Below are 113,887 nucleotides of genomic sequence, written 5' to 3' on the forward strand. Positions count from 1 at the left end.
CGCGGGCGGCACCGCGCAGGATGCCCGGCAGCTGGCGGCGCGGGCGGTGCGCGCCTCGGAGGCCGACGGCGACCGGCTGTTCCTGCTGCGCGCGCTGGCGGTCCTCGGCCAGGCCGAACTGCTCGGCGGTGACTCGCGGGGGGCCGCGGCCGCGGTCGAGGCGCTCCAGCGGGTCAGACGGCTGGGCACGGCGATGTCGGCCGCCGACCCGCCCCTGCTGCACTGGTACGCCGACCTGGCCGAGGCGCTGGTCGTGCTGGGCGAGACCGAGGAGGCCGGGGTGGTGGTCCGCGAGGCCCATGCCCGGGTGTCCGGCGCCACGCCCGGCAGCGTGCTGGCCGCCCTGGAGCGCGCGGAGGGTCTACGGGAGGCGGGGCTCGGCCGCGCGAAGGAAGGCGCGGCGCGGCTGCGGACCGCCGTGGACCGGCTGCGCCGACTCCCGCTCCCCGTCGAGCTGGTGCGCACCCTCATCGCGCTCGGCGCGGTCGAACGCCGCTCGCGCCGCAGGAGTACCGCCCGCACCGTCCTCGGCGAGGCCCTGGAGACCGCCACCCGGATCGGTGCCGCGCCGCTCGCCGCCCGGGCCCGGGAGGAGCTGGCGCGCGTGGACGCGGTGGACCGCGGCGGCGAGGCCGGCGGGGCCGAACTCACGCCCACGGAGGCCCGGATCGCCGCGCTGGTCGGCGGCGGGGCCACCAACAGGGAGGTCGCCGCCGAGCTGTTCATCAGCGTCAAGACGGTCGAGGGCGCGCTGTCCCGGGTCTACCGCAAGTTCGGCGTCCGCTCCCGCACCGCGCTCGCCCACGCGATGGCGGTGGCCGTCCTGGCGACCGGCGCGGCCGTCGACCTCGGCGACGACGACCAAGTCCCGCCGCGCGTCCAGGCGGTGACGGTCACTCAGCCGGTCCGGGTCCGGGTCCCCCGCCCCTCCGACACCCGCCGTTAACACGTGACGCAAGGGTTCCCCCGCTTATGGGGAGGGGTCCGCTGTTCCTACGGTGAAGCCGTTCCGCTTCCGGGAACGCATCCCCCACTCTCCGGAGGACCACAGTGAAGTCTCGTCTGAAACTGCTCGGTCTGGTCGCCGTACCGGCCCTGCTCTCCGCGGCCGTCCCCGCCGCCTACGCCGCGAGCACCACACAGCCGCACACGACCCGCGCGGCCGTCACCGGAGACGTCGTCAAGGGCCTCAACACGCAGGCCAAGCGCACCGGTTCGGTCGCCGCCGACAAGCGGATACCCGTGGCGATCAGCCTGGCCCCCAGAGGCGGCTCGGCCCTGGACACCTTCATAGCCAAGGTCAGCGACCCGCACTCGGCCTCCTACGGCCACTACCTCACCAAGGCCCAGTTCGCGGCCCGCTTCGGCCGCACCGACGCCGAGGTCAAGCAGCTCAAGGAGTACCTGCACGCGCAGGGCCTGACCGTCGGCAAGGTCCACTCGGGCAACCTGCTGGTCGACGCCACCGGCACCGCGGCCCAGCTGGAGAAGGCGTTCGGCACCAAGCTGTCGACGTGGAAGGACAGCAAGTCGGGCCGCTCCTTCTACGCCAACGACAGCGCGCCGACGCTGCCTTCGGCCATCGCCTCACTGGTGAGCGACGTGGCCGGCCTCAACAACCACGCCCAGCTGCACCACCAGGCCACGCCCCGCACCGTCTCCCCGCACAACGGTCCGGGCGGCGGCTACACCCCGGCCCAGCTCAAGGGCGGCTACAGCGTCTCCGGGACGTACACGGGCAGCGGCCAGAAGATCGCGCTCCTTGAGTTCGACGGCTTCCAGCAGTCCAACATCACCAAGTACGACACCAACTACAGCCTGGGCTCGCCCACTCCGACCGTGTCCAAGGTGGACGGCGGCTCGGGCGCGCTCGGTGACGGCCAGGTCGAGGTCGAGCTGGACATCGAGGTGCTGCACGCGATCGCCCCGAAGGCGAACGTGACGGTCTTCGAGGGCCCGAACTCCGACGCCGGCGAGGTCGACACCTACCAGGCGATCGTGGACAGCGGCATCCCGACCACGTCCATCAGCTGGGGCGCGGCCGAGTCCGCCCGCACCACCTCCAACATCAACGCGGTCGACGCGGTCTTCAAGGCGGGCGCGGCAGAGGGCCTCGGCTTCTACGCGGCCTCCGGTGACGACGGCTCCGACGACGCGGGCGACGGCGGCACCTCCGTCGACTACCCGGCGAGCGACCCGTACGTCACGGGCGTCGGCGGCACCAAGCTGACGGTCACCTCGTCCAACGCCTTCAGCAAGGAGGTGGCCTGGTCCGGCGGCGGTGGCGGCAAGTCCACCGTCTTCAAGATCCCGAGCTGGCAGACCGCCGTGCAGAAGAGCGCGGGCGGCGGCTTCCGCCAGGTCCCGGACGTCTCGGCACACGCCAACCCGAGCCCCGGCGTCTCGATCTACTCGCAGGGCTCCTGGTCCTCGGTCGGCGGCACCAGCGCGGCGGCCCCCGAGTGGGCGGCCTTCGCGGCCCTCTACAACCAGCAGGCGGCGGCCGCGGGCAAGTCGAACCTCGGCTTCGCCAACCCGGCCCTCTACTCCGCCTCCGGCACCGGCTTCCACGACATCACCAGCGGCAGCAACGGCGCCTACTCCGCGGCCTCCGGCTGGGACTTCACCACCGGCTGGGGCTCGTACAACGCGACGACCCTGGCGAAGAAGCTCCTGGGCTGACCCGCCACCGACCCCACCGAGTCACGCCGTGCGCCCGCCGCACGGCGTGACCTCGTTCGGCTCTGGCGCGGGCGGGGAGGCCAGCCGACAGGCCTGGGCGAGCCTGTGCTCCCTGGTGCGACGCGTGTTCAGGCTCGCACGTCTCGCTGCTGAACTTCCTTGAGCACTTCGGCCACCGTCACGAAGTCGTTGTCGACATGCAGGACGGTATGCCCATGGTGGACCGCTGTCGCACACACCAGCAGGTCGATCGGGCCCGCCGCACGATGTTGGCCCCTCTGGGTGAGCTTGTACTGCGCGGTGTCGACCCAACGCCAGGCGTTCTTCGGAACCGGCGAGAGCAGGCAGAGAGCGTCCAGTTCCTCGGTGAGTTCGTCCCGATGTGCCGGACCGGTCGCAGAGTAGAGGAATTCACTGCGCGTCGGCTCACAGATGTGAAACACCCCAGCAGCGACGTGCCCCTCCCATGACCGCAGCGCTCCGGGAACGCGAAACAGATGCCACAGAGCTGAGGCGTCCAGCAGGTACGTGATCACTCGAAGGCCGCGCGTCGGGCACGCTTCTGGGCCTCGTGCGCTGCCGCTGCCTGTTCGAACTCGCCGCGCGCACCTCGCGCAGCGAGCTTCTCGGCCGCGTCGAGTCGCCTGATCCGTGCGACGTAGTCCCGGAGAGCCGCGTTGACGGTCTCCTTCTTCGTCGTGGCGCCCATGAGTCGCATGGCCTCGGCCAGCGCCTCGTCATCCAGGTCGATCTGCGTGACCGACATCGAGCCCACCTCCCGACATACGGAATGTACATATCCATGATACATCACCAACATTCACGGCGAGCCGTCACGGACGGACCGGCAGCCGCAGCCTGAACACCGTCCCCGTCCCCGGGGTGCTGGTCACCGACACCGTGCCGCCGTGTGCCTCGGTGAGCTGGCGGACGATGGCCAGGCCCAGTCCGCAGCCGCCGGTCCGGCGGCTGCGGGACCTGTCGGCGCGCCAGAAGCGGTCGAAGACACGGGGCAGGTCGGCGGGGGCGATCCCGGTGCCGGTGTCGGCGACCTCGATCAGGATCTCGTCGGCGGCGCGGCGGCAGCGCAGGGTGACGGTGCCGCCGGGCGGGGTGTGCCGTACCGCGTTGGACAGCAGGTTGCCGACGGTCTGGCGCAGGCGTGCCGGGTCGGCGTGCAGGACAGGGGTGTCCTCGATACAGGTGGTGAGGGTGACCCCGGCGGTCTCGGCGCCGCCGCGGTGGGCCGCGGCCACGTGGTCGAGGAGTTCGCGCAGCCGAAGCGGTTCCGGGTGCAGCCGGAGCCGGCCCGCGTCGGCCTGGGCCAGGTGCTGGAGGTCGTCGACGATGTGCTGGAGCAGCAGGGCCTCCTCTAGCAGGGAGGCGACGAACGCCTCGTCGGAGACGGCCAGTCCGTCCTGGGCCGCCTCCAGCCAGCCGCGCATGGTGCTGAGCGGGGTGCGCAGTTCATGGGCGACATCGCTGACCATCGCCTTGCGCTGCCCCTCCACCCGCTCGCGGCGCTCCGCCAGGTCGTTGAAGGCGGCGGCCAGCCGGCCGATCTCGTCGTCGCTGGTCACCGGGACCCGCAGATGCTGCTGGGCCGGGCGGCGGGCCGCGTCCGTCAGCGCCCGCAGCGGTCGGACCAGCCGGGTGCCGACCGTGACGGTGACGGCCACGGTCAGGACGAGGACGAGCGCGGCGACCCCGGCGACCCGGCCCGTGTTGGCCGAGGAGAGGTCGAAGCCCGGCGGGGCGGCCGATCCGGCCGGGGTGGCGACGAACAGCAGCGCGGCCGGGGCGACGTACGGGGCGAGCTGCTCGCGGCGGGCGGTGTCGACGCACCGCTGGACGGCCTCACCGTCCTTCCCGACCGGGGCGAAGCTGAGATCGACGGACACGGGGCCCAGGTCCTGGCGCCTCAGACAGCCGGCGACCAGGGTGTTGAGCCGGTCCAGCGCCCGCTTCTCGGTGGTGGTGGGATCGTCCAGCACGTACAGGCCGCACACCTCGCTCGCCTTGCGCTGCGTGCTGTTGTCGCCGCCGACCACGAGGGCGGACCTGCCGCTCGGCTCCTCGGTGACGCCGACGGGGTAACCGGCGCCGCGCATACAGGCCCGCACCTTGTCCACCCGGCCCACCAGCTCCGCGCGCTCCGCCTTCGGCAGCCGGTACGGCCCGACCGCGCGCGGGTCGATCCCGTCCGCCTTGACGCCGGGCAGCAGGGCCGGGTCGGCCCGCAGCGGGTCGAGCAGCGCCGAGGCCCTGGTGGGGAGGGGGGCCGCGGGGCCGGACGTGGCGATGGGCAGACGGTCCTGGGTGGTCAGGGTGATGTGGCGCCCGGTCCGCCCGGTCAGCCGCTTCAGGGTGGGCGTCACCGCGGACCAGTCCCGGTGGGCGGCGGCGTACCCGATGAGGGTGTCGTAGATCTGGGCGTCGTCGGCGAGGACCTGTCCCTGCTCCTGCTGGATGGCGCTGGTGGTGGTGCGCGCGGCGAGCCAGGCGGTGGCCGCGACCGAGCACACGGCGATGGTGATCGACGCGGCCAGCAGCCGGACCAACAGGCTCTTGCGCAGGGGCAGTCCGCCGCCGGCCCTGCTCCGCTCAGCGCCCACGGCTGCCGTCGCCGAGGCGGTAGCCGACCCCGAACACCGTCTGGAGATAGACCGGCCTGCGGGGCACGGGCTCGATCTTCTTGCGGAGGTTCAACACGTGGACGTCGATGGTGCGTTCGGTGATGTAGCGGTCGTCCCCGCGGGTGCCGGCCAGCAACTGGCGCCGGGTGAAGACCCGTTCGGGTTCGGCGGCCATGGTCGCGAGGACGTCGAACTCGCCCGGGGTGCAGGCCACTTGGCGGCCCTCGATCTCGACGACCCGGCGGACGGGGTCGACGGCGAGGGCGCCGACCCGCAGCACCGGGTCGTGCGCCACGGCGGCCGTGCGGGTCCGCCGTAGCAGAGTGCGTATACGGGCCATCAGTTCACGCGGGCTGTACGGCTTGGTCAGGTAGTCGTCGGCGCCGAGGTCCAGGCCGAGCAGCAGGTCCTCCTCGGTGCTGCGGGCGGTCAGCATCAGCACCGGCAGATCGCTGTCGCGCCGCAGGATCCGGCACACGTCCAGGCCGTCGACGACCGGCATCATCACATCGAGGACCAGCAGGTCGGGCCGGTGGCGGCGCACCTCGTCGAGGGCGGCGCGCCCGTCGTGGACGACCAGGGCGGTGTGCCCCTCGCGCTCCAGGTAGCGGCGGATCACCTCGGCCTGTTTGGTGTCGTCCTCGGCCACGAGCACACGGGCGTTCATGGGGCCAGGGTAGGCACGGCGGGATCAGGTCAGACGGCTTTCTGACGGCGTCCTGACAGGATCGTCATAACTCCGGGCGATGGTCTGCGCCATGCTGAGACTCTTCGATCGAGCCGTGGTGTCCGCCTCCGTCGGCGCGGCCTGTCTGCTCTTCCTCACCGCCTGCGGGGGCGTCGGCGGGAACGACGACGCGGACAAGAGCGGCGACGGAGGCGAGGTCGCCTCGCTCAACTCACCTTCGGCGGGCGGCGGTTCTGCCGACGCGAGCGCGAGCGCCGATCCCGACGCGGGCCGCCCGCAGATCCGTCTGGACAGCACCCAGGACGACGTCAACCGCATGTGGGACGGCTGGACGGCCTGCCTGAAGGATCATGGGGTGGACAAGACCTACAAGCAGAACCCGAACGCCCCCGGCGTGAAGGCCTGCGACGGGAAACTGCCGCTCGATCCGCCCGAGCTGGACCCGGCCAAGAACCCTGACTTCAACGACGACACCCGGGCCATGGTGCGGTGCATGAACGAGCACGGCATCAAGAGCGTGGTCACCGATCGGGGCTGGGGCCTGGAGGACGGGGCGAGCCTGAACGCCCCCGACTACGACCGGATCATGGTCGGTTGCCAGGTGAAGGCGTTCGGTGAAGACGACTGACGACACCGGGGCCGCCCGTCCGCCGCACCGCCGGCGGGTGGTGATCGGGGCGGTGGCCGCGGCGGTCGTCGTGGCGAGCGCCCTGACCGTGACCGCGTGGCAGGACGACGACGGGAGACCGGACACCGCGGGCGGCGCCGCGGTACGGACCGCGACCGCCGTCGTGACCAGGGGCGACCTCTCCAACGCCCAGACCCTGGAGGGAACCCTCGGCTACGGCCGGGCGACCACGGTCAAGGGCGGCGGGGCGGGCCTGATCACCTGGCTGCCGGCGACGGGCGCCACGATCCGGCGCGGCGAGCCCCTGTACCGGGTGGACGACGTGCCGGTACCCCTCTTCTACGGCGGCACCCCGCTGTTCCGGCCCCTGGAGACCAGGGGCACCACCGGCCCGGACGTCCGGACGGTCGCCGACAACCTCAGAAAGCTGGGCTACGACATCGGTGCCCAGCCCGCGGTGGGCACCTGGGTCACTCCGCGACCGTCCACAGCGGCAGGCTCCTCTACGGTCTCCACGGCCACGACAGCCCCGCCGGGCCCGGACACCGCGAACCCCTCGCCGGACGCCACCCGCACTCCCCCTCCCGCCCCCACTCCAACTCCCGTCCAGGTCAAGCGCGGTGACGCCGTCCTGACCGCCGACCTCATCGCCGCGGTCAGGCGCTGGCAGACCGCGACCGGCATCCCGTCCACCGGTGTCCTGGGCGTCGGCGACATCGCGGTGCTGTCCGGTGCCGTACGGGTCGAGGGCGTGGCGGCACAGCTCGCCGACCCGGCCGACGGGCCCCTGATGACGGTCACCTCCACCACCAAGTCGGTGACCGTCCCGGTCGATCCGTCCGGGGCGGGCTCGATGAGACGCGGCGACACGGTGACGGTGAGCCTGCCCGACGACTCCACGGCCCCGGGCACCATCGCCTCCATCGGCGCCACCGTCCGCAGCACCGACGCGTCGAGCGGCGACGACTCCTCCGGGCAGCCCCGGCTGACCGTCGGCATCGCGCTGCGCGACACCGCGGCGGTACGCGGCCTCAACTCCGCGCCGGTGCAGGTGCAGTTCACCTCGGAGACCCGCGAGAACGTGCTCACCGTGCCCATCGGCGCCCTGACGGCGCTGCGCGAGGGCGGCTACGCGGTCCAGTTGCCGGACGGCCGTCTGGTCGCGGTGCGGACCGGGATGTTCTCCAAGGGCGTGGTGGAGGTCAGCGGCGCCGGCATCAGCGCCGGGACCAGGGTGGTGACGACCTCATGAGCGCCCCGGTCACGGCCGGGAGCGCGCCCCCGGTCCTCGCGGTGCGCGGCGCGAGCATGGTGTACCCCGGCGGGGTCACCGCGCTCGACGACGTCTCACTCACCGTCGAGCGGGGCGAACTGCTGGGCATCGTGGGCCCGTCGGGCTCCGGCAAGTCGACCCTGCTGAACATCATGGGCACGCTGGACCGGCCGACCGGCGGCACCGTGGAGATCGGCGGCCAGGACGTCGCGCGCCTCTCCGACCGGGAGCTGTCGGCGCTGCGCGGCCGTCAACTGGGTTTCGTGTTCCAGCAGTTCCACCTCACCGACGGACTGACCGCCGCCGAGAACGTGGCCACCGGACTGCTGTACGCCGGTGTCCCGCGCGGCAGGCGCCGCGCGCTGGCCCTGGAGGCGCTGGACCGGGTGGGGCTCGCCCGCCGCGCCCGGCATCGGCCGCAGCAGCTCTCCGGCGGTGAGCGCCAGCGGGTGGCCATCGCCCGCGCGCTCGTGAACCGGCCCGTGCTGGTGCTGGCGGACGAGCCGACGGGCGCGCTGGACTCCGTGAACGGCGTGGCCGTACTGGATCTGCTGACCGCGCTGAACCACGAAGGGACCACCATCGCGGTCATCACCCACGACCGGGACATCGCGGCCCAGCTGCCGCGCCGGGTGGAGATCCGCGACGGCCGCCTCCGCTCCGACACCCGCGTCGACGCCGACGCCCGTACGGAAAGCAGGACATGACCATCACATCGACGCGACGGCACGCCGCCGGCGGGGTCGCCGACAGCAGACCGGTGCGGCTGGCACCGCTGGACATCCTGGGCCTCGGGCTGCTGGGCATCCGTACCCGCAAGGTGCGGGCGGCCCTGTCCGCCCTCGGCATCTCGATCGGTATCGCCACACTGATCGTCGTCACCGGCATCCCGGCGTCCAGCCAGCAGGCGCTGATGCGGGAGCTGTCCGCGCTGGGCACCAACATGCTCCAGGCCGTGCCCGCCAACCAGGACCCGCCGGTGCTGCTGCCGCCGGAGTCGGTGGACATGGTCCGCCGGATCAGGCCGGTCACGGCGGCCAGCGCGGTCGCCAACACCCATGCCGAGGTGCTCCGCAACGACCGTCTCGGCAAGGCCGACTACACGGGCCTGACGGTCCTGGCCACCAAGCTCGACCTGCTGCGGACGATCAACGCCGAGGTGGGCTCGGGCCGGTTCCTCGGCGCGGGGACGGAGCGGTTCCCCACCGCCGTCCTCGGCTCGGTCGCCGCCTCCCGCCTGGGCATCCCGAGCATCGGCGGCGGCCGGGACGCCCCGCAGATCTGGGTCGGCAGCCACTGGTTCACGGTCATCGGCGTCCTCGACAAGACCCCGCTCTCGCCGGACATCGACCGCTCAGTGCTGGTCGGCTGGGACGCGGCACGCACCGTGCTGAAGTTCGACGGCCACCCGACCGTGATCTACCTCAAGGCGAAGGAGTCCCGGATCGAGGCGGTCCGCGATGTGCTCCCCGCGACCATCAACCCCGAACTGCCGGGCGTGGTCCAGGTCAGCCGCCCGTCCGACGCGCTGGCCGCCAAGCGGGCCACCGAGTCCACGTTCTCCGCGCTCTTCCTCGGCCTCGCCGGGGTCGCCCTCCTGGTCGGCGGCATCGGAGTGGCCAACACCATGGTCATCTCCGTCCTCGAACGCCGCCGCGAGATCGGCCTGCGCCGCGCCCTGGGCGCCAACCGGGGCCAGATCCGCGCCCAGTTCCTCACCGAGTCGGTGGCCCTGTCCGCCCTGGGCGGCCTCGCCGGCACCCTCCTGGGCACCCTGGCCACGATCGCCTACGCCACCCACCAGCACTGGCCCCCGGTCGTCCCCCTCACCTCGGTGACCGCGGGCTTCCTCGGCGCCGTCCTGATCGGCATGCTCGCCGGCGCCTATCCGTCCCTGCGGGCGGCCCGGCTGACTCCCACGGAGGCCCTGGCGACGACCTAGGCGACCCAAAGACCCAAAAGACCTGAACGACCTGAACTGCACGACGGCGGGCCGGGATGCCCCGGCCCGCCGCGCGATGGAGAAACCTTCCTGCTGCGGACCCGTGCGGGTCAGGGCAGCTTGATCAGGCTGTAGTCGTCGCAGTATCCGGCGGCGGAGCCGGAGTTCTTGTAGCAGTACACGCCGGCCGAGGTGATGCCGGCGCCCGTGGTGAAGAAGATCGGCTGCTGGGCGTAGGACGTGGTCGAGGCCCGCAGATACGTCTCCGTACCGCCGAAGCCCTTCACGCCGACCGCCACCTCCTCACCGGCGGTGGCCACCTTGGCCCACCCGGCGAGCAGATAGGTGCCGCCGGCCGTGAGACCGCCGGCCGTCTGGATCGCCCCGCTGGCGCTCGCCGCGGTCTGGAGGGCGTACGTGCCGGTGCGGGCGTTGGACGCGACCACGCTCGACGCCGTACCGGTGGACTGCGCCCAGGGGGTCAACGCCCCGGTCTCGAAGCCCGGGTTGGTGACCCCGTTGGTCCCGGACGACAGCGCCTCCACCGCGAGGTCGTCGCAGGCTCCGGTGCCCGAACCGCCCGCGTTCTTCCAGCAGTACACGGTGGCCGTGGTGCTGGAGGAGCCGGTGGTGAACAGGACCGCCGCCTGGCTGTACGAGGTCGTGGCGATGTTGGTGTAGGTCTCCGTGCCGCCGAAGTTCTTCACGCCTATGGCGAGGGTCTCTCCCGCGTTGGCGACCTTGGCCCAACCGGTCAGCAGATACGTGGTGTTGGGGCTCAGACCGGTCAGCGCCTGGTTGGCGCCGCTGCCGCTCGCGGCGGTCGTCAGACCGTAGCCGCCGGTGCGGGCACCCGTGCCCGTCACCGACGAGGCGCTGCCGCTGGCCTGGGTCCAGGGGCTCAACGCACCTGTCTCGAAGCCCGCGTTGGACAGGAGGTTGCCGCCGGTGCCGTTGTAGGCGCCGATGTTGGGGGCGGCCGTGGCGGAGACGGTGTTGCCGTAGGCGTCCTTGCCGCCGTTGTCGGAGATGACCGCACCGGCCCGGATCACCGGGGAGGACGGGTGGACCTGGTAGGCGTTCTTACCGGTGTACGAGGACGCGGAGTTGGCGTTTCCGGGGTTGCGGAACTGCGGGTCGGCGGTGACCTTCGCGGAGTCCGCCGGCTCGGAGGACGGGTGGTTGCCGTAGAAGAGGTTGTTGGAGTAGACGGACGCGCCGGTGGTGGAGAAGTAGCCGCCGGTGCCGTAGTTGAAGACCGCGTTGTTCTTGAAGGACAGCGCGCCGGAGATGCTGGAGCCCGAACGCGAGTACAGGATCGGGGTGTTCAGGCCGCTCTTGTTGACGTAGATGCTGTTGTTGTAGATCAGCGGGACGGCCGTCGAGCTGCCGCTCTGGTTGGGGACGCCGCCGACGAAGTGGAAGACGCCCTTGCCGTGGGTGGGGGTGCCGGAGGCGGGGCAGCCGTCGTTGGTGCCGTCGTTCTCGCTGACGTTGTAGCGGATCACCGTGCCGTCGCTGGGGACGGTCGAGGTGGGCTCGTTCTTGATGGTGAAGGGCGGCATGACCAGCATGAAGCCGCCGAGGTTCTGGTGGCTGTAGTTGTACTGGAACGTGGTGTTGTGGTTGCCCCAGTCCACGTCGTAGCCGGTGCCGTCGGCGCCGTTGACGTGGCAGTAGACCTCGTTGTTCTGGACGACGGTGTTGGAGCTGCCGGACATCCAGATGCCGGCGGAGGCGCCGTTGCAGTACTGGCCGGAGGGCGGGCAGGTGTTCTTGGCGCCGCCGTAGCCCGCCTTGTTGCCGTCGATGAGGGCGCCGTCGTTCTTGACGACGAGGATGTCGTCGGCGCCGTCGTAGGTCATGGTGTTGTCGCGGATGACCGTGCCGGTGGTCAGGCCGGTGCCCTGGCCGTCGCCGTCCGGGGTGACCGCCACGGCGATGCGGTCGACATGGTCGAAGGTGTTGTTCTCGACCACGATGTCGTCCCAGGTGGAGACGGGCGTGGTGTGGTCGGTCTGGACGCCGACACCCGCGTTGGTGGCGTACCAGCCGCCGCCGTAACCGGTGATGTCGTGGATGTACATGTCGTGCACGCGGATGTGGTGCAGGACGCCGCCCGAACTGTTCTCGGCCAGGACGCCCGAGCGGTAGTCCGGAGCGGTGGCCGCGTTGGTCAGCTCCAGGCCGCCGATCTCCCAGTACTGCTGGTTGAGGAGGTGGATGACCGGTCCGGTCGCGCCCTGTGCGTCGATGGCGGGCTTGGCGCCGGTGCCGTAGGAGCCCATCGTGATCGGGCTGCCGGAGCTGCCCGAGCCGCCGGGGGTGAGCTGGCCGTCGCAGGTGGTGCCGGCGGCGAACAGGATGCTGTCCCCGGCCGCGAAGGTGGTGGCGTTGACGCTGCCGACGCTGTTCCAGGGGCTGGCCTGGGTGCCGTTGCCGCTCGACGAGGCCGAGCAGTTCACGTAGTAGGTGGTGCCCGCCGCGAGCGCGGTGTGGGCCGGGACCAGGAGTGCTCCCGCCGTCGTGGCGAGCAGGGTCAGAACGCGTGCTGCCCGGCCGACCGGGCCTGACGGTCTACGACGCCTCATTGCGACGCTCCTTGCTGGGTGATCGGGTCCTCCGCGCCACGGACACGTGACACGGGTCTTCCTGCACCGGACGGCTCGGCCCGGGAGCGGGCGCCGCCGGATTCCGTGGGCGCTCTACCGCGGCGCGGGCGCCGAGAGCGCGGCCGGGACGGGGGTCTCCAGGACGGACGCGTGCCGCATGCCGGGCGGCAGGGACAGCTCGACGGGCTCGAAGTGCGCGCCGTCCTCGCTGCGGGCCGCCCCGTAGCGGCCTTCGAGGAAATGGTCGTAGATCATGATCCATTCGTCGCCCCGGCGGAACAGCGACGGTCCCTCGACCAGGGACGGCGTCACCGGTCCCTTGGGCGCGGTGTACGGGCCGCCGGGGGTCTCGAACGTGGTCATGTGGATGTCCTTGTGCGCCGTGGCACCGTCGTTGACGCCGCGCTCGTCCTTGAAGGCCATCAGGAAGCCGCCGTCGGCGCGTTCGCGCACGGTGGCGTCGATGACGGTGTGGCCGGGGTCGAAGAAGACGGCCGGGCCCGAGAAGGTGACGAAGTCGGCGGTGGTGCAGTGCCAGATGCGGTGGTCCTGGCTGATGTGCTCGAAGTCCCGGCCCTCGGCGCTGCCGCCCGGCTCGACGACGGAGGACCAGATGAGGTGGTACAGCCCGGTCCGGCGGTCGAGGAAGAACTCCGGGGCCCAGGCGTTGAGGGCGCCCGCCACCCCGGCCATCACCGGTATCACCCGCTGCTCGGACCAGTTGAGCAGGTCGGCCGAGGTGGCGTGGACGATGGCCGGGCTCGTCCAGCCGTCGGTGGCCAGCAGGTGGAACAGACCGTCGGGGCCGGTCCCGATGAACGGGTCGCGCAGCCTGCCGGTGGACACCGTGCCCCGCAGCACGGGCCGGCCGCCGTTGACCGGCGCGAACTCCCGGCCGTCGTGGCTGTAGGCCAGATGCAGTGCCTCGTCGGCGTCGGTGAAGTATGAGACCACGTACATCGGTGGGGGGTCCTTCCGGACGTCGGAACGGGTGGCGCCAGGGCAGGGCGGGACGGCCGTACGGCGATGCGCGGTACGGCGGGTTTGCGATACGGCGGGTTTGCGATACGGCGATGCGGTGCGCGGTACGGCGTCGGCGGTGAACCGGGGCCCTGGGGTCAGGACTTGACGGCGCCGGCGGACATGCCGGCCACCACGTGGCGCTGGAGGAAGACGAAGATCAGGAACAGCGGCGCCACACCGAGCAGGGCGGCCGGGAACAGGGTCGTCGGCTGCACGGTGTGCGGGTCGATGAACGAGTAGGCGTTCACCATGACCGTCCGCTTGTCCGGGTCCTGGAGGAAGACCAGCGGGACGACCAGGTCGTTCCAGACCTGGAGGGAGATGAAGGTCAGCAGGGTGCTGGTGATCGGGCGCAGCAGCGGCAGGATGATGACGAAGAAGGTCCGGAAGGCCCCGCAGCCGTCCAGCGCGGCGGCCTCCTCGATGTCCATCGGGATCGAGCGGATGAAGCTGGTGTAGAAGAACACGGCGACCGGCAGGAACATCGCGGTGTAGATGAAGACCACGCCCGCGTAGTTGTCCAGCAGGTTCAGGTCCCGCATCAGCAGGTACAACGGCGCCACGACGACGAAGACCGGGACCGAGGTGCCGAGGATGAACAGCCGGTACACCCAGGTCGACCAGCCCTGCGTGATCCGCGCGAGCGGATAGGCGGCCAGGGAGCCCAGCACGGTGATGCTCAGGCAGGAGAGCCCGGTGATGAGCAGGGTGTTGAGGGCGCTGCGGCCGTAGTGGATCTGCGAGAAGGCATGGGAGAAGTTGTCGAGGGTGAAGGTGTGCGGGATGCCGAGCGGGGAGCCTGCCACGTCCGCCGCGGTACGCAGCGAGGTGACGACGGTGAAGAGGAACGGCAGGACGAACAGGAGCACGCCGAGGCAGAGCAGCGCGGTGCCGAGGAGGCCGGTCGCCCGTCGCCGACGGGTGCCGGGAGCCGGGGAGTCGGCGGACGCCGGCGGCTGCGGGGAAGCGGAGCGCGGAGCGGTCGGCGGGGTGAGGGTCTTGGAAGTCATGGTTGCCGCCTGTCAGATACGTCGCTCGCGGAGCCGGAGCAGGGAGGAGGTGGCGCTGGACAGGACGACCACGGTCACCAGGAGGAGCACCGAGACGGCGATACCGAAGGCGAACTTGCCGCCGCCGAAGACGTTCCGGTAGACGAGCGTCGTCAGCGTCTCGGTCGCGCCGGCCGGGCCGCCGTTGGTGAGGACCAGGGGGAACTCGAAGACCTTGAGCGAGCCGATGAGGCTGAGGGTGACGTTCACGGTGAGCGCGGGGGCCAGCATCGGCCACTCCACGGACCTGAAGCGCCGCCAGCCGCCGGCGCCGTCGACCGCGGCGGCGTCGAGGAGTTCGGTGGGCACGCTCATGTACCCGGCCAGGAAGATCGCGCACGAATACCCCGCGAACATCCAGATGTTGACGGCGGCCACCGCGTACAGGGCGGTGGAGGTGTCACCGAGCCAGACGTGCTCCAGGGAGCCGAGGCCGAGCAGTCCCAGCAGGGCGTTGATGCCGCCGTCCGGGGCGAAGAGGTACGACCAGATGAACGCCGCCATGACCGGGGAGACCAGGCTCGGCGTCAGCAGGGTGACGCTGAGTGCCTTGCGGACCTTCGGGCGGCGGAAGAGCAGGCTCGCGAAGAGCAGGCCGAGGCCGTTCTGGACGACCACCACGACGGCCGCGTACAGGACGGTGTGCCAGAGGGCGGCGGTGACATCGGGGTCGTCGGCCATGGCCTGGTACTGGTCGGTGCCGACGAAGTGGGCGATCGGGCCGCCGAGGCTGTCGGTCATGCTCAGGTACACGCCGCGGGCCAGCGGGTACAGCATGAACGTGCCGTAGACGGCGATCGCCGGCAGCAGGAAGGCGGCCATGGTGGCGCGCCGTCGGTGGAACACGGGGTCCTCCTCTTGACCGTGTCTCTTGACCATGGGCCTGGCTTCTTGACCGTGGGCCCTGGCCTCTCGACCGTGGCTATCGGCCTCGCGGTGGTGGTGGCCGTGGCGGGAGCGGTCGGGAGCCGTTCCTCGCGCTCCCGCCACGGCCGGCCGGCGGGGCCGGACTCTCGGGAGTCCGGGGCTACTTGGCCTTCGCCGCGGTCTGGATGTCCTTGAGGGTCTGCGCGGCGGACGCCTTGCCCAGCAGGAACGCCTGGATCTTCGAGCCGATCGCGGTCTCGGCGGTCGCGCCGTACCAGGAGTCGGACGGCAGGATCCGGTAGCGGCCGTCCTTGAAGGCCGTGGTGAACGCCGTCGTCTCGGTGCTCTCCGGAGTGGTGCCGCCGGTGAACGGCGACGCCGCGTTCTCGGCCTCCAGGTACTTGGCGAGGTTCGCGTTCTGCGACCAGAAGTCGACGTACTGACGCGCCGCATCACCTTGCTGGGACTGGGAGTTGACGGCCCACATGGTGCCGGAGAAGAGCATGCCGTTGGGCTTGGTGCCCGCGGCGCCGCCCGGCCAGGGGGCGAACCGGACAGGGAAACCGGCCTTCTTGACGTTGGAGACCTGCCAGGCCCCCTGGTAGTAGAAGGCGCTCTTGCCCGCGCTGAAGTTCTGCGGGCCCTGCGACCACTCGTCGACGCCGAGTTCGTTCTTCCAGTCGACGTACCCCTTGTCCTCCAGGGTCTTCAACTGGTCCAGCGGGCCCTGCCAGTCGGGGTCGAAGGACGCCTTGCCGTTCAGGAAGTCGGCGTCCCACTGCTTGTTCTTCTGGTAGACGAGGGTCGAGCCGCTCGCCTGGAACACCGAACTGCCGGTCCAGCCGGACTTGTCGGGCAGCGCGATGGGGTTGATCCCGGCCTTCTTGAGCTTGCCGAGGACGTCGAGGAACGTCGGCCAGTCGGCCGGGACCTCGGTGACGCCCACCTTCTTCAGCAGGTCCATGTCGGCGTACAGGCCGATGCCGATCAGCTCCATCGGCATGGCCAGCGTCTTGCCGTCGGACTGGGCGAACGGCTTGGCGTCGGGAGCGATCCGGCCCGCCCAGGACTCCTTGGACAGGTCGGCGAGGTAGCCGGAGGCGCCCCACTTCTTCATCTTGTCCGTGTCGACCATGATCACGTCACCGGCCTTGCCGCCGAGCAGCTCGGGCTGGAGCTTCTGGACGTAGGTGTCGTTCGCGGTGATGTACTCGAAGTCGATCTTTATCTTGGGGTGCGCCTTCTCGAACGCCTTGTTGATCTCGGCGACGTTCGCCGGCTCCGCGCCGCCGCCCTTCCACGCCTCCACATGCAGGGTCACCGTGCCGTCGCTGGAGGCACCGCTCGACCCGCCGCCGCACGCGGCGAGCGACATCGCCATGGCGGTGACCGTGGCGGCGACCGCGATTCGTCTCCCAGAGCGCTTCATTGCACACCTCACCCATCGTCGGTACGGACCGACTCGTCATGTCTGAAGGGGGTTGATCCGGTCGGCCCGCATCCGTGTGGGTGCGGCGCCGATACGGCGGAAAGGGGTCGGTGGACCCGAGTTGCGGCAAACGTTTCGTGCCGATGGCCGGGAACTGTAACGCAAAACTTAGGCGACATCTATACGTAACTTTCCGTGGCCGTCCAAGCCCTCAAGAGGCGCGCCACAGCCCCCGCTCAGCAAGGGTTCCCCTTAGGGAGACACTGCCTTATCGTTACAGTTTCCTGGAAGTTTCCCCAGGGGCATGCAAGAGTGAGCGCCAGATGGCCGGAGCTCCGGTTCGACCCAAGTACTCGGCAGGCAGAAGGAGTTGGCGTGGCAGCGCGGGTGACCATCGCACAGGTGGCCGAGGAGGCCGGCGTCTCCGCGATGACCGTGTCCAACGTGATGAACGGCAAGCCCGGCGCCTCGGAGGACACCCGTCGCCGGGTGCTGGAGGTCGCGGGCCGGCTCGGTTACCGGCCGAACATCTCCGCCCGCAACCTCAAGGCCGGCCGCACCGGGCTCATCGGCCTCATCGCCCTGGACCTCACCAGCCAGTACGGCCTGGAGATCCTGCGCGGAGTCGCCGACGAACTGGCCAGCGCCGAGCAGGAACTGCTGGTCAACGCCTCGTACCACGACGCGGTGCGGGAGAAGGACCGGATCGAGTTCCTCGGCCGCGGACTGGTCGACGGAGTCCTCATGATCGCCCCCGTCCTGGAGGACGAGACGGTGAGACTGCTCCGCCGCCAGAAACTCCCCTGCGTGATCATCGACCCCCGGCGCCTGGACGTACCCCTCCCCCGCCTGACCGTCGACAACTACCACGGCATGCGCCAGGGCACCCAGCACCTGATCGACCTGGGCCACACCCGGATCGCCTACCTCCGCGGCGAGGAGGACCTGGAGAGCACCTCGGTCCGCTTCCAGGGCTTCGAGGACGCGATGCGGCTCGCCGGCCTCAAGGTCGACGAGCACATGGTCGCGTCCTGCGACTTCTCCTACGCCTGCGGATTCCGTACGGCCACCCGGCTCATCACCGAGCACGCCCCCACGGCGATCGTCGCGGGCGCCGACCTGATGGCACTCGGCGCGATCGACGCGGCCCGCGCACTGGGCCTGACCGTCCCCACCGACTTCTCGGTCGTCGGCTTCGACGACCTCCCCCAGGCCGCACAGAGCTTCCCGGGCCTGACGACGGTACGGCAGCCCCTGCACGACATGGGCCAGAAAGCGGCCCGCGCCCTGCTCTCCCTCATCGAGGGCCAGAAGCTGCTCATGGACCACATGGAGGTGAGCACGGAACTGGTCCTGCGCAACTCCACGGCCCCCGCGTCCGCGTCACCGAGCAGGGACGGCTCGATGTCCCACGGCCACCGCTGAGCCGACCCGACCGCCATGCCCCGGAGGCCCGCCGGACGGCCGGGGGGGGGCGAGCGTGACACCTCCCCCGAAGACACCGAGAGCCGTGCCCGCCCGAGACGCGTGTCCTGGTCCATCGGGGTCCTGTCCAGGACGCTCTGATCCGACGCCTGCCGCAGGGTGACGCAGTCACCCCTGTCGTCGCCGGCAGCGCCGGGCCCCTCGGACGTGTCGCCGCCCTCTTCGACCGGGGCGGTGAGGGGCCGGCCGGGGCACCAGCCGGTCTTCGACTGGAGTCGACGCGCCGGCTCGCGTACGGGATTCGGCCCGGCTCAGGCCAGGGCGGCGACCAGCAGGACGAAGGCGCCGCCGATGACGGCGAGCCGGACGTGGTGGAGGCGCCCCCAGCGGTCCAGTTGCCGCTTCCAGTCGGCGGGCCGGTTCTCGGGGGTCCACGTCTTGTTCCGGTCGTTGATCGGGACGAGCAGCAGGACCGACATGAGGACGCTGACGATCAGCAGCGCGCCGGAGGTGACCACGAGACCGGTGCCGTCGTCGCCGGACCACCCGGCGGCGGCCCATACGCCGACGAGGACGAGCGAGCCGATGTACCAGACCGGCATCACGGCACCGAGCATCCGGCCCCCGTGGGCGTGACCGAGCTGTCCGCTGTCCTCGGGCAGCGCGTCGAGGATCCGGTTCATGACGAAGGCGACGGAGAACTCCACCCCCACCATCAACCCGACGACCACGGTGGTGACGACCTCAAGCACGTCGAGCATGACGACCCCTCCGGTATCTAGCATTGCTAGCTTTAGAGTCAACGCTAGCAATGCCATCGCTCGATTGTCTAGCACTGCTAGCATCAAGGCATGTCGGTACAGGAACGCAAGGAACGCGAGCGGGCGAGCCGCGAGCGCCTCATCGTGGCGACGGCCCGCGAACTCGCCGAGCAGCAGGGCTGGGACGCGGTCACCACCCGCCGGCTCGCCGAGCGCATCGAGTACAGCCAGCCCGTGCTCTACAGCCACTTCCGCGGCAAACGCGAGATCATCGGCGCCGTGGCCCTCCAGGGCGCGACCGAGATGGCCGCGGCGGTACGTGCCGCGACGGCGACCGCGGACAGCCCGCACGCCCGGGTCACCGCGCTCGCCCACGCCTACCTCGACTTCGCCGCACACAACCCGGCGGTCTACGACGCCCTCTTCCAGCTCGACGGCGGCCTGCCCTACGCGCGGGAGGACACCCCGGAACCCCTGAAGGACGCCTTCGCCGCCCTGCTGGAAACCCTGACCGAGGCCGCCGGGCCCAGCGTCCACCCGGGCCTCTTCACCGAGACGTTCTGGGCCGCCCTGCACGGCCTGGCAACCCTGACCCGAGCGGGACGACTCCCTCCGGAGGACGCCGAGCAGCGGGTGGAGCTACTGGTGAACCGACTCGCCGCGCCCTGACACGCCACCCCGGCAACCCCCGGACACCGAACGGCACCTGACACCCCGTCCGCCCGGATGGGGACGCCGAACGACATCGCGGTCAATGACGTGTACGCAGGTGAGGGTCGGTTGGGCCCGGACTGAGGGCCTTGTCCCACCGAGAGCCGGCCGGGATCATGCCCGTGTGCGCCGCCAAGAGAAACTCCACGAACTACTCGCACTCGCCGGACTCACGGTCGTCGAGGATGTGCACCCGGGCAGCCCGGTCCCGCCGGAGGTCGGCTGGCGGGATCGCACGGGGGATCGCGGCGCCGGACGGCGTGGCCCTCAAGGCGCTCGACGCCGCGTGGTGGCGCCGCCTTTGCGATGTCGACGGCGAGTTCCTGGCGGCCGTCCTCCGGCACCGGATCGGCGGCAACGACTCCTGGTGGACCCGCTGCCGGCAGTCAGTCCAGCCGTAGCAGAGCGGGCGTCGAGCACAGAGAAGTGCCCCGGCTCGTGGTACGACACGGCTCGGGATCCCACACGCGCGACACATCCACGCCGTCCCGGCCCCTGCGTGGCCCCTGGATCCCGGTTTCGATCCCGAGCGCAGCCGGCCCTCCGGCCGACAGCAATCTCGACCACCTGCTCCGGCAGCAGATTCAGTCCGTTGAAGCAGAGTTGACGATCCAGCACCCAAAAAAAGAACGTTTCCGCAGGTCACAGCCCTGCACAGGTGGGGCGGGTGGGACTCGAACCCACGGCCGACGGATTATGAGTCCGCTGCTCTAACCGGCTGAGCTACCGCCCCATAGCGGCGTGTCGCGTACATGTGTGCGCGCCGTCTGCCGCAGCATAGCCGCTCATACGATCTCCTGCTTCGCAGGGGCGACTTCGCATGCCCTTGAGGACTCCGCCGTGACCTGCACGGTTCCTCCGCACATGAAAAAGGACCCCTACGGGGTCCTCTTCCTTCTGCTCTCCCGACTGGACTCGAACCAGTAACCTGCCGGTTAACAGCCGGCTGCTCTGCCAATTGAGCTACGGAAGATCGAAGCTCCCCCGACTGGACTCGAACCAGTAACCTGCCGGTTAACAGCCGGCTGCTCTGCCAATTGAGCTACGGAGGATCGCCTCGTTGCATCGAACGTACCTCCCTGGGTATTCGCCAGGGGGCGGGCGCTCGCTGCGACACATACATTAGCGCAAGCAGGGGGGTGCTCCGCCAATCGGTTCCCCCGGCACCGACGTCGCACCGGAGACCTACGCAAGGGAGAAGGGTGGCCACCATGCGCTACAAGCTCACGTTCGTGGTCGGACTGACTCTGGGTTACGTGCTGGGCACCCGTGCCGGGCGCGAGCGCTACGAGCAGTTGAAGAAGTCCGCCCGCCAGGTGGCCCAGAACCCCGCCGTCCGCAACACCGCCGAGTCCGCCGCCCAGCAGGGCCGCCAGTTCGCCGGCAAGGCGTACCACGCGGTCAGCGACAAGGTCGGGGACCGGGTCCCGGAGTCGGTCACCCAGCGGGTCCGCCACCTGCGCGAGCGCAACACCAACGGCGCCGCCGAGGACGACTGGGGCACCAGCAACACCTGAAATCGGCGGGGTCCCGCCCGTCTGAGGTGCGCGCCCGGCCCCGGACGGCCCGCACCCGCCCACCGCCGCGCGCCCCCCGCGACGCTACGCCCATAGAATTTCCGCCATGGGGATAGTCGCCGGGTTGGACAGCTCACCCGATTTCACTCGCATCGTCGTCTGCGACGCGGACACCGGTGCCGTGCTCAAACAGGGGTACGCCCCGCACCCGGTCGAGGTCGCCGAAGGCAGCGGCCGTCCTTCCGACGTCGACCCCCAGGCCTGGCTCCTCTCCCTCGGTGAAGCCGCCGGCGGCGGTCTCCTCGAAGGGGTGCAGGCCATCGGCGTGTCGTCCCAGCAGAACGCCGTCGTGCCGCTGGACGCCCAGGGCAACACCGTCCGCCCCGCCATGGTCGGCGGCGACAAGCGCGCCCAGGTCGCCGCGGCCGACCTCGTCGACGCGCTCGGCGGGCGCGAGGCGTGGGCCCAGGCGGTGGGGTGTGTGCCGCAGGCCGCGCAGCCCGTCACCAAGCTGCGCTGGCTGAACAAGACCGAGCCCGACGCCGCCCTGCGCACCGCCGTGCTGATGCAGGCCCACGACTGGCTGGTGTGGCAGCTGCTCGGCCGGCCGGTCCGCCGGACCACCGACCGCGGCGGCGCCTCCGGCACCGGCTACTGGTCGGCCGCCACCGGCGCCTACCGCTCCGACCTCGTCGAGCTGGCCCTCGGCCACCAGGCGATGCTCCCCGAGGTGATCGGCCCCGCGGACGCGGCCGGTACGACCCCGGAGGGGCTGCTGATCTCCGCCGGGACCGGCGAGACCATGGCCGCCGCCTTCGGGCTCGGCATCGGCCTCGGGGACGCCGTGGTGTCGCTGGGCGCGTCCGGGTCCGTGATGGCCGTCCACCCCGAGGCGCTCGTCGACAGCACGGGGATGATCACCTCCCTGGCCGACGCGACCGGCATGCACCTGCCCGTCGTCACCACCCTGAACGCCGTACGCACCCTGCGCGGCGCCTCCGAGATGCTCGGCCTGAGTGATCTGGAGAGCCTGTCCGAACTCGCGATGAAGTCGACGCCGGGCTCCCACGGCCTCGTACTGCTCCCCTATCTGGAAGGTGAGCGGACGCCGAACCTGCCGCACACGGCCGGGACGCTGAGCGGGCTGCGGCGGGAGTCGATGCGGCCCGAGCATCTGGCGCGGGCGGCGTTCGAGGGCATGCTGTGCGGGCTCGCGGACGCGCTCGACGTGCTGCGCGGCCGGGGGGTCGAGGTGCGGCGGGTCTTCCTGCTGGGGGCCGCCGCCGAGCTGTCCGCCGTACAGGCCGCCGCGCCCGCGCTGTTCGGCGCGCAGGTCGTGGTGCCGCAGCCGGCCGACTACGCGGCGATCGGCGCCGCCCGGCAGGCGGCCTGGGCGCTCGGGGTGTCGCAGGGCACCCTGGACCCGCGGACCCCGCCGATGTGGCAGGGCCCTGCCGCGCAGGTGCTGGAACCGGGCGACGAGCTGGCGGTCGGGCAGGCGGTGCGGCAGCAGTACGTGTCGGTGCGCGAGCAGATGTACCCGGGGGCGTTCCGGTAAACCCCGGAAGGTAAGACTCCGGTAGGAGTCGGCCTCCGAGAGAACCCGTAAGGCCGTACGAAGCACTGCTGTCGGCTTAATCGGTTGAGGTAACACGGGTGGAGTGTTCGACGATAGGGGCCAGGGGCAACCAACCGCCCCGTCGCCGACTCCGAGAGACGTAGCGTGCTCATACGACTTCTGCGGACCTATCTCAGGCCCTGCAAGAAACCCATCGCCCTTCTGGTGCTGCTCCAGTTCCTCCAGACCTGCGCCACCCTCTACCTGCCCACGCTCAACGCCGACATCATCGACAACGGCGTCGTCAACGGGGACACCGGCTACATCCTCGGCTACGGCGCCGTGATGATCGGTATCTCGCTGGCGCAGGTGGTGTGCAACATCGGGGCGGTGTTCTACGGCGCCCGGACCGCGTCGGCGCTCGGCCGGGACCTGCGGGCGGCGGTCTTCGACCGGGTGCAGTCGTTCTCGGCGCGCGAGATCGGCCAGTTCGGCGCGCCCACGCTGATCACCCGGACGACCAATGACGTCCAGCAGGTCCAGATGCTGGCCCTGATGACGTTCACCCTGCTGGTGTCGGCGCCCATCATGTGCGTGGGCGGCATCGTGCTGGCGCTCGGCCTGGACGTGCCGCTGTCCGGGGTGCTGGTGGCCGTGGTGCCGACGCTGGGCATCTGCGTGACGCTGATCGTGCGGCGGCTACGGCCGCTGTTCCGGTCCATGCAGGTGCGCCTGGACACCGTGAACCGGGTGCTGCGCGAGCAGATCTCCGGCAACCGGGTCATCCGGGCGTTCGTGCGGGACGAGTACGAGGAGGGCCGGTTCCGGAAGGCGAACGGCGACCTCACGGAGATCTCCCTCAAGACCGGCAACCTGCTCGCGCTGATGTTCCCCGTGGTCATGACGACGGTGAACCTGTCGTCGATCGCGGTGGTGTGGTTCGGCGCCCACCGGATCGACAGCGGCGGGATGCAGATCGGCGATCTGACCGCGTTCCTCGCCTATCTGATGCAGATCGTGATGTCCGTGATGATGGCCACCTTCATGTTCATGATGGTGCCGCGCGCGGAGGTGTGCGCCGAGCGCATCCAGGAGGTGCTGGAGACCTCCTCGTCCGTGGTGCCGCCGGTGGCGCCGGTGCTGGAGCTGCGCCGGCACGGGCATCTGGAGATCCGGGGCGCGGGCTTCCGCTATCCCGGGGCCGAGGAGCCGGTGCTCAGGTCGATCGACCTGGTGGCCAGGCCCGGCGAGGTGACCGCCGTGATCGGCTCGACCGGCAGCGGCAAGTCCACGCTGCTCGGGCTCGTCCCCCGGCTGTTCGACGCGACCGACGGCGAGGTGCTGGTCGACGGCACCGACGTGTCGACCATCGAGCCGAGGCTGCTGGCCAGGACCGTCGGGCTGGTGCCGCAGAAGCCGTACCTCTTCGCGGGGACCGTGGCGACCAATCTTCGGTACGGCAATCCCGACGCGACGGACGAGGAGCTGTGGCACGCGCTGGAGGTGGCGCAGGCCAAGGGGTTCGTCGAGGGTCTTGAGAACGGCCTCGACTCCCCCATCGCGCAGGGCGGCACCAATGTCTCCGGCGGTCAGCGCCAGCGGCTCGCCATCGCGCGCACGCTGGTGCAGCGGCCGGAGATCTACCTGTTCGACGACTCCTTCTCGGCCCTCGACTACGCGACCGACGCGGCCCTGCGCGCGGCGCTCGGCGAGGAGACCGCGGAGGCGACCGTCGTGATCGTCGCCCAGCGGGTGGCCACCATCCGGGACGCCGACCGGATCGTCGTCCTCGACGAGGGCCGGGTCGTCGGCACCGGTACCCACCGCGAGCTGATGGCGGACAACGAGACCTACCGGGAGATCGTGCTCTCCCAGCTCACGGAAGCGGAGGCTGCCTGATGGCCGGGCCCATGGGGCGCATGATGGCGGGCTCCGGTCCCGAGAACCGCTCGCTGGACTTCAAGGTGTCCGGCCGGCGGCTGCTCGCCCGGTTCGGGCCGGAGCGGTTCACCCTCTACGCGATGCTGGTCTGCGTCGTGCTGAGCGTGGGCCTGAACGTGGTCGGGCCGAAGATCCTCGGCAAGGCCACCGACCTGGTCTTCGCGGGCATCATCGGACGGCAGATGCCCTCCGGCGCCAGCAAGGAGGAAGTCCTCGCGGGGATGCGGGAACGCGGCGAGGGTCAGGTCGCCGACATGCTCCGCAGCACCGACTTCACGCCCGGCAAGGGCATCGACTTCACCGCCGTGGGACATGTGCTGCTGTTCGCCGTCGGGGTGTTCCTCGTCGCCGGGCTGCTGATGGCGGTGGCGACGCGGCTGGTCAACCGGGCCGTCAACCGCACGATGTTCCGGATGCGCGAGGACGTCCAGACGAAGCTGTCGCGGCTGCCGCTGTCGTACTTCGACAAGCGCCAGCGCGGCGAGGTCCTGTCGCGCGCGACGAACGACATCGACAACATCGGCCAGACCCTCCAGCAGTCGATGGGCCAGCTCATCAACTCGCTGCTGACGATCATCGGTGTGCTGGCGATGATGTTCTGGGTGTCCTGGCTGCTGGCCCTGGTCGCGCTGGTGACCGTGCCGTTGTCGTTCGTCGTCGCCACGCGCGTGGGCAAGCGCTCGCAGCCGCACTTCGTGCAGCAGTGGCGCTCCACCGGCAAGCTCAACGCCCACATCGAGGAGATGTACACCGGGCACACCCTGGTGAAGGTGTTCGGCCGCCAGGACGAGTCGGCCGCGCAGTTCGCGGAGCAGAACGACGCGCTGTACGAGGCCGGGTTCAAGGCGCAGTTCAACAGCGGGGTCATGCAGCCGCTGATGATGTTCGTCTCGAACATCAACTACGTGCTGGTGGCGGTCGTCGGCGGGCTGCGGGTCGCGTCCGGCTCCCTGTCCATCGGTGACGTGCAGGCCTTCATCCAGTACTCCCGCCAGTTCTCGATGCCGCTCACCCAGGTCGCGTCGATGGCGAACCTCGTGCAGTCGGGTGTCGCCTCGGCCGAGCGGATCTTCGAACTCCTGGACGCGGAGGAGCAGGAGGCGGACCCGGAGGTCTCGGAGAAGCCCGGGGAACTGCGCGGGCGGGTGGCGCTGGAGCACGTCTCCTTCCGCTACGACCCCGAGAAGCCGCTCATCGACGACCTCTCCCTGAAGGTCGAACCCGGGCACACGGTCGCGATCGTCGGCCCGACCGGCGCCGGCAAGACCACCCTGGTCAACCTCCTCATGCGGTTCTACGACGTCTCGGGCGGCCGGATCACCCTGGACGGCGTGGACATCGCGAGGATGTCCCGGGACGAGCTGCGCGCCGGGATCGGCATGGTCCTCCAGGACACCTGGCTGTTCGGCGGCACCATCGCGGAGAACATCGCGTACGGCGCCTCGCGCGAGGTCACGCGCGGGGAGATCGAGGAGGCGGCCAGGGCGGCCCACGCGGACCGTTTCGTCCGCACCCTCCCCGACGGCTACGACACGGTGATCGACGACGAGGGCAGCGGGGTGAGCGCGGGCGAGAAGCAGCTCATCACCATCGCCCGGGCCTTCCTGTCGGACCCGGTGATCCTGGTCCTCGACGAGGCGACCTCGTCGGTCGACACCCGTACCGAGGTCCTCATCCAGAAGGCCATGGCCAAACTGGCCCACGGCCGCACGTCGTTCGTCATCGCCCACCGGCTCTCCACGATCCGGGACGCGGACACGATCCTCGTGATGGAGAACGGCTCGATCGTCGAACAGGGCACCCACACCGACCTGTTGGAGGCGGACGGGGCGTACGCCCGCCTGTACAAGGCGCAGTTCGCGCAGGCGGTGGCGGAAGTGGACTAGCCGGGCGGGGGCCGTTCGCCGACGGCCCCCACCTCAGTCCAGGTAGCCCCGCAGCTGATCCGCGAAAGCGTGATCCCGCAGCTTGTTCAGCGTCTTCGACTCGATCTGCCGTATCCGCTCCCGGGTCACCCCGAAGATCCGCCCGATCTCCTCCAGCGTGCGCGGACGCCCGTCGGCCAGCCCGTACCGCAGCTGAACGACCTTCCGCTCCCGCTCGCCCAGCGTCGACAGCACGGCCTCCAGATGCTCCCGCAGGAGCAGGAAGGCCGCCGACTCGACGGGTGAGGCCGCGTCGCCGTCCTCTATCAGGTCCCCGAGGGCGACGTCGTCCTCCTCCCCCACCGGGGCGTGCAGCGACACCGGTTCCTGGGCGAGCCGCAGCACCTCGCTGACCCGCTCCGGGGCCAGATCCAGATGCGCGGCCACCTCTTCGGGCGTCGGCTCGTACCCCCGCTCCTGGAGCATGCGGCGCTGCACCCGGACGACCCGGTTGATCAACTCCACGACGTGGACCGGGACTCGGATGGTGCGGGCCTGGTCGGCGAGGGCCCGGGACATGGCCTGGCGGATCCACCAGGTGGCGTAGGTGGAGAACTTGTAGCCGCGGGCGTAGTCGAACTTCTCGACCGCCCTGATCAGGCCGAGGTTTCCCTCCTGCACCAGGTCGAGCATGGTCAGCCCGCGGCCGACGTACCGCTTGGCGACGGACACCACGAGCCGCAGGTTCGCCTCGATGAGACGGCGCTTGGCCATCCGGCCGAGGACGACGAGTCGGTCCAGGTCCAGCGCCAACTGGCTGTCCAGATCAGGGGTGTTGCTCAGTTTCTCCTCGGCGAACAGGCCGGCCTCGACCCGGCGGGCGAGTTCGACCTCCTCGGCCGCGGTGAGCAGCGGGATGCGGCCGATCTCCCGCAGGTACTGGCGGAACAGGTCCGAGGAGGGGCCGCTGGTGTCGGCGCGGCTGCGGGGCGGCACGGGAGGCTCGACCGGCTCGGGGGTCTCCGCGCGCTCGAGCGCCTCGGCGGGCGGGCCCTCGGGCTCCGCCTCCGGGTGGTGCGCGACACGGCTCTGTGGGGGCACCGCGACGAGAACGTCGGTCTCGGCGTCCTGCTCTGCTGTGTCGTCCGTACTGTTCTCGGTCTGTGCGAGGGTCTGGGTCTGCACGGGGGCGACCTCCAGGATGATCGCTGCCAAGGAGTACGGCAGCGGTACTTCGGGGGCGGAGTCGGCGGCCTCGCCGCTGTCCGTCCCGTACGCGATGAGCGGAACCGCGGGGGTCTGGGACCCGCTGGGGACGGATCGGCCGCGCTCCGAGGACTCAGGCACCGGAACCCAGTGTGGAGTACGACACATCGCCGCCACGAGGGGCGTGCGGTGACTTTTTGAGTCCGGTCCGTGACCGCGTGGTTACCCTCGCGAAGATCCCGGAGGCCGGCGACCGCCCTGATCTGCCACGATCCGCGCGTGTCCGCTTCCTTGTGCGAAACCCACGTGGCGGGTACACGGTGCCGGCGCCCGTGAGTCTCGGTGGCCGTGCCGACGTGCGGGCGCGGCCGGGGCTCACTTTCGCGGGTTCCCGCCCGTGGGCCGATCAGGCGGTCCTGGCGGGGAATCGGCCGGATCCGGTCCCCGGGCCGGGCCGGGAACGGCCTCCGGGCGGCACCGGAGGGGTCGGTGTCGCCCGGAGGGGGAAGGGAGGCGGGTCAGGCGGTGAAGACGGCCTCGGCCCGGTCACGCTTCTCGTGCAACTCCCAGTACAGGGGCGCGATCTGCTCAGGAGTGGCGGAGGGATAGCCCTCGGGGGCGCCCGCGCCGATCCAGGTGGCGATCGCCACGTGCGCGGCGAGGACCCCGCTGCCGGCCAGTTCGTTGTGCAGGTTGATCACCCAGTTGCGCAGCGCCGCGCCCGCCGCGTTGACGTTGCCGAACATCGGGACCGGGTCGATCGAGCCGCCACCGGAGGTGAACAGCAGGGTCCCGGCGCCGCTTTCGCGCATGGCGGGCAGCACCGCGCGGGCGTCGGCGACGGCGCCGTAGAAGGTGTACTCGATCTGCGGCTGGAGGTTGTCGACGGTGACCTCGCTGGGCGTGGCCGTGGTGAAGCCGGGCACCGGGGAGTGCGGTGCCGGGGAGTACTCCAGTACGTCGACGGAGCCGAAGCGGGCGCGGACGGCGTCCAGCGCGGTGGTCAGGGACTCGCGGTCCAGTACGTCGGCGGGGAACGCGGCGGCCGTGATGCCCTCCTTGCCGAGCAGGGCGACGAGGTCGTCCAGCTTCTCGGGGGTGCGGGCGAGCAGAGCGACGTCGAAGCCGCGGGAGCCGAAGGTGCGGGCGATGGCCAGGCCCATACCGGGACCGGCGCCGACGATGGCGAGCGTGGGCATGATGCGGGTCTCTTTCGTGAGGGGTGGCGGGTCGGTCAGGCGCAGGTGACGGCGAGCTTGCCGAGTGCGCCGGCGCCGAACGCGGCGAAGGCGTCCGGGGCCCGGTCCAGGGGGTAGGTGGCGGTCACCGGGACGCTGAGGGTGCCGGAGACCACGGCGTCGGCCAGGGCGGCGAGGGTGGCGGAGTTGGCGTCGGCCATCACCGAGTGCGCGGTGACGTCCTGCCCTTCGACGGCGTCGGGGCCGAAGCCGAGGGTCGAGGCGATACGGCCGCCCGGGCGCAGCAGCTGCACCAGCTGGGCGCCGTCGCCCGCGAGGTGCAGCACGGCGTCCACCCCGGCCGGGGCGAGGGCGCGGACCTGCGCGGCGAGGTCGGCGGTGAAGTCGACCGGGTGGACCTCGGCGTCCGTCAGTCCGGTGACGAAGTCGGTCTCCTTGCCGGGGCGGGCGGTGGCGATCACCCTGGCGCCCCGCGCGGCGGCGATCTGGACGGCCAGCGCGCCCACGCCTCCGGTGGCGCCGGACACCAGCCGGTTCTCGCCGGGCTCGACGGCCACGGCGTCGACGCTGTCCCGCGCGGCCGTCCCGGCGAGGCCGAGCGCGCCCGCGGCCAGGATGTCCAGGCCCTCGGGGATCGCCGCGACGCCGTGGCCGGCGGGCACGGTGACGTACTCGGCGAGCGAGCCGGTGCCCAGGAACGGCTTCATCACGACGCCGAAGACCGCGTCACCCACGGCGAAGCCGGTCACGCCCTCGCCGAGGGCCTCGACGGTGCCCGCGAAGTCCTTGCCCACCACCAGGGGGAAGCGGTGCTCCATCATTCCCTGGAGATAGCCGGCCGCGGTCGCGGCGTCGAAGCCGTTCACGGAGGAGCCGGCGACCCGCACCAGCAGTTCGCCCGCCTCCGGGCGCGGCGGTTCCACCTCCCCCACGGCCGGGGCTGCGGGTACGGAATCCAAGGTCAGGGCACGCATGTGATCAACACCTTCAGATAAGTGGAACGGGCTTCCCGTTTCCCTCCCTCAAGGTAACACCAGAAGTGGGCCGCCTGTTCCACTTAGTTAGGATGGGGGCATGACCGTCTCCGCAGCCCCTGACGAAACCCCAGGCAGGCAGCCCGAACCGGGGCTGCGCGCCGACGCCGAGCGCAACCGCGACCGCATCCTCGCCGCCGCCCGCCGCCTCTACGCCACCGAGGGACTCGGTGTCTCCATGGCCTCCGTCGCCCGCGAGGCCGGGGTCGGCAAGGCCACCCTGTCCCGCCGTTTCGCGAGCCGCGAGGACCTCATCACCGCGGTCTTCGCCGACCGCATGGACGCCTACGCCGTCGCCGTCGCCGAGGCCCTCGCCGACCCCGACTCCTGGCACGGCTTCACCGGCTACCTCCACGCCGTGTGCGCCATGCAGGCCGCCGACCGCGGCTTCGCCGACGTCCTGACCATGACCTTCCCCGCCGCCAAGGCCCTGGAGTCCCGCCGCGCCGAGGCGTACCACGGCTTCGTCGAACTCATCGGCCACGCCCAGGACAGCGGCCGGCTGCGCCCCGACTTCACCCCGGAGGACCTGGTCGTCCTCCTCATGGCCAACGCCGGAGTCGTCGCCGCCACGGCCGACGCCGCCCCCGACACCTGGCGCCGACTCGTCGGCCACATGATCCGCGCCTACGCCACCCCCGGCACCGAGGTTCCCCCGCTGCCCGACGGCCCGACGCCCACGGCGCTGTACCGCGCGATGATCAGGCTCGGCCGGCCGGGGAACGGCTGACGCGGAGGGGAGGCCGCGGCGGACGGGGGCCGGGCCGCCGTGCAGGTGGACCTGGGAGAAGAACAGTTCCTCGCGTGCTCATCGCCTCTTCTCCACAGGGGTCGGTCTCGTACCGTGCACCCCACGAAACCGGCTGCGCGCCGGACGGAGAAGGTCGGGTCCATCAGGGGTACAAGCGGCTACCCCTCAGGCGTCACAGGGCCGCGGCCCCGCGCTCCCGCAGTGCCTGGCCGTACTGCTGGAGCACCCACACCTCGTTCTGCACGGCGGCCAGATGGGCCGGGTCGCCGCCGGTGCCGAGACGGATCAGGGTGCCCTGGATCTCCTGGATACGGCGGTCGACGGCGCGGCGGCGGACCTGGACCAGCTGCTCGCCCGCGTAGTTCTCGTCGACCGTGCGGCGCATGATCGCCTCGACGGCCAGCTCGGTGACCATCGCGCGGACCGTGTCGTCGGGGGCGGCCTCACGGACCCGGACGAGGTAGTCCTGGGAGTCCTGGACGCCGTACTCGGCGCCGCCCGCGTCCATGATCGCCTGGCGTACGGCGGCGTAGGGCTGGGCGGTGAACTCGTCGATGCCGTACGCGTCGAAGGCCGGGGAGACCAGTTCGGGGCGCTGGAGGGCGAGCTTGAGCAGTTCGCGCTCGGTGGCGTAGACGGGGTTGCGCAGGGTGAGCGCGGGGCCGGAGACGGCCGGGCGCGGGGCGGAGTCGTACGGCTGCTGCCCGCCGCGTCCCGACGGGGCCGGGCCCTTGCCGCCGCGGTCGCGGGCCCAACGGGCCAGCTGGGCCACCCGCTTGACCACGAACTGGGTGTCGAGGATGCCGAGCATCCCGGCGAGCTGGACGGCGACCTCGTGCTGGGCGCCGCTGTTCTTGATGCGGGCGACGATCGGGGCCGCTTCGTCGAGGGCGGCGGCGCGGCCCGCGGGGGTGTCGAGGTCGTAGCGGACGACGATCTGGCGGAGCGCGAACTCGAAGAGCGGGGTACGGGGTTCGACCAGGTCGGAGACCGCCTCGTCGCCCTTCGCGAGCCGCAGGTCGCAGGGGTCCATGCCGTCCGGGGCGATGGCGATGTAGGTCTCGGCGGCGAACTTCTGGTCGTCCTCGAAGGCGCGCAGAGCCGCCTTCTGGCCGGCCGCGTCGCCGTCGAAGGTGAAGATCACGCGGGCCGAGCCGTTGTCCATCAGCAGCCGGCGCAGGATCTTGATGTGGTCGCCGCCGAAGGCGGTGCCGCAGGTCGCGATGGCGGTGGTGACGCCGGCGAGATGGCAGGCCATGACGTCGGTGTAGCCCTCGACGACGACCGCGCGGGACGCCTTGGCGATGTCCTTCTTCGCGAGGTCGATGCCGTAGAGCACCTGGGACTTCTTGTAGATCGCCGTCTCGGGCGTGTTGAGGTACTTGGGGCCGGTGTCGGCCTCGTAGAGCTTGCGGGCGCCGAAGCCGACGACCTCGCCGCCGATGTCCCGGATCGGCCACATCAGACGGCCGCGGAAGCGGTCGATGGGGCCGCGGCGGCCCTCCTGGGACAGCCCCGACAGCAACAGCTCCTTGTCGGTGAAGCCCTTGCCGCGCAGGAAGCGGGTGAGGTGGTCCCAGCCCTGGGGGCTGTAGCCGACGGAGAAGTGCGCGGCGGCGGCCTGGTCGAAGCCGCGCTCGGCGAGGAACTGGCGGCCGGTGTCGGCCTCCGGGCTGCTCGCCAGCTGCTCCATGTACCAGTCGGCGGCGATCTTGTGGGCCTCGACCAGACGGATGCGCTCGCCGCGCTGGTGGGAGGGGTTGTAGCCGCCCTCCTCGTACCGCAGGGTGATGCCGGCCTGGGCGGCCAGGCGCTCGACCGACTCCGAGAAGGTGAGGTGGTCGACCTTCATCACGAACGTGATGGTGTCGCCGCCCTCCTGGCAGCCGAAGCAGTGGAAGAGCCCCTTGCTCGGACTGACCTGGAAGGACGGCGACTTCTCGTCGTGGAACGGGCACAGGCCCTTGAGGTTGCCACCGCCCGCGTTGCGCAGCTGGAGGTACTCGGACACCACGGCGTCGATCGGGACCGCGTCCCGTACCGCCTTCACGTCCTCGTCGTTGATCCGTCCTGCCACGCGGTGATTCTACGGGGGTGCGCTGACACTCACGGGACGAGGCTTTCGAGCGGAACGTGCGGGTCCGCCAGGGACTCCGTGTTCACCTGTGTCTTCGTCCTGATCAGCTGCTGGATGGGGTCTGTGACGTCCCACACGTTCACGTTCATCCCGGCCAGCACTCGACGGTCCTTGAGCCAGAACGCGATGAACTCACGCTTTCCGGCGTCCCCGCGAATCACCACTTCGTCGTACGTCCCCGGGGGCGCCCACCCGCTGTACTCCATCCCGAGGTCGTACTGGTCGGAGAAGAAGTAGGGCACGCGGTCGTAGGCGAGGTCCTGGCCGAGCATCGCGCGGGCCGCCGCCGGGCCGCCGTTGAGGGCGTTCGCCCAGTGCTCGACGCGCAGCCGGGTGTCGAAGAGGGCGTGGTGGAAGGAGGCCACGTCACCGGCCGCGTGGATGTCGGGGTCGGAGGTGCGCAGCCGCTCGTCGACGACGACTCCGCCGCCGTGCGCCCGGTCGGCGATCTCCAGGCCCGCGGCCTCCGCGAGCGCGATCCGGGGGGCCGCGCCGACCGCCGCGAGGACGTCGTGCGCCGGGTGCTCCTCGCCGTCGTCGGTACGGGCCGCGAGCACCATGCCGTCCTGGCCGACGATCTCGGTGAGTTTCGCGCCGAAGTGGAAGCGGACGCCGTGCTCGCGGTGCAGTTCGGCGAAGAGGTTGCCGAGTTCGGGGCCGAGCACCGCGTGCAGCGGGGTCGCCTGCGGCTCGACGACGGTGACCTCGGCGCCGTACTCCCGGGCCGCCGCCGCGACCTCCAGGCCGATCCAGCCGCCGCCCGCGATCACGATGTGGCCGTTGTCCCGGCCGAGGGCGGCGAGCACGCCCTTGAGGCGCTCGGCGTGCGCGAGGCGGCGCAGGTGGTGGACGCCCGCGAGGTCGGTGCCGGGGATGTCCAGGCGGCGCGGCTCGGCGCCGGTCGCCAGCAGCAGCTTGTCGTAGCGGACGACGGTGCCGTCCTCACCGAAGCGGACCGTCTTCGCCGTACGGTCGATGGCGTCGACGGTCTCGCCGAGGTGCAGCTCGATGTCGTTCTGCGCGTACCAGGCGGGTTCGTGCACGAAGACGCTGTCGCGCTCCTCCTTGCCGAGGAGGAAGCCCTTGGAGAGCGGCGGGCGCTCGTAGGGGTGGTCGCGTTCGTCGCAGATCAGTATCACGCGGCCGGTGAAGCCCTCCGTGCGGAGCGTCTCGGCCGCCTTGGCGCCGGCCAGACCTCCTCCGACGATGACAAATGTCTGATCCGCGTCGACCACTTGATGCCTCCTCGTAAGGGTGCCGCCACATGGGAGCGTCCCGCACGGAGCGTGATGGGGGAAGAGGGAGTGGCCCGATCAGGCCACGGAGGGTCACATTCGGGCTCGATTCACGTCACTCCCGTCGCCTCCGCACATTTTCTGTCCCGCAAGCATCACAGGTGCCCCGTGAGACGTGCGTGAAGCGAACGGGCGGACGCATCGGTGAGGGACGCGATCTGGTCCACGATCACCCGCTTGCGCGCGCGGTCGTCCGGTGCCTGGTCGAACAGCGCGCGGAACTGCGGGTCGAGGCCGGCCGGGGCGCGGGCGGTGAGCGCCTCGGCGAGTTCCGCGACGACGACCCGCTGGTCGGCCCGCAGCCGCTCCTGCTCCGCGCGCTGCATGACGTACCGGTCGGCGACGGCCTTGAGGACCGCGCACTCCAGGCGCGTCTCGTGCGGTACGACGAGTTCGGCGCCGTATCTCGTCAGGCGCCCGGTGCCGTACCGCGCGCGTGTGGCGGTCTCGGCGGCGAGGCAGAACCGGCCGATGAGCTGGCTGGTGGCGTCCTTGAGGCGGGCCTGGGCGACGGCCGAGCCGTCGTAGCCGTGCGGCCACCAGTCCTGGTCCTGGAGGCGGTCCAGGGCCTCCGCGAGCTCCGCCGGGTCGGTGTCCTCGGGGACGTACCGGCCGAGGGCGACCTCGAAGACCGCCCGGCGTTCCGGTTCCGCGTGCAGGCAGTTGGGGTCGACATGGCCCGCGTGCAGGCCGTCCTCGACGTCGTGCACGGAGTACGCCACGTCGTCGGACCAGTCCATGACCTGGGCCTCGAAGGTGGTGCGGGTGCCGGGGGACTCCTTGCGGATCCAGTCGAAGACGGGGCGGTCGTCCTCGTAGACACCGAACTTGTGGGACGTGTGACCGCCGCGGGGCCAGGGGTACTTGGTGGCCGCGTCGAGGGTGGCCCGGGTGAGGTTCAGGCCGACCGAGCCCTCCTCGGTGAAGCGCTTGGGCTCGATGCGGGTCAGGAGCCGCAGGGACTGGGCGTTGCCCTCGAAGCCGCCGCAGTCGTGGGCGAATTCGTTCAGGGCCTGTTCGCCGTTGTGACCGAAGGGAGGGTGGCCGAGGTCGTGGGCGAGACAGGCCGCCTCGACCAGGTCGGGGTCGCAGCCGAGGGCCGCGCCGAGTTCGCGGCCCACCTGGGCGCACTCCAGGGAGTGGGTGAGGCGGGTGCGGGGGCTGGCGTCCCATTTCTGGTTGCGGGTTCCCGGTGTGACGACCTGCGTCTTGCCCGCGAGCCTTCTGAGGGCGGCGGAGTGGAGGATGCGGGCGCGGTCGCGTTGGAAGGCGGTGCGGCCGGGGCGCTTGTCGGGTTCTGGGGCCCAGCGTTCTGTTGACTGCGGGTCGTACAGCATGTCTTGACAGTACGGGCAGTGACTGACAATTCGCCTGAGCGGGTGCCCGGTACCGGTTATCCGGCGAGTGCGGGCAGTCTTTGGCCGGTCGCGCGGTTCCCCGCGCCCCTTGCGCCGGACACCTGGTCGTAGCGGTGGAGGATCAGGTCGGCCATCGCCGGGTGCGTGCCGAGGGGGGCCGCCGCCATCCAGGGAGCCTTCTCCGCGCACTGCCTCGCGAACAGACCCGGGGCCGTGAAGTACGAGGCCACCGCGACCCTTTCGCGGCCTCTTGCCGTCAGTGCCCTGATCGCCGTGTCCACCGTCGGGGTCGCCGCGCTCGCGTATGCCGGGATCACCGGGACCCCGAGGCGGGCGGCCAGGAGCTCTGCCGTGCGGCGGGTGTCGTGGGCCGAGTCCGGGTCGCGGGAGCCGGCCGCCGCGAGGACCACGGCGCTCGTCCTGCGGGTCTCCTCGTCCGTGCTCGGGGGCCAACCCGCCTCCACCAGACGGGCGTGCAGGGTGTCCACGAGAAGCGGGTGCGGGCCCAGCGGGGGCGCCACACGCGTGCGTGCCCGCGAGGCCGCCGCCATCTCCGGGATGTCCCGCTTCACGTGGTAGCCGCGGGACAGGAGCAGGGGGACCAGGACCGCTTCCGCCGTGCCGAGGGACGCCAGGGTGTCCGGGAGCAGGGGCTCGTTGAGTTCGATGTGGCCCAGGTGCACCGGGAGGCCGGGGCGCTGTTCGCGGACCTGGTCCAGGAGGCGGTGGACCGTGTCCAGGGTGCGCGGGTCGCGGCTGCCGTGGGCCACGAGGACGAGTGCGGGCGGCTCGGGGCGCCGCCTGCCGTCGAGCTCCACGAGGCCGCGCTGGCTGGTGCTGATCCGGTTCATGAACTGATGGTGACGGCCGGAAGTTGCCTGCCCGTTTCACGGCAATGACGTGTGCTTTCCGAGGGATCACGGCCCGGGGAGCGACTGTGTGAGGCGGCTTGACCTGGGGTTTCGTCTGCCCGAGTGAGCCTGCTCACGTGGCCCGGGACGAACCGAACGGGTCGGCGGTACGTCTCTGCTTGTCGAAAACCGACCGGGGAGGGACCGTCCGATGCGACTGCCGAAGGTACGCAGACCGCGGCTGCCACGCACGCGTGCCGGCCGGCGGCGGCTCGTGCAGGCCGTGATGGCGGGGTGTGTGCTCGCGCTGCTGCCGTCGACATGGATGTGGGTCGTGACGGCGGACCGGCTGCGCACCACGGCCGACGTGCCGCGCACCGAGGTGGCCGTCGTCTTCGGCGCCGGGCTGTGGGACGGCGAGCCGTCGCCGTATCTCGCCCACCGGCTGGACGCGGCGGCGAAGCTGTACCGGGACGGGCGGATCGAGGTCGTCCTCGTCACCGGCGACAACAGCCGCGAGGACTACGACGAGCCCGACGCGATGCGCGCCTACCTGACCCGGCACGGCGTCCCGGACACCCGGATCGTCAGCGACTACGCCGGCTTCGACACCTGGGACTCCTGCGTCCGCGCCAGGAAGATCTTCGGCGTCGACCGGGCGGTGCTGATCAGCCAGGGCTTCCACATCCGGCGCGCGGTCGCGCTCTGCGAGGCGGCGGGCGTCACGTCGTACGGCGTCGGGGTGGACGCCGAGCACGACGTCACCTGGTACTACGGCGGCACCCGGGAGGTCCTCGCGGCGAGCAAGGCGGCGCTGGACGCCCTGTTCGAGCCGGACCCCCGGTTCCTCGGGCCCAAGGAGCCGGGGGTGGCCCGGGCGCTGGCCGGTGGCCGGTGAAGCGCGGGGCGCGTTTCTCCAGGAACGCGGTCATGCCCTCCTCTTGGTCCTCGGTGGACCGCCGTGTGCCTCACCGTCTCGCCGGTCCGGTGGGGAGACCGCCGTCGTCCGGGCGTAACAGGGGGCCGTCCCCGGCGTAACACGGCGGAAGCACGCTGAACGGCATGCCGAACTCCGCGACGCCCACGCACTGCCCGTACTGCGCCCTGCAGTGCGGGATGAACCTGACCCCCGTCCCGGGCGGGACCGTCGAGGTGAGCGAGCGCGCGGACTTCCCGGTGAACCGGGGCGCGCTGTGCGGCAAGGGCCGTACCGCGCCCGCGGTGCTCTCGTCCCGGGTGCGCCTGACCTCGCCGTTGGTGCGCTCCGGGGGCACGCTGGCGCCCGCGAGCTGGGACGAGGCGCTGGACCGGATCGCCGAGGGGCTGTCCCGCACGCGCGCGGAGCACGGCCCGGACGCGTGCGGGGTGTTCGGCGGGGGCGGCCTGACCAACGAGAAGGCGTACACGCTCGGCAAGTTCGCGCGGGTCGTCCTCGGTACCTCGCAGATCGACTACAACGGGCGCTTCTGCATGTCGTCCGCGGCGGCCGGCGGCATGAAGGCCTTCGGCCTGGACCGCGGGCTGCCCTTCCCGCTGGAGGACATCCCGAAGTCCGGCTGTGTCATCCTCGTCGGCTCCAACCTCGCCGAGACCATGCCGCCCTCCCTGCGGTTCTTCACCGAACTGCGGGAGAACGGCGGCACGTTGATCGTCATCGACCCGCGCCGGACCAGGACCGCCGAACAGGCCGACCTGCACCTCATGCCCCGCCCCGGCACCGACCTCGCGCTCGCCCTCGGGCTGCTGCACCTGGTCGTCGCCGACGGGCTGGTCGACGAGGAGTACGTCCGTGAGCGCACGGTCGGCTGGGAGGACGCCCGGGCCGCCGCGATGGCCCACTGGCCGGAGTACGTGGAGCGGATCACGGGGGTGCCGGTGCCCCAACTGCGGGAGACCGTACGGCTGTTCTGCGAGCCGGAGTCCGCGATGGTGCTCACCGCGCGCGGGCCCGAGCAGCAGTCCAAGGGCACCGACACGGTGAGCGCGTGGATCAACCTGTGCCTGGCGACCGGGCGGGCGGGGCGGCCGTACAGCGGGTACGGCTGTCTGACCGGGCAGGGCAACGGACAGGGCGGGCGCGAACACGGCCAGAAGGCCGACCAGTTGCCCGGCTACCGCAAGCTGGACGACCCGGCGGCGCGGGCGCATGTCGCCGAGGTCTGGGGCGTGGACCCCGACTCGCTGCCCGGACCGGGGCGCAGCGCCTACGAGTTGCTGGACGCGCTGGGTACGGACATCAGGTCGCTGCTGCTGATGGGGTCCAACCCGGTGGTGTCGGCGCCGCGTGCCGCGCATGTCGAGGAGCGGGTCAAGTCCCTTGATTTCCTGGCGGTCTGTGACGTCGTGCTGTCGGAGACGGCTGCCCTCGCGGACGTGGTCCTGCCGGTGACCCAGTGGGCGGAGGAGACGGGCACCACGACCAACCTGGAGGGTCGGGTGCTGCTCCGCCGCCAGGCGATCACCGCCCCGGACGGCATCCGCAGCGACCTGGAGATCCTCCACGAACTCGCCGACCGGCTCGGCGTGGAGAAGGGCTTCCCGACCGACCCCGAGGAGGTCTTCGAGGAACTGCGCCGGGCCAGCGCGGGCGGCCCGGCGGACTACTCCGGCATCACGTACCGGCGACTGGCCGAGGAGAACGGCGTGTTCTGGCCGTGCCCGGCGGAGAGGACGGGGGTGCGCGCTGGGCCGGTGGAGGAGACGGGGGTGCACGCCGGGCCCGCGAAGGAGACGACGGCACGTCTCGGGCTCGCGGAGCCGACGGTGGTGCAGCTCGGGCTCGCGGAGGAGACAGCGGCACAACCCGACCTCGCGGAGCCGACGGCGGTGCAGCTCGGGCTCGCGAAAGCAACGGCGCCGCACGCCAGTCTCGCGGAGCCGACGGCGGTGCGCCTCGGCCCCACCGAGCCGACGGCCGCGCAACCCGGGGCCGCGGAAAATACGGCACCACACCCCAGCCCCACGCAGTACACGGCCTCACACCCCGGCCCCATGGAACCGACGGCCACATACCCCGGCGCCACGGAAAACACGGCACCACATCCCAACCCCACCCAGCCGACAGCCACACACCCCGGCGCCACGGAAAAGGCAGCACCACACCCCAGCCCCACGGAACCGACCGCCACCCCCGCGGAAAACACCGTCGCACGCCCCAGCCCCGCACAGCACACGCCCCCGCACCCCGGCACCCCCCGCCTCTTCCTGGACCGTTTCGCCCACCCGGACGGTCGGGCCCGGTTCGTTGCCGTCTCGCATCGGGCCGTCGCCGAGGAGACCGATGAGGAGTATCCGGTGCTGCTGACCACCGGGCGGGTGGTGGCGCAGTACCAGTCCGGTGCCCAGACCCGCCGGGTGGACGAGCTGAACGCCGCCGCGCCGGGGCCGTTCGTGGAGTTGCACCCGCGGCTCGCGGAGCGGCTCGGGGCGGCGGAGGGGGACCCGCTGGCCGTGGTCTCCCGGCGCGGGCGGGCCGTGGCGCCGGCCCGGATCACCCTCGGCATCCGCCCCGACACCGTCTTCATGCCCTTCCACTGGTACGGGGAGGGCCGCGCCAACACCCTCACCAACCCGGCCCTCGACCCGACGTCCCGGATGCCGGAGTTCAAGGCGTGCGCGGTGCGGGTGGAGGCGGTGGAGCGGTAGTTCACCGGAGCAGCCAGTCGCTGCCCTCGATCAGCTTGCCGCGCGCTCGCAGGCCCACGGCGACGGAGGGCGCGGCCACATAGACCCAGGCGCGCACGGACGTTCCGTCAGCCGTGCGGAGCACCTCGCGGGCGACGCGTTCGTAGAGGTTGCGCGGGTCGCCGGGGGTGTACTCCTCCAACTCGTCGAGGGCGGCGAGCAGTTCGGCGTAGGCGTCGGGTCGCGGGGTGACGATCTCCCCCGCGACCGCGCCTCCGGTCTCCTCGACGGCGTACGGATAGCCGGGGCCGTCGTACAGCACCGCGCCGGTGAGCCGGCCGGGCTCCTCGGAGCGGACGCGGCCGCGCAGGAAGAGGTCGTGGTTGACCTCGCCGGGGCGGAGCGTGCCGTAGACGAAGAACGGAAGTCGCACAGGGCTCACAGAAACGATTCTCTCCCCTCACACACCTGCACGTGAGGCGCCCTGGACACGGAATGTCATGGCCCCTTAAATCTTCGTCAACATCTGTGCCACCCCCTCGCGCCCTTCGGCGCCTTTCAGAGGAGACCGATGAGTCGGATACGGCCGTACGTCCGAGGTGCCCGTTCCCGTCGTCTCGCCACCGCCGGAGTGGCCGCCACCGCCGCCACCCTGCTGGCCGCCGCGCTCTCCCCCACCGCCGGTGCCGCCGACAGACCGACCAGGGCCACCGCGCTCGACAACGCCGCCGCCGTACTGGCCGACCACGCCGCCGCGTTGGGGCTCACCTCCGCCCAGGGCACCGAGGTCCGCGACGTGATCGTGGACCCCGACGGCACCCAGCACATCCGCTACGACCGCACCTACCGCCAACTCCCCGTGCTGGGCGGCGACTTCGTGGTCCACCTGGCACCGGACGGCAGCTACCTCAGCTCCTCGCGCGCCACGCGGGACTCGATATCCCTGGCCGGTGTCACCCCGGCCCTCTCCGCGCCGAAGGCCGCCGACCTCGCGACGAACGCCCTCAGGGCGGCCAACCTCGGCGAGACCCTGAAGAAGCTCACCGCCAAGCCGAAGCTGGTCGTCGACGCCCTGCACGGAGCGCCGAAACTGGCCTGGCAGACCGACGCGGTGGCGCAGGACTCGCTCGGCAACCCGGTCGCGCGCACCGTGCTGACCGACGCGAGCACCGGTTCCCAGATCGCCGCCTGGGACAGCATCGAGCAGGCCGCCGGCGACGGGAAGTCGCTGTACGGCGGCACGGTTCCGCTGGAGACGACCCAGTCGGGGTCGACGTACCAGCTCAAGGACGCCACGCGCGGGAACACGTACACCGGTGACGCGGCCAACAAGACCGACCTGTGCATCCTGACCATCTGCATCAGCCGCGCCCCCGCGACCCTGTTCACCGACGCCGACAACCACTGGGGCACGGGGGCGAGTTCGGACCGGGCCACGGCCGCGGTCGACGCGCAGTACGGCACCGACGTCACCTGGGACTACTACAAGAACGTCCACGGCCGCAACGGCATCGGCGGGGACGGCAAGGGCTCGTACAACCGCGTCCACTACGGCAACAACTACAACAACGCCTTCTGGGACGACAGTTGCTTCTGCATGACCTACGGCGACGGTGACGGGACGCAGCTCGGCCCGTTGGTGTCGCTGGACGTGGCGGGCCACGAGATGTCGCACGGTGTGACGTCGAAGACGGCGGCGCTGACGTACTCGGGCGAGTCGGGCGGGCTCAACGAGGCGACCTCCGATATCTTCGGCACGCTGGTGGAGTGGTACGCGGGGAACTCCTCCGACACCGGCGACTACCTGATCGGCGAGAAGATCGTCCGCTCCGGCTTCGGACGGGACGCCCTGCGCTACATGGACAAGCCCTCCAAGGACGGCAACTCCGCCGACTCCTGGAGCAGTTCGGTGGCCAACCTCGACGTGCACTACTCCTCCGGGGTCGCGAACCACTTCGCGTATCTCCTGGCGGAGGGCAGCGGAGCGAAGACCATCAACGGCGTCAGCTACAACTCCCCCACCTCCAACGGCTCCACGGTCACCGGTATAGGCCGGGACAAGCTGGGCGCCATCTGGTACCGGGCGCTGACGGTCTACATGACGTCCTCGACGAACTACACGGGAGCCCGGACGGCGACCCTCAACGCCGCGAAGGATCTGTACGGAGCGGGCAGCGCGGAGCACAACGCGGTGGCGGCTGCCTGGAGCGCGGTCAACGTGAACTGACCCGGGTGACACGGCCGCCCCGGTCCGGAGCGGCCGTACGCCTGCCGTCAGAATCGCGTTCGGGGCTCTGTTCCTGGCCGTCGCGCCGATCGCGAGAGGCGGACCGCCGACCGGCCCGTGGCGTACCCGGTGGTCGAGTTCACCTCCACGGACGGCGAGGTGACGACCTTCCGCGGTTCGGCGGGATCGGGACGGTGTGCGCGGTGGTGCGGCGGCGGCGCGCCTGAGGTGGACCGCCGCCCGAAATCCGGTGGCCCCGGATTCGTACGCCCGGCTACGCTCCAGCGCCGACACCGCCCCGCGACCCCTGGAGCTCCATGCCGTCCCCCGCGAAGATGCACGCCGACGAACTCGACATCGACGCGGAGCTGGTGGCCGGGCTCGTCTCGGACCAGTTCCCGCGGTGGGCGGGGCTGCCGGTCGCGTGGGTCGACTCGGCCGGGACCGACAACGCGCTGCACCGGCTCGGGGACGACATGGTCGTACGACTGCCGCGGTTGCCGGGCGCGGGGGACCAAGTCGGCTTCGAGCAGCGGTGGTTGCCACGGCTGGCCCCCCAACTGCCGCTGGCCGTGCCGGAGCCGCTGGCCGCCGGGGAGCCGGGGCGGGGGTACGGGTTGCCGTGGGGCGTGTACCGGTGGCTCGAAGGGGACAACGCCTACGACGCCCCGGTCACCGATCTCGCCCTGGCCGCCGTCGAGTTGGGACGGTTCGTCGCCGCACTGCGGGGGCTCGACGCCACCGGCGCGCCGAAGTCCTTCCGCAGCGGGCCCCTCGACGACCGCGACGACTACGCGAACCTCGCGATCCGGGAACTCGGCGCCGACGGGACGCTGGACGCGGACCGGGCCACCGCCCTCTGGGACGAGACCGTCCGGCTGCCCCGCTGGGACGGCGAGCCCGTCTGGCTGCACGCCGACCTCCTCCCCGGCAATCTCCTCACCGAGCACGGCCGGCTCACCGCGGTCATCGACTTCGGCGGGCTCGGCACCGGGGACCCGTCGGTGGACATGCTGCCCGCGTGGACCCTGTTCTCCGGCGAGAGCCGCCGGCTGTTCCGCGAGGCCGCCGAGGTCGACGACACCACGTGGGAGCGGGGCCGGGGATGGGGCCTGCGCTTCGGGCTGGGCGCGGTGCACTACTACCGGGGCGGGAAGAACCCGGTCCTCGCGGAGGTGGGGCGGCGGGCGCTGGAGGGGGTGCTCGCGGCGGACTGACCGGAGCTGTGGACCGGCCCCTGAGCCACACGGATGCCGAAGTCACACGCAAGCCCAAGCCCGACCCGGCACGACCTGATCCGGCTCGACCCGACCCCGTACTACCTGATCCGGCCCGACCTGATCCGGTCCTGATCCGCCCCGCCCCTACCCGAAGTCCGGAAGCCTGACCGTCCCGTCCTCCGCCAGCGGAAAGCCGGGGTTGAAGGCGACCTCCCAGGCGTGGCCGTCCGGGTCGGTGAAGGCGCTGGAGTAGAAGCCGACGGCGTTCACGGCGGCGGGTTTCGTGATCGTGCCGCCCGCCTCCGCGACCTTGGCGAGGAGGGCGTCGACCTCCGCCTCGGAGCGGACGTTGTGGGCGAGGGCGATACCGCCGAAGCCCCGCACGGGCGGCCCCGGCTCAAGGCCGCAGTCCCGCGCGAGCTTCTCCCGGCCCCACAGGACCAGGCCCAGCCCCCCGGCCTGGAAGAAGACCGTCTCCTCGACCTCCTGTCCACGCCAGCCGAGCGCCTCGTAGAAGGCCTTGGCGCGGGCCAGGTCCGAGACGCCCAGGGTGACGAGGGTGATACGCGGTTCCATGCCCATCACCTCACGGTAGCCCCGCCGCCGGGAGGCCGGCCAACGGTGCCCGCTCACGCACCCGGCGCCCCTCACTCGCCGTACGGCCTGGCCGCCCGGCCCTCCCTGAGCACCCTCCCCCACCACACCAGCTGGTCCAGCATCACCTTCGCCGCCGCCTCCGGCCCCGCCGCGTCCTTCGGGCGGCCCCCGGTGAAGGACTGGCCCGCGTGGTGGAAGCTCACCGTGTCGCGGACCGTGACCGCGTGGAGTTCGGCGAAGACCTGGCGGAGGTGTTCCACCGCGCGCAGGCCGCCGGAGATGCCGCCGTAGGAGACCAGGGCGACCGGCTTGGCCTGCCATTCCGTGTAGTGCCAGTCGACGAGGTTCTTGAGGCCCGCCGGGAAGGAGTGGTTGTACTCGGGGGTGAGGACCACGAAGGCGTCCGCCGACGCGAGCTTCGGGGTGACGTCGGAGGACGACTCGGTGGGGGCGAAGGTCATGGGGAGGTCCGCCTCGGCCACGTCCACGACCTCGGGGACCAGGTCGTCGCGGTCGTGCAGGCGGTCCAGGAGCCAGTCGGCGACGACCGGGCCGAAACGGCCGCGCCGGTTGCTGCCGATGACCAGGGCGACGCGGAGCGGAGCGATGTCTGTCTGCATACGGGACAGCCTGATACCTCGACCAAAGTTGAGGTCAAGCCCGGCCGTCGGGCGGGGCGTCACCCGTTCACACGCGCGCCGGGCGCCCTTCGGGTTCTCTTCGACGGCACCCCTGCCGTACGGCGATGACCTGCTGAAACTCCGGCCGGACCGACCCCGCGCACACCGATCTGACACCCATTCACCGCATTTCTGACACACCCTCAGGAAGCGCGCTCGGCCCACTGCCACTTACCTCGGAGGCACAGGGATCCCACCCGAGAGCTCAAGGGAGCACCATGCGATCCACCGCCCGTCTGCTGACCGGCAGCGCGCTCGCCGTCGCCGCCGCGGGACTCGTCTGCGCACCCGCGTACGCCGGGGACGCCGACGGCCTGGAGGTCTTCCCGTCCTCCGTCGTGCCGGGCGGGCAGGTCACGGTGAACACGGCGGCGTGCGGGGACGAGGGTACGGCGGCGGGGGATGCCAGCGCGGTGGGCGCGGGCTCCTTCACGCTGGCGCCCAGCACGCACGAGGGTGACGCGATCGGACAGTTCCGGGTGCCGCCGAGCGCGCAGCCGGGGACGTACGAGATCGCCGCGACCTGCGCGGAGGGCCGCCGGCGAGTGACCGGCGACCTGGTGGTGACGCTGACCTCGCAACGTCAGCCGGTGCATCCGCGAGGAAGCGTGAAGACGGGGGTCGGTGGCGCGCTCGGCCCCGACCCCGTGCAGACCGCGGCCGGTGTGGCGGCTCTCGCCGTCGCTGCCGCGGGCGGTACCTGGCTCCTGCATCGCCGGGCGAGAGGCGACGGGATCTGACGGACACCCTCCGCTGTCCGCCGGTACCGCATGTCCCCTCCCCCTCCGGGCCCGACGCCCCTCGCGGCCCGGAGGGGGACGGGCAGTTCAGCCGTAGAGGAGGTTTCTCGTGCGCAACCGCAGGCTCGGCAACACCGCCATAGCGGGTGTCACCGTGGTCGCCCTGTGCAGCGGCGCGTGGCTGCTGCGCAGCGGCGCCGAGACGCACGCCCCGCCGCAGCCGTCCGCCGCGCAGGCGCACGCGGGCCGGGACGCCGGGCCGGATGCCGGCCGGGCCGCCGCGCCCGCGCTGCCGCCCTCCCCGCCGGACCGGGTCCGCATCCCCGCGATCCGGGTGGACGCCCCCCTGACGGGCCTCGCGCTCACCCCGAGCGGCAGCCTCGACGTGCCGCCGGCCAGGCGCAAGAACCTCGCCGGCTGGTACGAGGCCGGCACCACCCCCGGTGAGACCGGCACCGCGATCGTCGCCGGGCACGTCGACAACGCCGAGGGACCCGCCGTCTTCTACGACCTCGGCGCCCTCCAGCGGGGCAGCGCGATCGAGGTGGACCGGCGCGACGGAAGCGTCGCGGTGTTCACGGTGGACGCGGTCGAGGTGTACGACGCGAAGGACTTCCCCGACGAGAAGGTGTACGGCGCGGCGAAGCGGCCCGAACTGCGGGTGATCACCTGCGGCGGCGGGTACTCGCGCTCGACCGGGTACCGGGGGAACGTGGTGGTGTTCGCGCATCTCACGGGCACCCGGTGACAGGGCTCACGCACAAGGTCACGCGAGCCTGAGCCGCCGGCCGCGTCTCACGGCGAGCCGCTGACGACCGCCTCCGCGATGCTCCGCGCGCACTCCAGGGCCTCGGCGCGGCCGGTGTCGACCTCGACGTCGTAGACCACTCCCTGGTGGACGATCTCCGCCTGCTTCTCGGCCATCCCGCGCACCCGGTCGCCGCGGGCGATCTCCCGGCCCGCGGCCACCTCGGCGTCGCAGCGGACGCCGACCCAGAGCACGTCCAGTCCGTCCAGGACCCCGCGCCAGCGGTCCTGGGTGGCGCCGCCGCCGAGGAAGACATCGTCGATGATCAGCCGGGCGCCCGCGTAGGCCGTGGCGGCGATCCCCCGGGCCCAGGCCGCTTCCAGGGCCATGAACTCCGGCCCGACGTTCACCTCGCCGTCCGCCGCGAACTCGATGCCCGCGCCCGTGCCCGGCATCGCCTCGATCAACGCGTCGACCCCGAAGACCAGCCAGGGGTCCGGCAGCACCGCCTGGAGGCACCGGGCGATCCCGGACTTGCCCGAGCTGGAACCGCCGTTGAGCACGATCACCTGGGTTGCCATGGAGCCACCGTAGATCAGGCGATCCACTGCTCGTACGCCAAATTCGCCACCAGCGCGAACACGACCGTCAGCAGGACGACCCGGACGAATCCGCTCCCCTTCTTCAGCGCGGTGTGCGCGCCGAGCGTGCCGCCCGCGAGGTTGAACACGGCCATCAGGGCGGCGAGCCGCCACAGGACCGTGCCCTGCCAGGCGAACATCGCGAGCGCGCCCGCGTTGGTGCAGCAGTTGACGATCTTCGCGGTGGCGGACGCGGTCACGAGGTCGAGATGGAGGACCGCGGTGAGGGCGAGGACGAGGAACGTGCCGGTGCCGGGTCCGATCAGGCCGTCGTAGAACCCGATGCCGAGCCCCGCGAGCCCGATCGCGGCGAGGACCCGGCGGCGGGTGGCGGGGCCGGTGACCGGCGCGGTGCCGAAGGCGGGGCGCAGGATCACGAAACCGGCGACGGCCAGCAGGACCACCATGATCACCGGCTTGAGCACGTCGGTGCTCATCCCCGCCGCGAAGAAGGCACCGGCCGAGGAACCCGCGAGGGCCGCGACCCCGATGCGTACGGCGGTCCGGACATCGACGGGCGCCTTGCGGGCGTAGGTCACCGCGGCGCCGGAGGTGCCGACGATGGCGACCGCCTTGTTGGTGCCGAGGGCGTACGCGGCCGGGGTGTTCGACGGCAGGCCGAGCAGCAGGACCGGCAGCAGGAGGAGGCCCCCGCCGCCGACCACGGCGTCGATCCAGCCGGCCGCGAAGGCCGTGAGGCACAGGACGACGACGATGGTCAGCGGTATGTCGGGCATGATCGCGACCTTAGAGGACGGGATCCGTGCACCCTCCACCCACCTGGGCGGTTTCCGGCGCCACACCCTCACATCCGCCCCGGGCCGCCGCTGAGGGCAGCGTTCCTCGCGGGAAACAGATGTGATGCGGTCGGGAAACACCGGCATCGCACGCTCCTGGACATGACCTCGAATACGCGTGTGGTGGTGATAGGCGCCGGGCTCGCGGGCGTCCGTCTCGCCCGGCGTCTCGGAGAGCTCGGCACGCCCGTGACACTGATCGGCGAGGAGGAGCACCGCCCGTACAACCGGGTGCTCCTCGCCGAGGTGCTGGCCGGGCGGTACACCCCGGACGTGATCGCGCTCCCGGCGCCGGCCGCGCTGACCCGTGCCCGGGTCACCGGCATCGACCGCGCGGCGCGGACCGTCGAGTGCGCGGACGGTTCGAAGATCGCATACGACCGTCTGGTCCTGGCCACCGGCTCGAACCCGGTACTGCCGCCGCTGCGCGGGCTGTTCACGAACGCCTACGTCCCGTCGGGGCTCCGAGCCATCGAGCCGGCCGGCCTCTCCAGCCTCTCCGGCCTCTCCGGCCTCTCCGGCCTCTCCGGGCGGGGGTCCGGGGGTCGCCCCTCGGGTGGGCACAGCGCCCCGGATCACGAACTGCCCGTGGGCGTGCACGCCTTCCGGACCATGGACGACTGCCTGGGGCTGTCCGAGGCGGTCCGGCCGGGTGTGAAGGCGGTCGTGATCGGCGGCGGGCTCCTCGGGGTCTCGGCGGCCCGCGCGCTCGCCCAGCGCGGCGCCCAGGTGATCCTCGCCCAGCAGTCCGAGCGACTGATGGAGCGTCAACTCGACCCGAGCGCGTCCAAGTTGGTCCGACGCCACCTCGGGGACCTCGGTGTCGAGGTCCACACCGATCTGCGTGTGCGTGACGTGCGCTGCGTCGGCGGTGCGGTCCGCTCGGTCGAGATGGCCGACGGCTACGCGCTCGACGCCGAGATAGTGGTCCTGGCCTGCGGGGTCCACCCCCGTGTCGGCCTCGCGCGGACGGCGGGCCTGGACGTGCGCAAGGGGGTCGTCGTGGACGACGAACTGCGCACCTCCGACCCGTACATCCACGCCATCGGCGACTGCGCCCAGCACGACGGCACCGTCTACGGACTCGCCACCCCGGCCCTCGAACAGGCCGACGCCCTGGCCGAGTTGCTGGCCGGTCGCACCAACGCCCGGTACACCGGCACCCGTTCACTGACCCGGCTCACGCTGCCCGGGCAGACCGCCTTCGACCTGGCCGCCTTCGGCGAGACCGAGGCGCTGCCGGGCGACGACGTCGTCCAGCTCGCGGACGCCACGCGCGGCACCTACAGGAAGGTCGTCGTGCGCGACGACCGCCTGGTCGGCGGGGTCCTCGTCGGCGAACTCGGCACCGTCGGCGCGCTCGCCCGCGCCTGGGAGGGAGCAGAGCCGCTGCCCTCCGACGGCGGGCCGCTGCTCCACCTGCTCACCAACGATGGAGGCTCCTGATGACCGCCCACCCGGAGGCCACGGAGGCCACCCCCACGATCGTGCTCGTCGGCCACGGCATGGTCGGCCAGCGCTTCCTGGAGGCGCTCGCCGAACGCGGCCTGACCGCCACGCACCGCGTGGTCGTGCTGTGCGAGGAGCCGCGTCCCGCGTACGACCGCGTCGCGCTCACGTCGTACTTCTCGGGGAAGACGCCCGAGGAACTGTCCATGACGGACATGGAGTTCATCGCGACGCACGGCATCGAGCTGTACGTCGGCGACCCGGCGGAGACGGTCGACCGCTCGGCAAGGAAGGTCACGGCCCGCTCCGGCCAGGTCTTCGACTACGACGTCCTCGTGCTCGCCACCGGCTCGTACCCCTTCGTGCCGCCGGTCCCGAACAAGGACGCCGAGGGCTGTTTCGTCTACCGCACGATCGAGGACCTGCTCGCGATCGAGGAGTACGCGAGGACCCGTACGACCGGTGCCGTGGTCGGTGGCGGTCTGCTCGGACTTGAGGCGGCCGGTGCGCTGAAGGGGCTCGGACTCACCTCCCACATCGTGGAGTTCGCGCCGCGGCTGATGCCGGTGCAGGTCGACGAGGGCGGTGGCGCGGCGCTGCTGCGGACCATCGAGGAGATGGGACTCTCCGTCCACACGGGCGTCGGCACGCAGGAGATCGTGGTCGACGCCGAGGGCGCCGTCACCGGCATGAAGCTGTCCGACGGTTCCGAACTCGCCACGGATCTGGTGGTGTTCAGCGCCGGTGTCCGGCCGCGCGACCAGCTGGCCCGGGACTGCGGCCTCACGGTCGGGGAGCGCGGCGGCATCACGGTGGACGAGCAGTGCCGTACGGTCGCCGACCCGCACGTGTTCGCGATCGGGGAGTGCGCGCTGGCCGCGGACGGCCGGGTGTACGGCCTGGTGGCCCCCGGCTACGAGCAGGCGGAGACGGCGGCGGCGACCATCGCTTCGGACGAAGCGGCCTTCCTGGGTGCCGACCTGTCCACCAAGCTGAAGCTGCTCGGCGTGGACGTGGCGTCCTTCGGTGACGCGCACGGCGCGACCGCGGACTGCCTGGACGTCGTGTACTCCGACTCCCGCTCGGGCCTGTACAAGAAGCTGGTCATCGGCCGGGACGGCACGCTCCTCGGCGGCATCCTGGTCGGCGACGCGGAGGCGTACGGCACGCTGAAGGCGTTCACCGGTTCGGTGCCGCCGGTCTCGCCGGAGTCGCTGGTGCTGCCGGCCGGGGCCGACTCGGGTGTCCAGCTCGGCCCGACCGCGCTGCCGGACGAGGCGATCATCTGCTCCTGCAACAACGTCCGCAAGGGCACGATCCGCGGAGCGGTCACCGAGCACAACTGCACGACCGTGCCCGAGGTGAAGAAGTGCACCAAGGCCGGTACGACGTGCGGCAGTTGCGTCAAGGTGCTGGGCCAGCTGGTCACCGCCGAGCTGGAGGCGTCCGGCGTCGAGGTCGACAAGGGGCTGTGCGGCTGCTTCGCGCAGACCCGCGAGGAGCTGTACGAGATCGTCCTCGCCCTGCGCATCAACACCTACCAGGACCTGCTGGACCGCTACGGCCGCGACGGCGCCAAGGGCGGTGACGGCTGCGAGGTCTGCAAGCCGGCGGTCGGCTCGATCATCGCCTCCCTCGCCCCGACGATCGGCGCGAGCGGCTATGTCCTGGACGGCGAGCAGGCCTCCCTCCAGGACTCCAACGACCACTTCCTCGCCAACCTCCAGAAGAACGGCTCCTATTCGGTCGTCCCGCGCATCCCCGGCGGCGAGATCACCCCCGAGGGCCTCATCGTGATCGGCGAGATCGCCCGCGACTTCGGCCTCTACACGAAGATCACCGGCGGCCAGCGGATCGACATGTTCGGCGCGCGGGTCGAGCAACTCCCGCTCATCTGGACCAGGTTGGTGGACGCGGGCTTCGAGTCGGGCCACGCCTACGGCAAGTCGCTGCGCACGGTGAAGTCCTGCGTCGGGCAGACCTGGTGCCGCTACGGCGTCCAGGACTCGGTCCGGATGGCGATCGACCTGGAGCTGCGCTACCGGGGCCTGCGCTCCCCGCACAAGCTCAAGTCGGCGGTGTCGGGCTGCGCCCGCGAGTGCGCGGAGGCCCAGTCGAAGGACTTCGGCGTCATCGCCACGTCCAACGGCTGGAACCTGTACGTCGGCGGCAACGGCGGCGCGACCCCGCGCCACGCGGACCTGCTGGCGCAGGATCTGAGCGACGCCGAACTGATCCGTCTGATCGACCGTTTCCTGATGTTCTACATCCGCACCGCGGACCGCCTGGAGCGCACCTCGACCTGGCTGGAGCGCATCCCCGGCGGCCTGGACCACATCCGTGACGTGGTCGTGGAGGACTCCCTCGGCATCTGCGAGGAGCTGGAGTCCCTGATGACCGCGCACGTGGCGCACTACGCCGACGAGTGGGCGACCACCATCAACGACCCCGAGAAGCTGGCCCGGTTCGTGTCCTTCGTGAACGCCCCGGACACCCCCGACCCGGTCGTCGGCTTCGTCCCCGAGCGCGACCAGATCAAGCCCGACCTGCCGCTGCTGACCATCGGCCACCGCCCCCTGGAAGGAAGCGCCCAGCGATGACCCTGGCACCCGAGACCACCGACCTGAAGGTCGAACTCCACCTGGACGGCGACTGGTTCGCGGTCTGCGACCTGACCCGCCTGCTCCCCGGCCGAGGCGTGGCGGCCCTCCTCCCCGACGGCCGCCAGGCAGCCCTCTTCCGCGACCGCTCCGGCACCCTCTACGCCATCGACAACCGCGACCCCTTCGGCGGCGCGGCAGTCCTCTCCCGCGGCCTCACCGGCACCCACGAGGGCCGCCCCTTCGTGGCCTCCCCCCTGCTGAAGCAACGCTTCGACCTGGCCACCGGGGAGTGCCTGGACGACGAGGGAGTGCGGGTGGCCACGTACGCGGTGCGGACGCGGTGACGTCGGGCGGGCGGGCGCGGGGGGCCTCGGTGTAGGGGGGCCTCGGAGTAGGGGGGCCTCGGTGTAGGGACGCGGCTCGTTGGCTCTCAGGGGTCGGTCCGTCAGCTCTCAGAGGTCGGTACTCCAAAAGCGGGGTGCCGGCCCTGTTCCGTGGCCGGGAACCGCCGTAGGGACATCGGGTCCCGGCGCCGATCCGCCCGAACTCCACTCACCGCGTCCCACAGCGGGATAGGTTGCGCCGGTTACTCGAGAGCGAGCTGGTGAGCGGGGGACAGTGAGCGACAGGATCGAGCTTGCCGAGGTCGTCGGGGCCGTACGCGACGGCCTGATGGAGGCCGCGAGCCAGGGCACCGGCCAGGGGCTGCGCTTCGAACTCGGCGACATCCAGATGGAGTTCGTGGTCGAGATGCGCCGCGACGCCCGGGCGAGAGGCGGCGTCAAGGCGTGGGTCGTCGACGCGGGCGCGGAAGCGGGTGTGTCGACGGCCGGCACCCACAAGGTCTCGTTCACTCTGAAACCCAGGAACACGGCGACGGGCCAGGGCTGGCTCATCGCCGCCGACGACGAAGGCGATGTGAGCGGCTTCTCCGCCGCGGTCCGGGACTGAACGTGCTGCCCGTCGACCGGGGCGGCCCCGTCACGGAACGGGTGGCCGCGGTCTTCTGCGGGGGCCACCAGGGCAGTGGCTATCTGCTCTCCCCACGCGTCGTCCTGACCGCCGCTCACGTCGTCGCGCACGGCTCCGACATCCGGGTCCGCGTACCCGGGAGCCGTGGGCCGGTGCGCTGTGAGCGGGTCTGGCAGCGCTGGGACGAGTCCTGTGACGCCGCCCTGCTGCTGGCCGGTGAAGCGCTCACCGACGACGACCCCGACCGTGCCTGGAACCGCTGGAGCAGGGTCCGCGGCATCGCGCCCCTGCCCGGCTGCGAGGCCGTGGGCTATCCGTACGTCCAGCGGGACGGCACCGGCCGACTGGAGAGCGAGCACGTCACCGGCACGATCAAGCGCGGCTCCGCGCTGCTCAGCCGGATGGTCCCGGTCGACATCGACAAGGTGCCCGCGCCCCGCGCCGACGGCGGCTCGCCCTGGGCCGGTTTCTCCGGTGCCGCCCTCTTCGCCCTGGGCCGGCTGGCCGGGGTGGTCACCGCCGACGCCGAGGGCTGGCTGCACAGCCGTATGAAGGCCACACCGGTCGGAGAGCTGCTGGACGACGCCTCCTTCGTCGAAACCCTGGCCGGGATCGGCTGCCCCGCCCCGGACATCCGCGAGGTCTCCGGTCCGGTGGCCGACCCGGAGGCGGAGTTCGAGCAGCGGTACGCCGCCTACGTCCGGGCCGAGCACAGACGTCTGACGATCTACGGCATCGACCTGAACCACGACCGCGAATGGCCCCTGGACGCCTCCTACCTGAGCCTGGAGGCCAGGTTGACGGAGGGCCTCACCGGGTCCGCGGTCCCGTTGCCCGCGGATCAGGCCCTGGAGAGCCGGGACCGCGTGCTGTTGCGCGGAGTCGCGGGGTCGGGGAAGACCACTCTCGTGCAGTGGCTGGCGGTCTCCGCCGCGGGTGGCCTGGCGGGAGGCGACCTGGCCTATCTGGCCGGGCGGGTGCCGTTCGTCCTTCCGCTGCGCCGCCTCGCCCGGGACAGCGCCCGGCTGCCGATGCCCCATGACTTCCTGACCGCCATGGACTGCCCCCTGGCGGGAGCCCAGCCGGGCAACTGGACGCACCACGTCCTGACCGCCGGGCGCGGTCTTCTCCTCGTCGACGGCATCGACGAGATCGCCGAGCCCGTCCGCGAGGACACCCATCGCTGGTTGCGCAGCCTGATCTCCACCTATCCGGACAACCTCTGGCTGGTCACGTCCCGGCCGTCCGCCGTGCGCGACAACTGGCTCGTCGGCGACGGGTTCGCCGAACTCTCCCTCGCCCCGATGAACCGGGACGCGGTCACGGAGTTCGTCGAACGCTGGCACAACGCCGCGGAGGCCGACAAGGCCCTCGCCCGCAGGCTGCTGACCGCCGTCCACACCAAGCAGGACCTGGCCTCCCTGGCCACCAATCCGCTGATGTGCGCACTGATCTGCGCCCTGCACCGGGACCGTGAGGGCTATCTCCCGCACGGCCGCAAGGAACTGTACGACGCCGCGCTGTACATGCTGCTGGAGCGCCGGGACCAGTACAAAGGCATCTCCGAGAAGCCCTTCGGTGGCCAGCTGACGAAGGAGCCGCAGATCAAGCTGCTCCAGAAGCTGGCGTACTGGATGATCCGCAACCAGCAGACCGAGGTTCTCCGCAGCCAGGCCCAGCGCATCGTCTCGGGCGCCCTCCCCTCCGTACCGCAGGTGGCACGGCTCGGCGACGCGGCGGGAGTGCTGAAGCATCTGCTGCTGCGCAGCGGGCTGTTGCGCGAGCCGACGGAGGACGCGATCGACTTCGTCCACCGCACCTTCCAGGACTTCCTGGCCGCGCGGGCGGCCGTGGAGGAGGGCGACTTCGGCCTGCTGGCCCAGAACGCGGACAAAACGCAGTGGGAGGACGTCATCCGGATGGCCCTCGCCCACGCTCGTCCCCACGAGTGCGCCCGGCTGCTCAGAGACCTGGTCGAGCTCGGCGACCAGCGCGGCGACCGGCGTATCCACCTGCTCGCGATGACGTCACTGGAACACGCGACGGAACTCGACGCGGAGGTCCGTACCTTGGTGGAGGAGCGGGTCGCGAGCATCATTCCGCCGCGCACCATCGAAGAGGTCGACACCCTGATCAAGATCGGGCCGATCGTCCTGGAGGTGCTGCCGGGCCCGGAGGATCTTCCCGAGCGGGAGGCCGGATACGTACTGGAGACCGCCGCGGGAATCGCCCACGACGCGGCCCTGCCCCTGCTCGCGCGGTTCTGCGAGGCGCGACGCTGGCCCCGGGTGCGGGAGCGTGTCGTCGACGCCTGGGCGTCGTTCGACACCGTCCGCTACGCGCAGGAGGTGCTCACCCACCTCCCGGCCGAGGACATCCTCACCATCAGGACCCCGGCACAGCTGGCGGCCCTGCGAGAGCTCGGCAGCCGACCGCGGCTCCGGTTGCGCGGCGACTTCGACGAGGCCTCGCTCACCGCCGCGGGCCCGCGCCCGCCCGGCGGCCCGCACGAACTGGTGCTCAGCATGAACAGCTCCCTCAGGGGCCTCGGCTTCCTCAAGGAGTGGACGGGACTGCGCCGCCTCGTCCTGTCGGGCTGCCCGAACGTCAGGTCCGTCGACGCTCTGGCGATGCTGTCCGACCTGGAGCACTTCTCGACGGACGAGCCGGGCCGGCTGCCCGTGCTGGAGATCATCGGCTACTGGCCCGCGCTGCGCTCGCTCGTCCTGGGAAAGGACAACAGCCCCTCCTGCATGGCGGACTGGGCGGCGATCCAGAGCCACCCGGCGCTGGAGGAGCTGACGATCTCGGCGCCCTCGCTCTCCCGTCCCCCGCCGTGGCAGCCCATCACCGGACTCCGGCGACTGACCCTCGTCGGCTCCCTGCTCGCCTGCGATCTCTCGGCGTTGTCCTGGCAGTTCCCGAACGTCACCGTCCTCGACCTGGGCGGCGGGATCCGCGACGAGATGGCCAGGATGCGGGGCATCCCCCGGCTTCCGGCGCTGCAACGGCTGATCGTCCCCCAGGGGGCCGATCTGACCGGCCTGGACGGGCTCCAGGACGTGGAGATCTTCGAATCCCCGTAAGTGAACTCGCCGCAATGAAAGGTCAAAAGACTAGTAGTCTTCCGCCACACGAGACCTGGACGATGGGGGGCCTCATTGGCCGTGCAGCGCTATCAAGTCGACCTGGACGAGATGGATTTGGCACTCCGTCAGCTGTACGACCTCATCCGGCGCCTGGAAAAGGCCGAATCGAGGGCGCACTACGAAACCGGACTGGCCCGTGAGTCGCTCGGAACGGGATTCGACGAGGTGTACGAGCTGTACGCCGGACAGGCAGCGGTGAAAACCTACGTGGAAGACGTCTCCGCCCATCTCCGTGTCTTCGCCGAAGAACTCGCCCACAAGCTGAAGTGGACACGGGACGCCTACGAAGACGCGGAGTACTAGGCACAGCTGCATGGCAGAGAAGGAGTACGACTACCTGCCGCCGGGCCGGCGCTACGCCAGCAGGCACTCCACCGCCTTCGCGGCCCGGAGTCTGACGCAGATGAAGGCGATGGTCGTGTACGCCGACCCGGAGCAGGCCCGGGCCGTCAGCCACGGCTGGGACGCGTTCCGCGCGGACCTCGTCGGCGGAGAGGACGGCGGTGCGCTCGGCGCGCTCGACGCCATCGTCACCCGGCTCATGAGGTCCTGGCACGGCGAAGCGGCCGAGGCGTTCCTCGCGGAGGTGGAGCGCTTCCGCGACAAGATCGCCGACACCGCCGAGCACGCCAGGTATCTCTCCATCGCCCTTCGGGGCGCCGCGAACGCCTTGCAGGAGTACAAGACCCACATCGACGCGATGGCCCCGGCCGACGACGCCCCGGCCGGCCGGGCGCGGATCAGCGCGGACCGGACGGGCAAGGTGAACGCCGAGGATCTGCTGAACGGCGACCAGGGCGGGCGGTCCGCCGCCGAGCAGCGCGATCTCGAAGCGGCCGTCGTGATGGAACAGTTGGGGGCCGCGTACAACTCGCAGGTCAAGGCCATGGGGTCGTGGGGCCGGGAGAGCCTGACCGCGCCGTGCTGTCCGGGCGCACCCGGCGGCACCCTGCCGCTGGCGGAGGTGCACCCGATCCCGTACTCGGTGTCCTCGCGCCATTCCTCGCCGCCCCTGCGCCCCCGTCCCGCCGAGCCGCCGAGCCGGACGGGGGTGGGCGGTGCCGTCGAGGGTCTCGGGACGAGGACCGACACCGCGTCCGCCACCGGCCGACGGGACGATCCGGCCCCCGGCGTGACGGGCGGCATCCTGCGGCAGGACTCCGCGGGCGGCAGGAACCGGACCGTTCCGAACATCGTCCTCGGCGCCGCCCTGCCCCTTCAGCCCCCCGGCCCCACGGCCTTCCAGGGCGGCTCCGGACTGCACCGGCGCCGTGGCCGGGGCCGTTGACCGGCGTACACATTCCTGCCGGCCCTGGAGCTGTTCCGGCGGCGCGGTCAGGAACAACTGCCTGATCCGCTGCGGGATTCGGCACGGCGGCCGAACTGGCCCCCGTTGACGCCGGCCCGGATGGTGCTGGTGCGGGGCCGTGGCCTGAGTCAGGTCTTCAGCATGTCGTACGACACCCCCGTGAACTCCTCCGAGGCGGCCCAAAGGCGTTGTGCCGCGCGGTCGTCGCGGGTCCAGGGTGCTCGCAGGGCGGGGCCCGGTGTGCCGCGCAGGGCGGTGAGGAAAGGGCCGGTGAAGGAGTCCGGGGTCACCTCGGGGGCCGTGGCCGCGTAGAGGGTGGGGAGGGCTCCTGTCTCCGCGGACTTCGCGAAGAAGCGGTTGCCGGTCCGCATGAAGCGTTCGGACGCCCTGCGCCCCGCCATCCTCGGGCCCGCGGTCTGGAGGTTGGTGTCCGCGTACCCGGGGTGGGCCGCCGCCGCGATCACGTCCGAGCCGTGTGCCCCGAGCCTGTGCGCGAGTTCGTGGACGAAGAGCAGGTTGGCGCTCTTGGAGCGGGCGTAGGCGATCCAACGGCGGTAGCGGCGCTCGCTGTTGAGGTCGTCGATGTCGATGTCGGCCAGCAGGTGCGCCGGGCTGGACACGGTCACGACGCGGGCGGCGGGTGTCGTCAGGAGCGTGGGCAGCAGCAGGCCGGTCAGCGCGAAGTGCCCCAGGTGGTTGACGCCGAACTGCGTCTCGAAGCCGTCCACCGTCGTCCCGTACGGCAGCGCCATCACGCCCGCGTTGTTGACCAGCAGGTCGAGGCGGTCGTACGGGTACGCCGTCGCGAACTCCCGTACGGAGGCGAGGTCCGCGAGGTCCAGGCGGGCGAACTCCACGTCCGCGCCCGGGACTTCGGTGACCAGCCGGTCCCGGGCCCCGACACCGCGCGCCTCGCTGCGGCAGGCGAGCACCACGCGGGCGCCCTTGCGGGCCAGTTCCCGCGCGGTCACGTACCCGATACCGCTGTTGGCCCCGGTGACGACGGCGATCCGCCCGCTCTGGTCGGGGACGGCCTTCTCGTTCCAGCCGGACATGACCGGGCTCCCTCCGCCGTTGGGGTGGGGCTCAGCCTACGAGCGGGGAGCGCGGCGCGTAATCGTCCGGAACGGGCCGGGTGTCCAGGTAGAACCATTCGGCTCCGGGCCCCGGCTCCCCCGCGAACATCTCGGCGCCGGAGAGGTCGGGGGTGCGGGTACGGGTGGTTCCGGGGGTGCGGGTACTGGGGGTTCCGGGGGTGCGGGAGGCATCGTGCCACTTGTCCGTCGGGTCGAAGGTCCGGTCCCCGACCGTCGCCGTAACCGCCGTAACCGTCGTAGCCGTCGTCCTGCTCGCGTCCGCGTGTGGTGCCGCCGCCGTCAACCCCGGTCCCGGCATGAGCAGTTCCACCCGCAGCCCCCTCCCCCGCTGCTGGGCCGTGAACTCCTCGACCTGGTTGCGGCAGGCGTGGTCGAGGTGGGTCACGGCGGTGAGGTCGAGGCGGATGCGGGGCTTGCCGGAGGCGGCGGCGGATTCGAGGGCCTCGATGACGTTCGGGAGGCGCAGGAAGGTCGCGTTGCCGGCCATGACGACCTTCGCGGTGTCGTCCTCGACGTGCTGCCGGATCACGGTCTGGGACATCCGCAGCGCGGCCAGCACGATCCCCGCGGCCAGGCCCACGAGCACGCCCTCCAGCAGCGCGGTCGCCACGATGACCAGCGTGGTCACCGTCATCACGACGAACTCGCCCCGGTCCTGGCGCCACATCTTCGGGAACTCCCCCGGCGCGAGCAGCTTCCAGCCGCTGTGCACCAGGACCCCGGCGAGCACCGAGATCGGGATCAGCGCGAGGACCTGCGGCAGCAGCAGTGCGAAGGCGAGTAGCCACAGGCCGTGCAGGGTGCGGGAGAGCCGGGTCCTGGCGCCGGCCTGGACGTTGGCCGAACTGCGGGCGACCACGGCCGTGACGGGGAGCGCGCCGAGGATGCCGGCGATCGTGTTCCCGGCGCCCTGGGCGACGAGTTCGGTGTTGTAGCGGGTGCGCGGGCCGCTGTGCATCCGGTCCACGGCGGCCGCGGTGAACAGGCTCTCCGCCGAGGCGATGACCGTGAACGTCAGGATCGACGTGATGATCGCCGCGTCGGCGAGACCCGCGAACTGCTCGGCGCCGGGCACCTGTACGGCCGCGAGCAGGTTGCCGACCTGGAGGGTCTTCACCTCGACGCCGGGCAGCGCGGCGACCGCGATCCCGATCCCCACGGCGACCAGCGCGGCCGGGACCTTCCTGACCGGCCCCGGCGCCTTCTTCCACACGAAGCTCAGGACGACGGTGACGATCCCGAGGAGCAGCGCGGTCATCGCCTGCCGGTCGGCGAGGACGTCCGCGAGCAGCCCGGGGACCCCGGCCATGTTCTCGACCGGCGTGCCGGGCGCCTTGTCGTCGGCCATCGGATAGAGCTGGCTGAACATCAGCGGCAGCCCGATCCCGGCCAGCATGCCCTGGACGACGGCGATCGAGATGGCCTGGAACATCCGCCCGAGCCGTACGACGCCGAGCACGATCTGGAGGATCCCCGAGCCCAGGACGATCACCCCGAGCATGGCCACCCCGTGCTCGGCGACCGTCTCCGCGACGAGTGCGGCGAGTCCCGCGGCGGGGCCGCTGACCTGGAGGGTGCTGCCCCGCACCGCACCGACCACGAGCCCGCCGATCACCCCGGAGATGATCCCCAGTTCGGCCGGCACCCCGGAGGCGACGGCGACCCCGATGCAGAGCGGCAGCGCGACGAGGAAGACGACGAGGGAGGCGGTGATCTCGGTGGCGAGGTCGCTCTTGGGAACCTTGGGCGTCGGTGATGCCTCCGAACGTGGCAGGGATGCCTCCGAACGCGTCGGGAATGCCTCCGAACTCCTCGGCCCCCTGCGGGCCTTCGGCGCGGCCCGGTCCCCTCGCCCTCGTGCGTGCGCCCCGCTCATGCGGCGTGCACCCGGAAGCGGCCGTCGTCGTCGAGTTCCTGCACCCGCCCGGTGTCGATCTCGTAGTACCAGCCGTGCAGCCGCAGCCGGTCCGTGTCGAGCCGCTGCCGCACCACCGGGTAACTCCGCAGCGCGGCAAGCTGGTTGACGACGTTGCTCTGGACGACGTCGGACAGCGCGGGCGTGTCGGTGAGGACGGGTGCCAGGGACGGGCGGGCCAGGCCCAGCCAGGCGTCCACCCCGGGCAGCGCGGTCAGGTCGTCGCCGGACCGCAGCGCCCCCATCGCACCGCAGTGTGAGTGACCGCACACGACCACGTCCTGAACCCCGAGCACCTCCAGCGCGTACTCGATGGTGGCGGCCTCACCACCGGCCGCGTGCTGTCCGTACGACGGCACGATATTGCCCGCGTTGCGCAGCTCGAATATCTCACCGGGCCGGGCGCCGGTGATGAGTGCGGGAATGACCCGCGAGTCCGAGCAGGTGATGAAGAGTGCCTCGGGATATTGCCCCTCGGCCAGTTTCCGGTATTCGACGCTCTCGAAATCCACCCGCCGCCCGAACGAGCGCGCGCGATCCAGCAATGCCTTCAAAGGTGCCTCCTGAGCTGGCAGTTCAACCAGTTGGCACCACCGTAGAGGGGCAACTCACAGAGGAAGGTTAAAGCCGGGCCAGAGCACGGCCAGGAGCAGGACATTCTTTTTCCCGGCCCCCGCCGGAAGCCCGCTTCTTGTAGCGTGTCGGGCACAGGGCGGAGAATATGAATTCGGGTGGGAGAGATACGGCTTATGGGCCTGCGCGTGCTGCTCATCGAGGACGACGAGACGATCGCCGAACCGCTGGCCGAGGGCCTCGCACACTTCGGCCTGACGGTCGATCACGTGACCACCGGGACCGAGGGGTTGAGAGCGCCGTACGGCGATGTCGTGCTCCTGGACCTGGGGTTGCCGGACATGGACGGCATCGACGTCTGCCGGGGCATCCGCGAGGTCTCCGACGTGCCGATCGTGATCCTCAGCGCGCGCGGGGAGGAGGCCGACCGGGTGCTGGGTCTGGAGCTGGGGGCCGATGACTATCTGGCGAAGCCGTTCAGCGTACGGGAGTTGGTGGCCCGGGTGCGGGCGGTGACCCGGCGGACCCGGCGCAGCCAGGAGGTCCCGCAGGGCGCGCCCATGACGGCACCCCTGACGGCGCCCTTCGCGGCACCCGTGCCGACGCCGGCGCCGGCCCAGGTACACGAGCCCGGGCCGCTCGCCGTGGACCGCCGCACCCGCCAGGTCTGGGTCGGCGAGTGCCAGGTCCCGCTCACCCCGAAGGAGTTCGACCTGCTGGCGCTGCTCACCGAGGACCCGGGCGCGGTGTACTCCCGGCAGCAGATCCTGGACCGGGTCTGGGACCCGTTCTACGAGGGCCCGACCAAGACGCTGGACGTCCATGTGGCCTCGCTGCGCAGGAAGTTGGGGCACCCGGCCTGGATCCAGACCCTGCGCGGGGTCGGCTTCCGCCTCGCGGTGCACACCGGGCCGGACGGTCCGGCATGACCCGCCGGATCCTGCTCAGCTATCTCACCCTGGCCGCCCTGGTGCTGCTCTGCCTGGAGATCCCGCTGGGGTTCGTCTACTCGCGCAGCGAGCGGGAGCGGGTGGTGGGCGCGGCACGGGACGAGGCCGAGTCGGTCTCCGCATACGCGGCGCTCACGCTGGAGACCGGCCGCGCCGAGCGGGACCTGCCCGAGCGGGTGGCCCACTGCGCGGCGCGCATCGGCGGGAAGGTCGTGGTCGTGGACGGGGCGGGCGCACTGCTCGCCACCTCGCACCCGCTGTCCGCGGAGGTGTCCCGGTCACTGGCCTCCCGCCCGGGCATCGCGGCGGCGCTGCGGGGCGCCTCCTCGGCGGACGTGCGCACCTCGACGATCGGCGGGGTCGAGTATCTGTCGGTCGCCGCACCCCTGGGACACGTCACCCAGGGGGCGGTGTGGCTGACCGTCCCCACCCGGATGGTGCACGAACGCGTCCACCACGTGTGGCTGCTGCTCGCCCTCGGCGGGCTCGGCGTCCTCACGGCGGTCACCCTGGTCGGCTTCGGCATCGCCCGCTGGACCGGCCGCCCCATCCGTGAACTGGAGCGGGCCACGCATGAGTTGGCGGACGGCGGCCGTGCCACCCCGGTGACGGTGACCAAGGGTCCGCCGGAAGTCCGCAGCCTGGCCGCCGCGTTCAACCGTACGGCGGCCCGGCTCGCCCATCTCCTCGACGCACAGCGTGCGTTCGCGGGCGAGGCCTCGCACCAGCTCAAGACTCCGCTGGCGGCACTGCGGCTGCGGCTGGAGAACCTGGAGCCGAACGTGTCCGCGCGCGGCCGGGGCAGCCTGACCGCCGCAGTGACCGAGACCGACCGGCTCGCCCGCATGGTGGAGGGCCTGCTGGCGATGGCCCGGCTGGAGGAGCACGCGGCGACACCGGTCCTGCTCGACGTCGGCGAGGTCTGCGCGGAACGGCACCGCACCTGGCTGCCGCTCTTCGGCCGACAGGGCGTCTCCCTGGTGCTGTTCGCGGGCGGCGGGGGCCCGGTGCTCGCCCTCCCGGGCGCCGTGGAGCAGATCCTGGACAACCTGCTCTCCAACGCGCTGCGCGCCTCGCCGGCCGGCAGCACGGTGACCGTCGAGCTCCGCCCGCACACCCCGGCCCGCCGCGGCCTCCGCCCCAGCTGGGTCGACCTGCACGTCACCGACGAGGGCTCCGGCATGACGGCCGACCAGCGCGCCCGCGCCTTCGACCGCTTCTGGCGCGCGCCGGGCGCCCCCAAGGGCGGCACCGGCCTGGGCCTCGCCCTGGTCCAGCGCCTGGCGCACGCGAGCGGCGGCGAGGCGAGCCTGCGTGCGGCGGCGACGGGCGGCCTGGACGCGGTGGTCCGGCTGCGGTCGGCGTCAACATCGACGTCGGCATCGGGAGCGACGGGCGGACGGCCCCCGGGGAGGCCGAGCGGGCGGCGCAGGGAGGTGCCGGTGGTGCGGGCGTAGGCGCAGCGACCGCGGGCCTGGACACCGCGAACCCGCCGACCGCGAACCCGCCGACCACAGTCCCGCCGACCGCAGTCCCAGCACACGACTTGACCGATTCATGACTTGGCCATGACACAGCCATCCCACAGCTTTAGGGTCCGTCAGCGCACGACCCCGTCGCCGAGCCCCGGCGCCGGGTCGGTCACGACTCACCCTTGGAGCAAGCGTGGAACGTCGTACCCTCCTGCGTGCGGCCGTCGTCGGCGGTTCGTCCGCCGCGCTCGGCGGAACCCTGTGGCGTGGCGCCGCCTTCGCCGCACCGGCCCAGCCCGGCAGCGGGCCCTACGGGGCGCTCGGGTCCCCCGACGCCAACGGGATCAGGCTGCCCGCCGGGTTCAGCAGCCGAGTGATCGCCCGGTCCGGGCAGACGGTCACCGGGACGTCGTACACCTGGCACAACGCCCCTGACGGCGGGGCCTGTTACCCGAACGGCACGGGCTGGATCTATGTCTCCAACTCGGAGATCAACCCCTCCGGCGGGGCGAGCGCGGTGCGGTTCTCGTCGTCCGGCGCGATCACGTCGGCGTACCGCGTGCTGTCCGGGACCCGGCAGAACTGCGCGGGCGGGAAGACCCCTTGGAACACCTGGCTGTCCTGCGAGGAGGTGGACCGGGGCTTCGTCCACGAGACCGATCCGTGGGGAACGAACGCGGCGGTGCAGCGGCCCGCGATGGGGCGCTTCAAGCACGAGGCCGCCGCCGCGGACCCGGTGCGGCAGGTGGTCTATCTGACGGAGGACGAGACGAACGGCCGCTTCTACCGTTTCGTGCCCACGAGTTGGGGCGACCTGTCCGCAGGCACCCTCCAGGTCCTGGTCGCCGGGAGCGCCACCTCGGGTACCTTCAGCTGGGCGAACGTCCCCGACCCGGACGGCTCCCCCACCTCCACCCGCACCCAGGTCTCCGGCTCCAAGTCCTTCAACGGCGGGGAGGGTTGCCACTACGCCGACGACACGGTCTGGTTCACGACGAAGGGCGACAACCGGGTCTGGCAGCTCAACCTCACGGCGAACACCTATGAGTTGGCGTACGACGACTCCCTCGTCAGCGGCGGCACCGCCCCACTGACCGGTGTCGACAACATCACCGGGTCCGACTCGGGCGACCTCTTCGTCGCCGAGGACGGCGGCACCATGGAGATCTGCGTGATCACCCCGGCCGACGTGGTCGCCCCGTTCCTGCGCGTCGACGGCCAGAGCGGGTCGGAGATCACCGGCCCGGCCTTCTCCCCCGACGGGACGCGGCTGTACTTCTCCAGCCAGCGGGGCACCAGCGGGAGTTCGTCGGGCGGGATCACGTACGAGGTGACGGGGCCGTTCCGGTCATGACGGCATACGACACCTGATAGTCACGGAATGAACACTTCACCTCCATAACTGCCGTACCGGCCGTACGGTCTTCCCCTCACGCAACAGCTCCAGGGGGACGAGATGGCCAACCCGTACAACACCCAGCCCGTGCCGCCGTGGCAGCCGCCGCAGCCGCCCGCTTCCGGACCCGCCCCCAAGTGGGCCCGGAAGCGGTACGTCCTGCCCACCCTCGCGCTGGCCCTGTTCATCGGCGTCGGGATAGGCGCGGGCGACCAGGACAAGACGACGAACGACGCGAAGGCGGCCGCCGCCGCACCGCGGCCGACCGTGACCGTGACGACGACGGCGACCGCCACCGCGACACCGACGGCGGACCCGGAACCGGCGCCCACGGTGACCGCGACGAAGACGGTCAAGGTGACCCGGACCGTCACGGCACAGGCCGAGGCTGCGGACTCGGGGACCGAGGACGACTCGGGCTCCGACAGCACCTACTACGCCAACTGCAGCGAGGCCCGCGCCGCGGGTGCCGCGCCGATCCACCGCGGCGAGCCGGGGTACGCCTCACACCTGGACCGGGACAACGACGGCGTGGCCTGCGACAGTTGAGCCACCCGGAAGCTTGCGGAGAGCTACCGTCCGGTCACGTCACGTTCGCATCACGGGTCCTTCATATCTCCGACACGACATGGGCACCGCACTAGGTTCGTCACCTCATATCCGGCCGATCGCCACTTCTTGATCACGCGCACGGATATCACCATGAACGAACCCGGAAGGACCCGCTGTGAATCAGCTCCGCAAGCCCGGCGCCATCGTCGGCGTCGAGCTGGCCCTCGCCGTGCTGCCGGGCGCCGCCTCGGCCCACGACGGGGACCACCCGTTCGCCAACTGCACCGAGGCGTACGCGGCCGGCTACGCGAACATCCCCGAGGGCGACGAGCACTACGGCAAGCACCTCGACCGGGACGGCGACGGCATCGGCTGCGACCGGCCGCCCGCGGACTTCGTGGCCCACGACGACGAGTCGGCGGTCGCGGGCGAGCGGGACAAGTCCCAGGGCGAGGCCAAGGCCGAGGACCGCGACCTCGCCGAGACCGGTGGCGGCGGCGACACCACCGTCTACCTCGCCGCCGCGGGCTCCGCCGTCCTGCTCACCGGCGGCGCGCTGGTGGCGTCGTCACGTCGGCGCCGGGCGACCACGCGCTGACGCGGGCAGCCGAAGGCGGCGGCACCCCTGCGAGGAGTGCCGCCGCCCGGTTCACTGCGAGGCCGGCGACGCCGTCGACCCCACCCACTCCGACCGCCCGAAGTCCCAGTTCAGGTCGTGGAGTTGGCCGGAGTCGGCGACGGTCGCGAGCCATCCCGCCGACGTCCACCGGACGAGGGCCGGGGCATCGGGATCACCTTCCTCCAGCGGCCCGAAGGCCATGGTGAGCAGTTGCGGGAGCGCCTCCTCCGGCAGGTCGGCGTCGAGCCGGATCCGTGTGCCGCCCTGGGTGGTCAGAAACCTGGGGGCAGGACCGCTCTCGCCGGGCGCTCCCTCCTCCAACTCCCGCCGCAGGAGCCGCCGGAGAGCACCGCGGGCCGCGTCGTCCAGCCGTTCTCCGACCCTGGTGCCCACCGCGCCGGCGAGCGCCTGCAAGAACGGCAGGAGAGTCGCGCCGGCGGCGATGTAGACCGCGGCGTGAGCGCCGAACGGGGACGACCCCGCCCGTGGTGTCCGGGACGCGTAGGACGCGGGCACAGGGGTGGGGTACGGAAAACCCGTCTCCGTCGGCTCCGGGACCGCGGGATCCTCGTACGGGGAAACCTCGGGCATCAAGAGCCCCTTTCGTCTGCGTCCATCGATCACGCACGGGTGCGTCCACCGATCATGCACGAGAGGGCGGCACCCCCGCACAGGGTGTATGGCCGACTCCCTCACCTGGGAAGTCGACCATACCGGGACGTCAGAGGGCACGGTCAGGGCACATCGCTCAGAACTGCCTCCATCATGTCGGCAGTTCGGTCTGCCTCCGCCTCCCACAGGTGGGTGTAGACGTTCAGCGTGATCGATGGCTTGGCGTGACCCAGCCTCATCTGCACCTGCTTCGGTGTCGCCCCGTTCTTGATCAGGACCGAAGCGTAGAAGTGCCGCAGATCGTGAAGGGTCGTGTCCTCGGGGACACGAACCTTGCTGCCGGACTTCTCCAAGTAGGCGTTCGCTCGCTTGACGTTGCGGGCCCACACCTTCGCCCAGCTACCGCGCCGGATCGCTCCGCCCGTCGCGCTGGTGTACAGCAAACGAGCATGACGCCACACGGGCTTTCTCGGGTTCGTCCGATCCTCGATGTAGACGACCTGCGGTGGGAATTCCTCACGGTGCCGTGTGATGTCTTCCACGACCGAACGTCCTTGAGGAACAGACCGGTAGCTCTGCTTGGTCTTCGGCTCCCCGAGGTACGGCACCCCTTTGTCAGGACCGATCAGTTGCTGCTTAACAGTCAGGGTCTCGGATGGCTCTTCGTCTTCCAGCCCGAACAACTCACCCTGCCGCGGTCCCGTTGAGGCAGCCTGCCTCACCAAGGCGCGGTACCTCGGAGACGCGGTCACGATCAGCGCCTTCACTGCCTCCGGATGCAGCGGGTGAATCTCCGGATAGAAGACCTCGGGTGGCTTCAGGCCCTCCCACGGGTACTTCGGGATGATCCCCTCTTGGTGGGCCATCTTCAGGATGCTGGTGCACACGTTCCAGGGCGTCGCGAAGGTCGACGGAGCGATGACCTCAGACCTGTCTTTGATCCACCTCTGCCCGTCCGCCCGCTGAATCCGGCCGATCTCTCGACTGCCGAATGTTGGGTAAATGTGCAGCCGCAGGGCCCGCTCAACGTTCGTCTCGGTCCGCTCGCGGTGAATAGCCGTCTCCCGCCAACGTTCAGCGATGTCCCGGAACTTCTGCTTGCCCAACTCGCGGTTCACGAACGTGCCGTTGTCGAGTTCGGCCTTTACCTTGGCGGCCCGAGATTCCGCAGCCGTCTTCTTCTCGAAGTTCTCCTTGCACTGCTTGCCGGACAGGTCTCGGTAACGCACCTGCCACCGCTTCCCTGTGGCGTGGTCGCCACTGGGATACACCGTCTGTGTCTTGGTGCTATGCGTCTCACACGGCTCAGCGTCAGCTGGCGGTCGGGACAGGTGCCAACGGTCGTACACCTCAGCCATCAGTCCCCCTTGGAGCAAGCGGAGTTAGCGATGACGTGGGGGCGTCGCTGTTTCGGCTCATGCTGCGCTTCGGGCTCCGATCTCCTCAGCGTCGTACCTGTCGAGCGCTTCGGCGTCGTACAGAACATGTCGACCGCGCCGGATGAAGCACCGCGGGCCGGTTTCGGCATATCGCCAGTAGCGGACGGTTGAGGGCGACGTGCGGTAGCGCTCGGCGACTTCCGCAGTCGTCAGGTACTTCTTCATGACGTCGTCCCTGCGTCTCGGGGTGAGGAACGGGGCCCATCAGCCCCCTTCTGAGGGCCGCTACTTCCGCTACCTCCGCTACCTCGCAGGTCAGGGGCCTGCCGGAGGTAGCGGATAGGGGTAGCGGTAGCGGATGGGTAGCGTTGGGGTAGCGGCACGCAGCGACGCTTGCCGCTACCCCAAAACCGCTGGTCAGTCCGTGTTTTCGGTGCCCGGTAGCGGAGGTAGCGGATTCTCCGGGGGCGGGGGGCAGTAGCGCTGCCAGGCGTCGTGCAGATCGGTGGCGTGATAGCCCTTGAGGACGCTCCCGCCGGTCTTGATGTTGCGGGGCGAGATGGGATCTCCGTCGGCGGTGACGTACTCGGAGAGCATCCGGGACAGCCGCCGGGAGTCGAGGGGCTTGCCGTTGAAGTCGGCCCACGGGGCGTCGTCGAGGGCGTTGAGCCGGTCGAGGATGGCGACAGTGGGCAGGCGGTCGATGCCGATCATCACGTGGTCGCGGAGGTCGGTGAGCAGGCGGATGCCGATGCTGCCCTTGTCGTTGGCCTGCGATGCCTTGACCATGACCAGGCAGGCTTCCCGCGCCCGCCGCGGCCACTCCCCGCCCGCCGCATCGGCGATCGCGATCAGGGGTTCCCACACGTCCGCCGGCCGGTCGGTAACCCCGTCCGGCATCTCGGGGAACGTGTCCGTGACCTGTTCCTGCACGCTTTCGGCCCACTTGGCGAGGTGGTCGCGGAGCTGGTTGCCCTCGCGCACGTTGATGCGGGTGCGCCACTGTTCGACGACCTCGTTGCGGGCCCGGCGGCGCATGCGGACGATGACGGACCGGGTCATGATCGTGTCGGGCAGTGAGCCGAGCCCGGCGACCGCGACCGCGCAGTACGAGGGGAAGCCCTGTACCTGCTGGTTGGAGCCGTCGCCGACGCACCGGTACATCGGGCGTCCGCGCGCGTGGCCGGCGTTGATGAACCCGCGGAGCTGCTCGTTCTCTCCGGCCTTGGGCCCGAAGATGGTGTCGATCTCGTCGAAGAGGATCGTGGGCCGGCCGCCGTCGACTCCGGACACGGAGCGGAACAGGGCGGCGGCGGAGGCGTCCACGGCCGCCATGGCGCGCGGCACGAGGCTTTCCACCACTTCCAGCGCCCGGGACTTGCCGGAGCCGGGTTCCGGGGAGAGGAACGCGAGGCGGGGGGTGGAGTCGAACGCGTCCAAGAGGTGGGCGTGTGCGTCCCACAGGGTCACAGCGACGTAGGCGGCTTCGTGGGGGAAGACGTTGAAGCGGCGGTGGAAGGCTTCCACCTCGTCGAGCAGTGCGGCCCCGTCGATGGTGGGGGTCATGCGGCGGCCCTCCCTTCCGGGGTGGTGCGGAGCGGGCATTCGTCGCGGTGGGCTTCGTGGTCGCTGATCAGGGCGAGCACCTTGCCGTGGCCGACCGCGCTGCGGTCACGACCGCACAGGCACTTGGAGGTGGCCGTGGGGGTGGCGCCGCGCGGGGCGGTGATGCGCAGCCACGCCACGGGGAACCGTCCATCGCCCTGTGGCGGGTTCGAACGAAGGGATGAAAGGACGCCTCCGGCGACGACCCTTCGGGCGCCCGCGGTCCCCCTCAGCAGGGCCGGTCCGGCGTCGCGGGGGCCGGTCGAGGTGGCGGGTTGGCCTTCCAAGCGGGGGCGCGGTGGGGCGCTCATGCCGCCTCCCGTGGCCGGGCTTTGCGGAGGGAGCTGTCGAGGGCGCTGCGGATGGTGGAGCGGCACTCCGCAGCGGTGAGTCCGCGCCCCTTTCCCGCCGCTTGGAAGGCGTCCTCCACCACGTGGCGGGGGAGGTCGCCCCATGCGACGAAACGCCCCACCTTGAAGGCGCAGCGGTTGAGGGTGATGTTGCGCTGCGACTCCGGCGCGGCCGTGACCTTGGCGCACTCGGCTTCCAGCGCGGCCAGTGCCGCCCGGTCGCCACTGACCGCCGGGAGCCGGATCGGCGCGGCTGGCCGTACGGGCGCGGGTTCGAGCAACGACAGCAGCCACACGGGCAGCGGGGCTGCGGTGCGGGTATGGCCGAGGGTCTCGTACGGTCCGGCGGGGGTGATGCTGCCCGCGGCGACGACGTAGCCGCCCCACGCGCGGGTGTCTACCAACTCCCCGATCGTGCCTGCCGTGTTGGGCAGGCGGATGCCGTTCGGAGCGGCGAAGTACAGGTGTGCGCCGCCGCTCGCGGTCCGGGTCCGGTAGGTGGAGGGGACGGGGTGTCCGGTGCGCTCGCAGAGCGCTGCAAAGGTCGTCGCGCCGCTAGGCGCGTCCGAACTGCCCTTGTGGTTTTTGTTCTTGGGCATGTCGAGGTCGACGACGACCAGCCCGGAGGGGCCGGTCGCGATCCCGACGTTGTACGGGGCCCGCTCCCAGGTGGCGCGAATGCGGTCGGGGTCGGTGGTGGCGCGCTCTTCCCACTTGCGGTGGCCGCTCACGCAGACACCGGTTCGGGGGCAGGCGGCTTCGCCGTGCAGGGCGGGCCGCTTGGTGCTGGGCCGAAGCGGGAAGACGTGCCAGCCGCGGGCTGCGGCTTCCAGTGCCGCGCACAGCAGCGCGGACCGGGTGTCATGGGTCATGCTGGTTGTCTCCAGTTCCTTTATGGGTGACTGGTTGGCAAGGGCGGCCCCGCTTCTTTGGCGAGAGGGAGGGGCCGCCCTTGGCATAGCTAGAAGGGCGGTTCGTTGCTGTAGCCGCCGGGCGGGGTGCGGCGCAGCCACCGGGGCAGGGGCAGCAGGACGATGCTCAGGTCGGGGTTCCAGCAGGTGCAGAACTCGAAGTCGGTACCGGCGTATTCGCCCTCGGCGTCGACGGAGTCCCAGCCGTGCCCGCCCTCGCCGTGGCACAGCGAGCAGCCGGGGCGGGGCGTGTCGACGATGGCGAGGGCGCGGCGGGGCCAGTTGGTGACCCGGATACGCAGTCGCATGGGGTTGGCCTCTCTGGTCAGCCGTAGAACTTGTTCCGCTTGATCACGGCCTTGCGGATGTGGACCGTGCTGCCGCTCGCGCCGCTGGTGATGGTGCGGGCGGGCATGCGCAGCGCGAGGACGATGAGCGCGATCCACATGGCGGCGCCGGAGCCGAATCCGGCGGCGGCGCTGATGATCTGGCCGATGCCGTAGCCGGCGCCGGCGGACAGCGCGCCGCCGCCGATCCCGGCGCCGATGAAGCGCTGTGCCACGGGGTCGAGCAGGGGCAGCGGGCTCAGGTCGCGCGGTTGGGTCGCGAGGACGGGGGGCGGGGCGAGGTGTTTGGGCATGGGGACCATGCGTCCGTAGGCGTCGGGCACCCACACCACCGCTTCCCGCTCGCTGTACAACTCGACCGCCGCGGCGGTGGGGTCGTAGGGGGTGAGCGGCTCGGGGTGGTGGAGTTCGACGGGGGCGGGCCGTCGTTCGAGGTGCGCCACGAGGGCTCCCTTCGGGAACATCCGCCGGCCCGCGTCAGGGTGTGAGGCGGGCCCGCGGGCGGGTGTTACGTGACGGTGTTAAGGGGTGTGACCGGCCGCTGTTAGGGCGGGTAACACGTGCGCCTGCCTAGGGGTTTGGGTGTTAGGCAGGCGTAACGCGTTACGGGCGTCAGGCGGCCGTGAGGGCAGGAACGATCCGCCACCGACCGGTGGTGTTCGTGGCGTCCAGTCGGCCGTCCTGCGCGGCCTCCTTGAGGCGCAGGGAGACCCACGAGCGGGACAGGCCGTGCCGGTCGCACCAGTCGGTGAAGTCCTTCGGGCCGACGACCATCTGCCCAATCTCCTCGAACTCCGCCAGCGCGTCGGCGAACAGCTCCCGCGCCTCTTCCGGGGAGGGCTTGCGCCCGGTTTCCTGCCCGAAGATCGGAGCGTCGTCGCCGTCCTGCGCCTCGGGGAGTTCCGCCTCGGGGTCGATGCCCGCGTCCTCCGGATCGATCAGCAGTCCGCCGTACTCCATGTCGTCCTCCTCGGACACGGTTCGCAGCCCAGCCGGCCGCGGCGCCGTGTCCGTCTCGTCGGTGGTGCGGCCGGTGTAGGCGCGGCCCGCGACCCCGGAGGCGGCCCCGGCGGTGATCGGGTCGGCGGTGGCACCGTTGTGCTGCGCCCACGCGGCGAGCTGTTCCATGACGGGCACGGCACGGGTGGTGAAGCGGCGGGTACGGCCCGGGGACGCGTAGCGGTCCTCGGGGATGCCGGGGCTGACCATGTAGCAGTAGCCGGGGCGGCGGTTGCCCCACGCGCCAGGGTGGGCACCCGCGTCGATGACCGTCTCCGGCAGCGAGAACCCTTCGTCGCGCGGGTCGCAGCCGAGTGCGATCACGGACGGGAGGGAGGCGCGAGTGGAGGTGGACATCTGGTCGTAGGACGGCCGCTGCAACGAGACGATCAGGGAGATACCCGCGGAGCGGGCTTCCTGAGCGATCCCGGTGAACGTGTCGTCCCCGAGCGCGCGAAGGGTGTTGGCGGCCTCCTCGAACCAGGTCACCAGGAACGGCATCCCCGCGCACCCGCAGGCGCGGCCGTCGGCGCGGCAGGAGTGCTCGGGATCGTTCTGCACCTGGGCTGCCGCGGGTACCCACTGGCGGTAGCCGTGGGCGCCGAGCCAGCGGGTGCGGGCCGGGATTACGGCTTCGACCGCGGCCACCATAACCTCGGTCTGGCTGCCGCCCTCGACACCCCAGTCCAGGCCCGGCCGCAGCGGGGCGAAGTCCTGGAACGCCTTGGGGTCGGAGAACCAGACGATGACGTCCCGCCGGGAGAGGATCTCCGTCTGGAGATTCAGCGCGGCGTCGCCCTTGCCCGATCCGGTGCCGCCTGCGATCAGGACGTGGGTGGAGTTGCGGCCCGCGTCCGGGTCACCGGGCAGCCACAGGTGCAGCGGGGCGCCGTCGTCGTAGCGGCCGATGACCAGCGGATCGGCGATCGAGCCCCCAAGGTTGGAGGGGCCCTCCCATTCGACGACCTGGGACAGCATGTCCTCGGGGACGATGACCAGTTCGCCACGGCGGACGGAGTCCGGGTCGGGGGTGTAGCGCACGGCGGACGTCGGCAGATCCAGCGCGGACGCGATCCGGACCAGGGCCTTGGCGACGTCGTCATTGGTCTGCTCGCCCGGCTGCAACGCGATCGGCGCGGTGACCCGGTTGGGTTCCACCTTCGCCGCGCCGATCTGCGCCCGCGCCAGTCCGACCTTCTCCAGCAGGCCCCCGTCCGAACTCCCGGTGGCGCCGTCGGGGTTGTGGCGCATGACCATGCGCACGTTCCACGACAGCGCGACCGCCGGGCCGCCCATGAGGAACAGGTCGTCGATCGGCCCGGCCGTCGGGCCCGCGAGGCACGCGGCCGTGACCCACGCCGATCCGGCGGCGACGGTGACTGCGGAGTGCAGGCGGCGCTGCTTGCTGATGCCCTTGCCCGCGGCCCACGCCACCCCGGTCAGGGTGACGGAGGCAAGGGTCAGGCCGACGCCGGCCGCCCCGCTGTCCGGCCACTTCTCGTGCCCGAGCGCTCCGGCCACGCCGGTCGCGAGCCAGCCAAGCCACGGGGGCAGGTGCGGCTTGGCGCGGTGCAGGAGGTAGGCGCGGATAGAGCCGTTCTCCGGTCCGCCGTGCGTCTGTGCGAGGTAGCCGGGCATCGCGCCGTCGGGGTAGTGGGCGCTCATGTTGGTGTCGCGGGCCATGGCCCAACCTCCTTACTGCTGAGCCCAGTTCATGACCGGCTGTGTCGGCTTGCGGGCGCGGTGACGGACGCGTTCGATCTCTTCCTCGTACTGCTGCTGGAACGTCGCGTAGCAGGCCGCGGCGTTCTTCGCGGCGTCCCGCAGCGCGTTCGCGGACCGCTGAAGCTTCCAGGACACCCTCTTGGCGCGGAGGCGGGAGCCGAATGCCTTGCCGTCCGGGTCCGGAACGGCGGCAAGAATCCCGTTGAGGATCTCGGCGGCCATGGCCACCTCGATGGACAGGGTCACCCCCGCCGCTCGCAGCGAGTTGCAGTAGTTGCGGACCTGCGCCGGGGAGTTGAACTCCGGGGCGGGCAACAGGGCTTCCATGTGTCCGCGGCTGCCGACCGCCGTAGCGGTGGTGCGGTTGTTGTTGACGGTGACGTTGATCGGCGGGACGAACGAACTGCCCATCGCGCCGATCAGACCTCCGGCAGCGGCGCCCGCGTTGGCGAACTTGCTGGTCTTGGGGTCGTTGACCGGTCCGCTCGCAGTCCGACCGCTGGTGTTCTGCGCCATCAGGGGTTCTCCTCAGCTAGTGGGTGCGGCGGACGAACAGCCACGCGGACTGCGCAACGATCACGGTGATGAGCCAGACCAGCCCGAGCGGCCCGGCCAGCGGGCCGAACCCCGCGGCCAGCGCCGCCCACGTGCCGGTGAGCGTGGCGAGCGCGGCCAGGGCGATGCGCCAGGCCAGCGTGGAACCGTGACCGGGGCGACGGTGCTGCATGACACCGAGCCAGACCAGCGGGGCCACGGCCAGCGGCGCGAGGACCAGCCCCGACCACCAACCCAGCACGTGCAAAAGCGCGGTGACGACCAGCGCGAGCACGGCGAAACCGGTCGGGGCGAGCGCGGCGCGGAAGCGCCACAGCGCCCGCCCAAGGAACCCGAACACCTCGCCGGCAAGCGAGGGCCGGTCCGGAACAACGATCAGGAACGGCTGCGAGCGGCGCCCGCGCTGATGCGGGATACGGACGGTGTGGACCCCGGCGGCCGTCTTGACACCGCGGGTACGGGTACGGCTGGACACAGCGAAACTCCTTGAAAGCAGGGGAAGTTGGGGTGCTGTGCAGGTCACAGCGCGTCGCGCTGCATATCGAAGAAGGTCACCGCGAGTCGGCCCACGCCCATCTCCTGCGTGAGGCGCTCGCACAGCTCCTTGAAGAACCGGGAGCGCGAGGTCACCGCGGGGTCGAGGTAGGCGATGCCGTCCGCGCTCGCCACATCGCCGTAGCGGGTGCGGACGGTCAGGACGTAGTGGAAGGCGACGGTGTCCCCGCCGCCGCTGGTCGAAGCAGTCACAGCGAAACTCCAGGGGAACGAGAAGTCAGACGGCCTCTTCAGCGGCCAGGCAAAGACCGCAGATGCCGTGCGAGGTGGGGATGCAGTAGCCGACGTCGAGCCGGCAGCGCGGGCAGGTGCGGCGGGCGAGCATCGCCAGCGCCAGCGCGCCCCACTTGCGCGAGGTCATCGGCCGCACCGGCAGCGCCAAGTCCTCGCGGTAGAGGAACGCGATCCGGGGCGAGCCCGCCTTGCGGTTGATCCGCATGACCTGTGCGGCGATCGGCTGCCCGCCGGGCCGTAACCCCTTCGTGCGGAGCTGGCGGCGGGTGGCGAAGCCGTCCGGGGCCATGCGCCACGGGAAGGTCGGTATGCCGAAGCGGACCCCGTTCGGGTCGAAGCACTTCGCGTACGCGGTCGGCATCAGAGCATCGCCCCGTCAGCCTCGAACGCGGAGTGGCCGGCGTCGCGGAACTCCTGGTAGCGGGTGGACACCCACCCCACCGACCAGCCGCACAGCTCGGCAGCCGACCGGACCGACAGCCCCGCCTCGAACGCGGCCTGCACGGTCGCCCGCGCCTGCTCCTCGGGGAGCTTCTCCGTGGCGGGCCCGGCGGCGAGCAGCACGGCGCGTTCACGCTCGGCACGGGCCTGGCGCTCCGCCTGTTCACGGCGTTCACTCTCCGCTCGCGCGGCCCGCTCCTGAGCGTCCCGCATGGCGGCCTCGCGCTCACGGCGTTCACGCTCCCGCTCCTGCTGTTCACGCTCGCGCTCAGCGCGTTCACGCGCCTGGCGCTCAACCCGCTCACGGGCCTCAGCCTGCTCGCGCTCCTCGCGGCGAGCGGCTTCCTCGCGCTCAGCCTGCTCGCGGATCAGGCGGGCTTCGTGTTCACGCTGTTCACGCGCCAGCAGCGCGGCATGCTCGCGCTCCTCACGAGCCAGCCGCGCGGCCGTCTCGCGGCGCTCGCCAATCGCCCGCTCGCGGGCCTCGCGCTGCGCCTGCTGCCGACTCTCCAACTCGGTCACGGCGGCGGCGATCGCACGCCGGTAGGCGAGCCCGGTTTCCGCAGTGACGATCAGCAGAAGCGGTGCGACCGCGTGCACGGCCACTCCGACCAGGTCGTTGTGCAGCGCAGAGTCGGCGACGTTGAGCGCGAGCGTCATGCAGCCGGTCATCCAACGCAGCACGATGGGCCACCGCCCGCCGTGTCCCCCGAGCCGGGCCAGCACCGCATCCAGGCGGACCACGATGACCACCGCGGCATCCACCACCAGCGGCAGGATCGGCGCGGTCCACTTCCACTTGTCCGGGGTGTGCGCGGCGGCGAGGGGCGTGACGGTGAGAATCGAGTAGAGCATCGCGCCCGCCACGATCAGCCAGGTGCCGACGGACAGTGCGCGCTCCGCTGAACGGATCTGAACGGCGTTCACGCGCCCGCCCCCGTCCATGAACGCACCCGCATCGCGGCGATCAGAACGACCGGCGAGGCAGGGTCACCGTAGGCCTCACTGTCCTCGGTCCACGCCCACTCAGCGCCCGGAACCGGCTCGAAGCCGAGCACGCTGAGCGCCTCCATACGCTCCGTGAACGTCGGCACCGGCAGCGCCCGATCGAAGCCGAACTCCGGCCACGCGTCTGTGGTGTTCATCAGCACCACGTACACGCGCCACCGGCCCTTGAACACAGACATCTGGGCAGTGAACGTCCGCGCCGTCACGCCCCGACCCCCGACGCCGTAACCGTGTGGTTGATCAGCTCCACCCGCGCGGCCAACGCCCGCCGGCGGGCCCGACGGATACGCCGCTCGTCCATCTCGGTCGGCGTGCGGTCGAGGGTGGCGATGTGCGCGTCCAACAGGTCGATGTCCGCGAGGATGACCGGCATCTCGGTCTCAATCGCGTCCAGCTCCGCATCCGTCGGCTCCATGTAGTCGGCGAACGCAGTAACAGCATCCTGAACAGTCACGATGGGGTTCATAGGGTCGTGGTCCTCTCACAGGTGAACGGCCCGAACAGAGCCCCCGGAGTTGCACCTCCGGGGGCTCACGCCGTTGAAGTCGGAAGATCCGGCTCCCCGCGCTCCCGTCCGTCCCCCGGCCGCAAGCGCGGAACGAGGTACGGGCGGGAGAGGCAGCCAGCCGCAGCGTCATGCGCTGCGAAGCCAGGGCGGACCGGAGAAAGGAGGGCGCCGCTGGCCGGTCCATCGCGGCGGCGCCTTGGTATGTCGTCGGCCCATGCCGACCTCCCGCGAATCGCAGGGACACGGCTTTCGCCGGTACGCCGTTGCCACAGCGGACCGGCCCCGAGCCGGGAACGTCGGGCGCGTCATCGTCACTGCTCTGACGCCAGCAGGGCAGCGTGCAGCAGGTGGCACCACGAGCGGCTGACCTCCCGGAAGGAAGGGATGATCCGCGCGAGTGTTCTCCAGAGCTGACGCACAGGGCAGGACACGTTCACCTGCCACGAAGTGGCTGCCAACGGCCATCACCCCGGCCGTTCGGGGGACGGGACTCGTAGCCCGTCAGAGTTGAATCTCTATTGAATTCTCAACGAACGATCGCTGCCTTCGTACTGACCCCTGCGGGCTTTCCTCCGGGCTCCGCCCGCCATGAGCACGGGCGCATCAAGGTGCAGCGCCTTCCGATCGACTGTTCCGACCGGCGGACACATCCCTAAGGTTCCCTAGGGTTCCCTGCGGTGTCAAGCGGTAAGCTAGGGAACCTCAGGGAACCAACGCGAAGGGGCAGCAGAAATGGCTGGTCAGGCCGACAATCGGGCGCCGTACGCGAGGATTGCCGCGCACTACGCGGAGCTGATCACGTCCGGCCAGCTACCGCCGGGGATGCTTCTGCCGAGCATCAAGAACCTGTCGGAAGAGTGGAGCGTGAGCACGGCCACGGCAGAGAAGGCGCTGCGCAAGCTGCGCAACGAGGGCATGGTTCGGGGCATCCATGGGATCGGAACGGAAGTCCTGGATCAGCCGGGCCCGATGTCGTCTGGATCTCAGCGTCAGGACCGGGGCCGCCGCACTGGATCAAGTTGGGGGTCCGGCGAACGGTCCGACTCACACAAAGCCGACGTGGTCCCTGCGCCTCAGGAAGTGGCGCAAGCTCTCGGCATCGAGCCTCGCTCCGACGTGATTCGTCGGAGTCGTGTGTACCGGGACAGGCACGGCATCGTGGCACACAGCACGTCCTGGATCCCCGCTCGATACGGGAAGCTGATCCCGCAGTTGACAGAGAGCCAACGTTTGACCGGGGGAACCTCACTCCAGCTCATCGCCGCGGCAACCGGCCTCCCGATCAGTCATCGAATCGACACCGCGTCAGCGCGCCTGCTCACGACGGAAGACACCCAACACTTGGAATTGGACCCGGAGAACCCATCTGCGGAACCCGTCGTCGTGATGACCGCGAAGTTCATCGACAGCGAGAACAACGTCGTGGAATACGGCGTTGACCTAGGCGGCCCTGGTCGCACCTGGCGGACAGAATCGGAGGTTTCCCCGTGACCACCTTGGACGACACGCTCTTGAGCGTGCTGGAGGATCGGATGGATGCTCTACTCACTGCCCGTCGTACCGGCACGCTCACACCCGAAGCCGAAGTCGAAATCTCTGCAATCTCCCAGACCCTCGCGAGACCGATGACCACACGTTCGCCGTTCTGCGTCCTCATGGCCGGACTCCCCGGCTCCGGCAAGACCACGCTGTCCCGAGTCCTCACCGATCGCGGGTTCGTGCGCCTGTGCCCGGATGAGGAGATGTATCGCAGGCACGGCGTGTACGGGGTGGACTTCCCACGAGGCTCGTTCCCCACCCTCGAACGCCCGGTCCTTGAGGACGTGGCGGTCGAGCTAGGCGAACTGCTTCAGGCGGGGCGGGACGTCGTAGTCGATCACGGCTTCTGGACTCCCGAGGACCGTGCCCGGTGGCGCACCATCGCGATAGATGCCGGCGCCACCCCGCTCCTGGTCTACCTCGAAGCGAGCCATGCCGAACTCTGGTCAAGGATCAACAAGCGCAACGAAGACCATGTGCATGATCCGAACTCGATCTACTTCTCGGAGAGTGACTTGCGGCGGTATCGCACTCGCTTCGTACCGCCTGAGTCGAACGAACCGCACGTCGTCTTCGACGGTAATTCTGCGGCTGTGATTACGGCTCTGGAAGAGGCCTGCGAGTAGGCCTCTCCTTCGCTATGATTTCTCCCGGCGACAGAGCCTCCCGGAGGAGAACACCTTTGGCAGATCAGCAAAAACGTCAGCCGTCGGGCTCGTGCGTCGGTAAGGTGCAGACGTGACAATGCAGGAGATGACCGATATAGCCGTTGGTGGCGGCACGCTGTTCTTGGCCATTACCACCGCCTGGCTCGCACGCCGAACGAAGCAGGCCGTCGATGAAGCTGCCGAGACCCGGCAGCTTTCCTTGACTGTCGCTGTGGACGCTGTCCGTTCACGACTCGATCAAAGTGCCCCAACGGTAGAAGTGGAGCTAGAGGAAATTGATTGGCCTCCATCCGCAGATGAGAGAAACCCAGCTGGATATTTCTACAGGCCAGTCGATGCGACGAGACATAAATTCTCATTGGGTCCCATCCAGGATCTCGCACTCGTGGCACATCTAGTGATACGGAATCGAAGCGACCAGGCTGTTCGTGTTGAATGCGAGGGTGATTTCTTCGACCTAAATGCACCCTTCCCTAGTCGTGCACCCTTTCGCATTGACCCTGGCTCAAAAATCGACCTCACGGTTCAGAGGGCAATGTCGATTGCCCAGTGGGGGGCACTGTGGGGTGAATCGAAGGAGGTCGATACGGGTGATTTTTTGCGCATCCACATTGACGACATGCGGGAGAATGGAGTGACGGACAGTTGGACGTTGCACCTCCACGGCACCCCAGTTAGAAGGGGAAACCCCGATGGTTGGCGTCTTGCCGAGACGAAAGATGCTGCCCGACTGGCTTTTCGGCTCGACCCCGGTGTGCGGACGTACTTCCTGTCACGAACTAGGGATGAGCGACTGCCTGTGATCGATGCGAGTCAATACGCTCGTGAAGAGCCAGTGCCCTGGTACAAGCGAGCGCGACGGGTGAGAACCTGAACACCCCCGTTGCAGGATCGCAATGACGTGGGTCAGTCGGGGCCGTCCCCTCTGTAAAACTGCCGACATGTAACGGGACCCAATCGCACGTGGAGGGCACAGTGAGGGCACAACGGCTTCGCGCGGGTTCAACGACAGCCAACGCCAGCAAACGCCGTTTTGCCTGTTCAGCGGCTTAGCTTGACAGTCTCGGCAGACAGTGCAGAGAGGGGCGGCACCCCCGCACAGGGTGCCGCCCTCTCTTCGTGATCCGGAGCCGCCGCCCATCGGTTGAGGGTCGGGGACGGGCGGCGGCTCCGGGGTTTCGGGGACCGTCGGCGGACTACCGGTGGTCGCTGCCGTCCGCCGTGATCGCCGCGCGGCCGGCCTCCAGGCGGGCCACCGGGATGCGGAACGGGGAGCAGGAGACGTAGTCCAGACCCACCTCGTGGAAGAAGTGGACCGACTCCGGGTCGCCGCCGTGCTCACCGCAGACGCCGAGCTTGAGGTCGGGGCGGGTCTTGCGGCCCGCCTCCGCGGCCAGCTTGACCAGGGAGCCGACGCCGTCCTTGTCGATCGTCTCGAACGGGCTGACCCCGAAGATGCCCTTCTCCAGGTACGCCGTGAAGAAGGAGGCCTCCACGTCGTCGCGGCTGAAGCCCCACACCGTCTGGGTCAGGTCGTTCGTGCCGAAGCTGAAGAACTCGGCCGCCTCCGCGATCTGACCGGCCGTCAGCGCGGCGCGCGGCAGCTCGATCATCGTGCCGATCGACAGCTTCAGGTTCACTCCGGTCGCCGCCTCGACCTCCGCGACGACCTGGTCGGCCTCCTCGCGGACGATCTCCAGCTCCTGGACCGTGCCGACGAGCGGGATCATGATCTCGGCGCGCGGGTCGCCCTTGGCGTTCTTGCGCTCGGCCGCGGCCTCGGCGATCGCGCGGACCTGCATGGTGAACAGGCCCGGGATCACCAGACCGAGGCGCACCCCGCGCAGGCCCAGCATCGGGTTCTGCTCGTGCAGGCGGTGCACGGCCTGGAGCAGCCGGAGTTCGTTCTCGTGCGGCTCCTGGCGGGACTCGGCGAGGGCGACGCGTACCGACAACTCGGTGATGTCCGGCAGGAACTCGTGCAGCGGCGGGTCCAACAGCCGGATGGTGACCGGCAGTCCGTCCATCGCGGAGAACAGCTCGACGAAGTCCTGCTTCTGGAGCGGGAGCAGCGCCTTCAGCGACTCCTCGCGCTCGGTCTCCGTGTCGGCGAGGATCAGCCTCTCGACCAGTTCCCGGCGGTCGCCGAGGAACATGTGCTCCGTACGGCACAGGCCGATGCCCTGCGCGCCGAAGCGACGGGCGCGCAGCGCGTCCTCGGCGTTGTCCGCGTTGGCCCGCACCCGCAGCCGGCGCTTGCGGTCGGCGAACGCCATGATCCGGTGCACGGCCTCGACCAGCTCGTCGGCGTCCTGGGCACCGGCGTGCATCCGGCCCTCGAAGTACTCGACGACGGGAGAGGGCACGACCGGGACCTCACCGAGGTACACCTTGCCGCTGGAGCCGTCGATGGAGATGAGGTCGCCCTCCTCCACCACATGCCCGCCCGGCACCGTCATCCGGCGCCGCTTGGTGTCGACCTCCAGCTCCTCGGCGCCGCAGACACAGGTCTTGCCCATGCCGCGCGCGACGACGGCCGCGTGTGAGGTCTTGCCGCCGCGCGAGGTGAGGATGCCCTCGGCCGCGATCATGCCGTCGAGGTCGTCCGGGTTGGTCTCCCGGCGGACCAGGATGACCTTCTCGCCCGAACGCGACCACTTCACGGCGGTGTACGAGTCGAAGACCGCCTTGCCGACGGCCGCACCCGGCGAGGCCGCGATGCCCCGGCCGACCTGCGCGACCTTCGCCTCCTCGTCGAAGCGCGGGAACATCAGCTGGGCGAGCTGCGCGCCGGTGACGCGCTGGAGCGCCTCGGCCTCGTCGATCAGGCCCTGGTCCACCAGCTGGGTCGCGATCCGGAAGGCCGCGCCCGCCGTGCGCTTGCCGACCCGGGTCTGGAGCATCCACAGCTGACCGCGCTCGATGGTGAACTCGATGTCGCAGAGGTCCTTGTAGTGGTTCTCCAGCGTCTCCATGATCTGCATCAGCTCGTCGTACGACTTCTTGTCGATCTGCTCCAGCTCCGCGAGCGGCACGGTGTTGCGGATACCGGCGACGACGTCCTCGCCCTGGGCGTTCTGGAGGTAGTCGCCGTAGACGCCCTGGTGGCCGGAGGCGGGGTCGCGGGTGAAGGCGACACCCGTGCCGGAGTCGGGGCCGAGGTTGCCGAAGACCATCGAGCAGACGTTGACCGCGGTGCCGAGGTCGCCGGGGATGCGCTCCTGGCGGCGGTAGAGCTTGGCGCGGTCGGTGTTCCAGGAGTCGAAGACCGCGTGGATGGCGAGGTCCATCTGCTCGCGCGCGTCCTGCGGGAAGTCCCGGCCGGCTTCCTTCTTGACGATCTTCTTGAAGGCGGTGACCAGCTTCTTGAGGTCGGCGGCCTCCAGGTCGGTGTCGACCGTGACCTTCTTGGCCTCCTTGGCCTTGTCGAGGGCCTCCTCGAAGAGGTCGCCGTCGACGCCGAGGACGGTCTTGCCGAACATCTGGATGAGGCGCCGGTAGGAGTCCCAGGCGAAGCGGTCGTCGCCGGCCTGCTTGGCGAGCCCCTGCACCGACTTGTCGGAGAGGCCGATGTTCAGGACCGTGTCCATCATCCCGGGCATGGAGAACTTCGCGCCGGAGCGGACCGAGACGAGCAGCGGGTCGTCGGCCTGGCCGAGCTTCTTGCCCATGCGCTGCTCCAGCGCGTCGAGGTGCGCACTCACCTCGTCACGCAGTGCCGCGGGTTCGTCGCCACTGTCGAGGTAGACCTTGCAGGCTTCGGTCGTGATGGTGAAGCCAGGGGGAACGGGGAGTCCCAGGTTGGTCATCTCGGCGAGGTTGGCGCCCTTGCCACCCAGGAGGTCCTTGAGGTCCTTGTTTCCCTCGGTGAAGTCGTAAACGAACTTCGCTACGTGGGGATCTTTGTTTTCCGACACGGTCTCGACTCCCTCGAGGACGCGGTGGCTGCCCTGACGGCCAGGAACATACCCAGATCGAAGGCGTCTGGGTACGTCTACTCGGGCGTCATGTGCCCGTAACCGGCCGTCCGCCAGTGGATCGAAAGTCAAAGCTTGGCAAGCGACAGCCACCGAGTGTTTTCACTTCTTGAACACATGAGCGCTCACCCACCCCTCATTCCGCTCAGATGAGCGCCCCACTGCCACATCTGATTTCGATCGATGAACGATCAAGGGGTGGCACTCAGTGCCACCCCTTGGAGAAGTGCAGTCACCCAAGATCCGCTCATCTGAGCTTGACCCTTATCAAGCGTGGCGAGAATCACGCTGCCACAGCGGCCCGGATTTCACCATGCGGACGCGTCCCGGGACGGAAACACGGACGTCATACGCCCATCGCCAGCAGCCGTTCCTCGACCCGCTCGGGCGCGTACAGGTGCTCCACCACCAGCGCCCCCGCGCCGACCAGCCCGGCCCGCTCCCCGAGCCGCGAGGTCACGACCTCCAGGCGGGCGGTGGAACGCGGCAGCGCCCGCTGGTACAGCAGCTCCCGGACCCCGGTGAGGAAGGGGGTTCCGGCCAAATCCCCGGCGATCATCAGAACGCCCGGGTTCAGCAGGGTCACGACCGTCGCCAGTACGTCCCCGACCTGCCGCCCGGCCTCACGCGCGAGCGCCGCCGCCTCCGGGTGCCCGGACGCCAGCAGGTCCCGCACATCCGAGCCGGAGGCCGCCGGCACCCCGGTCGCGGCCAGCCGCCGGGCCACGGCACCGCCGCTCGCGACGGCGGCGAGACAGCCGTAGGACCCGCACCGGCACAGCGCCTCCGACCCGGCCGGCACCCGGATGTGCCCGAGGTCCCCGGCGCCCCCGTCGATGCCCCGGTAGATCGAGCCGTCGACCACGACCCCGGCGCCGATGCCCGTGGAGACCTTGACCAGGACGAAGGCCGCGCAGTCGGGGTGGGCGGCGCGCTGTTCGCCGTACGCCATGAGGTTGGCGTCGTTGTCGACGAGCACGGGGACCGGCGCGGCCCCGGTGTGCTCGGTGAAGGATCTGGCGAGGCGCGCTCTTATGTCGTAGCCGTCCCAGCCCGGCATGATCGGTGGCTGGACCACTCGGCCACTTTCCGTGTCGACCGGGCCCGGTACGGCGAGGCCGATGCCGCAGACCTCCACCGCGCGGTGACCGGCCTTCTCCAGCAGTTCGGCGAACCAGCGACCCAGTTCGCCGAGCACCGCGTCCGGGCCGTCCTCGACGACCAGGGTGCCGCTGTGCTCGGCGAGGATCTCGCCGGTCAGGGAGAGCACGGCCGCGCGGGCGTGCCGGGTCTCCAGATCGGCGGCGAGGACGACGGCATGGGCGTCGTCGAACTCCAGGGTGATCGAGGGGCGGCCGCCGAGCGGGGAGTCCACCGGCCCGCCGGCGCCCTCGCGCAGCCAGCCCGCGCGGAAGAGCCGTTCCAGGCGCTGGCCGACGGTCGCCCGGGACAGCCCGGTGGCCTGCTGGAGGGCCCCGCGCGTGACGGCTCGTCCGCTGCGGACCAGTTCGAGCAGATCTCCGGCGCCGGTCTGACTCCGTCCAGCCATGCGCACCCCCTTGTGTTTCTCAACTCTGCATTACATATTGAGTTTTGCGTGTTAAATAGACGTAACTCTACGGTAGTCCTGGCCGAACCGGTCAGCCGCACGTCTTTCGGGGAGCCCCGAGTGGATCGCAGCGCCCAAGTCGTCAGCCGTTCCGCGGAACGCCCGATCGCATACGATCCCCCGGATCCGCCGCACCCCCTGCACACGGCGGCGGCACGGGTGCTGGAGACCAACTGGACCGGCGCCTCCACGGTCCCCTCGCGCAGCCTGTACCCGCACCAGTGGTCCTGGGACTCCGCGTTCGTCGCGATCGGCCTGCGCCACCTCTCGCCCCTGCGGGCGCAGACGGAGCTGGAGACGCTGCTGGACGCCCAGTGGGGCGACGGACGCGTCCCGCACATCGTCTTCAACCCCTCCGTGCCGCTCGACGCGTACTTCCCGAGCCCCGACTTCTGGCGCTCCTCGACCGCGGGGCGCGCCGCGGGCGCCCCGCGCACCGTACAGACGTCCGGCATCGTGCAGCCACCGGTGCACGCGCTGGCCGCATGGCTGGTCCACCGCGCCGACCCCGTCCTGTCCCGGGCGCGCGGCTTCCTCGCCCGCGTCCACCCGCGGCTGGCCGCCTGGCACCGCTACCTCCTGCATCACCGCGACCTGGGCGGAGGCGGTCTCGCGTCCGTCGTGCACCCCTGGGAACAGGGTATGGACAACAGCCCTTGCTGGGACCTCCCGTTGAGCCGGGTCACCCCCGCCCCGGCCCGCTCCTTCCGCCGCGCCGACCTCGACCACGGAGCGGCCGAGGACCGGCCGACGGATCTGGACTACGGACGGTACGTCCGGCTGGCGACGGAGTACCGGGACGGCGAATACGCCGACGGGGCAGGGGAGTTCGCGGTCGAGGACCCCGCGTTCAACGCCCTGCTCATCGCCTCCGAGCACGCCCTCGCCCGGATCGCCGCCGAGCTGGGCGCGACCGCCACCGCCCGGCACGCGCGCGCGGAGCGGCTGACGGCGGCCCTGGTGGAGCGGCTGTGGGACCCGGCGAGCGGGATGTTCCTCTGCCGGGACCTGCGCGACCCCGCCGGCGACCGGCCGGGACAGGGCGCCCTGGTCCCCGAGCGCGGTGTCTCCGGCCTGGTGCCCCTCCTGCTCCCCGGCCTCCCGAGGGACGTCGTCACGGCGCTGCTGGAGACCGCGGCCGGCCCGCACTTCGGCCTCGGCACCACCACCCGCCTCCCGCCCAGCTACGACCTCCTCGGCGAGGCCTTCGACCCGCACCGCTACTGGCGCGGACCGGCCTGGTTCAACACGAGCTGGCTGCTGGAGCGCGGGCTGCGCACCCACGGAAGACTCCAACAGGCCGACGCCCTGCGGGAGTCGGTCCTCGGACTCGCCGAGGCCACCGACTTCGCGGAGTACGTCGACCCGTACACCGGCGAGGCCTGCGGCGCGACCGGCTTCAGCTGGACCGCCGCCCTCGCGCTCGACCTGCTGCACGGCGACACCACAGGCACAGTCACGGCGGACATGGGACTCAAGGGAGGGAACCGGCGATGACGGACCGACATCATCTGCTCGTGCACGGCGGGACGTTCGCCGCCGTGGGTGACGGCGGCGACATCAGCGGTGTCCGGGGCGGCAGTTCCCCGGACGGACTGTTCGTGCGGGACGCCCGGCATCTGAGCCGCTGGCAGCTCACCGTCGACGGCGCGGTCCCGGAGACGCTGTCCCCGGTGGCCGACGGCGACACCGCGCGCTGCGTCCTGGTCCCGCGAGGCGGCCGCCAGGAGCCGCCCGCGTGCACGCTCTTCCGCGAACAGGCGGTGGGGGACGGCTCGTTCGTCGAGTCCCTGCGCGTCACCAGCAACCGCCCGGTGCCGACGACGGTCCGGCTCGCGGTCACCGCGGACGCCGACTTCACCGACCAGTTCGAACTCCGCTCCGACCACCGGACGTACACCAAGACCGGCGCGACCCGCTCCCGCGAAGTCCTCGACGACGGCGTGGAGTTCGGCTACCACCGCGGCGAATGGCGTTCCTCCACGACGGTCACGGCCGACCCCGCCCCGGACGGCGTCGAGGAGACCGGCACCGGGGCCAGGCGGCTGGTGTGGACCCTGCCCCTGGAACCGCACGGGACGGCCGAGTTGACGCTCCGGGTGATGGCCAGGCCGCACGGCGACAAACGGGCCCGGCGGGTACCGAGTTCGCCCGCCGCCCTGAACCGCCGACTCCTCGCGCTGGAGGGCGAGTTCGTGGAGGGCGTCGCCTTCCCGACCGGCTGGCCGGAGCTGGCGGCCGCCTGCGCGCGCGGACTCGCCGACCTCGCCTCGCTCCAGGTCCCGGCGACCGGCCCCGACGGCGAGGAACTGCGCGTCCCGGCGGCGGGGGCACCCTGGTTCCTGACCCTGCTGGGCCGGGACGCCCTGCTCACCTCGCTGTTCGCCCTGCCGTACCGTCCCCAGCTGGCCGCCGCGACCCTGCCCGCCCTCGCCGCGACCCAGGCCACCGAGACCGGCGCGACCGCCGTGGCCCAGCCCGGCAAGATCGTGCACGAGGTACGCCATGGCGAGCTGGCACACTTCGGACAGGTGCCGTACGGCCGCTACTACGGCTCGGTCGACGCGACCCCGCTCTTCCTGGTCCTGCTCGGCGCGTACGTGGACCACACCGGGGACGTCCCCCTCGCCCGGCGCCTGGAGCCCCACGCCCGCGCGGCGATCGGCTGGATGCTGGACCACGGCGGCCTGACCTCCCGCGGCTACCTCGTCTACCGCGCCGACCGGGGCGGCCTCGCCAACCAGAACTGGAAGGACTCCCCCGGCGCGATCTGCGGCGCCGACGGCACCCGGGCGACCGGCCCGGTGATGGCCGCGGGCGCCCAGGGCTACGCGTACGACGCCCTGCGCCGGACCGCGGCACTCGCCCGCACCGTGTGGGACGACGAGACGTACGCGGCCCTCCTCGAACAGGCCGCGGCGGATCTGCGGGACCGTTTCCAGCGGGACTTCTGGATGCGGGACCACGCCTTCCCCGCGCTCGCCCTCGACGGCGAGGGCCGCCAGGTCGACGCGCTGGCCTCCGACGCCGGGCATCTGCTGTGGTCGGGGCTGCTCGACAAGGAGTACGGGGAGCTGGTGGGACGGCGGCTGCTGGAGCCGGACTTCTTCTCGGGGTGGGGCGTGCGCACGGTGGCCTCCGGGCAGGCGGCGTACCACCCGATGTCGTACCACCGGGGATCGGTGTGGCCGCACGACAACGCGCTGATCACACTCGGGCTGGCCCGCTACGGACTCCACGACGAGGCCCGGACGGTGGCACACGGTCTGGTGGACGCGGCGACGGCCACGGGGCACCGGCTGCCGGAGGTACTGGCCGGGTACGGGCGGGAGTCCCACGGGGAGCCGGTGCCGTATCCGCACGCATGTGTGCGGGAGGCGCGGTCCGCTGCGGCGCCGCTCGCGTTGTTGACGGCGGTCGGGGGTGCCTAGTCGAGGGGGCCGGCTGGTGGGGTGGCGGCCGCGGGCCCGCCGTGAGCGAACCTGACCGTTGACCAAGCGTTGGGGCGGTGTTTGCCCTAGGACGTGAACTGTCGGGGTGAGCCCTCCGTACCGGAATGTGGCGGATCCGAGACCCCATATCGGGTCCGCCTTCCATCAAGGATCCGTACGGAAGGACCCTCGGGTGTCCGAGACCATCGCAGAGAGCACGTCACCCGAGGCCGAGGCGACCGGGGGCGAGAGTCCTCCGGTGGAGGAGAAGCCGTCGTTGCGGGCGCGGCTGGCGGCGTGGCGGGACGGTCACCCCACGGTCGTACGGAACACGAGGTGGGCCCTGAACATACTGGCCGCGGCGCTGGTCCTCGGTGCGCTGCTGCTGCCGAACAAGATCGTGAACCTGCATGTCAGGGAGTTCACGCGGATTCCGGCGGAGGCGATACTCGGGGCGGCCGTGATGCTCGCGCTGCCGCGCCGGCCGCGTCTGGTGGTGGCCGTCGTGTCCGGGGTGTCGCTCGGGGTGCTGACGATCCTGAACTTCCTCGACATGGGCTTCAACGAATACCTGGGGCGGGCCTTCAACCCCGTCCTGGACTGGGAGTTGCTCGACGACGCGCGGTCGTACGTCGACGACTCGCTGGGCTCGGGGGTGGCGGTCGGTGCCACGGTCGGCGCGTTCGTGCTCGTCCTTCTGCTGCTGTCCCTCATGACGCTGGCGATGGTCCGGCTGAGCGAGTTGCTGGTGCGGGACAAGCAGACCGCCACCCGGGGCACCCTGATCGCCGCGACCGTCTGGGTCGCCTGCTCGGCGCTCGGCCTCCAGGTCGGCGGCACTCCGCTCGCGGCCGAACACACCGCGGCCATCGCCGAGATGCAGGCCCGGCGGGTGCTCTACACGATGCGTGACGAGGCGGACTTCCAGAAGGTGGCCAAGGTCGACGCCTTCGGGAACACGCCGGCCTCCCAGCTGGTCCCCGACCTGCGCGGCAAGGACATGGTCTTCACCTTCATCGAGAGCTACGGCCGCAGCGCCGTGGAGGACGCGGGCATCGCACCCGGGGTCGACAAGACCCTCACGGCGAGCACCGCGGCCCTCGCGAAGGCGGGCTTCCACGCGAAGAGCGGCTGGCTGACCTCCGCGACGTACGGCGGCAACAGCTGGCTCGGCCACTCGACCACTCTCTCCGGCCTGTGGATCGACAACCAGCAGCGCTACCGCACGGTCATGGCCAGCGACCACCTCAGCCTCACCAAGGCCTTCAAGAAGACCGGCGACTGGGACACGGTCGGGGTGATGCCGGGCGTCCAGAAGGGCTGGCCCGAGCAGAAGTACTACGGCCTCGACAAGGTCTACAACGCCTTCCAACTCGGCTACCAGGGACCGAAGTTCAGCTGGTCGACGATGCCCGACCAGTACACCCTGGAGGCCTACCAGCGGATGATCCACAGCAAGAAGCGCGACAAGCCGCTGATGTCCGAGATCATCCTGACCTCCAGCCACCAGCCGTGGGCCCCCATCCCGAAGATGGTCGACTGGGACGACCTGGGCGACGGCTCGATCTTCAAGGGCATCGAAAAGGCCGGCAACAAACCGTCCGACATCATCTCCGACTCCACCCGCTCCAAGCAGGAGTACGGCAAGTCGATCTCCTACTCCGTCACCGCGCTCACCCAGTGGCTGGAGCGCTACGGCAACGACAACACGGTCCTCGTCTTCCTCGGCGACCACCAGCCGATCGCCCGGGTCAGCGGCAACAACGCGAGCCGTGACGTACCGATCTCCATCGTCGCGAAGGACCCCAAGGTCCTGGCCAAGATCACCTCCTGGAACTGGACGGACGGCCTCAAGCCGGCCCACAACGCACCGGTCTGGAAGATGAGCTCCTTCCGAGACCGCTTCCTGACCGCGTACGGCTCGACTCCGCATCCGTCGAAGGGGTGACGGAGTGCCGGGTCCGGTTGTTTGGCGAGTGCGGGCAGCTGCGCTGGACTTGAGCCGGGCGCCTATGGGGGTGCCTCGATGTGTGGTTTGGCGAGTGCGGGTCCGTTGTGGCTTGTCGCGCAGTTCCCCGCGCCCCTAGCTAGCTGCAGCGAACCTGCGCAGATACGTGACCCCTCGCCCGCGGCGCCCAACGCGCGCCACCACGGGCCGTTGGCCGCCGACGGTGCGAAGGGGACGGGGTGGGGGGTGTCCGCCCGCAGCGGCCGGCGTCCATAACCGAGCACCACTCAAGAGACCGAGCCGCCGGACCGAGGACGGATACCCCCCACCCCGACCCCGACCCCACCACCGAACGCAACGCGCTACAGCAGGCCCCACCGGGGCCGAACGGGCCGCCGCAGGCCTCAGGGGCGCGGGGAACTGCGCAAAACGCCCGCCCCCACCGAACCCGCAGACAACCCACAACCCACAACCCACAACCCAACCGTCAGCCCCCCGACGTATCCAGCTCCGCTTCCTCCCCAACCCCCGCACAGTCATACGGATCCCTCAACCACCCATCCGGCAGAACCACCCGGTTGTTGCCGGACGTACGCCCGCGCGGCCCATCCGCCCCGACCGGCCACGCCTGACCAAGGTCCAACTCGTCCAGCCCGGACCGCAGTTCCTCCAGCGAAGACGTGATCGCCAGCCGCTTCCGCATCGAGCTGCCGACCGCGAACCCCTTCAGGTACCAGGCCACGTGCTTACGGAAGTCGATGACCCCGCGAGCCTCGTCACCGATCCACTCCCCGAGCAGGGCCGCGTGCCGGACCATGACATCCGCGACCTCACGCAACGACGGCCGAGCGATGTCATCGGCCCGCCCCTCGAACGCGGCCACCAGATCCGCGAACAGCCAGGGCCGCCCGAGGCACCCCCGCCCGACCACGACCCCGTCGCACCCCGTCTCCCGCACCATCCGCAACGCGTCCCCCGCGGACCAGATGTCCCCGTTGCCGAGCACGGGAATCTCCGGCACATGCTCCTTGAGCCGCGCGATGGCGTCCCAGTCGGCGGTGCCGCCGTAGTGCTGGGCGGCAGTACGGCCGTGCAACGCGATCGCGGTAACGCCCTCCTCCACAGCGATCCGCCCCGCGTCGAGGTACGTGATGTGGTCGTCGTCGATGCCCTTGCGCATCTTCATCGTGACCGGCAGAGAGCCCGCCCCGCTCACCGCCTCCCGCAGGATCGCCCGCAGCAGAGGACGCTTGAACGGCAGCGCCGACCCCCCGCCCTTACGCGTCACCTTCGGCACCGGGCACCCGAAGTTCAGGTCGATGTGGTCGGCGAGATCCTCCTCCGCGATCATGCGGACGGCCTTGCCGACGGTGGCCGGGTCGACGCCGTACAGCTGGATCGAGCGCGGTGTCTCGGTCGCGTCGAAGTGGATCAGCTGCATGGTCTTCTCGTTGCGCTCGACCAGCGCCCGGGTCGTGATCATCTCGCTGACGAACAGCCCTTTGCCGCCGCTGAACTCCCGGCACAGGGTGCGGAAGGGCGCGTTGGTGATCCCGGCCATGGGGGCCAGGACGACGGGGGGCCGGACGGTGTGCGGGCCGATCTGAAGCGGCGCGGCGGTCGTGGACATTCCCCCATTGTCACGCACGCCCCGGAGTACCCGTACATCGATCATGTATCGACCATTAGTTAGACGCACTATCGATACCGGCGTACGATGAAGGGCATGCCCGAGCTCAGCCACCGCCGACGCATGCTGGTGCTCGCGATCTGCTGCATGAGCCTGCTGATCGTGAGCCTCGACACCACCGCCCTCAACGTCGCCCTGCCCGCCATGCAGCGGGACCTGGACGCCACCACCGCCGGCCTCCAGTGGACGATCGACGCGTACACGCTGGTCCTCGCCTCGCTGCTGATGCTGGCCGGTTCCACGGCCGACCGGATCGGCCGCAAACGGGTCTTCATGGCGGGCCTGGTCGTCTTCACCATCGGCTCCGCGCTCTGCTCCGCCGCGCCGAACCTGGAGGCGCTGATCGTCTTCCGCATGGTGCAGGCGGTCGGCGGCTCGATGCTCAACCCGGTCGCCATGTCGATCATCACCAACACCTTCACCGACCCGCGCGAGCGCGCCCGGGCGATCGGGGTGTGGGGCGCGGTCGTCGGCATCTCCATGGCCGCCGGGCCGCTGGTCGGCGGAGTGCTCGTGGACGCGGTCGGCTGGCGCTCGATCTTCTGGGTCAACCTCCCCGTCGGCCTCGCGGCCCTGCTCCTCACCCTGCGCTTCGTCCCCGAGTCCCGCGCCCCCAAGGCCCGCCGCCCCGACGCGGTCGGACAGGTCCTGGTGATCGCCCTGTTCGGCTCGCTGACGTACGCCATCATCGAGGCCCCGGCGTCCGGGTTCTCGTACGTCCTGCCCTTCGCCGTCGTGGCCGTCGTCGCGCTCGCCGGGCTGCTCTGGTACGAACCCCGGCGCGACGAACCCCTCATCGACCTGCGGTTCTTCCGGTCCGCGCCGTTCAGCGGGGCCACGGTGATCGCGATCAGCGCGTTCGCGGGGCTCGGCGGGTTCCTGTTCCTGTCGACGCTGTACCTCCAGAACGTCCGCGGGCTGGACGCGCTGCACGCGGGCCTGTGGATGCTGCCGATGGCGATACCGATGTTCCTGCTCGCGCCGGTGTCCGGACGGCTCGTGGGCAGCCGGGGGCCACGGCTGCCGCTCGTCCTCGCGGGCGTCATGACGACGGCGAGCGGGGTGCTGTTCGCCGCCTTCGACGCGGAGACGTCCGACGTAACGCTGTTCCTCGGATACGTGCTGTTCGGGATCGGGTTCGGGCTGGTCAACGCGCCGATCACCAACACGGCGGTGTCCGGGATGCCCCGGGCCCAGGCGGGGGTCGCGGCGGCCGTCGCCTCCACCAGCCGCCAGCTCGGCCAGACGCTCGGCGTCGCGGTGATCGGGGCGGTGCTGGCCTCCGGGGTGGGCGCGTCGTCGTACAAGGAAGAGTTCGTGTCCGCCGCCACGCCCGGGTGGTGGATCCTCGCGGGCTGCGGGCTCATGGTGCTGGTGCTCGGCGCGGTGACGAGCGGGCGCTGGGCACGCGGGACGGCCGAGCGGACGGCGGACCGGCTGTCGTCGGTGGAGGTACGGGAAGCGGCGGGCGTCAGCGCGTAGCCGGACCGCCACGGGGGTCGGCGTACGGCTGCCGTCCGGCCGTGGAGCCACCTGGACCGCCCTTGCCGGGAGGGGCCGCCGGCTCGTGCGGGGGCAGCCTGTCCGAGGGCGACGGGTCGGGCGCCGTGCGCGGTGCCGCCGTAACCGTCGAACCCGCCGGCGTCCCGCCCGGTGTGCCGTGTGTCGACGCCAGCACCCGGGGCGTGGGCCTGCCGTCCGGGCCCACCGGGCTGTCACGCCCGTCCGGGCCCACCGGGCTGTCACGCCCGCCCGGGCCCACCGGGCTGTCACGCTCGCCCGGGCCCGCACGGTCCGTACGGTCCTCCGCTCCCGCCCCGGTGAGCCACGCGACCGCCGCCCCCGTGACCGTGATCGGCCACTCCACGACGGCCACCGCGCCGATCACCCCGGACCCGGCGTACGCCACGACCCGTCGGCCGCGCGGCGACACCGCCTCCAGCCGGTCCAGCGCTCCCCCGGCCACCCGGCCGACCGTCCCGGCGCCGGGCACCCTGCCCAGTACCGACACGGCCGCCCGTACCAGGTGCGGCAGTTCCTGCGGCTGCTGTGCTGTCCTCTGCTCGGCCATCACTCGCCTCGCCCGACTTCCTCGCGGTGGGGGTCTGCTCCGGACGGGCCGGGTGCCCGTACTCCGCCCGGTCATCCCCGTCGGCGGCGGCCGGTCAGGCGCTCTGGAGCAGTGCACCGAGCGGACGGGGCACGATCCAGTACACCCGATGCACCAGGTGCGGGACGGTGGTGGAGATCTCGGTTGAGATCTCGCTCACGCGGTGCGTTCGAGGGCGATGGCGTGCAGCTTCTCCAGCCGCCGCCGGGACTCCTCGTCCACGGGGGCGTAGGTCACCATGCGCGGTCCGGTCTCGGGGCCGAGCCACAGGTCGGTGTGGTCGACGGTGACCCGGCCGACGTAGCGGTTCATGAACTCCTTGCGGCGGCCCCGGTGTTCGACGACCTCGTGCCGGTCCCAGACCTCGCGGAACTCCGGGGACTCGCAGCGCAGCCGCTTCAGGAGCATCTTCCAGCCGGGCTCGGCGAGGTTCCCGGCCATGGTGGCGCGCAGGCGGGCGGCCATCAAGCGGTGCGCCTCGGAGAGATGGACGATCGAGGAGCGCCAGTCGGCGTTGGTGTAGGACAGGACCATGCAGTTGCGGTCCTCGGGCGGCACCGCGTCCAGGTCGCACAGCAGCAGGCCGTAGGTGCGGTTGTAGGCCAGGATGTCGTAGCGGCTGTTCTGCACACAGGCCGGGACCGGCTCCAGCTGCCGGAGCACCTGGCGGATCGCCGGGGTGATCGACGGGCAGACGGTGGCCGGGGTCGGGTCGACCGCGCCGGCCAGCTGGAAGAGGTGCGAGCGCTCGCTCGGGTCGAGTCGCAGCGCGCGGGCGAGGGCGTCCAGGACCTGCACGGAGACCTGGATGTCGCGGGCCTGCTCCAGCCAGGTGTACCAGGTGACGCCGACCGCGGAGAGATGGGCGACCTCCTCGCGGCGCAGGCCCGGGGTGCGGCGCCGGGAGCCGCGGACCAGGCCGACCTGCTCGGGGGCGATGTGCTCGCGGCGGTGGCGCAGGAACGCGGCGAGCTCATGGCGCCGGACCTCCGCCGCGGACGCGGACACCGGTACGGCTGTCTCCTGGGCCATGGTCGTCATGCCTCCAGCCTGCCGCCACCGTGACCCTGTTGCCAGGTGGTTCTTCTACCAGGATAAGGAGACTCTGGTACCCGTCTGGGAAAGGGCGCACGCTCGGAGGCGTGACCACCGAAACCACCACTCCACACGCCGTCCGTCCCGCCACGCCGCCCGCGCTGGGCGGCCTCGGACTGTTCACGGTGCTGCTCGCCGCGGCACTCCCCCTCATCGACTTCTTCATCGTCAACGTCGCCCTGCCCACCATCGCCGCCGACCTCTCCGCGAGCGAGTCGGTCCTCGAACTCGTCGTCGCCGGCTACGGGTTGGCGTACGCCGTCCTCCTGGTCCTGGGCGGCCGGCTCGGCGACCTCTTCGGGCGTCGGCGGCTGTTCCTGGGCGGTATGGCGGCCTTCGGGCTGACCTCGCTGGCGTGCGGGCTCGCGCCGACCGCGTGGGCGCTGGTCGCGGCCCGGGTCGCGCAGGGCGCCGCGTCGGCCGCGATGCTGCCGCAGGTGCTGGCCACGATCCAGTCGGCGACCTCCGGGTCCCGGCGGGCCCGGGCGATGGGCCTGTACGGCGCGACGGCGGGCCTGTCCATGGTCGCGGGCCAGATCCTCGGCGGGGTCCTGGTGGCCGCGGACCTCGCGGGCACGGGCTGGCGGGCGGTGTTCCTGGTGAACGTCCCGGTCGTGCTGGCCGGTCTGGTGCTGGCGGTCCGTTCACTCCCGGAGACCCGCTCGCCGCGCCCGGAGCCGGTGGACGGCCCCGGCACGGTCCTGCTGGCGGCGGCCCTCCTCGCCCTGCTGGCCCCGCTGACCGAGGGCCGGGCGGCGGGCTGGCCGCTGTGGACGTGGCTGTCGCTGGCGGCGTTCCCGTTCCTGGCGGGCGCGTTCTTCGCGGTGGAGCGCCGGGCGGACCGCGCGGGCCGTACGCCGCTGGTCCCGCCGAGCCTCTTCCGGCTGGTGTCCCTGCGGCGCGGCCTGATCCTGATAGTGCCCTTCTCGATGGGCTTCGCGGGCTTCATGTTCGTGATCGCGGTGGCGCTCCAGGAGGGGGCGGGCCGCAGTCCCGTGCAGGCGGGCCTCGCCCTGGTGCCGCTGGCGGTGACGTTCCTGTTGACGTCGGTCGCCGGGCCGCGGCTGATCGCGCGGTACGGCACCCGGGTGGTGACCGCGGGTGCGCTGATCCAGGGGGTCGGCCTGGCCCTGATGATCCTGGCGGCCCGGCACTCCTGGCCGGACCTGGGGCTGGTGACGCTGCTGCCGGGCGGTGCGGTCGCCGGGGTCGGCCAGGCGCTCCAGCTCCCCGTGGTCTTCCGGATCGTGCTGTCCGAGGTGCCGCCCGCGCGGGCCGGGGTGGGCAGCGGGGTCATGATCACCACCCAGCAGTCGGCGCTGGCCCTCGGTGTCGCCACCCTCGGCAGCCTCTTCCTGGCCCTGGTGCCGGGGATGGGCATGCGGGACGCGCTGGTGACGACCCTGCTGGTCCAGCTCGCCGGGGTGGCCCTGACCGGCGTGCTCAGCCTCCGGCTCCCGCGCACGATCGACTGACCACGTCCCGCACCCCGCACCCGGCACCCGGCACCCGGCACCCGGCTCACGACTTGGCGAACGCCCCGTGAAGACACTGCCGTTGACGGTGTTCTTGCTGCACACTCCTTGCCGGAGGCGAGGCACATGTTGCAGATCAACACGAGCAAGGTGAGCCGCTGGGACCAGCACGGCCGCGAACACGTCGTGCGTGTGCAGCGCAAGGGCGCCCAACGCACGATCAGATGCGACACCTGCGGCTGGCGCAAGAACGCGCAGTTCCTGCCCTGGCTGAAGGCGGAGGAACATCTGGCGGAGGAGCACCAGGCGACGGTGGATCCGTCGGACGGGTAGCCGCGGTCAGGCCCTCAGTCCCCGCACCAGCAGGTCCACCACCGCCCCGAACTCCTCCTGCGCGCCCGGCTGTTCCCAGTCGCGGGCGTAACGGGGGTCGTGGAAGCGGGTGGTGGCCTGGAAGAGGGCGCGGGCGGTGGCGGCGGGGTCCGCGGCGGTGAAGGCGGCCGCGTCGACGCCGGCGTCGACGATGCGGGTGAGCTGGGAGGTCAGTTCGGTGATGTGGTCGGACACCGTCTCGACGCTCTCGCGGGCCAGGACCTCGTACGTGGCGAAGAGTTCCGGGTCGTCGCCCGCCTTGCGGCGCTTGGCCGCGAAGAGGGCGGCGAGCCAGTCGCGCAGCCGGGTCTCCGGGTCACCGTCCGCCGCGGCGATCCCCGCGAGCATCCCCGTGGCCCGGTCCAGCCACCGCTTGGTCACCGCCTCCCGCAGCGCCGCCTTCGTCCGGAAGTGCCGGTAGACGCTGCCATGACTGACCCCGAGCGCCCGCGCCACGTCCACCACGGTCGCCTTGGCCGGCCCGTGCCGCCGCAGCACCTCCTCGGTGGCCTCCAGGATGCGCTCGGCGGTCAGGGGCTCGGTGGTCGGTGCCATGTCCTAGACGGTACCCGCCGGGACGATCACACCTGACCGCCGAGCAGCGCCCGCACAGCCGCCGCCGCACCCGACGGCCGCCGCGGCCCGGCCGACACCGCTCACGACGCTCCCCGCCCACCGCCGGGACGCGCCCTCACAGCCAGCACCTCCAGCAGCCACCGCCCACACCTTCGCCCGACCGGCCACCGCCGCCCTCCCCCGAACAGCACCCGCCACCACACTCACCACCCGCCGCCACCGCCGAGGCAGGCGAACGCAGCCGACGCGCCCGGCCACGGCCACCGCACCCCGGACCGCAACCGGCCCACCAACCACCGCCCCCCGTCGAGCCACCCCGCCACAGCCACCCCGCCCTCCCCCCGACCGGCACCCGCCACCGCACTCACCGCTCGCTGTCCAGGTGTGCCATCGCCGCCGGCGCATAGCGGTCGCCCGCCGCCGCGTCCGCCGGTACCGTCTGCTCGATCTCCGTGAGGTCCGCCTCCTCCAGTACGACGTCCAGCGCGCCCAGCGACTCCGTGAGCCGGTCGCGGCTGCGGGCGCCGATCAGGGGCACGATGTCGTCGCCGTGGCGGGCGCCCTGGGCCAGTACCCAGGCGATGGCGATCTGCGCGACCGAGGCGCCCTTGCGTTCGGCGATCTTCCGGAGCTCCTCCACGAGGTTCAGGTTGTGCCGGAGGTTGTCGCCCTGGAAGCGCGGGGAGTGCGCGCGGAAGTCGGTCGCCGAGAGCTGCCGGTCGCGGGTGAAGTGGCCGGAGATCAGGCCGCGGGACAGCACGCCGTAGGCCGTGACGGAGATGCCCAGCTCCCGGGTGACCGGCAGGATCCGCTCCTCGATGCCGCGGGAGATGAGGGAGTACTCGATCTGGAGGTCGGCGACCGGCGCGGTGGCGGCGGCTCGGCGGATCGTCTCGGCGCCGACCTCACTGAGGCCCACGTGACGGACGTACCCCTGCTGGATCAGTTCCGCGATCGCGCCGACCGTCTCCTCGATCGGTACGTCCGGGTCGAGCCGGGCGATCCGGTAGACGTCGAGGTGGTCGACGCCGAGCCGCTGGAGGGAGTAGGAGGCGAAGTTCTTCACGGCGGCGGGGCGGCCGTCGTAGCCGATCCACTGTCCGTCGGGGCTGCGCAGGGCGCCGAACTTCACGCTCACCAGGGCCTGTTCGCGCCTGGTGGCGGACGCGGTGCGCAGCGCCTCGCCGATCAGCATCTCGTTGTGCCCCATGGCGTAGAAGTCGCCGGTGTCGAGCAGCGTCACGCCCGCGTCCAGCGCCGCGTGGATCGTCGCGATCGACTCGGCCCGGTCCGCCTCGCCGTACAGCGCGGACATGCCCATGCAGCCGAGGCCGAGGGCGGAGACCTGGGGTCCGGTGGTTCCGAGGGTTCGGGTTCGCATCGTCATGCGCCCTACCCTGACATGACAGATGACAGATTTCAATATTTGTCAGCTGTCACTCACCGCCGAGGAGTCACCCGCCTCCGGAGCGGGCGAGGGCAGCAAAACGGCCCCTGCCGCAAGGCCGAAACCTTGCGCCAGGGGCCGTAGGAGACTGCTACGCGCCGACGAGCCGGCCCGCCAGGTAGCCCTCGATCTGGTCGAGGGACACCCGCTCCTGCTTCATGGAGTCGCGCTCGCGGACCGTCACCGCGTTGTCGTCGAGCGTGTCGAAGTCGACCGTCACGCAGTACGGCGTACCGATCTCGTCCTGACGGCGGTAACGGCGGCCGATCGCGCCCGCGTCGTCGAACTCGATGTTCCAGTTCTGCCGCAGCGCCTGCGCCAGGCCCTTGGCCTTCGGGGACAGCTCCGCGTTGCGGGAGAGCGGCAGGACCGCGACCTTCACCGGGGCCAGACGGTGGTCGAGGCGCAGCACCGTGCGCTTCTCCAGCTTGCCCTTGGCGTTGGGGGCCTCGTCCTCGACGTACGCGTCGAGCAGGAACGCCAGCATCGCGCGGCCGACACCGGCCGCGGGCTCGATGACGTACGGCGTCCAGCGCTCGCCGGCCTCCTGGTCGTAGTAGAGGAGGTCCTGGCCGGAGGCCTTGGAGTGGGCGGTGAGGTCGTAGTCGGTGCGGTTGGCCACACCCTCCAGCTCACCCCACTCGTTGCCGCCGAACTGGAAGCGGTACTCGATGTCGGCGGTGCGCTTGGAGTAGTGGGAGAGCTTCTCCTTCGGGTGCTCGTACCACCGCATGTTGTCCTCGCGCAGGCCCAGGCCGGTGTACCAGTTCCAGCGCTGCTCCATCCAGTACTCCTGCCACTTCTCGTCCTCGCCCGGCTTGACGAAGAACTCCATCTCCATCTGCTCGAACTCGCGGGTGCGGAAGATGAAGTTGCCGGGCGTGATCTCGTTGCGGAAGGACTTGCCCATCTGCGCGATGCCGAACGGCGGCTTCTTGCGCGAAGCGGTGTGCACTAGGGCGAAGTTGGTGAAGATGCCCTGTGCGGTCTCGGGGCGCAGGTAGGCGACGGAGCCGGTGTCCTGGGTCGGGCCGAGGTGGGTCGAGAGCAGACCCGAGAACTGCTTGGGCTCGGTGAACTGGCCCTTGTTGCCGCAGTTGGGGCAGTTCACGTCCGCCAGGCCGTTCTCCGGGGCGCGCTTGTGCTTGGCCTCGTAGGCCTCCTCCAGGTGGTCCGCGCGGAACCGCTTGTGGCAGGAGGTGCACTCGGTGAGCGGGTCGGAGAAGGTGGCGACGTGACCGGAGGCGACCCAGACGTCGGGGGCCAGGATCACGGACGAGTCGATACCGACCACGTCCTCGCGCGACGTCACCATGTAGCGCCACCACTGACGCTTCAGGTTCTCCTTGAGCTCGACACCCAGCGGTCCGTAGTCCCAGGCGGCCCGCTGACCGCCGTAGATCTCACTACAAGGGAATACGAAGCCACGGCGCTTGCTCAGGCTGACGATGGTGTCGATCTTGTCGGCGGCCACGGTGCTCTCTTCATGACGAATGGACGGCAGCGAAGGCCTCAGGTTACCGGCGCGGCCACCCCCCGTATCAAATCGGTTCGAGACCCGGACTTTGTTGACAACGGTTTCCATATTTGATGAAAATGACTGTCATGAACGTACGACGCCGCCTCATACCCGCGCTCGCCGCGGGCACCGCCCTCGCCGCCCTGTCCGCCTGCTCCACCGACAGTGCCGCCGCCGGTGACAGCGGCAAGTTCGACGTCGTCGCGTCCTTCTACCCGATGGCCTTCCTCGCCGAGCAGATAGGCGGCGACCATGTCAGCGTCACCAGCCTGACCGAGCCCGGCCAGGAGCCGCACGACCTGGAGATCAGCGCCAAGCAGACCGCGCAGCTCCAGGAGTCCGACGCGGTGGTCTACCTCAAGAACCTCCAGCCGTCCGTCGACGACGCGGTCGCCCAGTCCGAGATCAAGACCAAGATCGACGCCGCCTCCCTCACCGAGCTGGAGAAGCACGGCAACGAGGTCGGCGGCCACGCGGCCGAGCACGACGACCACGAGAACGACGAACTCGCCGGTCTCGACCCCCACATCTGGCTCGACCCGGTGCGCTACGCCCAGGTCGCCGAGGGCGTCGGCAAGGCCCTGGAGAAGGCTGACCCGGACCACGCGGCCGACTACAAGGCCAACACCGCGGCGCTCGTGAAGAAGCTCGACGCCCTGAACACCGAGTTCGAGACAGGGCTCGCGAACACCGGCACCAAGGTCTTCATCACCACCCACGCCGCCTTCGGCTACCTCGCCGAGCGCTACGGCCTGACCGAGGAGGCCATCAACGGCCTCGACCCCGAGTCGGAGCCAAGTGCCAACCGGGTCAAGGACCTTGAGAAGATGGCGAAGGCCGACGGCGTCACGACCGTGTTCTACGAGACGCTCGTCAGCGACAAGACCGCGAAGACCATCGCCTCCGACGCCGGGCTGAAGACGGACGTCCTCGACCCGATCGAGGGCATCACCGAGAAGTCCCGCGGCAAGGACTACTTCTCGGTGCAGCAAGCCAACCTCAAGGCGCTCCGGAGCGCCCTGGGAGCGAAATGACATCGGAGGACGCCATGACCGAGCCTGTCATCGCGCTGCGCGCGGTCCGCGCCGACCTGGGCTCGCGCCCCGTCCTGCGCGGCATCGACCTCACCGTGAACCGCGGTGAGGTCGTCGCGCTGCTCGGGGCCAACGGCTCCGGCAAGTCCACCGCGATCCGCACGATCATCGGCCAAGTACCCGCGTCCGCCGGGGAGATCGAGCTGTTCGGCACCCCGCGCGGCCGGTTCCGGGACTGGGCGCGGGTCGGGTACGTCCCGCAGCGCACCACCGCCGCGGGCGGGGTCCCGGCCACGGTCACCGAGATCGTCTCCTCGGGGCGCCTGTCCCGCGCCCGCTTCGGCATGCTCCGCAAGGCCGACCACGCGGCCGTACGGCGGGCCCTGGAGCTGGTCGGCATGGCGGACCGCGCGAAGGACTCCGTCAACGCCCTCTCCGGCGGCCAGCACCAGCGGGTGCTGATCGCCCGCGCCCTCGCCGCCGAACCCGAACTCCTCATCATGGACGAGCCGATGGCGGGCGTGGACCTGGCCAGCCAGGAGGTGCTGGCGCGGACGCTGAAGGAACAGGTCGCCCAGGGCGCCACGGTCCTGCTCGTGCTGCACGAACTGGGTCCCCTCGAACCGCTGATCGACCGCGCGGTCGTCCTGCGGGACGGTTGCGTCCTGCACGACGGCCCTCCCCCACGCGCGGTCGGTCAGCATGCCCTGCCCGGCCACGACCACGTCCACCCCCACTCCCCCGAGCACGAGCCGATGCGCACAGGACTGCTGAGCTGATGGACTTCCTCGACTACGCCTTCATGCAGCGGGCCCTGCTCGCCGCCGTCCTGGTCGGCATCACCGCCCCCGCCGTCGGCATCTACCTGGTCCAGCGCCGCCAGGCCCTCATGGGCGACGGCATCGGCCATGTCGCCATGACCGGCGTCGGCCTCGGCTTCCTGCTCTCCTGGTCCCCGGTGTGGATGGCCACCCTCGTCTCGGTGCTCGGCGCGGTCCTCATGGAGCTGATCCGCTGGTACGGCAAGACCCGGGGCGACATCGCCCTCGCGATGCTCTTCTACGGCGGTATGGCCGGCGGCGTGATGTTCATCAACCTCGCGCCCGGCGGCTCCAACGCCAACCTGACGTCGTACCTGTTCGGTTCGCTCTCCACGGTCTCCGAGTCGGACGTGACGGCGATCTGCGTGCTGGCCGCGTTCGTGGTGCTGGTCACGCTCGGTCTGCGCCGGCAGCTCTTCGCGGTCAGCCAGGACGAGGAGTTCGCGCGGGTCACGGGTCTGCCGGTGCGCGCGCTCAACCTGCTGACCGCGGTCACGGCGGCCGTGACGGTGACCGTCGCCATGCGCGTGGTCGGACTGCTGCTGGTGAGCGCGCTGATGGTGGTGCCGGTGGCGGCGGCGCAGCAGCTCACCCGGAGCTTCGCGGCCACCTTCGCGATCGCGGTGGCGATCGGGGTGACGGTGACCATCGGCGGCACCGTGACCTCGTACTACCAGGACGTCCCGCCCGGCGCGACGATCGTGCTGCTGACCATCGCGGCCTTCGTCGCGCTGACCGCCCTCGCGGCCCCGCTGGCCCGCCGCCGCGCCCGTGCCGCGGCCGCCGGGCGGCCGGCCGGGGACCCCGCGGAGTGTGCGATTCCGGCCAGTCGGGAGGCGGACGGCACGGTCGGCGTCTGACTCGGCACAGGCCGGGCTGGCACAATGGCCCGGCAGGCGCCGAAGTGAGCCAGGTGAAGGAGGCACATCCCGTGACGACCGCAGGACCGCCCGTGAAGGGCCGTGCCACCCGGCAGCGGGCCGCCGTGGCGGCGGCGCTCGACGAGGTCGACGAGTTCCGCAGTGCGCAGGAACTGCACGACATGCTGAAGCACAAGGGCGACGCGGTCGGTCTGACCACCGTGTACCGCACGCTCCAGAACCTCGCCGACGCGGGCGAGGTGGACGTCCTGCGCACCTCCGACGGCGAGTCCGTCTACCGCCGCTGCTCCACCGGCGAGCACCACCACCACCTGGTCTGCCGGATCTGCGGCAAGGCCGTCGAGGTCGAGGGCCCGGCCGTCGAGAAGTGGGCCGACGCCATCGCCGCCGAGCACGGCTACGTCAACGTGGCGCACACCGTGGAGATCTTCGGCACCTGCGCGGACTGCGCCGCCGCCCAGGGCTGATCCACAAGGAACTCACAGGTGAGCCGAGGGATAACCCTTGACTCGCCCTCCTCTGCATGACATGACCCGGACAACCGTGCCACGCTCCCTCCAGCTCTCGCACAGTCCCCGCACGGCACCTCCACCCCGTCGTCGCAGTAGGAGTACGAGTGAGCCTCTCCCCCCGAAGATCGGCCGCCGCCGCTTCCCTGGTCGCCGCCGCATCGCTGCTCGCCGTAGGAATCCAGACGGTCCCCGCGACCGCGAAGCCCGCCTCCCCCCAGCCCAGCCCGTTGCGCGCCGGAAGCCTTCAGGCCGAACTCTCCCCGGCCCAGCGCACCGCGCTCATCAAGAGCGCCTCGGGCAGGACCACGGCGACCGCCGACTCCCTCGGCCTCGGCGCCAAGGAGAAACTGGTCGTCAAGGACGTCGTCAAGGACAACGACGGCACGGTCCACACCCGCTACGAGCGGACCTACGACGGTCTGCCCGTGCTCGGCGGCGACCTGGTCGTGCACACGCCCCCGGCCTCGCTGGCCGCCGGCACCGTGAGCACCACCTTCAACAACAACCGCCGTACCGTCTCGGTCAAGTCCACGACCGCGACGTACAGCAAGACGAACGCGCAGGCCAAGGCGTTGAAGACCGCCAAGGCGCTGGACGCGAAGGACCCGGCCGCGCAGAGCGCCCGCAAGGTGATCTGGGCCGGTGAGGGCACGCCGAAGCTCGCCTGGGAGACGGTGGTCTCCGGCTTCCAGGACGACGGCACCCCCAGCAAGCTCCACGTCATCACCGACGCCACGACCGGCGCCGAACTCTCCCGCTACGAAGGCGTCGAGACCGGCACCGGCAACAGCCAGTACAGCGGCACGGTCACCATGGGCACCACGCTGTCCGGTTCGACGTACCAGCTGTACGACACCACACGCGGCGGCCACAAGACGTACAGCCTCAACAACGGCACGTCCGGCACCGGCACGCTGATGACCGACTCGGACGACGTGTGGGGCACCGGCTCCGGCTCCAACACCCAGACCGCCGGTGTGGACGCCCACTTCGGCGCCCAGACCACCTGGGACTTCTACAAGAACACCTTCGGCCGCAGCGGCATCAAGAACGACGGCGTCGCCGCCTACTCCCGGGTCCACTACAGCTCGTCGTACGTCAACGCCTTCTGGGACGACGACTGCTTCTGCATGACCTACGGCGACGGCTCGGGCGGCACGCACGCGCTGACCTCGCTGGACGTGGCCGGGCACGAGATGAGCCACGGTGTCACCTCCAACACCGCCGGGCTCGACTACACCGGTGAATCAGGCGGGTTGAACGAGGCGACCTCCGATATCTTCGGCACCGGTGTGGAGTTCTACGCCAACAACTCCTCCGACGTCGGCGACTACCTCATCGGCGAGAAGATCGACATCAACGGCGACGGCACGCCGCTGCGTTACATGGACGAGCCCGACAAGGACGGCGGCTCGGCGGACAGTTGGTACTCGGGCGTCGGCAACCTCGACGTGCACTACTCGTCCGGGCCCGCGAACCACATGTTCTACCTGCTCTCCGAGGGCAGCGGCTCCAAGACCATCAACGGCGTGACCTACAACAGCCCGACCTCGGACGGGGTCGCCGTCGCCGGGATCGGCCGGGCCGCCGCCCTCCAGATCTGGTACAAGGCGCTGACGACATACATGACGTCCAGCACCAACTACGCCGGGGCCCGCACCGCCGCGCTGAACGCCGCCGCGGCCCTGTACGGCACCAGCTCCACCCAGTACGCCGGGGTCGGCAACGCCTTCGCGGGCATCAACGTCGGCAGCCACATCACCGTGCCGTCGACCGGTGTGACGGTGACCAACCCGGGCAGCCAGACCTCGACGGTCGGGACGGCCGTAAGCCTTCAGGTCTCGGCCAGTTCGACCAACAGCGGGTCGCTGACGTACGCGGCGAGCGGTCTGCCCACCGGGCTGTCGATCAGCAGCTCCACCGGCCTGATATCGGGCACCCCGACCACGGCCGGCAGCTACAGCAGCACGGTCACGGTGACCGACAGCACCGGCGCCACCGGGACGGCGTCCTTCACCTGGACGGTCAGCTCCAGCGGCGGCGGCAGCTGCACCTCGGCCCAACTGCTGGGCAACCAGGGCTTCGAGTCGGGCAACACGACCTGGACCGCGACCAGTGGTGTCATCACCAACGACAGCGACCAGGCCGCCCGCACCGGCTCCTACAAGGCGTGGCTGGACGGCTACGGCTCCACCCACACCGACACGCTGTCCCAGTCGGTGACGATCCCGAGCGGCTGCACCGGGACGACGTTCACCTTCTACCTGCACATCGACACGGCGGAGACCACCACCAGCACGCAGTACGACAAGCTGACGGTGACCGCCGGTTCGACGACGCTGGCCACGTACTCGAACCTCAACGCGGCCAGCGGTTACGTCCAGAAGTCCTTCAGCCTGTCGGCCTTCGCCGGGCAGACCGTCGCCCTGAAGTTCAGCGGCGTCGAGGACTCCTCGCTCCAGACCAGCTTCGTGATCGACGACACGGCGGTGACGACGAGCTGACCGCTTGAGCGCCGAGGGGCGGCTCGGGGGCTCAGGCCTCCGGGTCGCCCTTCATCGCCTCCTCCATCGCGAGCAGTTCCTCGTTCGGGACGGCCCCGCCGAACCGGCGGTCGCGGGAGGCGAACTCGACGCAGGCCCGCCACAGGTCACGGCGGTCGAAGTCGGGCCACAGGACGTCCTGGAAGACCATCTCGGCGTAAGCGCTCTGCCAGAGAAGGTAGTTGGAGGTGCGCTGCTCGCCACTGGGCCGCAGGAACAGGTCCACGTCCGGCATGTCCGGGTAGTACAGGTACTTCGCGAGGGTCTTCTCGTTGACCTTGGACGGGTCGAGCCGGCCGGCCTTCACGTCCTCGGCGAGGGCCTGCGCGGCGTCCGCGATCTCGGCCCGGCCGCCGTAGTTCATGCAGAAGTACAGGGTGAGCCGGTCGTTGTCCTTGGTCTGCTCCTGGGCGACCTGGAGCTCCTTGGCGACGGACTTCCACAGCTTGGGCATCCGGCCGACCCAGCGCACCCGGACACCCAGCTCGTCGAGCTGGTCCCGGGTCTTGCGGATGAAGTCGCGGTTGAAGTTCATGAGGAAGCGGACCTCGTCGGGCGAGCGCTTCCAGTTCTCGGTGGAGAAGGCGTAGAGGGAGATGTTCTTCACACCGCCCTCGATCGCGCCCTGGAGCACGTCGAGCACCCGCTCGGCGCCGACCTTGTGCCCCTCGGTCCTGGGCAGACCGCGCTCCTTCGCCCACCGGCCGTTGCCGTCCATGACGATCGCCACATGCTCGGGGATCAGCTCACCGGGGAGCTTCGGCGCGCGGGCGCCGGACGGGTGCGGCTCCGGCGTCCTGTACTCGCGGCGCTGTCGCCCCAGGATCCCGCGTACGACCATGTGCTTCTCGTCTCCTCTTACGCTTGCTTCTCTACCGCTTGCTGCTGCTCGACGTACCGCAGCGAACGCAGTCCGCGCTCCATGTGCCAGTGCAGATAGGCGGACACCAGCCCGCTGCCCTCCCGCACGTACCGCGGCTCGCAGGCGTCCGCGGTCTCCCAGTCTCCCGTAAGCAGCGCGGCGAGGAGTTCCAGGGTCCGCGGCGACGGTACGACGCTCCCGGGCACCCGGCAGTCCACGCAGACGGAGCCTCCGGAGGCGACGGAGAAGAACCGGTTCGGGCCGGGCATTCCGCACTTCGCGCAGTCGCTGAAGCTGGGGGCGTAGCCGTTGACGGCGAGGGAGCGCAGGAGGAAGGCGTCGAGGACCAGGTGGGAGGCGTGCTCACCGCGGGCGAGCGTGCGCAGGGCGCCGACCAGCAGCAGATACTGCTGTACGGCGGGCTCGCCCTCGTGGTCGGTGAACCGCTCGGCGGTCTCCAGCATGGCCGTCCCGGCGGTGTACCGGGCATAGTCGGAGACGATCCCGCCGCCGTACGGCGCGATGGTCTCGCTCTGCGTGCACAGCGGCAGCCCACGCCCCACCAGCTCGCTGCCCCGCGCGAAGAACTGCACGTCGACATGGGAGAACGGCTCCAGCCGCGCCCCGAACTTCGACTTGGTCCGCCGCACCCCCCGAGCCACGGCCCGCACCCGCCCGTGCCCCCGGGTGAGCAGGGTGATGATCCGGTCCGCCTCGCCGAGCTTCTGGGTCCTCAGGACGATCCCGTCGTCCCGGAAGAGACTCATCGCGTACCCCCGCACCGGGTGTGCGGCACGATGCCGTCGTCGCGGAACAGACTCATGGGTCCATTGTCGCGTACGCGGGGACCGCTTTACCCTGCTGCCCGCTCAGTCGTGTTTACCCGGCTGCCCGCTCAGTCGTGCTGAACGGTGGGCTCGCTCGTCGCCGTCAGTCGTTCCGCCGGGGTCGCGTCGCGTACCGCGTCCGGGGCCGCGTCCCACTCCTTGCCGCCGCCGTACGGTCTGAGCTGGACGTAGGGACCCACGTGCCCCATGACGACGCCGAACCTCCCGGTCCGGGTGTCCACGACGAACGCGCCCACGGACGGCTTCCCCCGCGATCCCCTCAACGTCCCCTCCACTCCGGCGCGCGCACCACGCGCATGCCCCCCACCGTGCTCCCCACCCTCCCCGGGTTTCACTCTTCGCACCTCTCCGGTGACGGGGCGCATCTACACTCGGCGGGAGTCTGCCCACGACGGGGGTGGCACCACACCGATCCGGGGGTAATCCCCCCTGAAAACACGCCAGTTGACCGGCTGGGGCACACGCACGGGGTTCGCGAGGCTGCTGCTCATGAAGCAGCTGACGAAGAGCCTCGCCCTGATCGCCGCCTCCTCCGGAGTCGTCCTCGGTGCCCTGACGCCCCTCACCGCTTCCGCGACGAACCGCCCCTCCGACGCACTGAGATGGACCAGGTGCGAGGGCACCGGCCTCGACCCGCGCCAGCGCTGCGCGACCGTCTCCGTGCCGATGGACTACGCCGACCCGCACGGCCCGAAGATCGAGATCGCCGTCTCCCGTATCCCCAGCGAGAACCCGGCCGCCCGGCGCGGCGTCCTGCTGCTGATCCCCGGCGGTCCCGGCGGCGACAGCATGAACGACCCGTCGGAGAAGGGGCAGCAGCTGCCGAGGAAGGTGCGCGAGACCTACGACCTGATCGGGTTCGCACCGCGTGGCATGGCCCCCTCGACGGCCGTCGACTGCGGTATCGACCAGCGGGACCTGGCCCGTACGACCCTGCTGCCCTGGCCCGCCGCGGACGGCTCGGTCGACGCGAACATGGCCGCGGGCAAGCGGATCTCCGAGGCCTGCGCACGCAACGGCGGCGAACTGATCCGGCACATCAGCACCCTGAACGAGGCCCGCGACCTCGACCGCGTCCGGGCCGCCCTCGGCGAGCGCAAGGTGTCCGCGTGGGGCGTGTCGTACGGCACCTATGTGGGCGCCGCCTACCTCCAGTTGTTCCCGGGGCGGACCGACCGGATCGTCCTGGACAGCAACGACAACCCGGACCCCGTCCTCGGGGAGCGCGCCTGGCTCGCCGCGTTCGAGCAGGGCGCCGAGGACAACTTCCCGGAGTTCGCCAAGTGGGCGTCCGCGCCCGGCAATCCGCACCGCCTCGCCGACACGGCCGCCGAGGTGCGTCCCCTCTTCCTGAGGCTCGCCGCCCACCTGGACCGCGAGCCGATCCCCTGGCCGGGCGCCGGCCCCGAGGAGCTGAACGGCAACGTCCTGCGCCAGTCGATGCTGGACGCGTTCTACGACCCGGACGACTACCCGGCCCTCGCCGAACTGATCCTCGCCGCACGGAACGGGACGGTGCCGCCCGCCCCCGCGGGCGCCCTCGCGGCCGTCCTCCAGAACGTCACCGCGGTCCTCGCCGCGACCGTCTGCAACGACGTCGACTGGCCCGGCGACCCGGCGGTCTACCGCGAGGGCGTCGCGACGAGCCGAGCCGCATACCCGCTGACCGGGGGCATGCCGAGGAATGCGATGGCGTGCGCGGCCTGGCCGTGGGAGCCGAAGGAGGCGCCGGTGCACGTCTCCGACCGGGGGCCCTCCAACATCCTGATGGTGCAGAACGAGCGGGACCCCGCCACCCCGCTCAGCGGCGCCCGCAAGCTCCGTGAGGCGCTCGGCCGGCGTGCCGTCATGGTCGTCAACGACTCCACCGGCCACGACGCCTACCTCGGCAACGGCACCGCCTGCGGGGACGCGACCGTGTCCCGCTTCCTGGCCACCGGCGAGCGGCCCGCCCAGGACGTCTACTGCCGCTGACCGGCCACGCGGTACCGCGCCGCGAGTGCGTGGAACGCCTCCTTCGGCTCCCAGTGCCAGCCCGAACCCGGGTCGTCCGGACGGTCCTTGATCGCCTTGGTGATGCTGTAGCTCGCCATGTCGAGGTCGTGGAGCGGGTCGTCCGGGCGGTGCGGGGCGTCCGCGGTGACGAACTCGAAGGCCATCGCCGCGTAGAGGTCCATCGACTCGAAGACGTCCAGGAGGCCGGTGAGGTAGCGGGCCTGGGTGCGTTCGCTGCGGACGACGTTCCCCCTGATCTCCGGCGGGTCCTTGTCGTAGTCGACGATGTTCCAGCCCATGCCGCCGGCCTCGGGGGCGCCCCGGAAGGTGCAGGTGCCGAACTCGGTGATCGCGACGGGCTTGCCCCACCGCTGGTACTGCCTCAACTCCCTGACGTAGTCCTGGCGTTGACGGAAGTACGAGTAGTAGTCGATGCCGATCACGTCGAACAGGCTCCAGTCGACCACGTCGTCCTGGGCGGCGGCGTAGCTGAGGCGGCCGTGGAACACCGAGCGGCCGACCTGCGCCGCCTTCGCGGTGAAGCGGTCCAGTTCGCGCTGCATCCTGACGGGGCCGTAGTTCCCCTTCATCCGGTTCTCGACCCGCTCCAGGACCGTGTCCCCGGGCAGGATGCCCGGCACGAACAGCCAGAACTCGCAGCCCGCGCTCAGCTCCACGCCCGCCCCCTGCCGGCGCAGCCGCTCGGCGAACCGGCCGGTCTCCGCGAGGTGGTCGAGGATGTCCCGCCGCGGGGCGTCCCCGAGGGTGGGCTGGAGCCAGACGTGCAGTCCGCGCTCGGCGGCCTCGGCGGCGGTGGCGGTGAGGCGTTCGACGCCGTCGCCGGTGACGTCGACGGTGTCGGCGTGCAGGCCGTCCCGGACGGCACGGATGTCGGCGCGCATCCGGGCGTCGCTCCAGGCCGTGCCGGGTGTCTCGCCCGCGCCGACGGTGTGGACGACGCCGTGCCGCCTCAGTCCGCGGTGCGGGCGCTGCCCGCGGCGTCCGGTCGCCCGGGCCGCTCCGGCGGGCAGCAGCGCCGCGGCTCCGACGGCGGCGGTTCCGGCGAGGAACCGGGCACGGTCGATCCCCGTTGTCTTCTCCATGCCGCCACTCTGGCCGCCCCGGGGGCACCTGTCCGTCGGCCGATGGTCTACGGCGGTGCAACCAAGGGATGAGCCCCGACGTCGGTCATTGAAGAGATCGGCAACCGACTTCGAGCGAAGGAGAGCGAGATCCAAGGCTCAGGCAAGCTGACCCGACGTACCCTTCTGGCCGCCGGCACCGCGGGCGCGGCCACCCTGCTGACCGGCACGTCCGCGCATGCCGCCGACGACGTCCCCGCCCGGCTGCGCGCACTGGAGAAGGACCACGACGCCCGTCTCGGCGTCTACGCCCACAACCTCGCGACGGGCCGTTCCGTCGCCCACCGGGCGGACGAACTCTTCCCGATCTGCTCGGTGTTCAAGACCCTGACGGCCGCCGCCGTGCTGCGCGACCTGGACCGCGACGGCGAGGAGCTGGCCCGCCGCATCCACTACACGCGCGCGGACCTGGTGGACGGCGCCCCGGTGACGGGTAAGGCGGAGAACCTCGCCCACGGCATGACGGTCGCCGAGCTGTGCGACGCGGCGATCCGCTACAGCGACAACAGCGCGGCCAACTTCCTGCTGCGCGAACTCGGCGGCCCCACCGCGATCACCCGCTTCGCCCGCTCGATCGGCGACCCGGTGACCCGCCTGGACCGCTGGGAGCCGGAGCTGAACAGCGCCGAGCCGGGGCGGGTCACGGACACCACGAGTCCGCGCGCGATCGGGCGGTCGTACGGCCGTCTGGTCCTCGGCGACGCCCTGAACCGCCGGGACCGCGCCCGCCTCACCGACTGGCTCCTGCGCAACACCACCGGCGACCGCCGCGTCCGCGCGGGCGTCCCGGTCGGCTGGACGGTCGGCGACAAGACGGGGTCCGGGTCCTACGGCACCACGAACGACGTGGCCGTGGCGTGGACGCCGGAGGGCGCACCGATCGTGCTCGCGGTCCTGTCGACGACCCCGCAGGCGGACCGCGCCTGGGACGACGCCCTGGTGGCGGGGGCCGCCTCGGTGGCCGCCGGCGCCCTCGTCTGACCGCCCGAGGGCGAGCCTCTCGGCGACGGTGCGGGCCGCAGGGGCCGCGCATGACGGCGTCCCCGGCAAGCTCGGGAAGTGCTGCGGGCTGGTGGCACCCTCGCGGGCAGCGCCAGCCCCGCGCTCCTAAGAGCGCTGTCCGAACCGCCCCACGTACCTGCGCTGCCAAGGCGTCTCCACCGCCCGCCGGTCATAGTGCGCCCGCACATACGCCACCGCCTCCCCGGCGGGCACCCCGTCCAGAACCGCCAGACAGGCCAGGGCCGTTCCCGTGCGGCCCCGGCCGCCCCCGCAGGCGATCTCCACCCGCTCGCCGACCGAGCGGCGCCACGCCTCCGTCAGGATCGTGCGGCACCGCTCGTGGTCCGCCGGGAGGCGGAAGTCGGGCCAGCGGAGCCACTGGGCGGGCCAGGGGACCTCGGGCGGGCGGCTGCCGAGGAGATACACGCCGTACGACGGTGTCGGCGCGCCCGGGTCCGGCGGGCGCCGCAGGCCCCGGCCCCGCACCAGGCGTCCCGACGGCAGCCGGAGTACGCCTTCGTCCTGTTCGTCCCATCGCTCCCCGTCACCCATGGCCCCATTCGAACCCGGTATCGGATCGCGGGCAACCGAATCCGCCGTGCCCGTGGTCTGGTGGGCGAGGGAGGGTGCCAGATGCAGGCCGAACAAGAGGACCGGTTCCAGGAATTCGTCAGAGCCAGGTGGTCGCACCTCGTGCGCACCGCCTATCTGCTCACCGGCGACGCCCATCACGCCGAGGACCTGACGCAGACGGCGCTGGCGAAGGCGTACCGCTCCTGGCGGCGCGTGTCGGGCAGCGACAACCCGGAGGCGTACGTCCGGCGGATGCTCGTCACCTGCAACAGCGACCGCTTCCGCAAGCGGCGCGTGAAGGAGTCGCTGACCGACGCGCCGCCGGAGCGGGCGGGCCGGGACGAGTCCGTGGCGCGGGTCGACGAGCGGGGCGTGCTGATGGGGGCGCTGGCCGAACTGCCGCCCAGGCAGCGGGCGGTGGTCGTGATGCGCTACTGGGAGGACCTGTCGGAGGCGGAGGTCGCCGAGGTGCTCGGCTGTTCGCAGGGCACGGTCAAGAGCCAGGCGTCCAAGGGACTGGCGAAGTTGCGTACGTATCCGGGGCTCGCGCAGGTCATGGACCGCGCCCCGCAGGGAGGCACGAAATGAGCGACATGAACGAGGAGGAGCGGGACTTCGAGGAGCAACTGCGGGAACTGCTCGCCGAGGACGCGTACACGATCCGGCCGGCCCCGGCGCCGTACCCGGAGATCCGCCGCCGGGGCGTGGTCGAGCGGCGCCACCGGGTGGCGGTGGCCGGCGCGGCCCTGGTGACGCTGGCCGCGGTGCCGGTGGGGGCGTTCGCGCTGAGCGGCCCGGGCACAGGCGCGGCGGAGACCGCGACGACACCCAGCGCGTCCGCGAGCCCCACGCCGACCCCGACCCCCTCCTCCACGCCGACCGGTCCCGCGGGACCCGCCACGGCCGGGCAGCTGCGGGACGGGATCACGCTGGAGCAGGCGGCGGCCGGCCTGGACAAGTGCCTCGCCTACGACCGGGAGCACGAGATCGAGGGCGCCCCCGGCTCGGACCTGGGCAAGGCGCGGGACTACCGGATCATCCTGGCCCTGAACAGCACCGGCGACTCCAACGCGCCCGGTGACGGCATCTACGTGGTGGCCGTGAAGGAGAAGCCGACGCAGACCCGGCTGATCTGCAACGTCAAGGACGGCGAGGCTTCCGGCCTCAACACCAGCGGTAGCGATCGGCGACCCGACTCGCCGCCCGTCCTGGCCGACGTCA

At 71.0% G+C, this 113,887-nt stretch carries 104 protein-coding genes and 3 tRNA genes (1 of these 107 cut by a window edge); 50 read left to right on the forward strand and 57 right to left on the reverse strand.

Going from position 1 to position 113,887, the window contains the following annotated elements:
* The coding region (locus tag G3I78_RS35230) for a helix-turn-helix transcriptional regulator (protein WP_239158262.1) at positions 1-946 on the forward strand (946 nt) is incomplete at its 5' end.
* 104 nt (positions 947-1,050) lie between these two features.
* Positions 1,051-2,682 carry a S53 family peptidase gene (locus G3I78_RS35235; protein ID WP_164432315.1) on the forward strand — a complete coding sequence of 544 codons (1,632 nt, stop codon included), beginning with the start codon at positions 1,051-1,053 and terminating at the stop codon, positions 2,680-2,682.
* A 128-nt stretch (positions 2,683-2,810) separates the two neighbouring features.
* On the opposite strand, the gene G3I78_RS35240 is transcribed toward G3I78_RS35235, so the two are convergent.
* From G3I78_RS35240 to G3I78_RS35255, 4 genes are all read right to left on the reverse strand, one after another.
* Positions 2,811-3,218 (reverse strand): PIN domain nuclease, encoded by a 408-nt coding sequence (locus G3I78_RS35240; RefSeq protein ID WP_164432317.1) that lies wholly within the window; start codon positions 3,216-3,218, stop codon positions 2,811-2,813.
* A complete protein-coding gene (locus G3I78_RS35245; protein ID WP_164432319.1) occupies positions 3,215-3,448 on the reverse strand; it encodes a type II toxin-antitoxin system VapB family antitoxin in 234 nt (77 codons plus the stop codon). Before G3I78_RS35245 ends, G3I78_RS35240 begins: the two co-directional genes overlap by 4 nt.
* A gap of 67 nt (positions 3,449-3,515) precedes the next feature.
* Positions 3,516-5,297 (reverse strand): HAMP domain-containing sensor histidine kinase, encoded by a 1,782-nt coding sequence (locus G3I78_RS35250; protein ID WP_343243939.1) that lies wholly within the window; start codon positions 5,295-5,297, stop codon positions 3,516-3,518.
* The gene (locus tag G3I78_RS35255) at positions 5,287-5,985 is read right to left on the reverse strand and encodes a response regulator transcription factor (protein ID WP_164432321.1); all 699 of its coding nucleotides are present in this window, start codon (positions 5,983-5,985) and stop codon (positions 5,287-5,289) included. Before G3I78_RS35255 ends, G3I78_RS35250 begins: the two co-directional genes overlap by 11 nt.
* A gap of 91 nt (positions 5,986-6,076) precedes the next feature.
* Here G3I78_RS35255 and G3I78_RS35260 point away from each other — a divergent pair, with 91 nt between their 5' ends.
* The 4 genes from G3I78_RS35260 to G3I78_RS35275 are packed head-to-tail and all read left to right on the forward strand — an operon-like array spanning position 6,077 to position 9,849.
* The gene (locus G3I78_RS35260) at positions 6,077-6,634 is read left to right on the forward strand and encodes a hypothetical protein (protein ID WP_164432323.1); all 558 of its coding nucleotides are present in this window, start codon (positions 6,077-6,079) and stop codon (positions 6,632-6,634) included.
* Entirely contained in the window at positions 6,621-7,886 is a 1,266-nt protein-coding gene (locus G3I78_RS35265) for a hypothetical protein (protein ID WP_343243940.1), read from the forward strand. Before G3I78_RS35260 ends, G3I78_RS35265 begins: the two co-directional genes overlap by 14 nt.
* The gene (locus G3I78_RS35270) at positions 7,883-8,614 is read left to right on the forward strand and encodes an ABC transporter ATP-binding protein (RefSeq protein ID WP_164432325.1); all 732 of its coding nucleotides are present in this window, start codon (positions 7,883-7,885) and stop codon (positions 8,612-8,614) included. The genes G3I78_RS35265 and G3I78_RS35270 overlap by 4 nt, the downstream gene beginning before the upstream one ends.
* Positions 8,611-9,849, forward strand: a complete 1,239-nt coding sequence (locus G3I78_RS35275) for an ABC transporter permease (RefSeq protein WP_164432327.1) — start codon at positions 8,611-8,613, stop codon at positions 9,847-9,849. Before G3I78_RS35270 ends, G3I78_RS35275 begins: the two co-directional genes overlap by 4 nt.
* Before the next feature lie 110 nt (positions 9,850-9,959).
* Here the strand turns inward: G3I78_RS35275 and G3I78_RS35280 are convergent, their stop codons facing one another.
* The 5 genes from G3I78_RS35280 to G3I78_RS35300 form a co-directional block, all read right to left on the reverse strand.
* Positions 9,960-12,440 carry a carbohydrate binding domain-containing protein gene (locus G3I78_RS35280; protein WP_164432329.1) on the reverse strand — a complete coding sequence of 827 codons (2,481 nt, stop codon included), beginning with the start codon at positions 12,438-12,440 and terminating at the stop codon, positions 9,960-9,962.
* A 114-nt stretch (positions 12,441-12,554) separates the two neighbouring features.
* The gene (locus tag G3I78_RS35285; protein WP_164432331.1) at positions 12,555-13,421 is read right to left on the reverse strand and encodes a glycoside hydrolase family 43 protein; all 867 of its coding nucleotides are present in this window, start codon (positions 13,419-13,421) and stop codon (positions 12,555-12,557) included.
* A gap of 158 nt (positions 13,422-13,579) precedes the next feature.
* Positions 13,580-14,494, reverse strand: coding sequence for a carbohydrate ABC transporter permease (locus G3I78_RS35290; protein ID WP_164432333.1), 915 nt, complete (start codon positions 14,492-14,494; stop codon positions 13,580-13,582).
* Between the two features lie 12 nt (positions 14,495-14,506).
* Positions 14,507-15,379 (reverse strand): sugar ABC transporter permease, encoded by an 873-nt coding sequence (locus G3I78_RS35295; protein WP_164432335.1) that lies wholly within the window; start codon positions 15,377-15,379, stop codon positions 14,507-14,509.
* A 181-nt stretch (positions 15,380-15,560) separates the two neighbouring features.
* Complete coding sequence (locus G3I78_RS35300) at positions 15,561-16,829, reverse strand: extracellular solute-binding protein (RefSeq protein ID WP_164432337.1); 1,269 nt, start codon at positions 16,827-16,829, stop codon at positions 15,561-15,563.
* A gap of 375 nt (positions 16,830-17,204) precedes the next feature.
* Between G3I78_RS35300 and G3I78_RS35305 the strand changes: the two genes are divergently transcribed.
* Positions 17,205-18,254 (forward strand): LacI family DNA-binding transcriptional regulator, encoded by a 1,050-nt coding sequence (locus G3I78_RS35305; protein ID WP_164432339.1) that lies wholly within the window; start codon positions 17,205-17,207, stop codon positions 18,252-18,254.
* Positions 18,255-18,565: 311 nt separating this feature from the next.
* Here G3I78_RS35305 and G3I78_RS35310 read toward each other — a convergent pair whose 3' ends face one another.
* Positions 18,566-19,015: a DUF1772 domain-containing protein gene (locus tag G3I78_RS35310; RefSeq protein ID WP_164432341.1), complete on the reverse strand. Its 450-nt coding sequence runs from the start codon at positions 19,013-19,015 to the stop codon at positions 18,566-18,568.
* A gap of 90 nt (positions 19,016-19,105) precedes the next feature.
* On the opposite strand from G3I78_RS35310, the gene G3I78_RS35315 reads away from it, so the two are divergent.
* Both G3I78_RS35315 and G3I78_RS35320 read left to right on the forward strand, forming a co-directional pair.
* Positions 19,106-19,684 (forward strand): TetR/AcrR family transcriptional regulator, encoded by a 579-nt coding sequence (locus tag G3I78_RS35315; protein ID WP_164432343.1) that lies wholly within the window; start codon positions 19,106-19,108, stop codon positions 19,682-19,684.
* 227 nt (positions 19,685-19,911) lie between these two features.
* Complete coding sequence (locus G3I78_RS35320; RefSeq protein WP_239158263.1) at positions 19,912-20,127, forward strand: hypothetical protein; 216 nt, start codon at positions 19,912-19,914, stop codon at positions 20,125-20,127.
* A gap of 258 nt (positions 20,128-20,385) precedes the next feature.
* On the opposite strand, the gene G3I78_RS35325 is transcribed toward G3I78_RS35320, so the two are convergent.
* From G3I78_RS35325 to G3I78_RS35335, 3 genes are all read right to left on the reverse strand, one after another.
* Positions 20,386-20,459, reverse strand: a tRNA-Ile gene (locus G3I78_RS35325).
* A 167-nt stretch (positions 20,460-20,626) separates the two neighbouring features.
* A tRNA-Asn gene (locus G3I78_RS35330) sits at positions 20,627-20,699 on the reverse strand.
* Positions 20,700-20,705: 6 nt separating this feature from the next.
* A tRNA-Asn gene (locus G3I78_RS35335) sits at positions 20,706-20,778 on the reverse strand.
* 159 nt (positions 20,779-20,937) lie between these two features.
* On the opposite strand from G3I78_RS35335, the gene G3I78_RS35340 reads away from it, so the two are divergent.
* From G3I78_RS35340 to G3I78_RS35355, 4 genes are all read left to right on the forward strand, one after another.
* Positions 20,938-21,243 (forward strand): YtxH domain-containing protein, encoded by a 306-nt coding sequence (locus G3I78_RS35340; protein WP_164432345.1) that lies wholly within the window; start codon positions 20,938-20,940, stop codon positions 21,241-21,243.
* Positions 21,244-21,349: 106 nt separating this feature from the next.
* Entirely contained in the window at positions 21,350-22,801 is a 1,452-nt protein-coding gene (locus G3I78_RS35345; protein ID WP_164432347.1) for an FGGY family carbohydrate kinase, read from the forward strand.
* Positions 22,802-22,966: 165 nt separating this feature from the next.
* Entirely contained in the window at positions 22,967-24,700 is a 1,734-nt protein-coding gene (locus G3I78_RS35350) for an ABC transporter ATP-binding protein (protein ID WP_164432349.1), read from the forward strand.
* Complete coding sequence (locus G3I78_RS35355; RefSeq protein ID WP_164432351.1) at positions 24,700-26,628, forward strand: ABC transporter ATP-binding protein; 1,929 nt, start codon at positions 24,700-24,702, stop codon at positions 26,626-26,628. The genes G3I78_RS35350 and G3I78_RS35355 overlap by 1 nt, the downstream gene beginning before the upstream one ends.
* Positions 26,629-26,661: 33 nt before the next feature.
* Here G3I78_RS35355 and G3I78_RS35360 read toward each other — a convergent pair whose 3' ends face one another.
* The 3 genes from G3I78_RS35360 to G3I78_RS35370 all read right to left on the reverse strand — a co-directional run bounded on the left by G3I78_RS35360 (position 26,662) and on the right by G3I78_RS35370 (position 29,986).
* A complete protein-coding gene (locus G3I78_RS35360; RefSeq protein ID WP_164432353.1) occupies positions 26,662-27,954 on the reverse strand; it encodes an RNA polymerase sigma factor in 1,293 nt (430 codons plus the stop codon).
* A 377-nt stretch (positions 27,955-28,331) separates the two neighbouring features.
* Positions 28,332-29,012 (reverse strand): SDR family NAD(P)-dependent oxidoreductase, encoded by a 681-nt coding sequence (locus G3I78_RS35365; protein ID WP_164432355.1) that lies wholly within the window; start codon positions 29,010-29,012, stop codon positions 28,332-28,334.
* Between the two features lie 35 nt (positions 29,013-29,047).
* Positions 29,048-29,986 (reverse strand): NADP-dependent oxidoreductase, encoded by a 939-nt coding sequence (locus G3I78_RS35370; protein WP_164432357.1) that lies wholly within the window; start codon positions 29,984-29,986, stop codon positions 29,048-29,050.
* Between the two features lie 100 nt (positions 29,987-30,086).
* Between G3I78_RS35370 and G3I78_RS35375 the strand changes: the two genes are divergently transcribed.
* Complete coding sequence (locus tag G3I78_RS35375; protein WP_164432359.1) at positions 30,087-30,776, forward strand: TetR/AcrR family transcriptional regulator; 690 nt, start codon at positions 30,087-30,089, stop codon at positions 30,774-30,776.
* A gap of 193 nt (positions 30,777-30,969) precedes the next feature.
* Here the strand turns inward: G3I78_RS35375 and dnaG are convergent, their stop codons facing one another.
* The 4 genes from dnaG to G3I78_RS35395 all read right to left on the reverse strand — a co-directional run bounded on the left by dnaG (position 30,970) and on the right by G3I78_RS35395 (position 36,438).
* Positions 30,970-32,874, reverse strand: a complete 1,905-nt coding sequence (dnaG, locus tag G3I78_RS35380) for a DNA primase (protein WP_164432361.1) — start codon at positions 32,872-32,874, stop codon at positions 30,970-30,972.
* Positions 32,875-32,903: 29 nt separating this feature from the next.
* A complete protein-coding gene (locus tag G3I78_RS35385; RefSeq protein WP_164432363.1) occupies positions 32,904-34,169 on the reverse strand; it encodes an FAD-dependent oxidoreductase in 1,266 nt (421 codons plus the stop codon).
* A 155-nt stretch (positions 34,170-34,324) separates the two neighbouring features.
* A complete protein-coding gene (locus G3I78_RS35390; protein ID WP_164432365.1) occupies positions 34,325-35,566 on the reverse strand; it encodes a deoxyguanosinetriphosphate triphosphohydrolase in 1,242 nt (413 codons plus the stop codon).
* Positions 35,567-35,622: 56 nt separating this feature from the next.
* The gene (locus tag G3I78_RS35395) at positions 35,623-36,438 is read right to left on the reverse strand and encodes a sirohydrochlorin chelatase (RefSeq protein WP_164432367.1); all 816 of its coding nucleotides are present in this window, start codon (positions 36,436-36,438) and stop codon (positions 35,623-35,625) included.
* 211 nt (positions 36,439-36,649) lie between these two features.
* Here G3I78_RS35395 and G3I78_RS35400 point away from each other — a divergent pair, with 211 nt between their 5' ends.
* Positions 36,650-37,336, forward strand: coding sequence for an ElyC/SanA/YdcF family protein (locus G3I78_RS35400; protein WP_164432369.1), 687 nt, complete (start codon positions 36,650-36,652; stop codon positions 37,334-37,336).
* A gap of 164 nt (positions 37,337-37,500) precedes the next feature.
* Positions 37,501-40,083 (forward strand): molybdopterin oxidoreductase family protein, encoded by a 2,583-nt coding sequence (locus tag G3I78_RS35405; RefSeq protein ID WP_164432371.1) that lies wholly within the window; start codon positions 37,501-37,503, stop codon positions 40,081-40,083.
* A gap of 1 nt (position 40,084) precedes the next feature.
* Here the strand turns inward: G3I78_RS35405 and G3I78_RS35410 are convergent, their stop codons facing one another.
* Complete coding sequence (locus G3I78_RS35410) at positions 40,085-40,504, reverse strand: gamma-glutamylcyclotransferase family protein (RefSeq protein ID WP_343243941.1); 420 nt, start codon at positions 40,502-40,504, stop codon at positions 40,085-40,087.
* 129 nt (positions 40,505-40,633) lie between these two features.
* On the opposite strand from G3I78_RS35410, the gene G3I78_RS35415 reads away from it, so the two are divergent.
* Together G3I78_RS35415 and G3I78_RS35420 are read left to right on the forward strand one after the other, a co-directional pair.
* Positions 40,634-42,289 (forward strand): M4 family metallopeptidase, encoded by a 1,656-nt coding sequence (locus G3I78_RS35415; RefSeq protein ID WP_164432373.1) that lies wholly within the window; start codon positions 40,634-40,636, stop codon positions 42,287-42,289.
* 317 nt (positions 42,290-42,606) lie between these two features.
* A complete protein-coding gene (locus G3I78_RS35420) occupies positions 42,607-43,506 on the forward strand; it encodes an aminoglycoside phosphotransferase family protein (RefSeq protein WP_164432375.1) in 900 nt (299 codons plus the stop codon).
* A 147-nt stretch (positions 43,507-43,653) separates the two neighbouring features.
* Here the strand turns inward: G3I78_RS35420 and G3I78_RS35425 are convergent, their stop codons facing one another.
* Positions 43,654-44,085 (reverse strand): VOC family protein, encoded by a 432-nt coding sequence (locus tag G3I78_RS35425; RefSeq protein WP_164432377.1) that lies wholly within the window; start codon positions 44,083-44,085, stop codon positions 43,654-43,656.
* A 71-nt stretch (positions 44,086-44,156) separates the two neighbouring features.
* Complete coding sequence (locus G3I78_RS35430; RefSeq protein WP_164432379.1) at positions 44,157-44,726, reverse strand: NAD(P)H-dependent oxidoreductase; 570 nt, start codon at positions 44,724-44,726, stop codon at positions 44,157-44,159.
* A 278-nt stretch (positions 44,727-45,004) separates the two neighbouring features.
* On the opposite strand from G3I78_RS35430, the gene G3I78_RS35435 reads away from it, so the two are divergent.
* Positions 45,005-45,526: a hypothetical protein gene (locus G3I78_RS35435; protein WP_164432381.1), complete on the forward strand. Its 522-nt coding sequence runs from the start codon at positions 45,005-45,007 to the stop codon at positions 45,524-45,526.
* A gap of 109 nt (positions 45,527-45,635) precedes the next feature.
* Positions 45,636-46,274, forward strand: a complete 639-nt coding sequence (locus tag G3I78_RS35440) for a class F sortase (protein ID WP_164432383.1) — start codon at positions 45,636-45,638, stop codon at positions 46,272-46,274.
* Positions 46,275-46,321: 47 nt separating this feature from the next.
* Here G3I78_RS35440 and cpt read toward each other — a convergent pair whose 3' ends face one another.
* On the reverse strand, positions 46,322-46,855 hold the full coding sequence (gene cpt, locus G3I78_RS35445) for a chloramphenicol phosphotransferase CPT (RefSeq protein WP_203615946.1): 534 nt from the start codon (positions 46,853-46,855) through the stop codon (positions 46,322-46,324).
* Between the two features lie 14 nt (positions 46,856-46,869).
* Complete coding sequence (locus tag G3I78_RS35450) at positions 46,870-47,652, reverse strand: TSUP family transporter (RefSeq protein WP_164432385.1); 783 nt, start codon at positions 47,650-47,652, stop codon at positions 46,870-46,872.
* A gap of 162 nt (positions 47,653-47,814) precedes the next feature.
* Between G3I78_RS35450 and G3I78_RS35455 the strand changes: the two genes are divergently transcribed.
* From G3I78_RS35455 to G3I78_RS35485, 7 genes are all read left to right on the forward strand, one after another.
* Complete coding sequence (locus G3I78_RS35455; RefSeq protein WP_164432387.1) at positions 47,815-49,158, forward strand: FAD-dependent oxidoreductase; 1,344 nt, start codon at positions 47,815-47,817, stop codon at positions 49,156-49,158.
* Positions 49,158-51,761: a nitrite reductase large subunit NirB gene (nirB, locus tag G3I78_RS35460; RefSeq protein WP_164432389.1), complete on the forward strand. Its 2,604-nt coding sequence runs from the start codon at positions 49,158-49,160 to the stop codon at positions 51,759-51,761. The genes G3I78_RS35455 and nirB overlap by 1 nt, the downstream gene beginning before the upstream one ends.
* Positions 51,758-52,108: a nitrite reductase small subunit NirD gene (gene nirD, locus G3I78_RS35465; RefSeq protein WP_164432391.1), complete on the forward strand. Its 351-nt coding sequence runs from the start codon at positions 51,758-51,760 to the stop codon at positions 52,106-52,108. Before nirB ends, nirD begins: the two co-directional genes overlap by 4 nt.
* A 274-nt stretch (positions 52,109-52,382) precedes the next feature.
* Entirely contained in the window at positions 52,383-52,715 is a 333-nt protein-coding gene (locus tag G3I78_RS35470) for a trypco2 family protein (protein ID WP_164432393.1), read from the forward strand.
* A gap of 2 nt (positions 52,716-52,717) precedes the next feature.
* On the forward strand, positions 52,718-55,822 hold the full coding sequence (locus G3I78_RS35475; protein WP_164432395.1) for an NACHT domain-containing protein: 3,105 nt from the start codon (positions 52,718-52,720) through the stop codon (positions 55,820-55,822).
* 81 nt (positions 55,823-55,903) lie between these two features.
* Positions 55,904-56,188 carry a hypothetical protein gene (locus G3I78_RS35480; RefSeq protein ID WP_164432397.1) on the forward strand — a complete coding sequence of 95 codons (285 nt, stop codon included), beginning with the start codon at positions 55,904-55,906 and terminating at the stop codon, positions 56,186-56,188.
* Between the two features lie 10 nt (positions 56,189-56,198).
* The gene (locus tag G3I78_RS35485) at positions 56,199-57,173 is read left to right on the forward strand and encodes a WXG100 family type VII secretion target (RefSeq protein WP_164432399.1); all 975 of its coding nucleotides are present in this window, start codon (positions 56,199-56,201) and stop codon (positions 57,171-57,173) included.
* Between the two features lie 149 nt (positions 57,174-57,322).
* Here G3I78_RS35485 and G3I78_RS35490 read toward each other — a convergent pair whose 3' ends face one another.
* Genes G3I78_RS35490 through G3I78_RS35500 form a run of 3 tightly spaced genes read right to left on the reverse strand, consistent with a single transcriptional unit; the run spans position 57,323 to position 60,760 of the window.
* On the reverse strand, positions 57,323-58,249 hold the full coding sequence (locus G3I78_RS35490) for an oxidoreductase (protein ID WP_164432401.1): 927 nt from the start codon (positions 58,247-58,249) through the stop codon (positions 57,323-57,325).
* 31 nt (positions 58,250-58,280) lie between these two features.
* Positions 58,281-60,167 carry a SulP family inorganic anion transporter gene (locus G3I78_RS35495; protein WP_164432403.1) on the reverse strand — a complete coding sequence of 629 codons (1,887 nt, stop codon included), beginning with the start codon at positions 60,165-60,167 and terminating at the stop codon, positions 58,281-58,283.
* Positions 60,164-60,760 carry a carbonic anhydrase gene (locus tag G3I78_RS35500; RefSeq protein ID WP_164432405.1) on the reverse strand — a complete coding sequence of 199 codons (597 nt, stop codon included), beginning with the start codon at positions 60,758-60,760 and terminating at the stop codon, positions 60,164-60,166. The genes G3I78_RS35495 and G3I78_RS35500 overlap by 4 nt, the downstream gene beginning before the upstream one ends.
* 195 nt (positions 60,761-60,955) lie before the next feature.
* On the opposite strand from G3I78_RS35500, the gene G3I78_RS35505 reads away from it, so the two are divergent.
* The 5 genes from G3I78_RS35505 to G3I78_RS35525 all read left to right on the forward strand — a co-directional run bounded on the left by G3I78_RS35505 (position 60,956) and on the right by G3I78_RS35525 (position 65,747).
* Positions 60,956-61,708, forward strand: coding sequence for a response regulator transcription factor (locus G3I78_RS35505; protein ID WP_203615963.1), 753 nt, complete (start codon positions 60,956-60,958; stop codon positions 61,706-61,708).
* The gene (locus G3I78_RS35510) at positions 61,705-63,186 is read left to right on the forward strand and encodes a HAMP domain-containing sensor histidine kinase (protein WP_164432407.1); all 1,482 of its coding nucleotides are present in this window, start codon (positions 61,705-61,707) and stop codon (positions 63,184-63,186) included. The genes G3I78_RS35505 and G3I78_RS35510 overlap by 4 nt, the downstream gene beginning before the upstream one ends.
* A 208-nt stretch (positions 63,187-63,394) precedes the next feature.
* A complete protein-coding gene (locus G3I78_RS35515) occupies positions 63,395-64,555 on the forward strand; it encodes an alkaline phosphatase PhoX (protein ID WP_164432409.1) in 1,161 nt (386 codons plus the stop codon).
* A 102-nt stretch (positions 64,556-64,657) separates the two neighbouring features.
* Complete coding sequence (locus G3I78_RS35520; protein WP_164432411.1) at positions 64,658-65,146, forward strand: excalibur calcium-binding domain-containing protein; 489 nt, start codon at positions 64,658-64,660, stop codon at positions 65,144-65,146.
* Positions 65,147-65,324: 178 nt separating this feature from the next.
* The gene (locus G3I78_RS35525) at positions 65,325-65,747 is read left to right on the forward strand and encodes an excalibur calcium-binding domain-containing protein (RefSeq protein ID WP_164432413.1); all 423 of its coding nucleotides are present in this window, start codon (positions 65,325-65,327) and stop codon (positions 65,745-65,747) included.
* Positions 65,748-65,798: 51 nt separating this feature from the next.
* Here G3I78_RS35525 and G3I78_RS35530 read toward each other — a convergent pair whose 3' ends face one another.
* From G3I78_RS35530 to G3I78_RS35605, 16 genes are all read right to left on the reverse strand, one after another.
* Positions 65,799-66,359: a hypothetical protein gene (locus G3I78_RS35530; protein ID WP_164432415.1), complete on the reverse strand. Its 561-nt coding sequence runs from the start codon at positions 66,357-66,359 to the stop codon at positions 65,799-65,801.
* Between the two features lie 143 nt (positions 66,360-66,502).
* Positions 66,503-67,738, reverse strand: a complete 1,236-nt coding sequence (locus tag G3I78_RS35535; RefSeq protein ID WP_164432417.1) for a site-specific integrase — start codon at positions 67,736-67,738, stop codon at positions 66,503-66,505.
* A 57-nt stretch (positions 67,739-67,795) separates the two neighbouring features.
* Positions 67,796-67,984, reverse strand: coding sequence for a helix-turn-helix domain-containing protein (locus G3I78_RS35540; RefSeq protein WP_164432419.1), 189 nt, complete (start codon positions 67,982-67,984; stop codon positions 67,796-67,798).
* 192 nt (positions 67,985-68,176) lie between these two features.
* Positions 68,177-69,325 carry a DUF3631 domain-containing protein gene (locus tag G3I78_RS35545; protein ID WP_164432421.1) on the reverse strand — a complete coding sequence of 383 codons (1,149 nt, stop codon included), beginning with the start codon at positions 69,323-69,325 and terminating at the stop codon, positions 68,177-68,179.
* Positions 69,322-69,504, reverse strand: a complete 183-nt coding sequence (locus tag G3I78_RS35550) for a hypothetical protein (protein WP_164432423.1) — start codon at positions 69,502-69,504, stop codon at positions 69,322-69,324. The genes G3I78_RS35545 and G3I78_RS35550 overlap by 4 nt, the downstream gene beginning before the upstream one ends.
* Positions 69,505-69,671: 167 nt before the next feature.
* Positions 69,672-70,586, reverse strand: a complete 915-nt coding sequence (locus tag G3I78_RS35555) for a bifunctional DNA primase/polymerase (protein WP_164432425.1) — start codon at positions 70,584-70,586, stop codon at positions 69,672-69,674.
* An 89-nt stretch (positions 70,587-70,675) separates the two neighbouring features.
* Entirely contained in the window at positions 70,676-70,933 is a 258-nt protein-coding gene (locus tag G3I78_RS35560) for a hypothetical protein (RefSeq protein ID WP_164432427.1), read from the reverse strand.
* A 17-nt stretch (positions 70,934-70,950) separates the two neighbouring features.
* Positions 70,951-71,415, reverse strand: coding sequence for a hypothetical protein (locus G3I78_RS35565; RefSeq protein WP_343243942.1), 465 nt, complete (start codon positions 71,413-71,415; stop codon positions 70,951-70,953).
* 169 nt (positions 71,416-71,584) lie between these two features.
* Positions 71,585-73,609, reverse strand: coding sequence for a plasmid transfer protein TraB (gene traB / locus G3I78_RS35570; RefSeq protein ID WP_203615966.1), 2,025 nt, complete (start codon positions 73,607-73,609; stop codon positions 71,585-71,587).
* A 57-nt stretch (positions 73,610-73,666) separates the two neighbouring features.
* Entirely contained in the window at positions 73,667-74,212 is a 546-nt protein-coding gene (gene traA, locus G3I78_RS35575) for a plasmid transfer protein TraA (protein ID WP_164432433.1), read from the reverse strand.
* A 16-nt stretch (positions 74,213-74,228) separates the two neighbouring features.
* Complete coding sequence (locus G3I78_RS35580; RefSeq protein ID WP_164432435.1) at positions 74,229-74,726, reverse strand: hypothetical protein; 498 nt, start codon at positions 74,724-74,726, stop codon at positions 74,229-74,231.
* 44 nt (positions 74,727-74,770) lie between these two features.
* The gene (locus tag G3I78_RS35585) at positions 74,771-74,998 is read right to left on the reverse strand and encodes a hypothetical protein (protein WP_164432437.1); all 228 of its coding nucleotides are present in this window, start codon (positions 74,996-74,998) and stop codon (positions 74,771-74,773) included.
* 25 nt (positions 74,999-75,023) lie between these two features.
* Positions 75,024-75,401: an RRQRL motif-containing zinc-binding protein gene (locus G3I78_RS35590; RefSeq protein WP_164432439.1), complete on the reverse strand. Its 378-nt coding sequence runs from the start codon at positions 75,399-75,401 to the stop codon at positions 75,024-75,026.
* Positions 75,401-76,408 (reverse strand): DUF2637 domain-containing protein, encoded by a 1,008-nt coding sequence (locus G3I78_RS35595; protein WP_164432597.1) that lies wholly within the window; start codon positions 76,406-76,408, stop codon positions 75,401-75,403. Before G3I78_RS35595 ends, G3I78_RS35590 begins: the two co-directional genes overlap by 1 nt.
* On the reverse strand, positions 76,405-76,695 hold the full coding sequence (locus G3I78_RS35600; RefSeq protein WP_343243943.1) for a DUF6303 family protein: 291 nt from the start codon (positions 76,693-76,695) through the stop codon (positions 76,405-76,407). Before G3I78_RS35600 ends, G3I78_RS35595 begins: the two co-directional genes overlap by 4 nt.
* Positions 76,692-76,955 (reverse strand): DUF6284 family protein, encoded by a 264-nt coding sequence (locus G3I78_RS35605; RefSeq protein WP_164432441.1) that lies wholly within the window; start codon positions 76,953-76,955, stop codon positions 76,692-76,694. The genes G3I78_RS35600 and G3I78_RS35605 overlap by 4 nt, the downstream gene beginning before the upstream one ends.
* A gap of 774 nt (positions 76,956-77,729) precedes the next feature.
* Between G3I78_RS35605 and G3I78_RS35610 the strand changes: the two genes are divergently transcribed.
* The 3 genes from G3I78_RS35610 (at position 77,730) to G3I78_RS35620 (ending at position 80,078) form a co-directional block, all read left to right on the forward strand.
* Positions 77,730-78,488 carry a GntR family transcriptional regulator gene (locus tag G3I78_RS35610; RefSeq protein ID WP_164432443.1) on the forward strand — a complete coding sequence of 253 codons (759 nt, stop codon included), beginning with the start codon at positions 77,730-77,732 and terminating at the stop codon, positions 78,486-78,488.
* Entirely contained in the window at positions 78,485-79,162 is a 678-nt protein-coding gene (locus G3I78_RS35615) for an ATP-binding protein (protein WP_164432445.1), read from the forward strand. The genes G3I78_RS35610 and G3I78_RS35615 overlap by 4 nt, the downstream gene beginning before the upstream one ends.
* Before the next feature lie 112 nt (positions 79,163-79,274).
* Positions 79,275-80,078: a hypothetical protein gene (locus G3I78_RS35620; protein ID WP_164432447.1), complete on the forward strand. Its 804-nt coding sequence runs from the start codon at positions 79,275-79,277 to the stop codon at positions 80,076-80,078.
* Between the two features lie 322 nt (positions 80,079-80,400).
* Here the strand turns inward: G3I78_RS35620 and ppdK are convergent, their stop codons facing one another.
* Positions 80,401-83,121 (reverse strand): pyruvate, phosphate dikinase, encoded by a 2,721-nt coding sequence (gene ppdK / locus G3I78_RS35625; RefSeq protein ID WP_164432449.1) that lies wholly within the window; start codon positions 83,119-83,121, stop codon positions 80,401-80,403.
* A gap of 406 nt (positions 83,122-83,527) precedes the next feature.
* Positions 83,528-84,730, reverse strand: coding sequence for an ROK family protein (locus G3I78_RS35630; RefSeq protein ID WP_164432450.1), 1,203 nt, complete (start codon positions 84,728-84,730; stop codon positions 83,528-83,530).
* A 120-nt stretch (positions 84,731-84,850) separates the two neighbouring features.
* Between G3I78_RS35630 and G3I78_RS35635 the strand changes: the two genes are divergently transcribed.
* The 3 genes from G3I78_RS35635 to G3I78_RS35645 all read left to right on the forward strand — a co-directional run bounded on the left by G3I78_RS35635 (position 84,851) and on the right by G3I78_RS35645 (position 90,169).
* Entirely contained in the window at positions 84,851-86,287 is a 1,437-nt protein-coding gene (locus G3I78_RS35635) for a hypothetical protein (protein ID WP_164432453.1), read from the forward strand.
* Positions 86,284-88,221: a glycogen debranching N-terminal domain-containing protein gene (locus G3I78_RS35640; RefSeq protein WP_164432455.1), complete on the forward strand. Its 1,938-nt coding sequence runs from the start codon at positions 86,284-86,286 to the stop codon at positions 88,219-88,221. The genes G3I78_RS35635 and G3I78_RS35640 overlap by 4 nt, the downstream gene beginning before the upstream one ends.
* A gap of 193 nt (positions 88,222-88,414) precedes the next feature.
* Complete coding sequence (locus tag G3I78_RS35645; protein ID WP_343243944.1) at positions 88,415-90,169, forward strand: CDP-alcohol phosphatidyltransferase; 1,755 nt, start codon at positions 88,415-88,417, stop codon at positions 90,167-90,169.
* 487 nt (positions 90,170-90,656) lie between these two features.
* On the opposite strand, the gene dusB is transcribed toward G3I78_RS35645, so the two are convergent.
* Complete coding sequence (gene dusB / locus G3I78_RS35650; protein WP_164432457.1) at positions 90,657-91,799, reverse strand: tRNA dihydrouridine synthase DusB; 1,143 nt, start codon at positions 91,797-91,799, stop codon at positions 90,657-90,659.
* Between the two features lie 96 nt (positions 91,800-91,895).
* Between dusB and G3I78_RS35655 the strand changes: the two genes are divergently transcribed.
* Positions 91,896-93,341: an MFS transporter gene (locus G3I78_RS35655; RefSeq protein WP_164432459.1), complete on the forward strand. Its 1,446-nt coding sequence runs from the start codon at positions 91,896-91,898 to the stop codon at positions 93,339-93,341.
* Here the strand turns inward: G3I78_RS35655 and G3I78_RS35660 are convergent.
* Complete coding sequence (locus tag G3I78_RS35660; protein ID WP_164432461.1) at positions 93,331-93,930, reverse strand: hypothetical protein; 600 nt, start codon at positions 93,928-93,930, stop codon at positions 93,331-93,333. The two genes, G3I78_RS35655 and G3I78_RS35660, sit on opposite strands and share 11 nt — an antisense overlap.
* Positions 93,931-94,125: 195 nt before the next feature.
* Entirely contained in the window at positions 94,126-95,010 is an 885-nt protein-coding gene (locus G3I78_RS35665) for a helix-turn-helix transcriptional regulator (protein ID WP_164432463.1), read from the reverse strand.
* Positions 95,011-95,111: 101 nt separating this feature from the next.
* Between G3I78_RS35665 and G3I78_RS35670 the strand changes: the two genes are divergently transcribed.
* Positions 95,112-96,539 carry an MFS transporter gene (locus G3I78_RS35670; RefSeq protein WP_164432465.1) on the forward strand — a complete coding sequence of 476 codons (1,428 nt, stop codon included), beginning with the start codon at positions 95,112-95,114 and terminating at the stop codon, positions 96,537-96,539.
* A 126-nt stretch (positions 96,540-96,665) separates the two neighbouring features.
* Positions 96,666-96,872, forward strand: coding sequence for a hypothetical protein (locus G3I78_RS35675; RefSeq protein WP_164432466.1), 207 nt, complete (start codon positions 96,666-96,668; stop codon positions 96,870-96,872).
* 6 nt (positions 96,873-96,878) lie between these two features.
* Here G3I78_RS35675 and G3I78_RS35680 read toward each other — a convergent pair whose 3' ends face one another.
* The 3 genes from G3I78_RS35680 to G3I78_RS35690 all read right to left on the reverse strand — a co-directional run bounded on the left by G3I78_RS35680 (position 96,879) and on the right by G3I78_RS35690 (position 100,408).
* Positions 96,879-97,466: a TetR family transcriptional regulator gene (locus G3I78_RS35680; protein WP_164432469.1), complete on the reverse strand. Its 588-nt coding sequence runs from the start codon at positions 97,464-97,466 to the stop codon at positions 96,879-96,881.
* Between the two features lie 385 nt (positions 97,467-97,851).
* Positions 97,852-98,874, reverse strand: coding sequence for an aldo/keto reductase (locus G3I78_RS35685; protein WP_164432471.1), 1,023 nt, complete (start codon positions 98,872-98,874; stop codon positions 97,852-97,854).
* Between the two features lie 151 nt (positions 98,875-99,025).
* Complete coding sequence (locus G3I78_RS35690; RefSeq protein WP_164432473.1) at positions 99,026-100,408, reverse strand: glycine--tRNA ligase; 1,383 nt, start codon at positions 100,406-100,408, stop codon at positions 99,026-99,028.
* 131 nt (positions 100,409-100,539) lie between these two features.
* On the opposite strand from G3I78_RS35690, the gene G3I78_RS35695 reads away from it, so the two are divergent.
* The 5 genes from G3I78_RS35695 (at position 100,540) to G3I78_RS35715 (ending at position 106,205) form a co-directional block, all read left to right on the forward strand.
* Positions 100,540-101,487: a metal ABC transporter substrate-binding protein gene (locus G3I78_RS35695; protein WP_164432475.1), complete on the forward strand. Its 948-nt coding sequence runs from the start codon at positions 100,540-100,542 to the stop codon at positions 101,485-101,487.
* Positions 101,484-102,266, forward strand: a complete 783-nt coding sequence (locus G3I78_RS35700) for a metal ABC transporter ATP-binding protein (RefSeq protein ID WP_203615949.1) — start codon at positions 101,484-101,486, stop codon at positions 102,264-102,266. Before G3I78_RS35695 ends, G3I78_RS35700 begins: the two co-directional genes overlap by 4 nt.
* Positions 102,266-103,168 (forward strand): metal ABC transporter permease, encoded by a 903-nt coding sequence (locus G3I78_RS35705; RefSeq protein WP_164432480.1) that lies wholly within the window; start codon positions 102,266-102,268, stop codon positions 103,166-103,168. Before G3I78_RS35700 ends, G3I78_RS35705 begins: the two co-directional genes overlap by 1 nt.
* Positions 103,169-103,239: 71 nt before the next feature.
* A complete protein-coding gene (locus tag G3I78_RS35710) occupies positions 103,240-103,656 on the forward strand; it encodes a transcriptional repressor (protein WP_164432482.1) in 417 nt (138 codons plus the stop codon).
* Positions 103,657-103,805: 149 nt separating this feature from the next.
* Entirely contained in the window at positions 103,806-106,205 is a 2,400-nt protein-coding gene (locus G3I78_RS35715) for a M4 family metallopeptidase (protein ID WP_164432484.1), read from the forward strand.
* Between the two features lie 31 nt (positions 106,206-106,236).
* Here the strand turns inward: G3I78_RS35715 and G3I78_RS35720 are convergent, their stop codons facing one another.
* From G3I78_RS35720 to G3I78_RS35730, 3 genes are all read right to left on the reverse strand, one after another.
* Positions 106,237-107,085 (reverse strand): isoprenyl transferase, encoded by an 849-nt coding sequence (locus G3I78_RS35720; protein ID WP_164432486.1) that lies wholly within the window; start codon positions 107,083-107,085, stop codon positions 106,237-106,239.
* Between the two features lie 17 nt (positions 107,086-107,102).
* Positions 107,103-107,873, reverse strand: coding sequence for a DNA repair protein RecO (gene recO, locus G3I78_RS35725; RefSeq protein ID WP_164432488.1), 771 nt, complete (start codon positions 107,871-107,873; stop codon positions 107,103-107,105).
* Between the two features lie 128 nt (positions 107,874-108,001).
* Complete coding sequence (locus G3I78_RS35730) at positions 108,002-108,190, reverse strand: hypothetical protein (RefSeq protein WP_164432313.1); 189 nt, start codon at positions 108,188-108,190, stop codon at positions 108,002-108,004.
* Positions 108,191-108,443: 253 nt separating this feature from the next.
* Between G3I78_RS35730 and G3I78_RS35735 the strand changes: the two genes are divergently transcribed.
* A complete protein-coding gene (locus G3I78_RS35735) occupies positions 108,444-109,928 on the forward strand; it encodes an alpha/beta hydrolase (RefSeq protein WP_203615951.1) in 1,485 nt (494 codons plus the stop codon).
* Here G3I78_RS35735 and G3I78_RS35740 read toward each other — a convergent pair.
* Positions 109,916-111,052: an abortive phage infection protein gene (locus tag G3I78_RS35740; RefSeq protein WP_164432490.1), complete on the reverse strand. Its 1,137-nt coding sequence runs from the start codon at positions 111,050-111,052 to the stop codon at positions 109,916-109,918. The genes G3I78_RS35735 and G3I78_RS35740 overlap by 13 nt on opposite strands.
* 129 nt (positions 111,053-111,181) lie before the next feature.
* Between G3I78_RS35740 and bla the strand changes: the two genes are divergently transcribed.
* A complete protein-coding gene (gene bla / locus G3I78_RS35745; protein ID WP_343243946.1) occupies positions 111,182-112,072 on the forward strand; it encodes a class A beta-lactamase in 891 nt (296 codons plus the stop codon).
* A gap of 126 nt (positions 112,073-112,198) precedes the next feature.
* Here the strand turns inward: bla and G3I78_RS35750 are convergent, their stop codons facing one another.
* Positions 112,199-112,645: a protein phosphatase gene (locus tag G3I78_RS35750; protein ID WP_164432492.1), complete on the reverse strand. Its 447-nt coding sequence runs from the start codon at positions 112,643-112,645 to the stop codon at positions 112,199-112,201.
* Positions 112,646-112,726: 81 nt separating this feature from the next.
* On the opposite strand from G3I78_RS35750, the gene G3I78_RS35755 reads away from it, so the two are divergent.
* Both G3I78_RS35755 and G3I78_RS35760 read left to right on the forward strand, forming a co-directional pair.
* Positions 112,727-113,254 carry a SigE family RNA polymerase sigma factor gene (locus G3I78_RS35755; protein WP_164432494.1) on the forward strand — a complete coding sequence of 176 codons (528 nt, stop codon included), beginning with the start codon at positions 112,727-112,729 and terminating at the stop codon, positions 113,252-113,254.
* Positions 113,251-113,887: the 5' portion of a hypothetical protein gene (locus G3I78_RS35760; protein ID WP_164432496.1), read on the forward strand. 281 nt of this gene lie beyond the right edge of the window; only the first 637 of its 918 coding nucleotides appear in the window; the start codon lies at positions 113,251-113,253; the stop codon falls past the right edge of the window. Before G3I78_RS35755 ends, G3I78_RS35760 begins: the two co-directional genes overlap by 4 nt.

This window comes from Streptomyces sp. SID13726 (assembly GCF_010548375.1).
In the GTDB taxonomy this organism is placed as follows: domain Bacteria; phylum Actinomycetota; class Actinomycetes; order Streptomycetales; family Streptomycetaceae; genus Streptomyces.

What these genes read in the sequence shown, in the direction of transcription:
- G3I78_RS35245 (WP_164432319.1), bottom strand. Translation starts at nt 3,448, where the DNA reads ATGTCGGTCACGCAGATCGACCTGGATGACGAGGCGCTGGCCGAGGCC.
- G3I78_RS35255 (WP_164432321.1), bottom strand. Translation starts at nt 5,985, where the DNA reads ATGAACGCCCGTGTGCTCGTGGCCGAGGACGACACCAAACAGGCCGAG.
- G3I78_RS35260 (WP_164432323.1), top strand. Translation starts at nt 6,077, where the DNA reads ATGCTGAGACTCTTCGATCGAGCCGTGGTGTCCGCCTCCGTCGGCGCG.
- G3I78_RS35270 (WP_164432325.1), top strand. Translation starts at nt 7,883, where the DNA reads ATGAGCGCCCCGGTCACGGCCGGGAGCGCGCCCCCGGTCCTCGCGGTG.
- G3I78_RS35275 (WP_164432327.1), top strand. Translation starts at nt 8,611, where the DNA reads ATGACCATCACATCGACGCGACGGCACGCCGCCGGCGGGGTCGCCGAC.
- G3I78_RS35280 (WP_164432329.1), bottom strand. Translation starts at nt 12,440, where the DNA reads ATGAGGCGTCGTAGACCGTCAGGCCCGGTCGGCCGGGCAGCACGCGTT.
- G3I78_RS35285 (WP_164432331.1), bottom strand. Translation starts at nt 13,421, where the DNA reads ATGTACGTGGTCTCATACTTCACCGACGCCGACGAGGCACTGCATCTG.
- G3I78_RS35290 (WP_164432333.1), bottom strand. Translation starts at nt 14,494, where the DNA reads ATGACTTCCAAGACCCTCACCCCGCCGACCGCTCCGCGCTCCGCTTCC.
- G3I78_RS35300 (WP_164432337.1), bottom strand. Translation starts at nt 16,829, where the DNA reads ATGAAGCGCTCTGGGAGACGAATCGCGGTCGCCGCCACGGTCACCGCC.
- G3I78_RS35310 (WP_164432341.1), bottom strand. Translation starts at nt 19,015, where the DNA reads ATGCTCGACGTGCTTGAGGTCGTCACCACCGTGGTCGTCGGGTTGATG.
- G3I78_RS35315 (WP_164432343.1), top strand. Translation starts at nt 19,106, where the DNA reads ATGTCGGTACAGGAACGCAAGGAACGCGAGCGGGCGAGCCGCGAGCGC.
- G3I78_RS35320 (WP_239158263.1), top strand. Translation starts at nt 19,912, where the DNA reads ATGTGCACCCGGGCAGCCCGGTCCCGCCGGAGGTCGGCTGGCGGGATC.
- G3I78_RS35340 (WP_164432345.1), top strand. Translation starts at nt 20,938, where the DNA reads ATGCGCTACAAGCTCACGTTCGTGGTCGGACTGACTCTGGGTTACGTG.
- G3I78_RS35345 (WP_164432347.1), top strand. Translation starts at nt 21,350, where the DNA reads ATGGGGATAGTCGCCGGGTTGGACAGCTCACCCGATTTCACTCGCATC.
- G3I78_RS35355 (WP_164432351.1), top strand. Translation starts at nt 24,700, where the DNA reads ATGGCCGGGCCCATGGGGCGCATGATGGCGGGCTCCGGTCCCGAGAAC.
- G3I78_RS35365 (WP_164432355.1), bottom strand. Translation starts at nt 29,012, where the DNA reads ATGCCCACGCTCGCCATCGTCGGCGCCGGTCCCGGTATGGGCCTGGCC.
- G3I78_RS35370 (WP_164432357.1), bottom strand. Translation starts at nt 29,986, where the DNA reads ATGCGTGCCCTGACCTTGGATTCCGTACCCGCAGCCCCGGCCGTGGGG.
- G3I78_RS35375 (WP_164432359.1), top strand. Translation starts at nt 30,087, where the DNA reads ATGACCGTCTCCGCAGCCCCTGACGAAACCCCAGGCAGGCAGCCCGAA.
- G3I78_RS35390 (WP_164432365.1), bottom strand. Translation starts at nt 35,566, where the DNA reads ATGCTGTACGACCCGCAGTCAACAGAACGCTGGGCCCCAGAACCCGAC.
- G3I78_RS35395 (WP_164432367.1), bottom strand. Translation starts at nt 36,438, where the DNA reads ATGAACCGGATCAGCACCAGCCAGCGCGGCCTCGTGGAGCTCGACGGC.
- G3I78_RS35400 (WP_164432369.1), top strand. Translation starts at nt 36,650, where the DNA reads ATGCGACTGCCGAAGGTACGCAGACCGCGGCTGCCACGCACGCGTGCC.
- G3I78_RS35405 (WP_164432371.1), top strand. Translation starts at nt 37,501, where the DNA reads ATGCCGAACTCCGCGACGCCCACGCACTGCCCGTACTGCGCCCTGCAG.
- G3I78_RS35415 (WP_164432373.1), top strand. Translation starts at nt 40,634, where the DNA reads ATGAGTCGGATACGGCCGTACGTCCGAGGTGCCCGTTCCCGTCGTCTC.
- G3I78_RS35420 (WP_164432375.1), top strand. Translation starts at nt 42,607, where the DNA reads ATGCCGTCCCCCGCGAAGATGCACGCCGACGAACTCGACATCGACGCG.
- G3I78_RS35425 (WP_164432377.1), bottom strand. Translation starts at nt 44,085, where the DNA reads ATGGAACCGCGTATCACCCTCGTCACCCTGGGCGTCTCGGACCTGGCC.
- G3I78_RS35430 (WP_164432379.1), bottom strand. Translation starts at nt 44,726, where the DNA reads ATGCAGACAGACATCGCTCCGCTCCGCGTCGCCCTGGTCATCGGCAGC.
- G3I78_RS35435 (WP_164432381.1), top strand. Translation starts at nt 45,005, where the DNA reads ATGCGATCCACCGCCCGTCTGCTGACCGGCAGCGCGCTCGCCGTCGCC.
- cpt (WP_203615946.1), bottom strand. Translation starts at nt 46,855, where the DNA reads ATGGCAACCCAGGTGATCGTGCTCAACGGCGGTTCCAGCTCGGGCAAG.
- G3I78_RS35450 (WP_164432385.1), bottom strand. Translation starts at nt 47,652, where the DNA reads ATGCCCGACATACCGCTGACCATCGTCGTCGTCCTGTGCCTCACGGCC.
- G3I78_RS35455 (WP_164432387.1), top strand. Translation starts at nt 47,815, where the DNA reads ATGACCTCGAATACGCGTGTGGTGGTGATAGGCGCCGGGCTCGCGGGC.
- nirB (WP_164432389.1), top strand. Translation starts at nt 49,158, where the DNA reads ATGACCGCCCACCCGGAGGCCACGGAGGCCACCCCCACGATCGTGCTC.
- nirD (WP_164432391.1), top strand. Translation starts at nt 51,758, where the DNA reads ATGACCCTGGCACCCGAGACCACCGACCTGAAGGTCGAACTCCACCTG.
- G3I78_RS35485 (WP_164432399.1), top strand. Translation starts at nt 56,199, where the DNA reads ATGGCAGAGAAGGAGTACGACTACCTGCCGCCGGGCCGGCGCTACGCC.
- G3I78_RS35490 (WP_164432401.1), bottom strand. Translation starts at nt 58,249, where the DNA reads ATGTCCGGCTGGAACGAGAAGGCCGTCCCCGACCAGAGCGGGCGGATC.
- G3I78_RS35495 (WP_164432403.1), bottom strand. Translation starts at nt 60,167, where the DNA reads ATGAGCGGGGCGCACGCACGAGGGCGAGGGGACCGGGCCGCGCCGAAG.
- G3I78_RS35505 (WP_203615963.1), top strand. Translation starts at nt 60,956, where the DNA reads ATGGGCCTGCGCGTGCTGCTCATCGAGGACGACGAGACGATCGCCGAA.
- G3I78_RS35510 (WP_164432407.1), top strand. Translation starts at nt 61,705, where the DNA reads ATGACCCGCCGGATCCTGCTCAGCTATCTCACCCTGGCCGCCCTGGTG.
- G3I78_RS35520 (WP_164432411.1), top strand. Translation starts at nt 64,658, where the DNA reads ATGGCCAACCCGTACAACACCCAGCCCGTGCCGCCGTGGCAGCCGCCG.
- G3I78_RS35530 (WP_164432415.1), bottom strand. Translation starts at nt 66,359, where the DNA reads ATGCCCGAGGTTTCCCCGTACGAGGATCCCGCGGTCCCGGAGCCGACG.
- G3I78_RS35535 (WP_164432417.1), bottom strand. Translation starts at nt 67,738, where the DNA reads ATGGCTGAGGTGTACGACCGTTGGCACCTGTCCCGACCGCCAGCTGAC.
- G3I78_RS35540 (WP_164432419.1), bottom strand. Translation starts at nt 67,984, where the DNA reads ATGAAGAAGTACCTGACGACTGCGGAAGTCGCCGAGCGCTACCGCACG.
- G3I78_RS35545 (WP_164432421.1), bottom strand. Translation starts at nt 69,325, where the DNA reads ATGACCCCCACCATCGACGGGGCCGCACTGCTCGACGAGGTGGAAGCC.
- G3I78_RS35555 (WP_164432425.1), bottom strand. Translation starts at nt 70,586, where the DNA reads ATGACCCATGACACCCGGTCCGCGCTGCTGTGCGCGGCACTGGAAGCC.
- G3I78_RS35560 (WP_164432427.1), bottom strand. Translation starts at nt 70,933, where the DNA reads ATGCGACTGCGTATCCGGGTCACCAACTGGCCCCGCCGCGCCCTCGCC.
- traB (WP_203615966.1), bottom strand. Translation starts at nt 73,609, where the DNA reads ATGCCCGGCTACCTCGCACAGACGCACGGCGGACCGGAGAACGGCTCT.
- traA (WP_164432433.1), bottom strand. Translation starts at nt 74,212, where the DNA reads ATGGCGCAGAACACCAGCGGTCGGACTGCGAGCGGACCGGTCAACGAC.
- G3I78_RS35590 (WP_164432439.1), bottom strand. Translation starts at nt 75,401, where the DNA reads ATGCCGACCGCGTACGCGAAGTGCTTCGACCCGAACGGGGTCCGCTTC.
- G3I78_RS35605 (WP_164432441.1), bottom strand. Translation starts at nt 76,955, where the DNA reads ATGAACCCCATCGTGACTGTTCAGGATGCTGTTACTGCGTTCGCCGAC.
- G3I78_RS35610 (WP_164432443.1), top strand. Translation starts at nt 77,730, where the DNA reads ATGGCTGGTCAGGCCGACAATCGGGCGCCGTACGCGAGGATTGCCGCG.
- G3I78_RS35630 (WP_164432450.1), bottom strand. Translation starts at nt 84,730, where the DNA reads ATGGCTGGACGGAGTCAGACCGGCGCCGGAGATCTGCTCGAACTGGTC.
- G3I78_RS35640 (WP_164432455.1), top strand. Translation starts at nt 86,284, where the DNA reads ATGACGGACCGACATCATCTGCTCGTGCACGGCGGGACGTTCGCCGCC.
- dusB (WP_164432457.1), bottom strand. Translation starts at nt 91,799, where the DNA reads ATGTCCACGACCGCCGCGCCGCTTCAGATCGGCCCGCACACCGTCCGG.
- G3I78_RS35655 (WP_164432459.1), top strand. Translation starts at nt 91,896, where the DNA reads ATGCCCGAGCTCAGCCACCGCCGACGCATGCTGGTGCTCGCGATCTGC.
- G3I78_RS35660 (WP_164432461.1), bottom strand. Translation starts at nt 93,930, where the DNA reads ATGGCCGAGCAGAGGACAGCACAGCAGCCGCAGGAACTGCCGCACCTG.
- G3I78_RS35665 (WP_164432463.1), bottom strand. Translation starts at nt 95,010, where the DNA reads ATGACGACCATGGCCCAGGAGACAGCCGTACCGGTGTCCGCGTCCGCG.
- G3I78_RS35675 (WP_164432466.1), top strand. Translation starts at nt 96,666, where the DNA reads ATGTTGCAGATCAACACGAGCAAGGTGAGCCGCTGGGACCAGCACGGC.
- G3I78_RS35680 (WP_164432469.1), bottom strand. Translation starts at nt 97,466, where the DNA reads ATGGCACCGACCACCGAGCCCCTGACCGCCGAGCGCATCCTGGAGGCC.
- G3I78_RS35685 (WP_164432471.1), bottom strand. Translation starts at nt 98,874, where the DNA reads ATGACGATGCGAACCCGAACCCTCGGAACCACCGGACCCCAGGTCTCC.
- G3I78_RS35695 (WP_164432475.1), top strand. Translation starts at nt 100,540, where the DNA reads ATGAACGTACGACGCCGCCTCATACCCGCGCTCGCCGCGGGCACCGCC.
- G3I78_RS35700 (WP_203615949.1), top strand. Translation starts at nt 101,484, where the DNA reads ATGACATCGGAGGACGCCATGACCGAGCCTGTCATCGCGCTGCGCGCG.
- G3I78_RS35705 (WP_164432480.1), top strand. Translation starts at nt 102,266, where the DNA reads ATGGACTTCCTCGACTACGCCTTCATGCAGCGGGCCCTGCTCGCCGCC.
- G3I78_RS35720 (WP_164432486.1), bottom strand. Translation starts at nt 107,085, where the DNA reads ATGGTCGTACGCGGGATCCTGGGGCGACAGCGCCGCGAGTACAGGACG.
- recO (WP_164432488.1), bottom strand. Translation starts at nt 107,873, where the DNA reads ATGAGTCTCTTCCGGGACGACGGGATCGTCCTGAGGACCCAGAAGCTC.
- G3I78_RS35735 (WP_203615951.1), top strand. Translation starts at nt 108,444, where the DNA reads ATGAAGCAGCTGACGAAGAGCCTCGCCCTGATCGCCGCCTCCTCCGGA.
- G3I78_RS35740 (WP_164432490.1), bottom strand. Translation starts at nt 111,052, where the DNA reads ATGGAGAAGACAACGGGGATCGACCGTGCCCGGTTCCTCGCCGGAACC.
- G3I78_RS35750 (WP_164432492.1), bottom strand. Translation starts at nt 112,645, where the DNA reads ATGGGTGACGGGGAGCGATGGGACGAACAGGACGAAGGCGTACTCCGG.
- G3I78_RS35755 (WP_164432494.1), top strand. Translation starts at nt 112,727, where the DNA reads ATGCAGGCCGAACAAGAGGACCGGTTCCAGGAATTCGTCAGAGCCAGG.